The 114,102-nt window shown below is 60.9% G+C and carries 104 protein-coding genes and 1 pseudogene (1 of these 105 only partly in view); 40 read left to right on the forward strand and 65 right to left on the reverse strand.

Going from position 1 to position 114,102, the window contains the following annotated elements; all coding sequences use genetic code 11:
• The 9 genes from AC2CGQ_RS22450 to fkpA form a co-directional block, all read right to left on the reverse strand.
• On the reverse strand, positions 1-176 hold a 176-nt coding region (locus AC2CGQ_RS22450; protein ID WP_016831079.1), incomplete at its 3' end, for a GTP-binding protein.
• A gap of 70 nt (positions 177-246) precedes the next feature.
• Positions 247-2,361: an elongation factor G gene (gene fusA / locus AC2CGQ_RS22455; protein WP_484593893.1), complete on the reverse strand. Its 2,115-nt coding sequence runs from the start codon at positions 2,359-2,361 to the stop codon at positions 247-249.
• A gap of 93 nt (positions 2,362-2,454) precedes the next feature.
• Positions 2,455-2,925 (reverse strand): 30S ribosomal protein S7, encoded by a 471-nt coding sequence (rpsG, locus tag AC2CGQ_RS22460; protein ID WP_004956203.1) that lies wholly within the window; start codon positions 2,923-2,925, stop codon positions 2,455-2,457.
• Positions 2,926-3,021: 96 nt separating this feature from the next.
• Complete coding sequence (gene rpsL, locus AC2CGQ_RS22465; protein ID WP_004930426.1) at positions 3,022-3,396, reverse strand: 30S ribosomal protein S12; 375 nt, start codon at positions 3,394-3,396, stop codon at positions 3,022-3,024.
• A gap of 143 nt (positions 3,397-3,539) precedes the next feature.
• Positions 3,540-3,827 carry a sulfurtransferase complex subunit TusB gene (gene tusB / locus AC2CGQ_RS22470; RefSeq protein ID WP_004930424.1) on the reverse strand — a complete coding sequence of 96 codons (288 nt, stop codon included), beginning with the start codon at positions 3,825-3,827 and terminating at the stop codon, positions 3,540-3,542.
• Between the two features lie 9 nt (positions 3,828-3,836).
• Positions 3,837-4,196 (reverse strand): sulfurtransferase complex subunit TusC, encoded by a 360-nt coding sequence (gene tusC / locus AC2CGQ_RS22475; RefSeq protein WP_166445457.1) that lies wholly within the window; start codon positions 4,194-4,196, stop codon positions 3,837-3,839.
• Positions 4,197-4,203: 7 nt separating this feature from the next.
• Positions 4,204-4,593, reverse strand: coding sequence for a sulfurtransferase complex subunit TusD (gene tusD / locus AC2CGQ_RS22480; RefSeq protein WP_033631942.1), 390 nt, complete (start codon positions 4,591-4,593; stop codon positions 4,204-4,206).
• Positions 4,593-5,315 (reverse strand): helix-turn-helix transcriptional regulator, encoded by a 723-nt coding sequence (locus tag AC2CGQ_RS22485; RefSeq protein WP_033631941.1) that lies wholly within the window; start codon positions 5,313-5,315, stop codon positions 4,593-4,595. Before AC2CGQ_RS22485 ends, tusD begins: the two co-directional genes overlap by 1 nt.
• A 372-nt stretch (positions 5,316-5,687) precedes the next feature.
• Positions 5,688-6,527, reverse strand: a complete 840-nt coding sequence (gene fkpA, locus AC2CGQ_RS22490; RefSeq protein ID WP_015379270.1) for an FKBP-type peptidyl-prolyl cis-trans isomerase — start codon at positions 6,525-6,527, stop codon at positions 5,688-5,690.
• Between the two features lie 356 nt (positions 6,528-6,883).
• Here fkpA and AC2CGQ_RS22495 point away from each other — a divergent pair, with 356 nt between their 5' ends.
• Positions 6,884-7,111, forward strand: a complete 228-nt coding sequence (locus AC2CGQ_RS22495) for a SlyX family protein (protein WP_004930414.1) — start codon at positions 6,884-6,886, stop codon at positions 7,109-7,111.
• Between the two features lie 15 nt (positions 7,112-7,126).
• Here the strand turns inward: AC2CGQ_RS22495 and AC2CGQ_RS22500 are convergent, their stop codons facing one another.
• The 7 genes and pseudogenes from AC2CGQ_RS22500 to kefG form a co-directional block, all read right to left on the reverse strand.
• Complete coding sequence (locus AC2CGQ_RS22500) at positions 7,127-8,299, reverse strand: MalY/PatB family protein (RefSeq protein WP_484593894.1); 1,173 nt, start codon at positions 8,297-8,299, stop codon at positions 7,127-7,129.
• Between the two features lies 1 nt (position 8,300).
• Positions 8,301-9,740: a Na+/H+ antiporter NhaC gene (nhaC, locus tag AC2CGQ_RS22505; protein ID WP_484593895.1), complete on the reverse strand. Its 1,440-nt coding sequence runs from the start codon at positions 9,738-9,740 to the stop codon at positions 8,301-8,303.
• A 122-nt stretch (positions 9,741-9,862) separates the two neighbouring features.
• Positions 9,863-10,890 (reverse strand): annotated as a pseudogene (locus tag AC2CGQ_RS22510) (LacI family DNA-binding transcriptional regulator).
• Positions 10,891-10,982: 92 nt separating this feature from the next.
• Entirely contained in the window at positions 10,983-11,570 is a 588-nt protein-coding gene (slyD, locus tag AC2CGQ_RS22515; protein WP_004930407.1) for a peptidylprolyl isomerase, read from the reverse strand.
• A gap of 112 nt (positions 11,571-11,682) precedes the next feature.
• Positions 11,683-11,886, reverse strand: coding sequence for a YheV family putative zinc ribbon protein (locus AC2CGQ_RS22520; RefSeq protein WP_015379274.1), 204 nt, complete (start codon positions 11,884-11,886; stop codon positions 11,683-11,685).
• 14 nt (positions 11,887-11,900) lie between these two features.
• Positions 11,901-13,709 (reverse strand): glutathione-regulated potassium-efflux system protein KefB, encoded by a 1,809-nt coding sequence (gene kefB / locus AC2CGQ_RS22525; protein ID WP_015379275.1) that lies wholly within the window; start codon positions 13,707-13,709, stop codon positions 11,901-11,903.
• Between the two features lie 2 nt (positions 13,710-13,711).
• A complete protein-coding gene (gene kefG / locus AC2CGQ_RS22530; protein WP_004930395.1) occupies positions 13,712-14,263 on the reverse strand; it encodes a glutathione-regulated potassium-efflux system ancillary protein KefG in 552 nt (183 codons plus the stop codon).
• Between the two features lie 129 nt (positions 14,264-14,392).
• Between kefG and AC2CGQ_RS22535 the strand changes: the two genes are divergently transcribed.
• Positions 14,393-16,306, forward strand: a complete 1,914-nt coding sequence (locus AC2CGQ_RS22535; protein ID WP_015379276.1) for an ABC transporter ATP-binding protein — start codon at positions 14,393-14,395, stop codon at positions 16,304-16,306.
• 3 nt (positions 16,307-16,309) lie between these two features.
• Here the strand turns inward: AC2CGQ_RS22535 and tauD are convergent, their stop codons facing one another.
• The 6 genes from tauD to AC2CGQ_RS22565 all read right to left on the reverse strand — a co-directional run bounded on the left by tauD (position 16,310) and on the right by AC2CGQ_RS22565 (position 21,270).
• A complete protein-coding gene (tauD, locus tag AC2CGQ_RS22540) occupies positions 16,310-17,158 on the reverse strand; it encodes a taurine dioxygenase (protein ID WP_015379277.1) in 849 nt (282 codons plus the stop codon).
• Positions 17,155-17,991 (reverse strand): taurine ABC transporter permease TauC, encoded by an 837-nt coding sequence (tauC, locus tag AC2CGQ_RS22545; protein ID WP_033631937.1) that lies wholly within the window; start codon positions 17,989-17,991, stop codon positions 17,155-17,157. Before tauC ends, tauD begins: the two co-directional genes overlap by 4 nt.
• Positions 17,988-18,755 (reverse strand): taurine ABC transporter ATP-binding subunit, encoded by a 768-nt coding sequence (gene tauB, locus AC2CGQ_RS22550; RefSeq protein WP_015379279.1) that lies wholly within the window; start codon positions 18,753-18,755, stop codon positions 17,988-17,990. Before tauB ends, tauC begins: the two co-directional genes overlap by 4 nt.
• A 9-nt stretch (positions 18,756-18,764) precedes the next feature.
• Positions 18,765-19,760, reverse strand: coding sequence for a taurine ABC transporter substrate-binding protein (gene tauA, locus AC2CGQ_RS22555; protein WP_004930383.1), 996 nt, complete (start codon positions 19,758-19,760; stop codon positions 18,765-18,767).
• Positions 19,761-19,874: 114 nt separating this feature from the next.
• Positions 19,875-20,657 carry a PhzF family phenazine biosynthesis protein gene (locus AC2CGQ_RS22560; RefSeq protein ID WP_015379280.1) on the reverse strand — a complete coding sequence of 261 codons (783 nt, stop codon included), beginning with the start codon at positions 20,655-20,657 and terminating at the stop codon, positions 19,875-19,877.
• Positions 20,658-20,667: 10 nt separating this feature from the next.
• The gene (locus AC2CGQ_RS22565) at positions 20,668-21,270 is read right to left on the reverse strand and encodes a LysE family translocator (protein WP_015379281.1); all 603 of its coding nucleotides are present in this window, start codon (positions 21,268-21,270) and stop codon (positions 20,668-20,670) included.
• A 118-nt stretch (positions 21,271-21,388) separates the two neighbouring features.
• On the opposite strand from AC2CGQ_RS22565, the gene AC2CGQ_RS22570 reads away from it, so the two are divergent.
• The 3 genes from AC2CGQ_RS22570 to AC2CGQ_RS22580 all read left to right on the forward strand — a co-directional run bounded on the left by AC2CGQ_RS22570 (position 21,389) and on the right by AC2CGQ_RS22580 (position 23,619).
• Entirely contained in the window at positions 21,389-22,369 is a 981-nt protein-coding gene (locus AC2CGQ_RS22570) for a hydrolase (RefSeq protein WP_015379282.1), read from the forward strand.
• Positions 22,366-22,599: a YheU family protein gene (locus tag AC2CGQ_RS22575; protein WP_004930376.1), complete on the forward strand. Its 234-nt coding sequence runs from the start codon at positions 22,366-22,368 to the stop codon at positions 22,597-22,599. The genes AC2CGQ_RS22570 and AC2CGQ_RS22575 overlap by 4 nt, the downstream gene beginning before the upstream one ends.
• A gap of 150 nt (positions 22,600-22,749) precedes the next feature.
• Positions 22,750-23,619, forward strand: coding sequence for a phosphoribulokinase (locus AC2CGQ_RS22580; protein WP_004930374.1), 870 nt, complete (start codon positions 22,750-22,752; stop codon positions 23,617-23,619).
• Between the two features lie 37 nt (positions 23,620-23,656).
• Here AC2CGQ_RS22580 and AC2CGQ_RS22585 read toward each other — a convergent pair whose 3' ends face one another.
• Complete coding sequence (locus AC2CGQ_RS22585) at positions 23,657-24,064, reverse strand: OsmC family protein (RefSeq protein ID WP_004930372.1); 408 nt, start codon at positions 24,062-24,064, stop codon at positions 23,657-23,659.
• A 382-nt stretch (positions 24,065-24,446) separates the two neighbouring features.
• Between AC2CGQ_RS22585 and crp the strand changes: the two genes are divergently transcribed.
• Positions 24,447-25,079, forward strand: coding sequence for a cAMP-activated global transcriptional regulator CRP (gene crp, locus AC2CGQ_RS22590; protein ID WP_004090925.1), 633 nt, complete (start codon positions 24,447-24,449; stop codon positions 25,077-25,079).
• A 50-nt stretch (positions 25,080-25,129) separates the two neighbouring features.
• A complete protein-coding gene (locus tag AC2CGQ_RS22595; protein WP_088381972.1) occupies positions 25,130-27,208 on the forward strand; it encodes a YccS/YhfK family putative transporter in 2,079 nt (692 codons plus the stop codon).
• Between the two features lie 40 nt (positions 27,209-27,248).
• Here the strand turns inward: AC2CGQ_RS22595 and argD are convergent, their stop codons facing one another.
• From argD to AC2CGQ_RS22610, 3 genes are all read right to left on the reverse strand, one after another.
• Positions 27,249-28,466, reverse strand: coding sequence for a bifunctional acetylornithine/succinyldiaminopimelate transaminase (argD, locus tag AC2CGQ_RS22600; RefSeq protein ID WP_088381973.1), 1,218 nt, complete (start codon positions 28,464-28,466; stop codon positions 27,249-27,251).
• 133 nt (positions 28,467-28,599) lie between these two features.
• Positions 28,600-29,175, reverse strand: coding sequence for an aminodeoxychorismate synthase component II (locus AC2CGQ_RS22605; protein WP_076741292.1), 576 nt, complete (start codon positions 29,173-29,175; stop codon positions 28,600-28,602).
• A 72-nt stretch (positions 29,176-29,247) separates the two neighbouring features.
• Positions 29,248-30,774 carry a helicase HerA-like domain-containing protein gene (locus AC2CGQ_RS22610; RefSeq protein ID WP_004930359.1) on the reverse strand — a complete coding sequence of 509 codons (1,527 nt, stop codon included), beginning with the start codon at positions 30,772-30,774 and terminating at the stop codon, positions 29,248-29,250.
• Positions 30,775-30,984: 210 nt separating this feature from the next.
• On the opposite strand from AC2CGQ_RS22610, the gene AC2CGQ_RS22615 reads away from it, so the two are divergent.
• The gene (locus AC2CGQ_RS22615) at positions 30,985-31,254 is read left to right on the forward strand and encodes a hypothetical protein (protein WP_004930356.1); all 270 of its coding nucleotides are present in this window, start codon (positions 30,985-30,987) and stop codon (positions 31,252-31,254) included.
• Between the two features lie 17 nt (positions 31,255-31,271).
• The gene (locus tag AC2CGQ_RS22620) at positions 31,272-31,550 is read left to right on the forward strand and encodes a type II toxin-antitoxin system RelE/ParE family toxin (protein ID WP_015379287.1); all 279 of its coding nucleotides are present in this window, start codon (positions 31,272-31,274) and stop codon (positions 31,548-31,550) included.
• Here AC2CGQ_RS22620 and btsR read toward each other — a convergent pair whose 3' ends face one another.
• The 3 genes from btsR to ppiA form a co-directional block, all read right to left on the reverse strand.
• Complete coding sequence (gene btsR / locus AC2CGQ_RS22625; protein WP_004930351.1) at positions 31,551-32,276, reverse strand: two-component system response regulator BtsR; 726 nt, start codon at positions 32,274-32,276, stop codon at positions 31,551-31,553.
• Entirely contained in the window at positions 32,276-33,961 is a 1,686-nt protein-coding gene (locus AC2CGQ_RS22630) for a sensor histidine kinase (RefSeq protein ID WP_004930349.1), read from the reverse strand. The genes btsR and AC2CGQ_RS22630 overlap by 1 nt, the downstream gene beginning before the upstream one ends.
• A 155-nt stretch (positions 33,962-34,116) precedes the next feature.
• Positions 34,117-34,686, reverse strand: a complete 570-nt coding sequence (gene ppiA / locus AC2CGQ_RS22635) for a peptidylprolyl isomerase A (protein ID WP_015379288.1) — start codon at positions 34,684-34,686, stop codon at positions 34,117-34,119.
• 353 nt (positions 34,687-35,039) lie between these two features.
• Between ppiA and AC2CGQ_RS22640 the strand changes: the two genes are divergently transcribed.
• From AC2CGQ_RS22640 to tsgA, 4 genes are all read left to right on the forward strand, one after another.
• A complete protein-coding gene (locus AC2CGQ_RS22640) occupies positions 35,040-35,378 on the forward strand; it encodes a PTS lactose/cellobiose transporter subunit IIA (protein ID WP_004930342.1) in 339 nt (112 codons plus the stop codon).
• Positions 35,375-36,682, forward strand: coding sequence for a 6-phospho-beta-glucosidase (locus AC2CGQ_RS22645; RefSeq protein ID WP_075684673.1), 1,308 nt, complete (start codon positions 35,375-35,377; stop codon positions 36,680-36,682). The genes AC2CGQ_RS22640 and AC2CGQ_RS22645 overlap by 4 nt, the downstream gene beginning before the upstream one ends.
• Before the next feature lie 72 nt (positions 36,683-36,754).
• A complete protein-coding gene (locus AC2CGQ_RS22650; RefSeq protein ID WP_076741268.1) occupies positions 36,755-37,735 on the forward strand; it encodes a LacI family DNA-binding transcriptional regulator in 981 nt (326 codons plus the stop codon).
• 191 nt (positions 37,736-37,926) lie between these two features.
• The gene (gene tsgA / locus AC2CGQ_RS22655; protein ID WP_004930336.1) at positions 37,927-39,111 is read left to right on the forward strand and encodes an MFS transporter TsgA; all 1,185 of its coding nucleotides are present in this window, start codon (positions 37,927-37,929) and stop codon (positions 39,109-39,111) included.
• Positions 39,112-39,165: 54 nt separating this feature from the next.
• Here the strand turns inward: tsgA and AC2CGQ_RS22660 are convergent, their stop codons facing one another.
• Complete coding sequence (locus AC2CGQ_RS22660) at positions 39,166-40,434, reverse strand: cytosine deaminase (RefSeq protein WP_484593914.1); 1,269 nt, start codon at positions 40,432-40,434, stop codon at positions 39,166-39,168.
• 303 nt (positions 40,435-40,737) lie between these two features.
• Here AC2CGQ_RS22660 and nirB point away from each other — a divergent pair, with 303 nt between their 5' ends.
• From nirB to cysG, 4 genes are read left to right on the forward strand one after another with little or no spacing between them, the layout of a single operon-like run.
• Positions 40,738-43,287, forward strand: a complete 2,550-nt coding sequence (nirB, locus tag AC2CGQ_RS22665) for a nitrite reductase large subunit NirB (protein WP_031300063.1) — start codon at positions 40,738-40,740, stop codon at positions 43,285-43,287.
• Positions 43,284-43,610, forward strand: a complete 327-nt coding sequence (gene nirD, locus AC2CGQ_RS22670) for a nitrite reductase small subunit NirD (protein WP_015379293.1) — start codon at positions 43,284-43,286, stop codon at positions 43,608-43,610. Before nirB ends, nirD begins: the two co-directional genes overlap by 4 nt.
• 16 nt (positions 43,611-43,626) lie before the next feature.
• The gene (nirC, locus tag AC2CGQ_RS22675; protein WP_021504771.1) at positions 43,627-44,427 is read left to right on the forward strand and encodes a nitrite transporter NirC; all 801 of its coding nucleotides are present in this window, start codon (positions 43,627-43,629) and stop codon (positions 44,425-44,427) included.
• 50 nt (positions 44,428-44,477) lie between these two features.
• The gene (gene cysG / locus AC2CGQ_RS22680) at positions 44,478-45,881 is read left to right on the forward strand and encodes a siroheme synthase CysG (RefSeq protein ID WP_484593896.1); all 1,404 of its coding nucleotides are present in this window, start codon (positions 44,478-44,480) and stop codon (positions 45,879-45,881) included.
• 51 nt (positions 45,882-45,932) lie between these two features.
• Here cysG and trpS read toward each other — a convergent pair whose 3' ends face one another.
• The 12 genes from trpS to pilM all read right to left on the reverse strand — a co-directional run bounded on the left by trpS (position 45,933) and on the right by pilM (position 55,960).
• Complete coding sequence (trpS, locus tag AC2CGQ_RS22685) at positions 45,933-46,940, reverse strand: tryptophan--tRNA ligase (protein ID WP_004930324.1); 1,008 nt, start codon at positions 46,938-46,940, stop codon at positions 45,933-45,935.
• Positions 46,941-46,942: 2 nt separating this feature from the next.
• The gene (locus AC2CGQ_RS22690; RefSeq protein WP_075684669.1) at positions 46,943-47,641 is read right to left on the reverse strand and encodes a phosphoglycolate phosphatase; all 699 of its coding nucleotides are present in this window, start codon (positions 47,639-47,641) and stop codon (positions 46,943-46,945) included.
• On the reverse strand, positions 47,634-48,311 hold the full coding sequence (gene rpe / locus AC2CGQ_RS22695) for a ribulose-phosphate 3-epimerase (RefSeq protein WP_004930320.1): 678 nt from the start codon (positions 48,309-48,311) through the stop codon (positions 47,634-47,636). The genes AC2CGQ_RS22690 and rpe overlap by 8 nt, the downstream gene beginning before the upstream one ends.
• 51 nt (positions 48,312-48,362) lie before the next feature.
• On the reverse strand, positions 48,363-49,175 hold the full coding sequence (gene dam, locus AC2CGQ_RS22700) for an adenine-specific DNA-methyltransferase (RefSeq protein WP_004930319.1): 813 nt from the start codon (positions 49,173-49,175) through the stop codon (positions 48,363-48,365).
• 84 nt (positions 49,176-49,259) lie between these two features.
• Positions 49,260-50,273 (reverse strand): SPOR domain-containing protein, encoded by a 1,014-nt coding sequence (locus AC2CGQ_RS22705; RefSeq protein WP_166445463.1) that lies wholly within the window; start codon positions 50,271-50,273, stop codon positions 49,260-49,262.
• A 156-nt stretch (positions 50,274-50,429) separates the two neighbouring features.
• A complete protein-coding gene (gene aroB / locus AC2CGQ_RS22710; protein WP_166445464.1) occupies positions 50,430-51,530 on the reverse strand; it encodes a 3-dehydroquinate synthase in 1,101 nt (366 codons plus the stop codon).
• A 106-nt stretch (positions 51,531-51,636) separates the two neighbouring features.
• Positions 51,637-52,158, reverse strand: coding sequence for a shikimate kinase AroK (aroK, locus tag AC2CGQ_RS22715; RefSeq protein WP_004391482.1), 522 nt, complete (start codon positions 52,156-52,158; stop codon positions 51,637-51,639).
• 349 nt (positions 52,159-52,507) lie between these two features.
• Positions 52,508-53,752 carry a DNA uptake porin HofQ gene (gene hofQ, locus AC2CGQ_RS22720; protein WP_166445465.1) on the reverse strand — a complete coding sequence of 415 codons (1,245 nt, stop codon included), beginning with the start codon at positions 53,750-53,752 and terminating at the stop codon, positions 52,508-52,510.
• On the reverse strand, positions 53,749-54,108 hold the full coding sequence (locus AC2CGQ_RS22725) for a HofP DNA utilization family protein (protein ID WP_048326342.1): 360 nt from the start codon (positions 54,106-54,108) through the stop codon (positions 53,749-53,751). Before AC2CGQ_RS22725 ends, hofQ begins: the two co-directional genes overlap by 4 nt.
• Complete coding sequence (locus AC2CGQ_RS22730) at positions 54,101-54,595, reverse strand: hypothetical protein (protein WP_033631914.1); 495 nt, start codon at positions 54,593-54,595, stop codon at positions 54,101-54,103. Before AC2CGQ_RS22730 ends, AC2CGQ_RS22725 begins: the two co-directional genes overlap by 8 nt.
• The gene (locus AC2CGQ_RS22735; RefSeq protein WP_015379301.1) at positions 54,588-55,127 is read right to left on the reverse strand and encodes a PilN domain-containing protein; all 540 of its coding nucleotides are present in this window, start codon (positions 55,125-55,127) and stop codon (positions 54,588-54,590) included. Before AC2CGQ_RS22735 ends, AC2CGQ_RS22730 begins: the two co-directional genes overlap by 8 nt.
• A complete protein-coding gene (pilM, locus tag AC2CGQ_RS22740) occupies positions 55,127-55,960 on the reverse strand; it encodes a pilus assembly protein PilM (RefSeq protein ID WP_015379302.1) in 834 nt (277 codons plus the stop codon). Before pilM ends, AC2CGQ_RS22735 begins: the two co-directional genes overlap by 1 nt.
• A gap of 121 nt (positions 55,961-56,081) precedes the next feature.
• Between pilM and mrcA the strand changes: the two genes are divergently transcribed.
• The gene (gene mrcA, locus AC2CGQ_RS22745) at positions 56,082-58,640 is read left to right on the forward strand and encodes a peptidoglycan glycosyltransferase/peptidoglycan DD-transpeptidase MrcA (protein WP_031300057.1); all 2,559 of its coding nucleotides are present in this window, start codon (positions 56,082-56,084) and stop codon (positions 58,638-58,640) included.
• A gap of 50 nt (positions 58,641-58,690) precedes the next feature.
• Here mrcA and nudE read toward each other — a convergent pair whose 3' ends face one another.
• Positions 58,691-59,245, reverse strand: a complete 555-nt coding sequence (nudE, locus tag AC2CGQ_RS22750; protein WP_015379304.1) for an ADP compounds hydrolase NudE — start codon at positions 59,243-59,245, stop codon at positions 58,691-58,693.
• 445 nt (positions 59,246-59,690) lie between these two features.
• Between nudE and AC2CGQ_RS22755 the strand changes: the two genes are divergently transcribed.
• The 7 genes from AC2CGQ_RS22755 to AC2CGQ_RS22785 all read left to right on the forward strand — a co-directional run bounded on the left by AC2CGQ_RS22755 (position 59,691) and on the right by AC2CGQ_RS22785 (position 66,593).
• Complete coding sequence (locus AC2CGQ_RS22755) at positions 59,691-61,826, forward strand: intracellular growth attenuator family protein (RefSeq protein WP_484593897.1); 2,136 nt, start codon at positions 59,691-59,693, stop codon at positions 61,824-61,826.
• Positions 61,827-61,924: 98 nt separating this feature from the next.
• Positions 61,925-62,605 (forward strand): GMP/IMP nucleotidase, encoded by a 681-nt coding sequence (gene yrfG / locus AC2CGQ_RS22760; protein ID WP_004930298.1) that lies wholly within the window; start codon positions 61,925-61,927, stop codon positions 62,603-62,605.
• Positions 62,602-63,009, forward strand: coding sequence for a ribosome-associated heat shock protein Hsp15 (gene hslR / locus AC2CGQ_RS22765; protein WP_004930296.1), 408 nt, complete (start codon positions 62,602-62,604; stop codon positions 63,007-63,009). Before yrfG ends, hslR begins: the two co-directional genes overlap by 4 nt.
• A 25-nt stretch (positions 63,010-63,034) precedes the next feature.
• Entirely contained in the window at positions 63,035-63,913 is an 879-nt protein-coding gene (hslO, locus tag AC2CGQ_RS22770; protein WP_015379307.1) for an Hsp33 family molecular chaperone HslO, read from the forward strand.
• A gap of 194 nt (positions 63,914-64,107) precedes the next feature.
• The gene (gene pckA, locus AC2CGQ_RS22775; protein ID WP_015379308.1) at positions 64,108-65,727 is read left to right on the forward strand and encodes a phosphoenolpyruvate carboxykinase (ATP); all 1,620 of its coding nucleotides are present in this window, start codon (positions 64,108-64,110) and stop codon (positions 65,725-65,727) included.
• A gap of 126 nt (positions 65,728-65,853) precedes the next feature.
• Positions 65,854-66,117, forward strand: a complete 264-nt coding sequence (locus tag AC2CGQ_RS22780) for a FitA-like ribbon-helix-helix domain-containing protein (RefSeq protein WP_004930730.1) — start codon at positions 65,854-65,856, stop codon at positions 66,115-66,117.
• Complete coding sequence (locus AC2CGQ_RS22785; RefSeq protein ID WP_004930733.1) at positions 66,114-66,593, forward strand: type II toxin-antitoxin system VapC family toxin; 480 nt, start codon at positions 66,114-66,116, stop codon at positions 66,591-66,593. The genes AC2CGQ_RS22780 and AC2CGQ_RS22785 overlap by 4 nt, the downstream gene beginning before the upstream one ends.
• 32 nt (positions 66,594-66,625) lie before the next feature.
• Here AC2CGQ_RS22785 and envZ read toward each other — a convergent pair whose 3' ends face one another.
• The 4 genes from envZ to cbpA all read right to left on the reverse strand — a co-directional run bounded on the left by envZ (position 66,626) and on the right by cbpA (position 70,243).
• The gene (envZ, locus tag AC2CGQ_RS22790; protein ID WP_031300055.1) at positions 66,626-67,996 is read right to left on the reverse strand and encodes a two-component system sensor histidine kinase EnvZ; all 1,371 of its coding nucleotides are present in this window, start codon (positions 67,994-67,996) and stop codon (positions 66,626-66,628) included.
• Positions 67,993-68,712 carry an osmolarity response regulator transcription factor OmpR gene (ompR, locus tag AC2CGQ_RS22795; protein WP_004709363.1) on the reverse strand — a complete coding sequence of 240 codons (720 nt, stop codon included), beginning with the start codon at positions 68,710-68,712 and terminating at the stop codon, positions 67,993-67,995. The genes envZ and ompR overlap by 4 nt, the downstream gene beginning before the upstream one ends.
• 257 nt (positions 68,713-68,969) lie before the next feature.
• Positions 68,970-69,275 (reverse strand): chaperone modulator CbpM, encoded by a 306-nt coding sequence (locus tag AC2CGQ_RS22800; protein ID WP_004930739.1) that lies wholly within the window; start codon positions 69,273-69,275, stop codon positions 68,970-68,972.
• Positions 69,276-69,280: 5 nt separating this feature from the next.
• On the reverse strand, positions 69,281-70,243 hold the full coding sequence (cbpA, locus tag AC2CGQ_RS22805; protein ID WP_016930380.1) for a curved DNA-binding protein: 963 nt from the start codon (positions 70,241-70,243) through the stop codon (positions 69,281-69,283).
• Positions 70,244-70,472: 229 nt separating this feature from the next.
• Between cbpA and greB the strand changes: the two genes are divergently transcribed.
• The 5 genes from greB (at position 70,473) to AC2CGQ_RS22830 (ending at position 76,895) form a co-directional block, all read left to right on the forward strand.
• Positions 70,473-70,946 carry a transcription elongation factor GreB gene (gene greB, locus AC2CGQ_RS22810; protein WP_484593898.1) on the forward strand — a complete coding sequence of 158 codons (474 nt, stop codon included), beginning with the start codon at positions 70,473-70,475 and terminating at the stop codon, positions 70,944-70,946.
• A 157-nt stretch (positions 70,947-71,103) separates the two neighbouring features.
• Positions 71,104-73,437, forward strand: a complete 2,334-nt coding sequence (locus tag AC2CGQ_RS22815) for a Tex family protein (RefSeq protein WP_021504764.1) — start codon at positions 71,104-71,106, stop codon at positions 73,435-73,437.
• Positions 73,438-74,044: 607 nt separating this feature from the next.
• Positions 74,045-74,269: a ferrous iron transporter A gene (gene feoA / locus AC2CGQ_RS22820; protein ID WP_004930752.1), complete on the forward strand. Its 225-nt coding sequence runs from the start codon at positions 74,045-74,047 to the stop codon at positions 74,267-74,269.
• A 71-nt stretch (positions 74,270-74,340) separates the two neighbouring features.
• On the forward strand, positions 74,341-76,656 hold the full coding sequence (gene feoB / locus AC2CGQ_RS22825; RefSeq protein ID WP_004930755.1) for a Fe(2+) transporter permease subunit FeoB: 2,316 nt from the start codon (positions 74,341-74,343) through the stop codon (positions 76,654-76,656).
• Positions 76,656-76,895, forward strand: coding sequence for a FeoC-like transcriptional regulator (locus tag AC2CGQ_RS22830; protein ID WP_004930758.1), 240 nt, complete (start codon positions 76,656-76,658; stop codon positions 76,893-76,895). Before feoB ends, AC2CGQ_RS22830 begins: the two co-directional genes overlap by 1 nt.
• Positions 76,896-76,939: 44 nt before the next feature.
• Here the strand turns inward: AC2CGQ_RS22830 and AC2CGQ_RS22835 are convergent, their stop codons facing one another.
• Together AC2CGQ_RS22835 and bioH are read right to left on the reverse strand one after the other, a co-directional pair.
• Complete coding sequence (locus AC2CGQ_RS22835; RefSeq protein ID WP_004930765.1) at positions 76,940-77,224, reverse strand: YdgH/BhsA/McbA-like domain containing protein; 285 nt, start codon at positions 77,222-77,224, stop codon at positions 76,940-76,942.
• Positions 77,225-77,494: 270 nt separating this feature from the next.
• The gene (gene bioH / locus AC2CGQ_RS22840; RefSeq protein ID WP_021504761.1) at positions 77,495-78,265 is read right to left on the reverse strand and encodes a pimeloyl-ACP methyl ester esterase BioH; all 771 of its coding nucleotides are present in this window, start codon (positions 78,263-78,265) and stop codon (positions 77,495-77,497) included.
• A gap of 40 nt (positions 78,266-78,305) precedes the next feature.
• On the opposite strand from bioH, the gene gntX reads away from it, so the two are divergent.
• Positions 78,306-78,989 carry a DNA utilization protein GntX gene (gene gntX, locus AC2CGQ_RS22845; RefSeq protein ID WP_031300054.1) on the forward strand — a complete coding sequence of 228 codons (684 nt, stop codon included), beginning with the start codon at positions 78,306-78,308 and terminating at the stop codon, positions 78,987-78,989.
• A gap of 58 nt (positions 78,990-79,047) precedes the next feature.
• Positions 79,048-79,623: a Fe-S biogenesis protein NfuA gene (nfuA, locus tag AC2CGQ_RS22850; RefSeq protein WP_004930777.1), complete on the forward strand. Its 576-nt coding sequence runs from the start codon at positions 79,048-79,050 to the stop codon at positions 79,621-79,623.
• A 69-nt stretch (positions 79,624-79,692) separates the two neighbouring features.
• Here the strand turns inward: nfuA and malQ are convergent, their stop codons facing one another.
• Positions 79,693-81,792: a 4-alpha-glucanotransferase gene (gene malQ / locus AC2CGQ_RS22855; protein ID WP_484593899.1), complete on the reverse strand. Its 2,100-nt coding sequence runs from the start codon at positions 81,790-81,792 to the stop codon at positions 79,693-79,695.
• A gap of 9 nt (positions 81,793-81,801) precedes the next feature.
• On the reverse strand, positions 81,802-84,207 hold the full coding sequence (gene malP, locus AC2CGQ_RS22860) for a maltodextrin phosphorylase (protein WP_099981807.1): 2,406 nt from the start codon (positions 84,205-84,207) through the stop codon (positions 81,802-81,804).
• 460 nt (positions 84,208-84,667) lie between these two features.
• Here malP and malT point away from each other — a divergent pair, with 460 nt between their 5' ends.
• From malT to glpD, 5 genes are all read left to right on the forward strand, one after another.
• Positions 84,668-87,382, forward strand: coding sequence for an HTH-type transcriptional regulator MalT (gene malT, locus AC2CGQ_RS22865; RefSeq protein ID WP_172575006.1), 2,715 nt, complete (start codon positions 84,668-84,670; stop codon positions 87,380-87,382).
• A gap of 82 nt (positions 87,383-87,464) precedes the next feature.
• On the forward strand, positions 87,465-87,791 hold the full coding sequence (glpE, locus tag AC2CGQ_RS22870; RefSeq protein ID WP_004930790.1) for a thiosulfate sulfurtransferase GlpE: 327 nt from the start codon (positions 87,465-87,467) through the stop codon (positions 87,789-87,791).
• A gap of 171 nt (positions 87,792-87,962) precedes the next feature.
• Positions 87,963-88,799 carry a rhomboid family intramembrane serine protease GlpG gene (gene glpG, locus AC2CGQ_RS22875; RefSeq protein WP_166445471.1) on the forward strand — a complete coding sequence of 279 codons (837 nt, stop codon included), beginning with the start codon at positions 87,963-87,965 and terminating at the stop codon, positions 88,797-88,799.
• A gap of 51 nt (positions 88,800-88,850) precedes the next feature.
• Positions 88,851-89,609: a DeoR/GlpR family transcriptional regulator gene (locus AC2CGQ_RS22880; protein WP_004930797.1), complete on the forward strand. Its 759-nt coding sequence runs from the start codon at positions 88,851-88,853 to the stop codon at positions 89,607-89,609.
• A gap of 247 nt (positions 89,610-89,856) precedes the next feature.
• Positions 89,857-91,365, forward strand: a complete 1,509-nt coding sequence (gene glpD, locus AC2CGQ_RS22885; RefSeq protein ID WP_004930801.1) for a glycerol-3-phosphate dehydrogenase — start codon at positions 89,857-89,859, stop codon at positions 91,363-91,365.
• A 59-nt stretch (positions 91,366-91,424) separates the two neighbouring features.
• Here glpD and glgP read toward each other — a convergent pair whose 3' ends face one another.
• The 6 genes from glgP to asd form a co-directional block, all read right to left on the reverse strand.
• Complete coding sequence (glgP, locus tag AC2CGQ_RS22890; protein ID WP_031300290.1) at positions 91,425-93,872, reverse strand: glycogen phosphorylase; 2,448 nt, start codon at positions 93,870-93,872, stop codon at positions 91,425-91,427.
• A gap of 141 nt (positions 93,873-94,013) precedes the next feature.
• A complete protein-coding gene (gene glgA, locus AC2CGQ_RS22895) occupies positions 94,014-95,444 on the reverse strand; it encodes a glycogen synthase GlgA (protein ID WP_004930807.1) in 1,431 nt (476 codons plus the stop codon).
• 135 nt (positions 95,445-95,579) lie between these two features.
• Positions 95,580-96,857 carry a glucose-1-phosphate adenylyltransferase gene (gene glgC / locus AC2CGQ_RS22900; RefSeq protein ID WP_004930810.1) on the reverse strand — a complete coding sequence of 426 codons (1,278 nt, stop codon included), beginning with the start codon at positions 96,855-96,857 and terminating at the stop codon, positions 95,580-95,582.
• Between the two features lie 15 nt (positions 96,858-96,872).
• Positions 96,873-98,855 (reverse strand): glycogen debranching protein GlgX, encoded by a 1,983-nt coding sequence (gene glgX, locus AC2CGQ_RS22905; RefSeq protein WP_103086220.1) that lies wholly within the window; start codon positions 98,853-98,855, stop codon positions 96,873-96,875.
• Positions 98,852-101,038, reverse strand: a complete 2,187-nt coding sequence (glgB, locus tag AC2CGQ_RS22910; RefSeq protein WP_075684686.1) for a 1,4-alpha-glucan branching enzyme — start codon at positions 101,036-101,038, stop codon at positions 98,852-98,854. The genes glgX and glgB overlap by 4 nt, the downstream gene beginning before the upstream one ends.
• A gap of 443 nt (positions 101,039-101,481) precedes the next feature.
• Positions 101,482-102,585: an aspartate-semialdehyde dehydrogenase gene (gene asd, locus AC2CGQ_RS22915; RefSeq protein WP_004930820.1), complete on the reverse strand. Its 1,104-nt coding sequence runs from the start codon at positions 102,583-102,585 to the stop codon at positions 101,482-101,484.
• Between the two features lie 192 nt (positions 102,586-102,777).
• On the opposite strand from asd, the gene AC2CGQ_RS22920 reads away from it, so the two are divergent.
• The gene (locus tag AC2CGQ_RS22920; protein WP_025159894.1) at positions 102,778-103,371 is read left to right on the forward strand and encodes a YhgN family NAAT transporter; all 594 of its coding nucleotides are present in this window, start codon (positions 102,778-102,780) and stop codon (positions 103,369-103,371) included.
• Between the two features lie 30 nt (positions 103,372-103,401).
• Here the strand turns inward: AC2CGQ_RS22920 and gntK are convergent, their stop codons facing one another.
• The 4 genes from gntK to AC2CGQ_RS22940 form a co-directional block, all read right to left on the reverse strand.
• On the reverse strand, positions 103,402-103,929 hold the full coding sequence (gene gntK / locus AC2CGQ_RS22925) for a gluconokinase (protein ID WP_033645624.1): 528 nt from the start codon (positions 103,927-103,929) through the stop codon (positions 103,402-103,404).
• 101 nt (positions 103,930-104,030) lie between these two features.
• Positions 104,031-105,347, reverse strand: a complete 1,317-nt coding sequence (gene gntT / locus AC2CGQ_RS22930) for a gluconate transporter (RefSeq protein WP_004930830.1) — start codon at positions 105,345-105,347, stop codon at positions 104,031-104,033.
• Between the two features lie 340 nt (positions 105,348-105,687).
• Positions 105,688-106,683, reverse strand: coding sequence for a gluconate operon transcriptional repressor GntR (gene gntR / locus AC2CGQ_RS22935; RefSeq protein ID WP_004930833.1), 996 nt, complete (start codon positions 106,681-106,683; stop codon positions 105,688-105,690).
• A gap of 292 nt (positions 106,684-106,975) precedes the next feature.
• Entirely contained in the window at positions 106,976-107,671 is a 696-nt protein-coding gene (locus AC2CGQ_RS22940; protein ID WP_004930835.1) for a pirin family protein, read from the reverse strand.
• A gap of 390 nt (positions 107,672-108,061) precedes the next feature.
• Here AC2CGQ_RS22940 and AC2CGQ_RS22945 point away from each other — a divergent pair, with 390 nt between their 5' ends.
• Both AC2CGQ_RS22945 and AC2CGQ_RS22950 read left to right on the forward strand, forming a co-directional pair.
• Positions 108,062-108,577, forward strand: coding sequence for a GNAT family N-acetyltransferase (locus tag AC2CGQ_RS22945; RefSeq protein WP_103086218.1), 516 nt, complete (start codon positions 108,062-108,064; stop codon positions 108,575-108,577).
• The gene (locus tag AC2CGQ_RS22950) at positions 108,570-109,748 is read left to right on the forward strand and encodes a P1 family peptidase (protein WP_088381989.1); all 1,179 of its coding nucleotides are present in this window, start codon (positions 108,570-108,572) and stop codon (positions 109,746-109,748) included. Before AC2CGQ_RS22945 ends, AC2CGQ_RS22950 begins: the two co-directional genes overlap by 8 nt.
• Positions 109,749-109,808: 60 nt before the next feature.
• Here AC2CGQ_RS22950 and iolE read toward each other — a convergent pair whose 3' ends face one another.
• The 4 genes in view from iolE to iolD are tightly spaced (at most 59 nt apart) and all read right to left on the reverse strand, a layout consistent with a single transcriptional unit that may run on beyond the window.
• Positions 109,809-110,705, reverse strand: coding sequence for a myo-inosose-2 dehydratase (iolE, locus tag AC2CGQ_RS22955; RefSeq protein ID WP_015379329.1), 897 nt, complete (start codon positions 110,703-110,705; stop codon positions 109,809-109,811).
• A gap of 59 nt (positions 110,706-110,764) precedes the next feature.
• Positions 110,765-111,649: a sugar phosphate isomerase/epimerase family protein gene (locus AC2CGQ_RS22960; RefSeq protein WP_004930845.1), complete on the reverse strand. Its 885-nt coding sequence runs from the start codon at positions 111,647-111,649 to the stop codon at positions 110,765-110,767.
• Positions 111,650-111,688: 39 nt separating this feature from the next.
• Positions 111,689-112,702 (reverse strand): bifunctional inositol 2-dehydrogenase/D-chiro-inositol 1-dehydrogenase, encoded by a 1,014-nt coding sequence (gene iolG / locus AC2CGQ_RS22965; RefSeq protein ID WP_004930848.1) that lies wholly within the window; start codon positions 112,700-112,702, stop codon positions 111,689-111,691.
• A 35-nt stretch (positions 112,703-112,737) separates the two neighbouring features.
• On the reverse strand, positions 112,738-114,102 hold the 3' portion of the coding sequence (gene iolD / locus AC2CGQ_RS22970) for a 3D-(3,5/4)-trihydroxycyclohexane-1,2-dione acylhydrolase (decyclizing) (RefSeq protein ID WP_484593900.1). The gene runs 576 nt beyond the window's last position; the window shows 1,365 of its 1,941 coding nt (coding positions 577-1,941); its start codon lies beyond the right edge, outside the window; its stop codon occupies positions 112,738-112,740.

A 114,102-nucleotide genomic window follows, 5' to 3' on the forward strand; every position in this document is an offset into this window, starting at 1 on the left:
CGAGCTTTTTCTTCTGGCGCGTTATCGATCTGGTCGAAAGCACGTGCAGAACCGCCGTAGGTTTTAGCCAGTACGGTGGTGATCGCTGCAGTCAGGGTAGTTTTACCGTGGTCAACGTGGCCGATAGTACCAACGTTAACGTGCGGTTTTGTACGTTCAAATTTTTCTTTAGACACGGCTATATTCCTTACTATAGCGCTCTCCCCTTCTGGAGAGAGCACGGGACTTTGGTTTTAACCCTGCGGCTTATTTGCCACGGGCTTCGATTACGGCCTGAGCGACGTTGCTCGGTGCATCATCATACTTCAGGAATTCCATGGTGTATGATGCGCGACCTTTAGTCAGAGAACGCAGCTGAGTTGCGTAGCCGAACATTTCGGACAACGGTACTTCAGCGTGGATCTTAACGCCAGTCACTTCAGATTCCTGACCACGCAGCATGCCGCGACGACGGCTCAAGTCACCGATAACGTCACCGGTGTTCTCTTCTGGAGTCTCAACTTCAACCTTCATGATAGGCTCAAGCAGAACTGGTTTCGCTTTCTTAAAGCCTTCTTTAAAGGCGATAGACGCGGCCAGTTTAAACGCCAGTTCAGAGGAGTCAACGTCGTGGTAAGAACCGAAGTGCAGACGAATACCCATGTCTACTACCGGGTAACCAGCCAACGGACCAGACTTCAGCTGCTCCTGGATGCCTTTATCAACGGCAGGGATGTATTCGCCAGGAATTACACCACCTTTGATGTCGTTGATGAACTCGTAACCTTTCGGGTTAGAGCCCGGCTCCAGTGGGTACATGTCGATCACAACGTGACCGTACTGACCGCGACCACCAGACTGCTTGGCGTGCTTACCTTCAACATCGGTAATCTTCGCGCGAATCGCTTCGCGGTAAGCTACCTGAGGTTTGCCCACGTTAGCTTCAACGTTGAATTCACGCTTCATGCGGTCAACGATGATGTCGAGGTGCAGTTCACCCATACCGGCGATGATGGTCTGGTTAGACTCTTCGTCAGTCCATACGCGGAATGACGGGTCTTCTTTAGCCAGACGGCCCAGAGCCAGACCCATTTTTTCTTGGTCAGCTTTGGTTTTTGGTTCAACGGCGATAGAGATTACCGGCTCAGGGAATTCCATACGCTCCAGGATGATTGGAGAGTCTGGATCACACAGGGTGTCCCCGGTGGTCACGTCTTTCAGACCGATCGCAGCGGCGATGTCGCCTGCGCGAACTTCTTTGATCTCTTCACGCTTGTTAGCGTGCATCTGAACGATACGGCCGAAACGCTCGCGCGCAGCCTTAACGGAGTTCAGCACGGTGTCGCCGGAGTTAACAACGCCGGAGTACACGCGGAAGAAGGTCAGGTTACCCACGAACGGGTCGGTAGCGATTTTGAACGCCAGCGCAGAGAACGGCTCGTCATCACTTGCGTGACGCTCAGCCGGAGTATCTTTGCCATCGTCCAGGATACCGTTGATCGCAGGAACGTCAGTTGGTGCCGGCAGGTATTCGATTACCGCATCCAGCATCGCCTGTACGCCTTTGTTCTTGAACGCAGAACCACAGGTAACCAGGATGATTTCGTTGTTCAGCACGCGCTGACGCAGAGCGGATTTGATTTCTTCCTCGGTCAGCTCTTCGCCGCCCAGGTATTTTTCCATCAGCTCTTCGGAAGCTTCCGCAGCGGACTCGATCAGGTTCTGGCGCCATTCTTCAGCCAGATCCATCATGTCAGCCGGCACGTCTTCGTATTCGAAGGTTACGCCTGCGTCTTCTTCGTTCCAGTTGATCGCCTTCATCTTCACCAGGTCGATAACGCCGGTGAATTTGTCTTCTGCGCCGATAGCCAGCTGCAGAGGAACAGGGTTGGCGCCCAGACGAGTTTTGATCTGGCCTACAACTTTCAGGAAGTTAGCGCCCATACGGTCCATTTTGTTAACGAACGCGATACGTGGCACTTTGTATTTGTTAGCCTGACGCCATACGGTTTCAGACTGTGGCTGAACACCACCAACAGCACAGTAAACCATTACCGCGCCATCCAGCACACGCATGGAACGTTCTACTTCGATGGTGAAGTCAACGTGCCCTGGGGTGTCGATGATGTTTACGCGATGCGGTTCGAACTGCTTGGCCATACCAGACCAGAAGGCAGTAGTCGCTGCAGAAGTGATGGTAATACCACGCTCCTGCTCCTGTTCCATCCAGTCCATGGTGGCAGCGCCGTCATGAACTTCACCGATTTTGTGGTTTACACCGGTGTAGAACAGAATACGTTCGGTAGTGGTGGTTTTACCGGCGTCGATGTGAGCACTGATACCGATGTTACGGTAGCGTGCAATGGGTGTTGTACGAGCCATTTGATTCCTCTATTCCTAGGGCGTTCAAGTTCAGTTAACCCAAGCGGGCCGATTTGACGCGCCCGCTTGGTTAGCATGACTACAGCCGGATGATTACCAGCGGTAGTGGGCGAACGCCTTGTTGGCTTCGGCCATACGGTGAACGTCTTCACGCTTCTTAACAGCAGAACCTTTGTTCTCTGCTGCGTCAGACAGCTCGTTCGCCAGGCGCAGAGCCATGGATTTATCACCGCGTTTACGTGCAGCATCAACGATCCAACGCATTGCCAGAGCATTACGACGAACCGGGCGGACTTCAACTGGTACCTGATAAGTAGAACCGCCAACGCGACGCGACTTAACTTCTACAGTCGGGCGAACGTTGTCGAGAGCGACTTCGAAAGCTTCCAGGTGATCTTTACCAGAACGCTGAGCCAGGGTCTCCAGCGCGGTATAGACGATTGCTTCTGCAGTAGATTTTTTACCGTCTACCATCAGGATATTTACAAATTTGGCCAGCAGCTCAGATCCGAACTTAGGATCTGGCAGGATTTTACGTTGGCCGATTACGCGACGACGTGGCATGGAAATACTCCGTTGTTAATTCAGGATTGTCCAAAACTCTACGAGTTTATTTTGACATTAAAGTTAAAACGTTTGGCCTTACTTAACGGAGAACCATTAAGCCTTTGGCTTCTTCACGCCGTACTTGGAACGAGCTTGCTTACGGTCTTTAACACCGGAGCAGTCAAGTGCACCACGGACGGTGTGGTAACGCACACCTGGCAAGTCTTTTACACGACCGCCACGGATCAGGATTACGGAGTGTTCCTGCAGGTTGTGGCCTTCGCCACCGATGTAGGAAGTCACTTCGAAACCGTTGGTCAAACGCACACGGCAAACTTTACGCAGTGCGGAGTTTGGTTTTTTCGGGGTAGTGGTATATACGCGGGTGCATACGCCACGTTTCTGCGGGCAGGCTTCCAGCGCTGGAACGTTGCTTTTAGCAGCCTTCACAGAGCGTGGTTTGCGAACCAGCTGGTTAATTGTTGCCATTAAAAAAGCTCCTGGTTTTTGCTTCGTACTAGCTTCGTAAACATGTGATAAATCCCCTCGTATGCACTACTGGCAAAGTACGAGGACGCAGAATTTTATGGCTGACCAGTATGGGTGTCAAGAAATATACAACATCACTCTCATCACCAGGCCATTTGGCTGCGGTGTTGTTCGGTTAATTCAACGAAGTGATTATAGCCGACGACAGTGATTTTGTGCGAAAAATGACCAACCAATCCCCGGGCTTCCAGGTCGTCCTGCAGCGCATAAAGGGATATGGGGGCGGCGAGCAGCAATTCAAGATGAGCGCTGCCGGCAAGGCCTGCCAGCACGCCGTCCTGCAGCAGCAACAGCGCGTCGCCCTGCGCCGTCAGGCGCAGCAGCGCAGGCAGGTCACATTGGTTTGGCGAATGGCTCAGGGTATACAGCATCAGAGGATCCTAAAACGTCATCACGGCGTCGTAGCCGGCCAGTTCGCGGCGCAGTTCGGCCGGCGCCAGCACCTCGGCGTCCAGCACCCAATCGGTCACCTGGCTCAGTCCGCGTTCCTGCAGTGAAGCCTGGCACAGATAGCACCGCTCCACGTCATACAGCGGCAGCACGCCAAAGGTGGCAATGTAATTGCGCGCCAAAATCTTTTCCGGCTGTTGGCCCGGCAACAGCTGCAATACGCCATCGCCGACAAAAAACACCCCCACATCTTCACTGAGCGCCGACGTGGCGAGCAGCGCATCCAGCCCTTCTCTGCCGCTGGCGCCGCCGTGCGGCCCATGGGTGAAAACAAAAGCGACTCGTTTCATCCTATCCTCAGAACTGCACCAGACGGTCGCAACTTAGCGACGCTTCGGCCAGGGAACCCAGCCCGCTCAGGGTAAAACCGGGCTGCAGGTTGGCGCTTGCCAGCCCCTGCTGCGCCGCCTCCTGCTCGTCGGCGACGCCGCGGCGCAACGCGGCGGCCACGCAGACGTTGAGCGCCACGCCGTGTTGCTGAGCCAGCTGCGTCCAACCGCGCACCAGGTCGAACTCATCGCTGGCGGGCGCGGTCAGCTGGTTGGCGTTCAACACCCCTTCACGGTAGAAAAAGACGCTGGAAAGCCGGTGCCCTTTCGCCAGCAGGGCCTGAGCGAACTGATAGGCGCTGCTGGCCTGCTGCGTGCCGTAAGCCGGGCCGGTGACCAACAGACAATAATCGAGCATCAACGGTCGTTTCCCAACAGATCGCCGCTCTTGAACTGGCGAATGTACAAATACACGGTGTGTTTGGAGATATTCAGGCGATCCGCCACCTGATTGATCGCATCCTTGATGTCGAAGATGCCTTTCTCATAGAGGTTTAGCACTACCTGGCGGTTCTTGGCGTTATTGGATACCGAGCGATCGGCATTCACCTCTTCGATGGTGAACTCCAGCGTCTGCGCCACCAGATCGTCGACTGAAGAGGCGAAATTCACCGACGACGGCACGTCCTGCGTGGCCGGCGGCATAAAGGTCTGCATGATCTGCGAGAACGGCACATCGAGGTTCATGTTGATGCACAACAAGCCGATTACCCGCTGTTCACGATTGCGAATGGCGATGGTCACCGACTTCATCAGCACGCCGCTCTTGGCGCGGGTGAAGTAGGCTTTCGACACGCTGCTGTCGTCGCCGGCCATGTCGTGCAGCATGCGCAGCGCCAGGTCGGTGATCGGCGAACCGATTTTACGCCCGGTATGTTCCCCATTGGCGATGCGCACCGCTGAGCTGTTCAGATCTTCCAGCGCGTGCAATACGATCTCACAGTGGCCGCCGATCAACATCGCCAGCCCATCGACCACCGCTTCATAGGATTTCAGGATTTCATGATCCGTTTGAGTAAACGGACGTTCATTCAGCAAATCAAGTTCGCTGGCTTCGCTGGATAAAAGCGAATTCGACATCGAAGATACCACCCTCATAGATCGCCTGTGCCAGGGGGCGCAGCTAAAACCGCTCGGACCGGATCGCTGCCGTCGTCGGCACGCCGCAGCGCGGCTGGCTGAGAGCAGCATAAACGGCACGATGACATCCGCGGGCGAGGCGGCCGGGAACAATTTTAGGTACACGCCCTAAGGGGCAGACGCATGACTGATAAGTCAGAATTATTAGTCTAGCAAAGCGGCCGGAGCAAAGTCCTTGCGTTTGCGCGTGGTATTGACGTTAAGCCCGATGCCCGGCAGGCGTCAAGCGTTCAATGGAGAGAGAAGCGGCGGCGGTCGAAATGAAAACCGCCGCGGATGCCCTCCGCGGCGGTGGCAAACAGAGCGACGAGATTATTTCGCTTTAGCGTCTGCTTTCGCGTCAGCCGATTTTTCGGCTTTAGCGTCGGCTTTCGGCGCCGCTTTCACGTCCAGCAGCTCAACGTCGAACACCAGCGTGGAGTTAGCCGGGATGCCCGGAACGCCGGTTTTGCCGTAGGCCAATGCCGGCGGGATCACCAGCTTGATTTTGCCGCCTTTCTTGATGTGCTTCAGGCCTTCGGTCCAGCCCGGGATCACGCCATCCAGACGGAACGACAGCGGCTCGCCGCGGGTGTAGGAGTTATCGAACTCAGTACCGTCGGTCAGGGTGCCTTTGTAGTTTACGACCACGGTGTCGCTGTCTTTCGGCGCTTCACCCGCGCCCGGTTTCTCTACCTGGTACAGCAGGCCGGATTCGGTTTTCTTCACGCCTTTTTCTTTCGCGAAGCTGTCACGGTACTTGGCGCCTTTGGTTTCGTTGTCCTTGGCGTCCTGTTCCATCTTCGCCTGCGCGGAAGCCTTCACGCGCGCTTCGAAGCCCTGAAGGGTCTTCTCGATGTCGGCGTCGTTCAGCTTGCTCTTGTTGGCGAACGCGTCCTGAACGCCGGCGATCAGCTGATCTTTGTCCAACTTGATGCCCAGCTTCTCTTGCTCTTTCAGAGAGTTGTCCATGTAACGGCCGAGAGAGGCCCCCAGTGCGTAAGCGGCTTGCTCGTCGTCGTTTTTGAACTTGCCGGTGCTCGGTGCTGCCGCCGCATCCGCTGGTTTAGCGGCTTCTGCCGGTTTGGCGGCATCGGCTGCCATGACCTGGGTCGCATTCAGAGCAAAAGCCATGGTGGTTGCCAGAAGCGTGACTTTAAACAAAGATTTCATCCATTTCTCCAGTGTCTGAAGCAATGCCCCAAACAATCATTAGGTAAGATAACCGGGCTACTATAGCTGCCTGAAACAAAACAAAACAGTCGCACAGGTAACCAATCGAGTCAAAGTGTGACTCCCGCTTTGCCAAGAAGTTTCCCCCTGTGTGCTACTCGCATGATAAATCAGATTTTTCTTGCAGAATATTCGGCGAGGTTAGCAAAAAACGGCGTATCGGGCGTGCAACTTTTCAGCACTTTACACTGCCGATCGCAACGTTGCGCGCCGCCTGGAGAAATAGCGCGAGCAAACCCGGCGTCAGCTGTTACCATAGCGCCGAATCAGGATTTTATCGCGTCAGAGGTAGCCTCATGCACAACGCCGACATTCAACGCCTGCTACAGCGGCTTGAAGAACTGGAGAGCCGTCAGGCCTTCCAAGAGCTCACCATCGAAGAGCTCAACCAGACCGTCATCCAGCATCAAATGGAAATGCTGAAGATGCGCGAACACCTGCGCATGTTGACCGACAAGCTGCGCTCGACCCAAACCTCAATGATCGCCTCGCAATCGGAAGAAACCCCTCCGCCGCACTATTGAGGGCCCGCTGTACGGTTATTTCAGGCGTGCCAGCCCTTCGACGGCACGCTCGAGATACCGGCGCGGGCACCCCAGGTTGATGCGGATAAAACCGCTCCCCTCCGGGCCGAAACCGCTGCCCATCGACGGCGCCAGCTTCGCCACCGCCACCAGCGCCTGCTGTAAGTCAGCATCGTTCAAACCCAGTGCACGGCAATCCAGCCAGGCGAGATAAGTCCCTTCAGCCTGGGTCATCGTGCACCAGGGCGCGGCGGCCGCCAGCGCCTGCTCAAACCAGCGCCGATTCTCCGCCAGGTAGTCGAGCAGCTCATCAAGCCAGGCCGCGCCCCGTTGATAGGCCGCGGTCGCCGCCGTCATCGACAGCGCGTTGAACACATCCAGCCCGTGGGCGTTCAGCCGATCGACAAACGCCTGCCGAAGCCGGGCATTGGGGATCAGGAAATTCGAAATGCGCAGCGAGGAAAGGCCGAACGTTTTGCTGGCGGACGTCGCCGCAATGACCCGCTCGCGATATTCCTCGCCCAGATGCAACACCGACGTAAACGTCTCGCCGGGCAGCAGCAGATCGGCCCAAATTTCATCGGAGATCACCGTGACGTCGTGGGCGTGGCAGAGCGCCATGAGCCGCTCCAGTTCATCACGGCGCCAGCAACGACCGGTCGGGTTGTGCGGATTGCACAGCAACAACAGCGGCGGTTTACGCTGCGCCAGACAGGCGGCCAGCTGGTCGAAATCGATCCGGTATCCCTGCGGGGTTTCCAGCAGCGGGTTTTCAATCACCTCTCTGCCGTTCATGGTGACTATCTTGGCGAACGAGCCATAATACGGCCCCTGCACCACCACGCTATCCCCCGGCTTGCTGAGCAGTTGGATCAGCATCGCCAACCCCGGCACTACCCCTTCAATCGACGTGAACCATTCGCGCCGCAGCGGCAAGCCGTGCCGCTTGGCAAACCAGTCGATCGCCGCCTGGTAGTAGGCGTCGTCGCGTTCGCTGTAGCCAAAGACGCCGTGGTCCACCCGCTGATGCAGCGCCTGTTGCACCTCCGGCGGACATGGAAAGTCGAAATCGGACACCCACATCGGCAACAATTCGCTGCCGTCCAGTTGCAGATAGCGGTCGATGAAGTCCCACTTCACGGAGCCGGTATTGTGGCGATCGATGATGGCGTTGAAATGACTCGTCATGTCAGGCTTCCTTACGCTGCAAGTCGTTCTGAGGTTGGAGTTTGGCGATACCGAAGCCGGTGAAGCCATAAATCAGGGCGAACACCACTGCGACATAACATTGGATCGCCCACGGCAGCAGATCGAGCGTGCTCACTCCCAGCGTGGTCGCCATGTAAATACCGGCGGCCGTCCACGGGATCAGCGGCTCGATGACGGTGCCCGCATCTTCGACGGTGCGCGACAGGTTTTTGTTGTCCAGCCCCATGCGTCGATAGGCCCCTTTGAACAGCTCCGCCGGGATCAGCAGCGCCAGCTTGCCGTCGCTGGTCGCGCCGGTCACCAGGATGGTGGTGGCAACGGTAGCGGCGATCAGTTGACCGGTGGTGTGCACCACTTTCAGCAGCCGGCTGATGATCACCGTCAGCGCGCCGGTCAGCGTCAAGGCGCCGGCGAAGGAAAAGGCGCAGAACACCAGCAGGATCGTACTCATCATCGAGAACATGCCGCCGCGGTTCAGCAGGCGCGGCACATCGGCGACGATCCCTTCAACGTTATGGCCCTGGCTGGCGAACATCGACAGATTGAAACCGTCCATCAACGCATTCAGCCCCTGTTGCAGGCTAAAACCCTGCAGCGCGACGCCGATGGCGATCGCCAGCGCGCAGGCGGCCAGCATGACGGGGATCACCGGCCGTTTGGTCACCGCGCCCCACAGCACCAGCACCGGCGGCAGGATCAACAGCAGATTGAAATGGTACAACCCCTCAAGCGCGCTGACGATTTCGGTCACTTTTTCCGGCGTTGCCACACTGCCCACCGCGCCGGTGTGGCCGGCGATCAGGTACACCACGGCGGCCAAGATGAAGCTCGGCAGCGTCGTGTACATCAGATGCTGGATATGGCTGTAGAGATCGGTATCCGCGACGATAGCCGCGAAGTTCGTCGAATCGGACAACGGGGAAATTTTGTCGCCGAAGTAGGCGCCGGACACCACCGCCCCGGCCGCGGCGGCCAGCGGCACGTCCAGACCGGCGGCCACGCCCATCAGCGCCACGCCCACGGTGCCGGCCGCCCCCCACGAGGTACCGGTGCACACCGAGATCACGCTGGTGATGAAGAACGCGGCGATCAGAATGTATTGCGGGCTAATCAGCTTCAGCCCCCAATACACCATGTAAGGGATTGTGCCGCTGATCATCCAGGTGCCGATCAGCCCGCCCACGCAGATCAGGATCATGATCACCGGCATCGCCTTAGCCAGCTTGGCCACGATGACCCCGATGATGTCATCCCAGCGGTAGCCTTGCCACCAGGCCAACGCGGCGGCGATGGCGGCGGACACCAGCAGCAGCGGTTCAATGCGCAGGCCAAACTGGCCATAGCCGATGATGAGCAGCAACAGCATGGCCACAATCGGCAGCGTCGCCAGCCCAAGGTTGAGCGTTTTCTTATTATCCATATACGGCTCCTGTTGAAGAGGGGGTACTGCAACAGCGTAATGGCTTCGGTAATCGGAGGATGTGAGCGCAGGCCACTGGCCATGTAATCGGTTTCATGAGATAGCGTTATGTGAGCCGCCTCTCATTCGCCGCGTTTGCTTTGCTCAGTCCTCTCACCATCGGCGACGGAGTCTCGCAGGATAAGTTCGGCCGAAAAGCGGTTGTTCTGCGGCGCGACGTCGCTGCCGCTGTGGATTTGTAGCGCCAGACGCGCGGCGCGGCGGGCCATTTTCTCGATGGGGTAATGCACGGTGTCAACGCGGGGTGGAGATATTTCGCCAGGGCAATGTCGTCAAAACCGACGATTGACAGCGCTTCAGGCAACTGAACTTGCCGTTGGTGGCAGGTGCGCATCATGCCGGCGGCCATCACGTCGTTGAACGTCACTGCGGCGGTGAAGCGTTGGTCGCTGGCCAGAACGCGCTCGGCCGCCAGTTCGCCCCCTCTTTCATTGAAGGGCACGCTGATGATCCAGCTGCCGGGCACCTCAATGCCGCCGGCGGCCATGGCCTGGCGGTAACCCGCTAACCGCTGCGCGCGGTCGTCGATCGGCAGATCCGTCGTCACGCAGGCGATTCTCCGATGCCCCTGACGAATGAGCAGCTTGGTCGCCGTCTGCGCCGCATTGGCGTTGTCGAGCCAGATGCAACGGTTGGCGATGGCGGGCAGGTAACGGTTGATCAGCACCAGCGCGGGCGTGTGGGCGGCGTAGCGCAGCAGCTCCTCCTCCCTCATGCGCGTGACGTGCGCCACGATGGCTTCGCATCCCTGATTGATGAGAAAGTCGAGGCCGCTTTTTTCCAGTTCGGCCTGATGCCCGCCGCTGCACAACATCAAACGCACGCCGGCCTGTCGCGTGATGTCTTCCACGCCCCGCGCCAGGCGTGAAAAAAACGGATCGTCGAGGTTGCCGGTCAGCAACCCCAGCATATTGCCGCTTCTTTTCGCCAGCGCCAGCGCGGCGGCGTTGCGGTGGTAGTTAAACTCGCGCATCGCCTTCTCGACGCGTTCGCGGGTCACCGGCTCAACGTAGGCGGTATTATTGATCACCCGGCTGACGGTGGCCGTGGAAACGCCGGCTCGGCGCGCAACGTCTTTCATGGTGGCCATGGCATGTCCTGTTGTGCCGTTCGGCGCCCGGTGCGCCGCGCATAAAAAAGGGCAGCCGATGGCCGCCCTCTTGTCTCGTGATCGCGTTCTGCTTAGTGGCAGCCGCAACCGCCGTTACCGCAACCGCCTTTACCGTGGTCGTGACCATGGTCGTGATCGTGGCTGTGGCCGTGACCGCCGCAGCAGCCTTCACCGTGTTCGTGGTGATGGTCGTGCTCGCCGTGTACGTGACCGTGCGCCAGTTCTTCTGCGGTCGCTTCGCGGATCGCGACAACTTCCACGTTGAAGTTCAGGTTTTGGCCGGCCAGCATGTGGTTGCCGTCAACCACCACGTGGTCGCCGTCAACTTCGGTGATTTCAACCGGTACCGGGCCCTGATCGGTGTCAGCCAGGAAACGCATGCCGACCTGCAGTTCGTCAACGCCCATGAAGACGTCTTTCGGTACGCGCTGCACCAGGTTTTCGTCGTAGTTGCCGTACGCGTCGTTCGCGCCGACGTGAACGTCAAAACGATCGCCAACGTCGTGGCCTTCGAGCGCTTTTTCCAGACCTGCGATCAGAGAACCATGCCCGTGCAGATAGTCCAGCGGTGCGCTCACCGGAGACTCATCAACCAAAACACCGTCTTCTGTACGTACTTGGTAAGCCAGGCTGACCACCAAGTCTTTTGCTACTTTCATGATATCTCCTACCGTTGGCTACTAGGACGCGCACCGTTATCGGGATGCGCGCCTTTTCCGGACAGATTGTAACGGAAATCTGCCTCGCTGTACCCTCCGGGATAAAAAAACGCTACTTCGGCTGAAAAATGCCGATCACCTGCTCTTGCGGGCGAACGTGTTTTTCCACCTGTTGCTCGGTCTGGCGCTGGTGATGGCCGCACTTGACGCACTCCACCACTTCCACCTGATCCTCCCGCCACACCGCCAGCGTATCCATGGCGCTACAGCTTGGGCACACCGCCCCGGCGATAAATCTCTTACGTGTTGCAGACATCGTTATGCTCCCGCTTATTCGTATTCATCCCAGCCGTCAAACTGGCGACTTTCTTTTTGCATTTCGCGATGGAACAGCTCTTCCAGCTCGCGCCGCGCCTCTTTCACGCGGGAAATTTGCGCCACGTCGCCCTGATGCGGCGGCATCAGTTCACGCAGCATGCGCATATCCAGGCGGCGGAAATGCTGCTGGGCGCGGAAGGCCTGATGGGGGTGCATGCCCAACTCCATCAACGCCTTGCGCCCCAGTTCCAGCGCGCTGGAGAAGGTTTCGCGGCTGAACTGTTTCACGCCCGCCTGCAGCAACTCATGCGCCTCCACGCGGCCGCGTGCCCGCGCCAGAATACTCAGATTCGGGAAGTGCTGCTGGCACAGCCGCACGATCTCCATGGTGTCTTCCGGCTCATTGCAGGTGATCACGATCGACTTGGCCTTTTCGGCGCCCGCCGCGCGCAACAGCTCCAACTCGGTGGCGTCGCCGTAATAAACCTGATATCCGTAACGCCGCAGCACCCCGACGGCGCTGACGTCGCGTTCCAGTACGGTAATGCGCATTTTGTTGGCCATCAACAGGCGGCCGATCACCTGGCCGAAACGCCCGAAGCCAACGATGATCACCTGAGGATCGTCGTCCTCTACGTACGGCGTCTCCTCGTCTTCGCCTTTGGCGTTATAGCGGCGCGCCAAAATGCGGTCGATGGCCTGCATGAGTAACGGTGTGGTCATCATCGACAGCGTCACTACCACCAACAGCAAAGAGAGTTGATCCGGCTGCAGCACCTTTTGCGCGCCCGCCGCAGAAAACAGCACGAAGGCAAACTCACCGCCCTGGCTGAGCACGCCGGCAAACTGCAGGCGCACCGAACTACGCAGGCCGAACAGGCGCGACACGCCGTAGAGCACGCCAGATTTCACCGCCACCAGCGCCAGTACGCCGATCAACACCTCGGCCAGATGGGTGTAGAGCACGCCGATATTCAACACCATGCCTACCGAGATAAAGAACAGCCCCAGCAGCAGCCCTTTAAACGGCTCGATGGAGATCTCCAGTTCGTGGCGGTATTCGCTCTCCGCCAGCAGCACGCCGGCAATGAAGGTGCCGAGCGCCATCGACAGGCCAAGCGTCTCCATAAACAGCGCCGAGCCGAGCACCAGCAACAGCGCAGCGGCAGTGAAGATCTCGCGCACGCCGGAAGCGGCGATATAGCGGAACAGCGGCCGCAGCAGGAAGCGGCCACCGATCAGCATGCCGCCGAACGCCGCCACCTTGAGCGCGATCTTCGCCCAGTCGTCGCTGGTGCCGCCGGCGCCGGCCAGAATGGGGATCAACGCCAGCGCCGGGATCACCGCCATATCCTGGAACAGCAGCACCGAGAAACCCAACTGCCCGCCTTCGTTGCGATTCATGCCCTTTTCGCGCATCAGCTGCAGCGCCATGGCGGTGGAAGACATCGCCAGGCCGATACCGCCTATCACCGCCGCCTGCCAGGCGAAGTGCGTCAGGTACAGCAACGCGCCCAGCACCGCCGCGGTGATCAACACCTGGCCGGCGCCGGCGCCGAAGATCGAGCGCCGCAGCTCCCACAGCTTGCTGGGGTTCAGCTCCAGGCCGATGATGAACATCAGGAACACCACGCCCAACTCGGAGAAGTGCAGGATCTCGTCAACGTCGCGAATGAAGCCCAATCCCCACGGGCCGATGGCGATACCGGCGATCAGATAGCCCAGCACCGCGCCAATCCCCAGACGACGGGCGATCGGCACCGTCACCACCGCGGCGAACAGGAACAGCAAAATGGCGGTCAGTAAGGTCGATCCTTCCATGATCATCGTCCTCCGTGCGGCAGCGGGTGGCTCAGCCAGTCCCCGTAGGCGTCCGCATGGCTGCGCAGCACCTCCGGCTTTTGCCGCCGCGCCCAATACACCACGAACGGCGTCAACCAATGCATATGGCACATCCCGGCGGTCAGCTCGAACGGCCGCAGGATATCTTCCATCGGATAGTGGTTATAACCGCCGGTACGGTAGGCGCCTTCCGGCTCGCCGGTGGTGATCACCGAGCGCCAGTACTTGCCCGCCAGCGCATTGCCGCCCACGCCGCTGGCGAAGCCGCGCGCCAGCACGCGATCCAGCCACTCCTTCAGCAGCGCCGGGCAGCTGTAGGTATAAAGAGGATGCTGAAACACGATGACCTGGTGCTCACGCAGCAGCTGTTGTTCGTGATGGATATCGATAAAAAAATCAGGATAGTGCGCGTAGAGATCGTGCACGGTGACATGTTCCAACTGCTGCGCCGGTCGAAGCAAAACCCGGTTCGCCACCGAGTCATGAGATTCCGGATGGGCATACAGCAGCAAGACCTTGGGCGGCTGCGACATCATTCCCCTCCAAAGCGTCGTCAGGGTAGCGGTTTTCCGTTACCATGCATCGCAAAGACAAAAACAGCGCGCGGTGCGCGTTCTGTTACCTTAATGATAATTTAACATACTCTGAACATACGGCGCTTTATGATTGTATTCTCCTCGCTACAAATCCGACGCGGCATCCGCGTCCTGCTGGACAACGCCACGGCGACGGTTAATCCAGGTCAGAAGGTCGGCCTGGTGGGCAAAAACGGCTGCGGCAAATCCACGCTGTTGTCGCTGCTGAAGGGCGAGATCGCGGCGGACGGCGGCAGCTTCACCTTCCCCGGCAACTGGGCGCTGGCCTGGGTCAACCAGGAGACGCCGGCGCTGGACGTGCCGGCGATCGAGTATGTTATCGACGGCGACCGCGAGTTTCGCCAGCTTGAAGCCGAGTTGCAGGCGGCCAACGATCGCAACGACGGCCACGCCATCGCCACCCTGCACGGCAAGCTGGACGCCATCGACGCCTGGACCATCCGTTCCCGCGCCGCCAGCCTGCTGCACGGCCTCGGCTTCTCCAACGAACAGCTGCAAAGCCCGGTGCGCGACTTTTCCGGCGGCTGGCGCATGCGCCTCAACCTGGCGCAGGCGCTGGTGTGCCGTTCCGATCTGCTGCTGCTCGACGAACCGACCAACCACCTGGATCTCGATGCGGTGATCTGGCTGGAGCGCTGGCTGAAAAGCTATCCCGGCACGCTGGTGCTGATCTCGCACGACCGCGACTTCCTCGATCCGATCGTCGACAAGATCCTGCATATCGAACAGCAGACGATGAACGAGTACACCGGCAACTACTCGTCGTTCGAACGCCAGCGCGCTACCAAGCTGGCGCAGCAGCAGTCGCTGTATCAGCACCAGCAAGAGAAAGTGGCGCACCTGCAAAGCTATATCGACCGTTTCCGCGCGCAGGCCACCAAGGCCAAACAGGCGCAGAGCCGCATCAAGATGCTGGAGCGCATGGAGCTGATAGCCCCGGCGCACGTCGACAACCCGTTCACCTTCAGCTTCCGCCCGCCGGAAAGCCTGCCGAACCCGCTGCTGCGCATGGAAAAAGTCAGCGCCGGGTATGGCGATAAAGTGATCCTGAAGTCAATCAAGCTGAACCTGGTGCCCGGCTCGCGCATTGGCCTGCTCGGCCGCAACGGCGCCGGGAAATCGACGCTGATCAAACTGCTGGCCGGCACCCTGGAGCCGCTGAGCGGCGAGATCGGCCTGGCGAAAGGCATCAAGCTGGGTTACTTCGCCCAGCATCAGCTGGAATTTTTGCGCGCCGACGAATCGCCGCTGCAGCACCTGAGCCGCATCGCCCCAAGGGTGCTGGAGCAGCAGCTGCGCGACTATCTGGGCGGTTTCGGCTTCCAGGGCGACAAGGTCAGCGAAATGACCGAGCGTTTCTCCGGCGGCGAGAAGGCGCGGCTGGTGCTGGCGCTGATCGTCTGGCAGCGCCCGAACCTGCTGCTGCTCGATGAACCGACCAACCACCTGGATCTCGACATGCGTCAGGCGCTGACCGAGGCGCTGATCGATTTCGAAGGCGCGTTGGTGGTGGTATCGCACGACCGTCACCTGCTGCGCTCCACCACCGACGATCTGTACCTGGTGCACGATGGCCAGGTCGAGCCTTTCGAGGGCGATCTCGACGATTATCAGCAGTGGCTTGTCGACCTGCAGCGCCAGGAAAGCCAGCAGGACGCGCCGGAAAAAGAGAGCGGCGGCAACAGCGCGCAGGCGCGCAAGGATCAAAAACGCCGCGAGGCGGAGTTCCGTACGCAAACCCAACCGCTGCGCAAGCAGATCGCCAAGCTGGAACAGCAGATGGAAAAACTGGGCGCCGAACTGGCGGCGGTGGAGGAACAGCTGGCGGATCCCGCGCTGTACGACATCAGCCGCAAGGCCGAGTTGACCGACTGCCTGCAAAAGCAAAGCCAAGCCAAATCCGCGCTGGAAGAGACGGAAATGACCTGGCTGGATGCGCAGGAACAGCTGGAGCAGTTAACGCAGGCGTTCGAAGCCTAAGCCTCAGGCCTTGTAAAAAGGTTTATCCCCCAGAATGGTCGCGCGGTGCATGATGCGCCGCTGCGGCAGATAATCCGCGTTGGCGTAGTGCTGCGTCACGCGGTTATCCCAGATCGCCACGTCATTTTCCTGCCAGCGCCAGCGCACCTGAAACTCCGGCTTAGTGATGTGAGCGAACAGGAAATTCAGTAAAGCATCGCTCTCCTTCGGCTCCACATCCACGATCCGCGTGGTGAACCCTTCATTGACGAACAGCGCCTGTCGGCCGCTGACCGGGTGAGTGCGCACCACCGGATGCAGCAGCGGCGGATTTTTCTGCACCGCCAGTTGCCAACGCTGGTGTTCTTCTTCGCTACCGCGATGTTTGTGCTCCGGGAACGACTTGGTGAAGTCATGCTCTGCGCGCAACCCCGCGAGCAGCGTTCTGAACGGCGCCGACAGCGCTTCGTAGGCCGCGATGCCGCTGGCCCACAGCGTATCGCCGCCGGTGGCAGGCAAGGTCTTGGCCGCCAGGATCGCGCCCAGCGGCGGGTTCTCGATAAAGGTCACGTCGGTGTGCCAGTTGTCGTTGTCCGGCGGATTGTCGTCGTGAGTATCGAGCACGATGATCTCTTCCACGTCGGTGGCATGCGGATAGACCGGATGGATATGCAGATCGCCGAAGCGCCCGGCCAGATCGCGCTGCTGCAACGGCGTGATCGGCTGGTTGCGGAAGAACAGCACCTGATGCTTGAGCAACGCATGATAAAGCTGTTCAAACTGGCCGTCGCCCAACGGCCGGGCCAATTCGACGTTTTCCACCAGCGCCCCGATGTAAGGCCCCAGCGGGGTGATATTCAGACGTTCGTTCATTGCTGTACTCCATGCCACGGGGTCAATCGGCGCTGCAGGGCGCGCAGCCCCAGCTCCAACCCAAATGCAATCACCGCAATCACGCCGATGCCGGCCAACACCACGTCGGTCGCCAAAAACTCACCGGCGGATTGCACCATAAATCCCAGGCCGCGCGTGGCGGCGATCAGTTCGGCGGCCACCAGCGTCGACCAGCCGACGCCCAGCCCGATGCGAATGCCGGTCAGGATCTCCGGCAGCGCGCTCGGCAGCACCACGAAACGCAGCACCTGCCAACGCGTGGCGCCCAACGCGCGGGCGGCGCGCACCCGCACCTGCGCCACGCTGCGCACGCCGGCCACGGCGGAGAGCGTCACCGGCGCGAAAATCGCCAGATAAATCAGCAAGATCTTCGAGGTTTCGCCGATGCCGAACCAAATCACCATCAGCGGCAAATACGCCAACGGCGGCACCGGACGATAGATCTCAATCAGCGGATCGAGGATGCCGCGCACCGTGTCGTTCAACCCCATGGCGATGCCCACCGGAATGCCGACGATCACCGCCGCCAGCAGAGCCACCAAAATGCGCCCCAGGCTGGCCGCCAGATGCTGCCATAGCGTGGCGTCCATAAAGCCTTGCGGGCTGGCGATGGTGATCAGCTGATGTAATACCTGCTGCGGCGCCGGTAGGAACAGCGGGCTGATCAGCTGCAGCGCCGTCACGCCCCACCAGACGATCAACACCGTCAACAGCGTGGCGCCGCTCAACCAAACGTTGCGCGGCACGCTGAAACGGCGCGCCGCTTTGCCCTGCGGCTGGGCTGCAGCCTTCAGAGTGGAATGCAGGCTCATAGCAAGGCCTCGCGCTGTTGGAAAACTTTGCCCAGCACGTATTCGCGCTGCGCGATAAATTCAGGATCGGACTTGATGGCGCGGCAGGCTTCGCCGTCGGCATAGCGCTGGCCGAAGTTCAGCGACAGCCGCTCCACCACCTGCCCCGGCCCCGGCGACAGCAGTAACAGTTCACTGGCGAGGAACACCGCCTCTTCGATATCGTGGGTGATCAGCAGCACCTGTTTGCCGGTATCTCGCCAGATGGTCAACAACAACTCCTGCATCTGCTCGCGCGTGAACGCGTCCAGCGCGCCGAACGGCTCATCCAGCAACAGCAGACGCGGATCGGCGGCCAGGGCGCGGGCAATGCCGACGCGTTGGCGCATGCCGCCGGAAAGCTGCCAGATGAAATGCCGCTCGTAACCGGCCAGCCCCACGCGCTGCAGCATCTGCTCCGCCACCTGGCGGCGCTGCGCCTTGCCGACGCCGGCCAGCTGCAGGCCGAACTCAACGTTGTCCACCACGTTACGCCACGGCAGTAAGCCCTCATGCTGGAACACCACGCCCCGTTCGGCGCCCGGGCCGTGAACGGGCGTTCCATCCAGCGTGATGCTGCCAGCTGAAGGCTCGATAAACCCGGCGATCAAATTCAGCAGCGTGGTCTTGCCGCAGCCCGATGGGCCGAGCACCACCACCAGTTGCCCGGCGGCGATCTGGAACGACACGTCACGCAGCGCGGGCCGCCCCTGATACTCTGCTGAAAGATGATTGACGTTTAGCATCCTGCTTCCTTACGACTGCGGCGCAGCCTGCACCTGTTTCACAAAACGGTCGGTGACGTAAGCGCTGTAGTCGCTGTCGACCTGCGGGATCTTGCCCTGCTGCTTGAGGAATTCGGCGGTATCGCGGATTGCCTTGTCCACCGGCTGGCCGAGTTGGGCTACCTGATCGGCCACCGGCAGATATCGGTTCCCCTTCACCAGTTCCGGCACCTGCGCTTCCGGCACGCCGCTCAGGCGCGCCAGCGTGCTGAGATGGCTCGGATCTTTCAGCCACTGTTCCGGTGCCGCCAGGTAGGCCTTTTGCGCCTGCAGGGCGCTGGCGGCAAAGGCGGTTACTACGTCGGGATGTTTCTCTGCGAAGTCTTTGCGCACCACCCACACGTCCAGCGTCGGCGAGCCCCATTCGCCCACCTGCGCGGAGTCGGTCAGCACCTTGCCCTGTTTGGCCAGTTCGTTGACCACCGGCGCCCAGACGTAAGCGCCGTCGATGTCGCCGCGCTGCCAGGCGGCGGCGATGGCCGGCGGCTGCAGATTGAGGATCTTCACCTGTTCAGGCTTGATGCCCCAATGTTTGAGCGAAGCCAGCAGGCTGTAATGGGTGGTGGAAATAAACGGCACCGCAATGCGCTTGCCGATCAGATCCTGCGGGCTTTTGATGTCATTCTTCACCACCAGCGCTTCGGAACTGCCGAGCTGCGAGGCGATGAGGAACACTTCGATGGGGAGTTTCTGGCTGGCGGCCACCGCCAGTGGGCTGGAGCCGATATTGCCGATCTGCACATCGCCGGAGGCCAGCGCGCGCAGCACGCTGGAGCCGCTGTCGAACTTACGCCAGTCGACGGTCGCGCCGGACTGTTTGGCGAAGCTGTTTTCCGCCTGCGCCACCTTGGCCGGCTCCGCCGACGTCTGGTACGCCACGGTCACGTCCACCGCGTAGGCGCTGGCCGCGCTGAGCGACAACGCCAGCAGCGCCGCGTTGCGTAAAGAAAAGAGTTTGCCCGCCATGTTCCGCTCCGTTGATAAAAATCTGTTCAGTTGCTGACAGTTTTATCTGAGCGATGACGGGCGATAAAAGAATAAAAAAGTCTTCTTTATTACCCTAGGTAATATTAAAACGGATCACAGCGCGATCGTCCCGTGCAAGAACACGTGAGCGTAGCCGCCCAGCAGCGTGCGGTCCCCTTGCAGTTCGCAGAACAGCTCGCCGCCGCGCGCCGAAATCTGCCGGGCGTGCAGCCGATGGCGGCCGAGACGCGCCGTCCAGTAGGGCATCAACGTGCAATGCGCGGAGCCGGTCACCGGATCCTCGCCGCCGTCGAGCGTGAAATAGCGCGAAACGAAGTCCACGGTGTCACCCGGCGCGGTGACGATCACTGCGCGGCCGGCCAATGCGATCAGCGCCGGGATGTCCGGCCGCAGCGCGCGCACCTGCGCCTCGTTTTCAAGCACCACCAGCAGCGCTTTCGCCTGCCACACTTCCTGTGGCTGCACGCCCAGCAGCGCCGCGAGGCCTGCCGGTTCGGCGACTTTCTGCGGCGGCCTGGCGGGGAAATCAAGCACCAGCCGCTCCCCGTCCCGCTCATCGCGCTTGACGAACAGCTCGCCGCCGGCCGATCTGAAGCGAATATCCTTCAGCGCCGGGTTAACCGCGCTGAACATCACATGCGCCGCCGCCAGCGTGCCGTGGCCGCAAAGATCGACCTCGCGTTCCGGGGTAAACCAGCGGATGGCGGTCATGTCGCCGTCATCCCAGACAAAGCTGGTTTCCGACAGGCCGATCTCGTTAGCGATCGCCTGCAGCCGCTCCGCCGGCAGCGGCTGCGTCAGCAGGCAGACCCCGGCCGGGTTGCCGCGCAACCCTTCGCCGGTAAAGGCGACCACGTGATAATAGTTTTCCGCCATCGTTCACTCCTTAATGCCAGATCAGTAACACACAGGCTGCAGTCAACAACCCCATGGAAACGTTGAAGATAACCCAGGCCTTTTTACTGCGCAGCAGGCGACCGATCAGGGTGCCGAACGCCAGCCAGATAATGCCGGCGACGATGTTCACCACCACAATGCCCAGCGCGATCGCCGCAATGGAACCGTTGTACTTATCGCCCGCCAGGCTGAAGCTCGCCACCGCCCCCAGCGCCATCAGCCAGGCTTTCGGGTTGAGGAACTGCAGCAGCCAGCCCTGATACAGCCGCACCGGCTGCGGCGGCGCCACGTCGGTTTCCAGCTTTTCATAGGCGGCGGTGGCGACTTTCCACGCCAGCCACAGCAGGTACAGGCTGCCGAGGATTTTCAGGATCAGGTGCAGCGACGGGTAGACCAGGATCAGGCTGCCGACGCCGAACGCCACCAGCAGCAAGATGCTTTGCATGCCGAGCATGATGCCGACCATCAGCCACAGCGATCGCATAAAGCCGAAGTTAGCGCCGGAGGTGGTCAGCAGCAGATTATTGGGGCCAGGCGTGATGGCGGCGACCCACAGGAAGCCCAGCATCGAAAGGAATAAACTCGGTTCCATGGCACGGGTGCTCCTCACCCAAGGCGCTTTTTTGCAGTATCATTGATAATTCTTGGTATTGAAGCTAACAGTGCGCTAGAGATCTCACAATAGCCGCCCACAACATTTTACTCAGCCTATGCCTAACACCTTTCGCCCTCTGACCGGGGCCAGTAACCCGCACCTGCAAACGCTGTTGCCGCGGCTGGTGCGCCGCCGCGTGTTATTGAAACCGCATTGGCAACGGCTGGAATTGCCCGACGGCGATTTCGTCGATCTCGCCTGGAGCGAGGATCCGGCGCAGGCGCGCGACAAACCGCGTGCAGTGCTGTTTCATGGCCTGGAAGGCAGCTTCTACAGCCCCTACGCGCACGGCCTGCTCAACGCCTGGCGCGAGCGCGGCTGGCTCGGGGTGGTGATGCACTTTCGCGGCTGCAGCGGCGTACCCAACCGCAAGCAGCGCATCTACCACTCCGGTGAAACCGAAGACGCGCGCTTCTTTCTGCGCTGGCTGCGCGACAGCTACGGTGAGGTGCCAACCGCGGCGGTAGGCGTTTCGCTCGGCGGCAACATGCTGGCCTGTTATCTGGCGCAGCAAGGCGCCGACAGCCTGCTGCAGGCGGCGGTGGTGGTCTCGGCGCCGCTGATGCTGGAACCCTGCGCCTACCGCATGGAGCAAGGCTTCTCCCGCGTTTATCAGCGCTACCTGCTGGGGCAGCTGAAACAAAACGCCACCCGCAAGCTGTTGCACTACCCGGACACTCTGCCGCTCAAACTGTCACAGCTGAACGGGTTGCGACGCATTCGCGAATTCGACGACGCCATCACCTCGCGCATTCACGGCTTCAGCGACGCCACCGACTATTATCGCCGCTGCAGCGCCCTGCCGCTGTTGCCGTCTATCCAGACGCCGCTGCTGATCATCCATGCGAAGGACGACCCTTTCATGACCCCTGAGGTGATCCCCGACGTCGCCGGCCTGCCGCGCAATATCGAATATCAGCTGACTGAGTTCGGCGGCCACGTCGGCTTCGTCGGCGGCACGCTGAAAAAACCGCACATGTGGCTGGAGCATCGCATTCCGGCCTGGCTTTCCCCTTATCTGGACATTCCGACGTGATTATTCCCTGGCAAGAACTGGCAACCGACACCCTGAACAGCCTGATCGAATCCTTTGTGCTGCGCGAAGGCACCGATTACGGCGAACACGAACGCTCGCTGGAGCAGAAGGTGGAGGACGTGCGCCGCCAGCTGAAAAACGGCGAAGTGGTGCTGGTGTGGTCGGAACTGCATGAGAGCGTCAACATCATGCCGCGCGGCCAATTCCGCGCCGGGCAGGAAGAAATTTAGTGGCGCCCGGTTCTATGACTGACGGAAAAAATCAGGTAACAATGGGGCATTGCAAACCAGCGCGCGCCATTTTTCCTGACATAGAGAGCGTCAACAAGAGCCACAATAATCCCCTGACGCCGGCGCATTCAACACGGAGTGACAACCATCATGTCTGCCAAACATCCCGTTATCGCGGTGACCGGTTCCAGCGGCGCCGGCACCACCACCACCAGCGTGGCGTTCCGTAAAATCTTCCAGCAGCTCAATATCCGCGCCGCCGAACTGGAGGGCGACAGCTTCCACCGCTATACCCGGCCGGAAATGGACGCGGCGATCCGCAAGGCGCGCGATCTGGGCAGACACATCAGCTATTTCGGCCCCGAGGCCAACGACTTCGGCCTGCTGCAGCAGAGCTTTATCGACTACGGCAAAAACGGCACCGGCCGTTCGCGCAAGTACCTGCACACCTACGACGAAGCGGTGCCCTACAATCAGGTACCGGGCACCTTCACCCCGTGGGAGCCGCTGCCGGCGCCGACCGACGTGCTGTTCTACGAGGGGCTGCACGGCGGCGTGGTTACTGAGCACCATGACGTGGCCAAACACGTCGATCTGCTGGTCGGCGTGGTGCCGATCGTCAACCTGGAGTGGATCCAGAAGCTGATCCGCGATACCGGCGAACGCGGCCACTCCCGCGAAGCGGTGATGGATTCGGTGGTGCGCTCGATGGAAGACTACATCAACTACATTACGCCGCAGTTCTCGCGCACCCACATCAACTTCCAGCGCGTGCCGACGGTGGACACCTCCAACCCGTTCGCCGCCAAGGCCATTCCCTCACTGGATGAAAGCTTCGTGGTGATCCACTTCCGCGGCCTGGACCAGATCGACTTCCCCTACTTGCTGGCGATGCTGCAGGGATCGTTTATCTCGCACATCAATACGTTAGTGGTGCCGGGCGGCAAAATGGGGCTGGCGATGGAGCTGATTATGGCGCCGCTGGTGCAACGGTTGCTGGAAGGCAAGAAGATCGAATAAATGCGTTGAGCGCGGCGCCGGCCGCGCTCCGCCTCGATTACGCCGGTTGGCGGATCTCGAAGCTGTGGGTTACCGTGGCGGCCTTGTTGAGCATCAGCGCCACCGAGCAGTATTTCTCCGCCGACAGGTTCACCGCACGTTCGACGATCTTGTCGGTCAGATCCTGGCCGGTCACGATGAAGTGCAGGTTGATATGGGTGAACAACCGCGGGGCTTCTTCGCGGCGCTCGGAGGTCAGCTTCACCTCGCAGTCGCGCACGTCGTTGCGCCCCTTTTGCAAGATGGATACCACGTCGATCGCGCTGCAGCCGCCCACCGACATCAGCACCATCTCCATCGGGCTGGGCGCTTTATCACCGGCGTTGCCGTCCATCAGCACCTGGTGGCCGGAGGCCGATTCACCCAAAAACGTTAACCCTTCCACCCATTTAACTCTTGCCTGCATTCTGGTCACTCCGGTTGATTTCTTAAAATCAGAGTACGCTTTCGCATAGAAACAGGCAACGTAACCTGATGCTAATCATGCTGAAGCGAGACAACACGAGACACCCGCCTTACTCTGTGCTACAAACAGAGCCGCAATAAATCTTTCCGGGACACTGCATTTCAGGGAAACGCCCAGAGAAAGGCTCCTTTACCGGTATGTTAACAGAATGTAGCTTGCAGCGCTTACGGCAAGTTAATATGCTAGAGCGACAGCGTATTTTTATGACACGCCTCAAAACTTGCCGGTAGCCCTCGCTCATAACTGCGGCTACAGGCGGGTTTTACAGGGAACTCTGACCCCTGTGACACAAGGCAGCGATAACAACAGAGGATAACAGCGAATGGTTCTCGGCAAACCGCAAACAGACCCTACTCTCGAATGGTTCCTGTCTCATTGCCATATCCACAAATATCCATCGAAGAGTACGCTGATTCACCAAGGTGAAAAGGCCGAAACGCTTTACTACATCGTGAAAGGCTCCGTCGCGGTGCTGATCAAGGATGAAGAAGGTAAAGAGATGATCCTGTCCTACCTCAACCAGGGGGATTTCATCGGCGAGCTCGGATTGTTCGAAGAAGGCCAGGAGCGCAGCGCCTGGGTTCGCGCGAAAACCGCCTGTGAAGTGGCCGAAATTTCCTACAAGAAATTCCGCCAGCTGATCCAGGTGAACCCGGACATCCTGATGCGTCTGTCCGCCCAAATGGCGAGCCGCCTGCAGGTCACCTCCGAAAAAGTGGGCAACCTCGCCTTCCTGGACGTGACCGGCCGCATCGCGCAAACCCTGCTGAATCTGGCGAAGCAACCTGACGCCATGACTCACCCGGACGGCATGCAGATCAAGATCACCCGTCAGGAGATCGGCCAGATCGTCGGCTGCTCGCGTGAAACCGTTGGCCGTATTCTGAAAATGCTGGAAGATCAAAACCTGATTTCCGCCCACGGCAAAACCATTGTCGTCTACGGCACCCGTTAATCCCCGAAGAAACGGCGCAGTCTGCGCCGTTTTTTTATCTGCTCCCTGCCATGTGGCGCCGCCTGATCTACCACCCGGAAATCAACTACGCACTGCGACAAACGCTGGTGTTGTGCCTGCCGGTGCTGTTCGGCTTGTTGATTGGCCAGCTACAGCTCGGCCTGATGTTCTCTCTGGTGCCCGCCTGCTGCAATATCGCCGGTCTGGACACGCCGCATAAGCGCTTCTTTAAACGGCTGATCGTCGGCGGCACGCTGTTCGCCTTCAGCAGCGTGCTGCTGCAACAGGCACTGCTGTGGCACGTGCCGCTGCCGGCGCTGATGCTGGGCCTGGCGCTGCTGCTCGGCGTCACCGGCGAAATCAGCCCGCTGCACGCCCGGCTGTTGCCGGCGGCGCTGGTGGCCGCCATTTTCGCCCTCAGCACGGCCGGCACGGTACCTCTCTGGCAGGCGCCGCTGCTGTACGCGATCGGCACCGTCTGGTACGGCTTATTCACCTGGTTCTGGTTCAAGCTGTGGAAAGAACAGCCAATGCGCGAGACGCTCAGCCAGCTCTATCTGGAGCTGGCGGACTATTTCGAAGCCAAATACTCGTTGCTGACTCAGCACACCGATCCGCAAACCGCGCTGCCCCCGCTGCTGGTACGCCAACAAAAGGTGATGGATCTGATCAGCCTTTTATACCAACAGCTCAATTTCCTGCCGCACGCCAACAACCTCGAACAAAAGCGCCTGCAGCGCGCCTTTCAGGTGGCGATGGATCTGCAGGAGCACATCACCGTTAGCCTGCATCTGCCGGAGGAGGTGCAAAAACTGGTGGAGCAGAGCCAGGCCGAAGCGATCATTCGCCGCAACGCTCAGGTGATCGCCGGCCGGCTGCGCGTGGTGGCGCACGATATTCTCTACCATCAACATTCGAAGCGCTTCTCCATGAGCCACGAACTGGCGGCGCTGGAAAAAATGGCGGCGCAGCATCCCGATAACCCGGTCGGCCAGTTTTGTTATTACCACTTCAGCCGCATCGCTCGCCTGCTGCGCACCCAGCATCCGCTGTACCGCCGCGACCTGATGCCCGGCCAGCACCGCCTGCCGTTTTGGCCGGCGCTGGCCAGCTACCTGTCGTTCAAATCCACCGCCCTGCGCAACGCCGCACGGCTGGGGGTGACGCTGGCGGTCGGCAGCAGCCTGGGTGCGGTTTTCAACCTGCCGAAGCCTTACTGGATCCTGCTCACCATCATGCTGGTGAGCCAAAACGGGTATAACGCCACCCGGGTGCGTATTCAGCACCGTGCGCTGGGCACGATTGCCGGGCTATTGCTGGCGGCCGGGCTGTTGCAGCTGCAGCTGCCGGAAGGAGAAACGCTGAGCATCATGCTGGTGATCACGCTGCTGGCCTACCTGGTTTCGCGCAAGAACTACGGGCTGTCGGTGATTGGCTTTACGGTCACGGCGGTTTACACCCTGCAGCTGCTGGCGCTGAACGGCTCGCATTTTCTGGTGCCGCGTCTGATCGATACGCTGATAGGCTGCGTGCTGGCGTTCGGCGGCACCATTTGGCTGTGGCCGCAGTGGCAAAGCGGGCTGCTGCGCAAGAATGCCCATCAGGCGCTGGAGAACGATCAAGCCGCGCTGCGGCTGATGCTGAAGCAGCCGGAACCGGATGCCACCGCGTTGGCCTATACCCGCATGCAGGTCAACCAAGCGCACAATGCGCTGTTCACCTCGCTCAATCAGGCGATGCAGGAGCCGGGGTTCGCGTCGAATTATCTGGCGGACATGCGGCTGTGGGTCACTCACAGCCAGTTCATCGTCGAACACCTGAACGCCATGACCATTCTGGCGCGCGAGCACTACATGCTGACGCCGAAACTGGCGGAAGCCTATCTGCAAACCTGTGAAATTGCGCTGCAAAGCTGCCAGCAGCGGTTGGAATACGACGGCCCGAGCAGTGACAACAGCGGCATCATGCAGCCGCCGGATCTGCATCCGGACATGCCCGTCACCGAGATGGAACGTCATTTGCGGCGCATTTTGTCGCACCTGAACGTGATGCATACCATTTCGTCGCTGGCCTGGCGTCAGCGCCCGCACCACGGCATCTGGCTCAAGCGCAAACTGCGCGATCAATAAGGGCGCGGCATGCCGCGCCCCGTTATTCGCCGCACGAGCTTCAGACGTTGATCACATCCTGCACCGCCAGCTCGAACAGCGCCATGCCGGCTTCGATGTCCTGCAGCTCCACCACCAGCGACGGCGCAAAGCGGATCACGTTCGGCCCGGCGTTGAGGATCATCAGCCCACGCGCGGCGGCAGCGGTGAGGAAATCGCGCGCTCTGCCGTGATAATGCGGCGTCAGTTCGGCGCCGATCAGTAACCCCATGCCGCGAATGGCGGTGAAAATACCGTATTTATCGCCGATATCCTGCAAAGCCTGCACATACAGCGCGTGGCGCTGTTCGATGCCGCTCAGCACTTCCGGCGTATTGATCACATCCAACGCCGCCTCCGCCACCGCGCAGGCCAACGGGTTGCCACCGTAGGTGGTGCCGTGAGTGCCCACCTGCATCACCGACGCAATCTCTTCGGTGGTCAGCATGGCGCTGACCGGGAAACCGCCGCCCAACGCCTTGGCGGTGGTGAGAATGTCCGGCGTCACGCCATAATGCATATAGGCGAACAGCTTGCCGCTGCGCCCCATGCCGCTTTGCACTTCGTCGAACACCAGCAGCGCCTGATGTTGGTCGCACAGTTTGCGCACGCCTTTAAGGAAGCCGGCGTCGACCGGCGTAATGCCGCCCTCGCCCTGAATCGGCTCCATCACCACCGCGCAGGTGTGGTCGTCCATCACCGCTTTCACCGCCGCCAGATCGTTGAACGGCACGTGCACGATGTCGGCCGGCTTTGGCCCGAACCCGTCGGAGTATTTGGCCTGCCCGCCCACCGACACGGTGAACAGCGTGCGGCCGTGAAACGCGTTATAGAAGGCGATGATTTTGGTTTTATAGGGGCTGTGGCGGGTGATGGCGTAATGACGCGCCAGTTTGAACGCCGCTTCGTTGGCCTCTGCGCCGGAGTTGGCGAAGAACACCCGATCGGCGAAGGTGGCGTCGATCAGTTTGCTCGCCAGGCGCAGCGCCGGTTCATTGGTAAAGACGTTGCTGGTATGCCACAGAGTCTCACCCTGACGTTTGAGCGCCTCGACCAGCGCCGGATGGCAGTGCCCCAGCGCCGTTACCGCGATGCCGCCGGAAAAATCGATGTACTCTTTTCCCTGCTGATCCCAGACCCGACTGCCTTTGCCGCGCACCGGCACAAACTGGGCGGGTGCATAAACAGGCAGGATAACCTGGTCAAAGGTGCTGCGGCTCACTGCGGATTTTCCAGTCATTTTTTCGGCTCCACCCTGAAGGTTTTTCAGCGCTATCGTAATGTTAGATTGAAAACATAATCACGAAATATGCATAAAAAACCAATCAAGCGCAAACGCAAAACGCCCGACGAGCGAAAAAAACGCATCGGGATTAACGGTTGAGGAAGTTATCCAGCAGCTGATGGCCCTGCTCGCTGAGCACGCTTTCCGGATGGAACTGCACGCCTTCCAGCGCCAAAGTGCGATGGCGGATGCCCATGATCTCGTCGCGCACGCCGTCGCGTTCGCTCCAGGCGGTCACTTCAAAACAGTCCGGCAGCGTATCGGCTTTCAGCACCAGCGAGTGATAGCGGGTCACGGTCAGCGGATCGTTCAGGCCGCGAAACACGCCGACGCCGAGGTGGCGGATGGCCGACGTTTTGCCGTGCATCACCGCGCGGGCGCGCACCACCTCGGCGCCGAACGCCTGCCCCAGCGCCTGGTGCCCCAGGCACACGCCGAGGATCGGCAGCTTGCCGGCGAAATGACGAATGGCGGCCAGCGAGATACCCGCTTCGTTCGGGGTGCAGGGGCCGGGGGAAATCACCAGATGCTGCGGCGCCAGCCGCTCGATATCGGCCAGCTGCAGCTCATCGTTGCGCTTCACCACCACCTCGGCGCCCAACTCGCAGAAGTACTGGTAAAGGTTATAGGTAAAGGAGTCGTAGTTATCGATCAGCAGCAGCATGTCAGGTCCGGCAGAGAAAAACGCCGCCATAGTTTACTGATTTAACCCGCCGCTGCCGACGATAATTTCCGCTTACTTTTTACGGCCGCCGGTGATCGAGCCCAGCACGCCGCGCAGGATCTGGCGGCCGAGATCGCGCGCCATGCTCTTGGCGGCGGTCTGGACGATGCCGTCGCGTTTGCCGCCGCGCGGGCCGGTGGAACCGAACAACAGCTCGTTCAAACCATCCATCAGGCCGCCGCCCGCCTGCTGTTGTTGCTGTTGCGTCTGCGGTTGTTGCCCCTGCTGCGGGGTGCCGATGGTGGCGAAGCCACCCGACGACAGCTTCTCGTAGGCGGACTCGCGGTCAATCATGTCCTCATAGCGGCCATACAGCGGCGACTTGTTGATCGCGCTGTTCAGCCCTTCCGCGCCGAGCATGCCCATTTTGGATTCCGGCGCGATGACCATCGCCCGCTCCACCACGTTCGGCCGGCCCTTCTCGTCGAGGAACGACACCAGCGCTTCGCCCACGCCCAGCTCGGTGATCGCCGTTTCGGCATCGAAGGCCGGGTTGGCGCGCAGGGTTTGCGCCGCCGTCTTCACTGCCTTCTGATCGCGCGGGGTAAAGGCGCGCAGCGCATGCTGCACGCGGTTGCCCAACTGGCCCAGTACGCTGTCCGGGATGTCCAGCGGGTTCTGCGTGACGAAGTAAATGCCGACGCCTTTGGAGCGGATCAGACGCACCACCTGTTCAATCTTGGTCAGCAGCGCCGCCGGCGCATCGTTGAACAGCAGGTGCGCCTCATCGAAGAAGAACACCAGCTTCGGCTGTTCAGGGTCGCCCACTTCCGGCAGGTGCTCAAACAGCTCGGCCAGCAGCCACAGCAGGAACACCGAATACAGCTTCGGCTGATTGATCAGCTTGTCCGCCGCCAGCAGATTGATCACGCCGTGGCCGTTGGCGTCGGTTTTCATCAGATCGTTGATGTCCAGCATCGGCTCGCCGAAGAACTGATTGGCCCCCTGCTCTTCCAGCGTCAACAACCCGCGCTGAATGGCGCCGATAGAGGCGGCAGAGATATTGCCGTACTGGGTTTGGAATTGTTTGGCGTTGTCGCCGACGAACTGCACCATGGCGCGCAGGTCTTTCATGTCCAGCAGCAGCAGCGCATTGTCATCGGCGATTTTGAACACCAGCTGCAGCACGCCGCTTTGCACCTCGTTCAAATCCAACAGGCGCCCCAGCAGCAACGGCCCGAGATCGGAAATGGTGGCGCGGATCGGGTGGCCTTTTTCACCGTAAATATCCCACGGGATAATGGTGCAGGCCTGCGGTTGCCAGTCGGTGACGCCAATCGCCGCCAGGCGCGCCTGCAGTTTTTCGGAAGGCACGCCCTCGGCGCCGATGCCGGACAGATCGCCCTTCACGTCCGAGAGGAACACCGGCACGCCGATGCGTGAGAACTGTTCGGCCATTTTCTGCAGCGTCACCGTCTTGCCGGTGCCGGTTGCCCCGGTGATCAAGCCGTGGCGGTTGGCCAACGCCGGCAAAATCACCAGATCCTGTTCCGGTTTTCCGTCTTTCATCGCTTTGGCGATAATCCGTGGTTCACTCATTTTCTGTTCCTTTGACGCTGACGCGGCGCGAAACGCGCCTGTTGATGCAATAAAGCTATAAGCGCCGCGTAACCCCGTCAAGGACAAACAAAAAGGGCACCGTCGGGGCCTGATGAATTCAGATTGCGCTTAGCGTCAGAGCGTCTTTGCTTGAACAATAAAGCACCAGTGTTATAGTGAGCATTACGCTGTATATACGAGGTAAATACCATGTCTGAATCTACCGTGGTAATCCGCGTGGATGACGAGTTAAAAACCGCTTTCGCCAGCGCGGCAAAGGCCGCCGATCGCACGGCTTCGCAACTGCTGCGCGATTTCATGCGCGAGTTTGTCAGCCGCCAGGCGCAGCAGGAAGAGTACGACCAGTGGTTAAAGGAAAAGGTCGAGGTGAGCCGCAAGGCGTTGCGTGAAGGCAAGTTCGCCGACGATGAAGAGGTGGCTGCTTATTTCGCCGAACGCAGAGCTAAATCAACGCAATAAAACACAAAAGGACTTTTGTGAAACTGACATGGACGGTACCCGCCATCGCCGATCGTCTGGCGATTTATGAATGGTTGGAACTTAAAAATCCGGCCGCCGCCGCAGAAAATGATGCAAAAATCGCTGACGCGGCGGCACGCCTCGTGCATCATCCCACCAGCGGGAAAACGGGTCGGATAGCCGGCACGCGCGAGCTGGTCATCTCCCCGTCCTATCTGTTGGTCTATGAATTGGCGGCTCAACGCGTCATCATATTGGCCATCGTGCATACTCGCCGCCGGTGGCCGCCGGCATAGTCACCCCCGCAGCCCCAGTTGCTCCTTCAGCGCCTTCAAATAGCGCCGGCTGACCGGCACCGGATCGCCTGCCGACATGATCATCTCTGCCGCACCGCCCTCTTCGAAGCGGATCTCGCGCACCTGCTCCAGGTTGACCAGATACTGCCGATGGCAGCGCACCAGCGGCGTACGGCTTTCCAGCGTGCGCAGCGTCAATTCGGTGAAACACTCCATGCCGTCGCTGCGCACCACGAATACCCCGCTCAGCTTGGAACGGATCGCCAGCACTTCATCGAACCGCAGCAGATAGATGCGGCTGTGGCCGGTGCAGGGAATGTATTTCAGGTAGCCGGCGCTCTCATCCAGCGCCGTCACGTCTTGCGGCGCACTGCGCTGCCGCAGGCGTTGCAGCGTCTTGCTCAACCGCGTCGGCTCCGCCGGCTTCAGCAGATAGTCGAAGGCGTGCTCCTCAAATGCCTGCACCGCGTATTCGTCGTAGGCGGTCAGAAACACGATGTGCGGCATACGGTTGGGATCCAGCATGCCGACCATTTCCAGCCCGCTGATGCGTGGCATCTGGATATCGAGAAACACCACGTCCGGCTGCAGCCGATGGATCTGGCTGATGGCTTCGATGGCGTTGGCGCACTCGCCGATAATCGAGATCCCCGCTTCAGCTTCCAGCAGGTGGCGCAGGTTGTCGCGCGCGGAAGGTTCATCGTCAACAATCAGTGCGTTTAACATCAGGCTGCCCTCTCCATAGGGACATTAAGCGTAATGCGGGTGTAGGCGTCCGGCCGGCAATCCACCTGCACGCCATAGCCTTCGCCGTAGCGCACGCGAATGCGTTTATCCACCAGGTTCATCCCCAGACCGCTGCAGTTCGGTTTCGGCTGGAACAGCCCGGCGTTGTCCGTCACCTGCAGCAGCAGATGCTCGCCTTCGCAGCAGGCGCCGATTTCGATGCGGCCTACGCCCAACAGATGCGAGGTGCCGTGCTTGATGGCATTCTCGACGATCGGCTGCAGCGAAAACGCCGGCAGCCGCGCCGCCAGCAGCGCCTCGGGCAGCGATACCGCAATCTCCAGCCGATCGGCGAAGCGCGCTTTCTCTATCTGCAGGTAGGCGTTCACATGTTCAATTTCGTCCGCCAGGCTGACTTCGTCATCCGAGCGCTTGAGGTTTTTACGAAAGAAGGTCGAGAGGGACTGCACCAGATCGCAGGCGCGCTCGCCATCGCGACGGATCACCGCCACCAGGGTATTCAAGGCATTGAACAGGAAATGCGGATTGACCTGCGCATGCAGCAGCTTGATCTCCGACTGCGCCAGCAGCTGCTTGTGGCGCTCGTACTGTCCGGCCATGATCTGCGCCGACAGCAGGCTGGCGATGCCTTCGCCCAGCGTACGGTTGATGGTGCTGAACAGCTGGCTTTTCGGTTCATACAGCTTGATGGTGCCGATGACCCGCTGGTTTTCGCCGCGCAGCGGGATCACCAGCGTCGATCCCAGCTTGCAGGCCGGATTGATCGAGCAGCAGTAAGAGAGCTGATTGCCGTCGGCATAGACCACCTCGTTGTTGTCGATGGCGCGGTGCGAATGCACCGAGGCGATCGGCGTGCCCGGCAGGTGGTGATCGTCACCAATGCCGATAAACGCCAACAGCTTGTCGCGATCGGTGATCGCCACCGCGCCGATGCCTAGCTCCTGATAAATCACCCGGGCGACCTTCATGCTGTTTTCCTGATCGAAGCCCTGCCGCAGGATGCCCTCGGTGCGCTCGGCGATTTTCAGCGCCTTGGAAGAGAAAGCGCTGGTGTATTTCTCGAACATGGCGCGCCTGTCCAGCAGGATTTGCATAAACATCGCCGCGCCGACGGTATTGGCGATCATCATCGGCAGCGCGATGTGTTCCACCAGCTGCAACGCCTCGTTATAAGGGCGCGCCACCGCCAGAATGATCGCCATCTGCAGCACTTCCGCCACCAGCGCCACGCCGCCGACGAACAGCGGATTGAACAGCAGCTCGATGCGCCCCCGGCGCATGGCGATGCTGTGTACGATGCCGCCGACCAGCCCTTCGGACACCGTGGAGATCGCGCAGGCCACGTCGGTCATGCCGCCGAGCGTATACCGGTGCAGGCCGCCGGTCAGCCCGACCAGAAAGCCCACCGACGGCCCGCCCAGCAGCCCGCCCAGAACCGCGCCTATCGCTCGGGTGTTGGCGATCGAATCCTGAATATGCAGCCCGAAATAGGTGCCCATGATGCAGAACACCGAGAAGATCACGTAGCACAGCAGCTTGTGCGGCAAGCGAATGGTCACCTGCATCAGCGGAATGAACAGCGGGGTTTTGCTCAGCAGATAGGCGATAACGAGATAGACGCACATCTGCTGCAACAGCAACAGCACCTGGTTAAATTCATACATGGCAGCAACTCATCCAGAGACAACAAAGGGCGAACGCCGGATTTCCGGTCTGGTTATTGTCTGCCGATTAGAGCATGGGGCGCGGGAGAAAACAGTGATGAAGGCAAGGCTTCGGGAGGAAGGACGGCCGACCCCGGCGGGATCGGCCAAAAAATTTACGGCAGCACCTTGGCCGACAGAATCACCACCGGCTTGGTCGGCACATTCTGGTAAGGGCCGACGTTGCCGGTCGGCACCTGAGCGATCTTGTCCACCACATCCATGCCTTTCACCACTTTGCCGAACACCGCGTAGCCGAAGTCGCGCTGGCCGTGATCCAGGAAGGCGTTATCCGCCACGTTCAGGAAGAACTGGCTGGTGGCGCTGTCCTTGTCGGCGGTGCGCGCCATCGAGATGGTGCCGCGCAGGTTGCGCAGGCCGTTGTCGGCTTCGTTCTTGATCGGCGCCTTGGTGGATTTTTGCTGCATGTCAGCGGTGAAACCGCCGCCCTGGATCATGAAGCCCGGGATCACACGGTGGAAAATGGTGTTGTTGTAGTACCCGCTGTTCACGTAATCGACGAAGTTCTGGGTGGAAACCGGTGCCTTCTGGCTGTCGAGCGCCAATTCGATATTCCCCGCCGAGGTCGTCAGCATGACATGGGTCTCACCGGCGGCGAGTGCGGCTGGTGCCACTGCGGACAGGGAACACAGCGCGACGAAGGTCACTAAAGTACGTTTGAACATTAACGGGTCCTTTCTCTGAGAGACAAACAACGGAAAAGCGCTTTGATTCTAAAGAGCTGTATCGGCAAGTGCCAGCCATTTACCTATATTTACCCAATTACGGGACATATCCTAGGCGGCCCTGAATTTTGCTGCGGAAAGTATGGGCGCAGAAGGCTTTTTTGCCAACCGCATCACGCATTTTTTGCCCCGTGCCGCCCTGGGGCGGTTTTTGCGATCTGCCTCCCAGTTTGCACACGCATTGTCGTTACTCTATATAAATGAGAGCGCTCTCATTATAAAAAGAACGGATATTGAAGCATCCCACGGCGGCATCGCCGCGCAACCCCTGGAGAAATGACGTGAGTGAATTGATGACTGAAGTCAGCCCCGAGTTTGAAAGCACCATCATGGAACTGCTGGTGTTCTCCGGCAGCGCGCGCAGCAATGCGTTGATGGCGTTGCGACAAGCGCGCGCCGGCGACTTCGCCGCCGCGGCCAAACACATGGCCGAATCCAAAGAGTGGGTGAAGAAAGCGCACCTGATCCAGACCGAGCTGATCGGCCTGGACGAAGGCTGCGGCAAGCTGGCGATCAATCTGATCACCGTGCATGCGCAGGATCATCTGATGAACGCCATGGTGATCCAGGATCTGGCCGACGACATGATCGAGCTCTATCGCCGTCAGTCGCTGACGGAGGGCCGCCCATGAGCACGCTCAAAATCGCCGTGATCGGCGGCGGCAGCAGCTACACTCCCGAGCTGGTCGATGGGCTGATCCAGCGCATCGAGGAGCTGCCGGTCACCGAACTGGCGCTGGTGGACGTTGAGCCAGGCCGGCAAAAAGTGGAAACCATCGCCGCCCTGACGCGCCGCATGCTGGCGCGCCACGGGCTGGAACAGGTGAAGGTCAGCGTGCACTTCACGCTGGACGAGGCGATTCGCGGCGCCGCTTTCGTGCTGACCCAGTTCCGCGTCGGGCAACTGCCGGCGCGCGCCGCCGACGAACGGCTGGGCCTCAAATACCAGCTGCTCGGCCAGGAGACCACCGGCGTCGGCGGCTTCGCCAAAGCGCTGCGCACCATTCCGGTGATGCTGGATATTGCCCGCCGGGTGGAAAAGCTGGCGCCGGACGCCTGGATAATCAACTTCACCAACCCGGCCGGTATCGTCACCGAGGCGGTGTCTCGCTTTACCAAAGCGAAGATCATCGGCCTGTGCAACGTGCCGATCAGCATGCATCACATGATCGCCAACATGCTGCAGGCGCCTTACGCCGACGTGCAGCTGCAGTTCGCCGGCCTGAACCACATGGTCTGGGTGCATCAGGTCACGCAGCAGGGGCGCGACGTCACCGCCAAGGTGATCGACATGCTGTGCGACGGCGCGGCGCTGACCATGAACAACATCAAGGAAGAGCCCTGGCAGCCGGACTTCCTGCGCGCGCTCGGCGCGATCCCATGCCCGTACCACCGCTATTTTTACCAGACCCGTGAGATGCTGGCGGAAGAGATGGCCGCCGCCGGCGAGCGCGGCACCCGCGCCGAACAGGTGATGCAGGTGGAGAAAGAGCTGTTCGAGCTGTATGCCGATCCGCAGTTGAACAGTAAGCCGGAACAGCTCAGCTTCCGCGGCGGTTCTTTCTATTCCGAGGTTGCGCTGGAGCTGATTCGTGCTATCCATAATAATCTCGGCACGCAATTAGTGGTCAACACCGCAAACCGCGGCGCAATCCATGGCCTGCCGGACGATGCTGTGATAGAAATCAACTGTATCGTCGATGCCCAAGGCGCGCATCCGCTGACGTTCGGCCCGCTGTCGGAGCCGATGCAGGCGCTGACGCAGCAGGTGAAAGCCTACGAACGCCTGACCATCGAGGCCGCGGTGCACGGCGATCGCCGCAGCGGCTTGCTGGCGCTGATCGCCAACCCGCTGGTGGGCAATGCCAATCTGGCGCAGCCGTTGCTGGACGAGGTGTTGACGATAAACGCGCCGTATTTGCCGCAGTTCAGGTAAGCGCCTGCGCGCGGTATGACAGGGGTTCGGCGCGCCGAACCCATTTTTTTAGCCGTAATCAGGAGTTGGACGATGGTGACACTGGAAGATGTCGCGGCGCTGGCGGGCGTATCGCGCGCCACCGTATCGCGGGTAGTGAACGGCGACAGCAACGTCAAGGCGCCGACCCGCGAGAAGGTTGAACGCGCCGTCGCCCAGCTCGGTTACACCCCCAATCCGGCGGCCCGCGCGCTCGCCTCCAGCCACAGTAATACCCTCGGGCTGGTGACCACGTCGTATCGCGGCGGCTTCTTCGGCGCGCTGATGGACTTCGTGCAAACCGAGGCCGAATCCCACGGCAAGCAGCTGCTAGTGACCCAGGGCCGCAACAGCGCCGAAAACGAATGGCAGGCGGTGCAGCGGCTGTTCAGCCTGCGCTGCGACGGCGTGATCCTGCACGTGCGTTTTCTCAGCGACGATCGGCTGCGCCAGCTGGCGGCGGAGCAACGTCATTTCGTGTTGCTCGATCGTCTGGTGCCGGGGCTGGAAGACCGCTGCGTCACCTTCGATCATCCGCTCGCCAGCCGCATGGCGACCCAGCAACTGCTCGATGCCGGGCACCGGCGCATCGCCTGCATCAGCGGGCCGCGCGAGCGCCCGTCGAGCCGCCTGCGGTTGCAAGGGTTTGAAGAGGCGATGCAGGCGGCGAATATCGAGCCGGTGGCCTGTCTGGAGGGCGTTTACGATCTGGAAAGCGGTTACCGCTGCGCCGATCGCCTGCTGCAGCAAGCCGCACGGCCCAGCGCCATCTACTGCTGCAACGAAGAGATGGCGATCGGCGCGCTGCTGGCGATCAACGAGCACCGCCTGCGGGTGCCGCAGGATATCTCCTTGATCTGTTACGACAGCGGCGAACGCGCGCCTTTTGTACGCCCGGCGTTGAGCAGCGTACATTTTCCCATCAGCGAGATGGCCCAATACGCGGCGCGCAGGCTGATCGACCCCACCACCCCGGCGCACCCATTTGAGCCGACGATCGTCAACCGTGATTCCATTGTGACGGTACGCAAATAGATCACAATAATGCGTACCCTCCCTTCATAGGTTGCATCAAAAAATCGACAACCATCACAAAAAATCCCGTTGTCTGTGCTAGGATCCGCCCCCTGGTGGCCTGATCGGGACTTTTTTCTGCGTTTGCCAGGAAAAGCCAGCGGCCTTATGCCAGCGTTAAAACCTCTAACAGACATATTCAGGCCTATACAATGAATGACAGTAACCGCATACGGCTTACCTGGATCAGCTTCTTTTCGTACGCGCTGACCGGTGCTTTAGTGATCGTCACAGGGATGGTGATGGGAAACATTGCAGAGTACTTTAATCTGCCGGTTTCCAGCATGAGTAACACCTTTACTTTCCTCAACGCCGGTATTTTGATTTCGATCTTCCTCAATGCCTGGCTGATGGAAATCATCCCGCTGAAGCGTCAGCTGATCTTCGGCTTTGTCCTGATGGTGCTGGCGGTGGCGGGGCTGATGCTCGGCAAGAGCCTGACCATGTTCTCGCTGTGCATGTTTATCCTTGGCGTGGTTAGCGGTATCACCATGTCGATCGGCACCTTCCTGATCACCCACATGTATGCCGGCCGCCAGCGCGGTTCGCGCCTGTTGTTCACCGATTCCTTCTTCAGCATGGCCGGGATGATCTTCCCGATCGTCGCCGCGATGCTGCTGGCTCGCCATATCGGCTGGTACTGGGTTTACGCCTGCATCGGCCTGCTGTACGTGGCGATCTTCGTGCTGACCCTGTGCTCCGAATTCCCGGTGCTGGGCAAGAAAGGCGCCGATGCCGGTCAACCGGTCGAGAAAGAAAAATGGGGCATCGGCGTGCTGTTCCTGTCGATCGCCGCGCTGTGCTACATCCTCGGCCAGCTGGGCTTCATTCAGTGGGTGCCTGAGTACGCCACCAAGTCGTTCAACATGGACATCGGCCAGGCCGGTAAACTGGTGAGCGACTTCTGGACCTCTTACATGGTCGGCATGTGGGTGTTCAGCTTCATCCTGCGCTTCTTCGATCTGCAGCGCATCGTTACCGTACTGGCCGCGCTGGCTACCGGCGCGATGTACCTGTTCGTCAGCACCGACAATCCGGAACACCTGGGCTACTACATCATGGCTCTGGGCTTCGTTTCCAGCGCCATCTACACCACGCTGATCACCCTCGGCTCGCTGCAGACCAAGGTCTCCTCGCCGAAGCTGGTCAACTTTATCCTGACCTGCGGCACCATCGGCACCATGCTGACCTTCGTGGTCACCGGCCCGATCGTGGCGAAAGGCGGCGCGCACGCGGCGCTGACCACCGCCAACGGCCTGTACCTGGCGGTATTCGTGATGTGTCTGCTGCTGGGCTTCGTGACCAAGCACCGCAGCCACGGTCACGTGACGCACTGATTTCTTCGCATCAAATACATCAAGGGCGCCCGCAAGGCGCCCTTTTTTTGCGCCTTAGCGCCGAAAATCTACCGTCTCATCCTGCTGCAAATGCAGCGTGGTTTCCGCCGGCCGCGTTTCGGCGATCACCGCCCCCTGGCGAATCGAATAACGCACCGGCGTCTGGCGGCGCACCGCGTCGAAACCGCTTTCCGCCGGCAGGATCACCAGGTTGGCGCTGTTGCCGGCCGCCAGGCCATAGTCGCTGAGGTTAAGGGTGCGCGCACTGTGGCTGGTGATCAGCTTCAGCCCGTCGTCGATTTGGCCATAGCCCATCAGCTGGCACACGTGCAGCCCCATATGCAGCACCTGCAGCATGTTGGCGGTGCCGAGCGGATACCAGGGATCGAACACGTCGTCGTGGCCGAAGCAGACGTTGATCTCCGCCTCCAGCTTCTCCTTCACCCGGGTCACGCCGCGCCGTTTCGGATAGCTGTCGAAACGCCCCTGTAGGTGAATGTTCACCAGCGGATTGGCGACAAAGTTGATGCCGGACATTTTCAGCAGGCGGAACAGCCGCGAGGCGTAAGCTCCGTTGTAAGAGTGCATCGCCGTGGTGTGGCTGGCGGTGACTTTCGCCCCCATCTCCAGCTTCAGCGCCAGCGCCGCCACGGTTTCGACGAAGCGCGATTGCTCGTCGTCTATCTCGTCGCAGTGCACGTCCACCAGCCGATCGTATTTTTGCGCCAGTGCGAACGCCTTATGCAGCGACTCCACGCCGTATTCGCGGGTGAATTCGAAATGCGGAATGGCGCCCACCACGTCGGCCCCCAGCCGCAGCGCCTCTTCAAGCAGCGCTTCGCCGTTGGGATAAGAGAGGATCCCCTCCTGCGGGAAGGCGACGATCTGCAGCGTTACCCAGGGCGCCACCTCCCGTTTCACCTCCAGCATAGCGCGCAGCGCGGTCAGCGTGGGATCGGAAACGTCGACGTGGGTGCGCACATACTGCACGCCGTTGGCGATCTGCCACTTGAGCGTTTGCCAGGCGCGCTGTTTGACGTCTTCATGGGTCAACAGCGCCTTGCGTTCGGCCCAGCGCTCAATGCCCTCGAACAGCGTGCCGGACTGGTTCCAGGCCGGCTGACCGGCGGTTTGCGTGGTATCCAGGTGAATATGCGGTTCGACGAACGCCGGCAGCGCCAGCCCGCCCTGCGCATCCAACACGTCGCTGCGCCACTCCAGCCCTTCCGGTTGCGGAACCAGATGCGCGATGCGCCCCTGCTCGATCGCCAGTTGCCACAACCCTTCATGCCCGCTTAAACGCAGGTTATCGATAAACTTCAATGGACGTTTCGCCACCCTTCACCTCTGCCGTTGCGCTGGTTTTCTTCATCATACTGGCAGCGGATCGCGCTGACAAAGTCACCGTTTCATGCCTACCCCCTGCGTTTACTCCCTGCGGGGTAATTTGCATGCAAACTGACTCGCTTCAGCTAAAGGTGAATAAAATCCGCAACTTATCAAAAAACGTGAAAAATCATCCATATACCACGTTAGAGGTATATAAGAGTGTGATTGATTTGCATCAATAAATTGCCCCTCGGGAGAGATAAGGTAAGCCTAGGAAACCCGAATTTTGAGGCAATAATGAGCAGAGTCAAACTTGCCGTCGTCGGCAATGGCATGGTCGGCCACCGGTTCATCGAAGATCTGTTGGATAAAGCAGACAAAGACCAATTCGACATCACCGTATTTTGCGAAGAGCCGCGCATCGCTTACGATCGCGTGCACCTTTCCTCCTACTTCTCGCACCACACCGCCGAAGAGCTGTCGCTGGTGCGCGAAGGCTTTTACGAAAAACACGGCGTGAAGGTGCTGATCGGCGAGCGCGCTATCACCATCAATCGCGACGAGAAGGTCATCCACTCCAACACCGGCCGCACCGTCTATTACGACAAGCTGATCATGGCCACCGGCTCTTACCCGTGGATCCCGCCGATTAAAGGCTCGGATAGCCAGGACTGCTTCGTTTACCGCACCATCGAAGACCTGAACGCCATCGAAGCCTGCGCGCGCCGCAGCAAGCGCGGCGCGGTAGTCGGCGGCGGGCTGCTGGGGCTGGAAGCCGCCGGCGCGCTGAAAAGCCTGGGGGTGGAAACGCACGTGATCGAGTTCGCTCCGGTGCTGATGGCCGAACAGCTCGACCCGATGGGCGGTGACCAGCTGCGCCGCAAGATCGAGCGCATGGGCGTCAAGGTGCACACCGGCAAAAACACCCAGGAGATCGTCAACGGCGGCGGCACGGCGCGCAAAACCCTGCATTTCGCCGACGGCAGCCTGCTGGAGGTGGATTTCATCGTGTTCTCCACCGGCATCCGCGCCCAGGACAAGCTGGCGCGCCAATGCGGGCTGGAGATTGGCCGCCGCGGCGGCATCGCCATCAACGACAGCTGCCAGACGTCTGATCCGGACGTGTACGCCATCGGGGAGTGCGCCGCCTGGCGCGATCGCACCTTCGGCCTGGTGGCGCCGGGTTACAAAATGGCGCAGGTGGCCGCCGATCACCTGCTGGGCCGCGAAAACGGCTTCCAGGGCGCCGACATGAGCGCCAAGTTGAAGCTGCTGGGCGTAGACGTCGGCGGCATCGGCGATGCCCACGGCCGCACCGAGGGCGCCCGCAGCTACGTCTATCTGGATGAGAGCAAAGAAGTCTACAAACGCCTCATCGTCAGCGCCGACAACAAAACCCTGCTCGGCGCGGTGCTGGTGGGCGACACCAGCGATTATGGCAACCTGCTGCAGCTGGCGCTGAACGGCATCGAACTGCCGGAAAACCCGGACGGCCTGATCCTGCCGGCCCATGCGGGCAGCAAACCGGCCATCGGCGTGGATTCGCTGCCGGAAAGCGCGCAGATCTGCTCCTGCTTCGACGTCAGCAAAGGCGACATCATCCAGGCGGTCAACAAAGGCTGCCACACCGTGGCGGCGCTGAAGGCCGAAACCAAGGCCGGCACCGGTTGCGGCGGCTGCATCCCGCTGCTCACCCAGGTACTGAACGCCGAGCTGAGCAAGCAAGGCATCGAGGTCAACCATCACCTGTGCGAACACTTCGCCTATTCGCGCCAGGAGCTGTTCCACCTGATCCGCGTCGAAGGCATCAAGTCGTTCGAGGCGCTGCTGACCAAATACGGCAAAGGCTACGGCTGCGAAGTCTGTAAGCCAACCGTCGGCTCGTTGCTGGCTTCTTGCTGGAACGAGTACATCCTCAAGCCGCAGCATACGCCGCTGCAGGATACCAACGACAACTTCCTCGGCAATATCCAGAAAGACGGCACCTACTCGGTGATCCCGCGCTCCGCCGGCGGCGAAATCACCCCGGACGGCCTGCTGGCCATCGGCCAAATCGCCAAGGAGTACAACCTCTACACCAAAATGACCGGTTCGCAGCGCATCGGCATGTTCGGCGCGCAGAAAGACGACCTGCCGGCCATCTGGCGCAAGCTGCTCGCCGCCGGCTTTGAAACCGGCCACGCATACGCCAAGGCGCTGCGCATGGCGAAAACCTGCGTCGGCAGCACCTGGTGCCGCTATGGCGTCGGCGACAGCGTCGGCTTCGGCGTCACGCTGGAGCACCGTTACAAAGGCATCCGCACCCCGCACAAAATGAAGTTCGGCGTCTCGGGCTGCACCCGTGAATGCGCTGAAGCACAGGGTAAGGACGTCGGCATCATCGCCACCGAGAACGGCTGGAACCTGTATGTCTGCGGCAACGGCGGCATGAAACCGCGCCACGCCGATCTGCTGGCCGCCGATCTCGATCGCGAGACCCTGGTGCGTTACCTAGACCGCTTCATGATGTTCTATATCCGCACCGCCGATAAGCTGCAGCGCACCTCGGTGTGGCTGGAGAGCCTGGAAGGCGGCATCGATTACCTGCGCAAAGTGATCGTCGACGACAAGCTCGGCATCAACGCGCAGTTGGAAGCCGAGATCGCCCGCCTGCGCGACGCGGTGGTCTGCGAATGGAAAGAGACCGTCGAGCACCCGGAAACGCAGCTGCGCTTCGCCCACTTCATCAACAGCCCGCTGCGCGATCCGAACGTGCAGGTGGTGGCCGAACGCGACCAGCACCGCCCGGCGCGCCCGGACGAGCGCATTCCCGTCACCCTGATCGATACCGAGGAGAGTCACGCATGAGCCAGTGGATTACCGTTTGTCCCGTCGCCGACATTCTGCCCGGCACCGGCGTGTGCGCCCTGATCGGCGATCGGCAGGTGGCGGTGTTCCGCCCCTATGCCGACGAACAGGTGTTCGCCATCAGCAATATCGATCCGTTCGCCCAGGCCAGCGTGCTGTCGCGCGGCCTCATCGCCGAGCATCAGGGCGAATTGTGGGTCGCCAGCCCGCTGAAGAAACAGCGTTTCCGCCTGTACGACGGTCACTGTCTGGAAGATGACAGTCGTTCCGTCGCCAGCTTCACCAGCCGGGTGGTCGACGGCATCGTGCAAGTCGCGGCATAACCTTTCGGGAGGCAACATGTTTACCGATACGATCAACAAATGCGCCGCCAACGCGGCGCGCATCGTCCGCCTGGCGAAGGAGAGCCCGCTCGGCTTTTGGATCAGTTCGGCGATGGCGGGCGCCTACGTCGGCCTCGGCATCATCCTGATCTTCACCCTCGGCAACCTGGTCGACCCAAGCATACGGCCGCTGGTGATGGGCGCCACCTTCGGCATCGCGCTGACGCTGGTGATCATCGCCGGTTCCGAGCTGTTCACCGGCCATACGATGTTCCTGACGCTCGGCGTCAAAGCCGGCACCATCCGCCAGAGCCAGATGTGGGCGGTGCTGCCGCAAACCTGGCTCGGCAACCTGCTCGGCTCGGTGCTGGTGGCGCTGATGTATTACTACGGCGGCGGCAGCCTGCTGCCGGTGGATACCAGCCTGGTGCACAGCGCCGCGCTGGCGAAAACCACCGCGCCGGCCGAAGTGCTGTTCTTCAAGGGCGTGCTGTGCAACTGGCTGGTTTGTCTGGCTATTTGGATGGCGATCCGCGTTGAAGGCGCCGCCAGGTTCATCGCCATTTGGTGGTGCCTGCTGGCCTTTATCGCTTCGGGTTACGAACACTCCGTCGCCAACATGACGCTGTTCGCCCTCTCCTGGTTCGGCAACCACAGCGAGGCCTACACCCTCGCCGGCATCGGCCACAACCTGCTGTGGGTGACGCTGGGCAACATCCTGTCCGGCTCGGTGCTGATGGGCCTGGGGTATTGGTACGCCACGCCGCGCGCCGAACGCCCGCAGGCGGCGAAAGCCGCCGCACGTCAGACCGCCTGAGTTTTCGGGGGCGCCTTTCGCCCCCACCCTGATGACCCCGAGGAGTGCCGATGGATTACCTGCCGATTTTCTGCCAACTGCAACACAAAGCCTGCCTGCTGGTCGGCGGCGGCGAAATCGCCGAACGCAAAGCGCGCCTGCTGCTGGACGCCGGCGCGGCGCTGACCGTCAACGCCCTGGACTTCACCCCGCAGTTCCGCCAATGGGCGGAAGAAGGCCTGGTGACGCTGGCCGAGGGCGAATTCAGCCCGAGCCTGTTGGCGGAAAAATGGCTGGTGATCGCCGCCACTGACCGGCTGGAGGTCAACGCGCGGGTGTACCAATGCGCCAACCAGCAGCGGGTGTTCTGCAACGTGGTCGACGACCCGAAACGCGCCAGCTTTATCATGCCGTCGATTATCGACCGTTCGCCGATCATGGTGGCGGTGTCCTCCGGCGGCAAAGCGCCGGTGTTGGCGCGGCTGCTGCGCGAGAAGCTGGAAGCGATGCTGCCGCAACACCTCGGCAAGCTGGCCCAGCTGGGCGGCTCGCTGCGGCAGCGGGTAAAACAACGCTTCAGCGGCCTCGGCGCACGCCGTCGCTTCTGGGAACGGTTGTTCGCTCACGATCGGCTGGCGCAATCGCTGGCCAACGGCGACGCCGCGCTGGCCGAACGCCAGCTCGAACAGCTGTTCAGCGAACAGCCGGCAGATCGCGGTGAAGTGGTGCTGGTGGGCGCCGGGCCGGGCGATGCCGGTTTGCTGACGCTGAAAGGGCTGCAACAGATCCAACAGGCCGACGTGGTGGTTTACGACCGGCTGGTCTCCGAAGAGATCATGGCGCTGGCGCGCCGCGACGCCGAGCGCATCTTCGTCGGCAAACGCGCCGGGCACCACTGCGTGCCACAGGAACAGATCAACCAAATTCTGCTGCAGCAGGCGCTGCAAGGCAAACGCGTGGTACGGCTGAAGGGCGGCGATCCCTTTATCTTCGGCCGCGGCGGCGAAGAGCTGGAGACGCTGGCGGACGCCAACATGCCGTTCTCGGTGGTGCCGGGCATTACCGCCGCCTCCGGCTGTTCCGCCTACAGCGGCATCCCGCTCACCCACCGCGACCATGCGCAGAGCGTCCGCCTGGTGACCGGCCACGCCAAGGCCGACGGTGGATTGGACTGGGCGACGCTGGCCGCCGGGCAACAGACGCTGGTGTTCTATATGGGGCTGTCGCAAGCGGCGGAAATCCAGCGCCGGCTGATCGCGAACGGACTGCCGGCCGCCACGCCGGTGGCGCTGGTGGAAAACGGCACCTCTTGCCGCCAGCGGGTGATCGAAGGCGAGCTCCACCAACTGGGCGCCTTGTCCCTGCAGGCCGCCAGCCCCAGCCTGATCATCGTCGGCAGCGTGGTCAGCCTGCGCAGCAAGCTCAATTGGTTCGCCAGCGAGGAATCGCCCGCCAGCCTGGCGCAAATGGCGTAATACCGACGTAAAAAAAGCGGCCTTAGGCCGCTTTTTTTATTTGCGCCGGCGTTACGCCTGCGGCGGTACGAAACCGACGGCCTGGTAGACCTTCGCCAGGGTTTCCTGCGCGCGTGCACGGGCCTTGGCGGCGCCGTCGCGCATCACCTGCTGCAGATAGGCTTCGTCGTTGCGGAAGCGGTGGTAGCGCTCCTGCAGCTCAGCCAGCATGCCGGAGACGGCTTCCGCCACCGCGCCTTTCAGGTGGCCGTACATCTGGCCTTCAAACTCGGCTTCCAACTGCGCAATGCTCTTGCCGGTCACGCCGGCGAGGATATCCAGCAGGTTGGAGACGCCCGCCTTGTTGACCACGTCGTAACGCACGACAGGCGGCTCTTCCGAGTCGGTCATTGCGCGTTTGATCTTCTTGGTCACCGCTTTCGGATCTTCCAGCAGGCCGATCACGTTGTTGCGGTTGTCGTCCGACTTGGACATCTTCTTGGTCGGCTCCTGCAGCGACATCACGCGCGCGCCGGATTTAGGAATAAACGGCTCCGGCACTTTGAACACGTCGCCGTACAGCGCGTTGAAACGCTGGCCCACGTCGCGGCTCAGCTCCAGGTGCTGTTTCTGATCTTCGCCCACCGGCACCTGATTGGTTTGATACAGCAGGATGTCCGCCGCCATCAGCACCGGATAGCTGAACAGCCCGGCGTTGATGTTCTCCGCGTAGCGCGCGGATTTGTCCTTGAACTGCGTCATGCGGCTCAGTTCGCCGAAATAGGTGTAACAGTTCAGCACCCAGCTCAGCTGCGTGTGCTCAGGCACATGCGACTGCACGAAGATGGTGCTTTTTTCCGGATCGATGCCGCAGGCCAGATACAGCGCCAGCGTATCCAGCGTGGCCTTGCGCAGCTTCTCGGCGTCCTGGCGCACGGTGATGGCATGCAGATCGACGATGCAGTAGATGCAGTCGTAGTCGTCCTGCATCTGCACCCACTGACGCAGCGCACCCATGTAGTTGCCGATGGTCAGTTCGCCGGACGGCTGCGCGCCGCTAAATACGATGGGCTTACTCATGTTTAAATTTCCTGATTCTCTAAAGATGACAGCCCAAGAGCGGGCAACAAATCGGCGAAGCGCTCCAACACCCGATCGGGGTGGCTCAGGGCGATCGATTCACCGTAGTTATAACCGTAGGTAAAGCCGACGCTCGGGCAACCGGCGCCCTGCGCGGCTTGAATATCGTTGCGTGAGTCGCCGACGAACAGCAGTTCATGCGCGCGCAGGCCAAGCTTGCCGAGCACCAGGTACAACGGCGCCGGGTGCGGTTTCTTTTCCGTCACGTCGTCGCCGCCGATCACCAGCGAGAAATAGTCGCCAATGCCCAACGCTGCCAGCAGCGGCGCCACGAACGGCGTCGGCTTGTTGGTCACCAGCGCCATCGGGTAACCGTGCGCGGCCAGGCGGGCCAGCGTCTCTTGCACCTGTGGGAACAGACGGCTGCCGCTGTCGACGGTCTGCGCGTAGAAATGGTCGAAGCGTTCACGCAGCCGGCTGCACTGCTCCGGCGTGCCTTCCGCCTCCGCCCAACGCAGCGCGCGCTGCACCAGCACGTCGGCGCCGTTGCCGATCCAGGTGCCAACCCGCTCCTCACCCGCTTGCGGCAGGCCCATCTCTTCCAGCGCCATATCGATGGCGGCCGCCAGACCCGGCGCGCTGTCGACCAGCGTGCCGTCCAGATCGAAGGCCAATGCGCGGATCGCGCCGAAATCAGCCATGGGTAACCTTCGCCAGCTCGCTGCGCATTTCGTCAATCACCTTGCGGTAGTCCGGCTGGCCAAAGATGGCGGAACCGGCGACGAACATATCAGCGCCTGCGGCGGCGATTTCGGCGATGTTATCCACTTTCACCCCGCCGTCGACTTCCAGGCGGATATCGCGACCGCTGTCGTCGATCAGTTTGCGTACCTGGCGCAGCTTGTCCAGAGTGCCGTGGATAAACGACTGGCCGCCGAAGCCCGGGTTGACCGACATCAGCAGGATCACGTCAATTTTATCCATCACGTAATCGAGGTAGCTTAGCGGCGTCGCCGGGTTGAACACCAGGCCGGCCTTACAACCGTGCTCTTTGATCAGCTGAATGGTGCGATCGACATGTTCGGAAGCTTCGGGGTGGAAAGAGATATAAGACGCGCCGGCCTTGGCGAAATCTGGCACGATGCGATCTACCGGCTTGACCATCAGATGCACGTCAATCGGCGCGGTAATGCCGTAGTTGCGCAGCGCTTCGCACACCATCGGACCGATGGTCAGATTGGGCACGTAGTGGTTGTCCATGACGTCGAAGTGCACCACGTCGCCGCCTGCGGCCAGCACGTTAGCGGTATCTTCACCTAACCGGGCAAAATCTGCCGACAGAATGGACGGGGCAATCAAAAACTTTTTCATCCGCTTCTCCAAACGTAGGGTCGAGTTGTTATGCGCCGGGGTGCCCCCGGCTTAGCGATACAGCGCCAAAAGCTCGTTCACTTTGCTGCGGCCGAGAATATTGCGGCTGATCGTGCGGCGCGCTTTCACCACATACAGCGCAGCATGCTGGTACCAGTCGCGCGTCAGCTCGGTATCGTGATTGGAGATCAATACCGGTACCTGGCTCTCTACCGAGAGCTGGTGCGCCAGATGCGCCAAACTCTGCTGATCGGCGATGCTGAAGCTGTTGGTGTGGTAAGCGGTGAAATTCGCCGTCGCCGACAGCGGCGCGTAAGGCGGATCGCAATACACCACGGCACCGGCCACGGCCTTCGCCATGGTATCGCGGTAATGCTCGCAGACAAAAGTGGCATTGCGCGATTTTTCGGCAAACCAGTAGAGCTCTTCTTCCGGGAAGTACGGTTTCTTGTACCGGCCGAACGGCACGTTAAACTCGCCGCGCAGGTTATAGCGGCACAGGCCGTTATAGCAGTGACGGTTCAGGTACAGGAACAGCAGCGCCCGGCGGTAAGGCTCGGTGCTAGTATTGAACTCTTCTCGCAGCAGGTAAAACTGATCCGAGTTATTGAATTCATCGGCGAAAAGCGTGCGGGCATCGCGCACGAAGTCATCCGTGCGCAGCTTAACGATGTTATACAGGTTGATAAGATCGCTATTGATGTCGGCGAGAATGTAGGCGTCGTAATCCGTATTCAGAAAGACGGATCCCGCACCCACGAAGGGCTCGATTAAGCAGTCTCCCGCCGGCAGATGGCGACGAATCTCATCTACCAGCGGGTATTTTCCACCAGCCCATTTTAAAAAAGCGCGGTTTTTCTTCATGCCGTCAATTAGCTACTTATACAATTCAGAGCGGCGGATTGTACTCTGTTTCAGACAGCACATCAGCGCACAAATTTAAATGATTTATTTTTTAAGATCTTGCTGCACTTGGTGTACAGGTCGGACCCACGGTTTTTTCGCCTGCACATCCGCCGGCAACGAAGCAATGGCGCGCTTCGCTTCTGCGGAAGAAGCATAGTTGCCGCTCACCAGTACGTACCACGGCTTGCCGTCACGCTTGGTGGCGTACACCAGGTAATTCTGCAGCTTCTGCTGTTTGGCGTAGGCGTTCAGCGTATCGGAACGCGAAGCGCTGCTCAGCTGCAAGGTATAGTGGCTGCCCGGCGCAGACTGCACAGAGCTGCCGCTGCTGGCGACCGCTCCCGCTTTCGCGGTGGAAGACGGCTTGGCCGGCGGCGTATACACCGTGGTCGGTGATTTATGCTGCGTTGCGGTCGGTTTGGCGGCGGCAGTTTTCGCCGGCGTTTTATGCTGTTGCGGCGCGCTTCCCTGCACAGGACGCGTCGCTTCGCGCGCTGCGGCACCGCTCATCACCGTCGCCGGTGCGGTCGGCAACGTCGACGCTGCGCCGGTCATGCCTTGGGTCGCCGCATCCACCTGCCCCTGCTGCTGCGACAACGCATCCGCCATGTTGCCCGGCAAATCGACGCGCTGCTGCGCACCGCCCTGCTGAGGCTGCGTTTGCGCTTCGGTCGGCGTGCCGGAGATCGGCGGAACGCTGACGTTCTGCGGTTGCTGCGGCTGAGTCGCGCTCACGCCGTTGTTATCGTGGGTATCCGTGGTACCGCCCGGCACGCCGTTGTTGGCGGTAGTCAGCGACGAAGAACCGGACAGGTTGATATCGCGGGCTCCGCCGTTTTGCGCGCCGTTCTCCTGAGCCGCTTCATGTTTGGTCGGCGCCTTCAGGGCGGAACCGATGCCGATAATCAGCAGCAGCAGCACCAAAATGCCGATGCCAATCATCAAATGTTGGCGTGAAACGGCGAAGCGCGGCGCGGCGGCCGGCTTGCGCGAGCGCGTAGGGCGACGATCGCTGCTATCAGGTCTGAGATCGTCTTCCGGTTTAAACTCGTCCATCTGAAACCCTCCAACTAGAGGCAAAAGCCCACCACCGTAGACCTACCGTGGCACGGGCAGATTAACCCGATGATGGCAAAGCGACACCCGTCGTGCTCTGCTCACTGTATTAATATAGATGCAAATGGCGGCTAAGCCACTGTTACTTAGTCCGATTTAATTACGCGTCTGCTCAGGCAGGCAGGCGGCGATCGACGCCAACACCAGCTCATGCCCTACGCCTCCGCGCACTTCCGCCGCACCGATCGCGGTCGGCAGCACCAGGCGCAGTTCACCCGCCAGCACTTTCTTGTCGCGCAGCATGTGCGGCAGATAGGATGCCGGCGTCATTTCCTGCGGCCCGCAGACCGGCAAGCCGGCGCGCAGCAGCAGCGTTTTGATGCGTTCGATATCTTCAACGGAGAACTGGCCGAGACGGTGCGCGGTTTCCGCCGCCATCACCATGCCCGCAGCCACCGCTTCGCCGTGCAGCCATACGCCGTAGCCCATTTCGGCTTCGATGGCGTGGCCGTAAGTATGGCCCAGATTCAGCAAGGCGCGCAGGCCGCTTTCGCGTTCGTCGGCGGCCACCACCTCGGCCTTGAGCTCACAGCAGCGGCGGATACAGTAGGCTAACGCCTGCATATCCAGCGCCATCAGCGCATCGATGTTGTTTTCCAACCAGACGAAGAACTCGCGATCGAGGATGATCCCGTATTTGATGACTTCTGCCAGGCCGGAAGAGAGTTCACGCGCCGGCAAGGTTTTCAGGCAATCCAGATCAACCACCACCGCAGCGGGTTGATAGAAAGCGCCGATCATGTTTTTGCCGAGCGGGTGGTTGACGGCGGTCTTGCCGCCCACGGAAGAGTCCACCTGCGACAACAGCGTGGTGGGAACCTGAATAAAGCGCACGCCGCGTTGGTAGCACGCGGCGGCAAAGCCGGTCAGATCGCCGACAACGCCGCCGCCGAGGGCGATCAGCGTGGTATCGCGCCCGTGCGGTTTTTCCAGCAGCGCCGAAAACACCTGCTCCAACACCGCCAGAGATTTGTACTGCTCACCATCGGGAAGGATCACCTGATCCACCACGACGCCGCCCTGCTCCAACACCTGCCGGACACGCTCCAGATAAAGCGGCGCCAGGGTCTGGTTGGTGACCAACATCGCTTGCTCACCCGCCTTCAACGGCATAAAAGAAGCCGGATCGTTAAACAATCCGGCGGCGATGGTAATCGGGTAGCTGCGCTCCCCAAGCGTTACAGTAATTCTCTCCATGTCGCGCTCAGTTCTCTGTATGGTGCGGCGGTGGTTGATCCCCGCTGCGGCGGGGAACACAAATCAGTTTTCCGCATTGGCCGACGGCGAACGCGGAAAGCGGCAATCAGTTGCTTTCCAGCATGTTGATGATCTGGTTGGCAACCACTTTAGCGCTCTGATCGTCGGTGCGGATGGTGACATCGGCAATCTCTTCATACAACGGATTGCGCTCTTTCGCCAAGGCTTCCAGCACTTCACGCGGCGGAGAATCGACCTGCAGCAGCGGGCGTTTTTTATCACGCTGGGTACGAGCAAGCTGCTTCTCGATCGTGGTTTCCAGATAGACCACCACACCGCGCGCGGACAGACGGTTGCGCGTTTCGCGCGACTTCACCGAACCGCCGCCGGTCGCCAACACAATCCCTTGTTTTTCCGTCAGTTCATTAATGACTTTTTCTTCACGATCGCGGAAACCTTCTTCCCCTTCCACGTCGAATACCCAGCCCACGTCAGCTCCGGTACGTCGCTCAATTTCTTGATCGGAGTCGAAGAACTCCATATTGAGTTGCTGAGCTAACTGACGGCCAATAGTGCTTTTGCCGGCACCCATAGGCCCAACCAGAAAGATATTGCGTTTCTCTGCCATGTTTTTCGGTATTACTAAGACAATTCGTTAATGTTAACCCGCCCCGCCAATCAAATCAGCGGCGGGACCTAAACTGAAACCTCATGAGCGATAGTGCGAGATCAGACGAAAAATTATCTCAACACTCTTGGTAGTTTGGCAACCGAATAAATCGCAATCCACGCCGCGGGAGGGAAACCATATGTTTTTAACGGCGTCTTGACGCTAACAAAAAACCTCGGTGCTCAATTCGGTAACCCTTGTAAGCTAAATCGGCCGCAGCGTCAAACGCAGATCCCCCCAAGGAGATAAAAAAGTGTATCTGCTCATCAACTTTAGGAGATTTGCCGCCCGGCCGACAGGCCGCCGCTTATCCCTTAATCAGGGTCGGCGTAATGAAGATCACCAGCTCGCGTTTTTTCTGTTGTGCGCCGCTTTGTCGGAACAAGCCTCCCAATAACGGCACATCCCCCAACCCCGGCACCTTGTCCGCCGTCTTGCCGCTATGCCGTTGAAAAATACCGCCGAGCACCAGGGTTTCACCGTTTTTCACCGTGATCTGCGTCTTAATCTCCTGTTTATCGATGGTCAGTGCCTCACCCGCCCCGCGGCTGATGGCGCGCCCCGGCATATTTTGGCTGATGTGCAGCGTCAGCGTGATGCGCCCGTCCGGCAACACTTTCGGTGTCACCTCCATGCCCAGCACCGCCTCTTTGAACTCGATGGCAGTCGCACCGCTGGCGCCGCTTGACACTTCGTAAGGGATCTCGGTTCCCTGCTTGATACTGGCGGTTTGCAGGTGCGCCGTCAGCAGGCGTGGACTGGCGATGATCTCCACCTGATTCTCCTGCTCCAGCGCCGTCAGCTCCAGGCTCAGCAAACGCCCGCTGATGCGCGCCAGATGGAAACCGGCGTTCACCGCGCTGCGCTCCAGCGGCAGGTTGACACCGACATTGCCCGGCCGCAACGGCCGCGCCGGCCTGTCGTCGGGCGCCAACCCCCAACGCACGCCAAGCTCACGCAGGCTTTCGCGGTTGATGGTCACGATATGCGCCGCCAGTTGCACCTGCGCCAGCGGCGCGTCCATTTCCGTTACCCGCTTTTTCAACTGCGTCAGGATTGGCGCGGTGTCGCGCAGCAGCAGCGTATTGGTGCGTTTATCCGCCAACACGCTGCCACGCTCGCTCAGCAACGCGCCACGTTGGGCGTTGAGGCTTTCGGCAATTTCCGCCGCATCGCCGTTCTGTAACGTCAAGGTCAGGCTGTGCAGCGGTTGCCGCTGCGCCAACGCCTCTCGCTGCTGCCTTTTTTCCTGTGCGTCCGGCTCCGGCGAGATCAGTATCACGTTGCCTTCCCGCGTCATCGCCAGTTTGCCCATGCGCAGGGTCAACGCCAGCGCCTGCGGCCAGGGCACATTCTCCAGCCGCAGCGTCAGGTTGCCGCTCACGCCGGGCGCGGCGATCAGGTTCATCTGCCGATAATCCGCCAACGCCTGCAGGATGACCGTGACCGGCGCATCCTGAAATTCCAGGGAAACCCGCTGCTTATCCTGCGCCTGCGCGCTGCCGAGCGCCAGACACCACAGCGCCAAGCCCAATCCAACACATCCTTTCATGGTTTGCCATCCTTGTTGTCCATCATGAGCGAGACGTCGCCCTGGCTCGCCGGGCAATCTGGTTCGGCCATCAGCGCCTTTAACGTCAGGCTACGCGCCTGCACCTGCGTCACCTGCCAGCGCTCGGCCAGCACCCGTTGCTGCGGCCGCAGGCGCAACCATTGCCCCGCCGGCGTCACCACCCAGCCATAGCGCAGCGTCGGTTGCCCGATGACGCCTTTCAGTCGCCAGCCCGCCGGCGACGCCTCCGTTTGGGCACAAGCAGGCATCGGCAGCGGCGCAAACGGGTCGCGCGGCTCAGCGCACAATGCCCATGGCCATAGCAACCACCACCAACGGCAGGGTCTTTTACTCATTGGGCTGATCCTCGGTGGCATCCTGCAAAACCAACCGCGCCGTCATGCCAAGGGACGGCGTCTCCACGCTCAGCTGCTCAAGGCGTACATCGGTGGGCAGCGTCTCCAGCAGCGCCAGCAAACCGGCGTAGTCAATGCGCAAGCTCAGCGTTTGCCGCGGCGGTTTTTCCTGCCGCTGCCAGCGCAACAACGCGCCTCCCGCCCGTTGCAGCACGCTCGCCAGATCGCCGGTGGTGGACGGAGGTAGCGGCGCCGCCGGGATAGCGGTTTCCGGCACCTCGTCCAGTTGGCGTTGCACCATGGCGATCTGTTGCAACAGACGCTGTTGCCGCTCCGCCGCGCTTTCCCGCTGACGCCATTCGTCTTGCAGCATCCAGCCGCCGCCCAACAGCGCCAACGTGCCGATACCCAACCCTTGCGACAGCAGTAATAGCCAGCCCGGCAAGCTCAGCCAGAGGCGCAGCCCGGAGGACAAACGGTTATCCATCACGCCCCCACTGCGCCGCCAGATGAAAGGTGTACAGGCCGTCGTCGCGTTGCGCCACCTCAGCCAAACGCAACCGCGGCAACGCAGGCATCCCCGCCAGCCGCCGTTCGAACTGCGTGATGGCCGCAGGAGAGCGGCTCAATCCACGCAGCCGCAGGCCGTTCACCGCATCACTCTCCATCGCCGTGAGCCACAGCGGTGGAGGAATGCTGGAGGACAATTGCTGCAGCAGCTGAAAATAACGCCGGTTATGTTGGGCATTGCTCGCCTGCCGTTCGGCGCGGGCGCGCTGCAGCGCCCGCTGCGCCCGCTCTTGCTGTTGCTGACGGGCGAGCAACGTCAGTGCCGCCAGCTCTTCACCCAGCATCGCCAGCCGCGCCTGCCGCTGCGCCTGTTGGTGACGCAACTGGCCGGCGACCAGGAACAGCGTCAGCAGCAGTGCCGTTAGCTGCAACAGCAGCACGCCCAACCAGAAATAGCCGCGTCGCCGCTCGCGGCGTTGTCGCCAGGGCAGAAAGTTGACCTGATACATCAGCGATCCTCCTCGCGCAGCGCCAGGCCACCGGCCAACGCGAACGCCGAAGGATGCGCAGGCAACGGCGGACGCAGCTGCGTGAAGGCGCTGAGCGGCGACCAGGCAAGGCAACCGGCGGGCAAGGCACCTGCCAGCACGCTGCCGGCATAGATCGGCCGATCGTCGCCCGCCGGCATCTGGGCTTGAAGCACCCGCAGCGCCTGCGCGTCATCGTCGCCCGGCGCCAGACCAAAGGCGAACGCGCCGTCGGCCGGCGCCACCCACAGCCATTCTCGTTCGAGACGGTGCATCAGCCCCGCAGCGGGCGGCACGCCTGCCGCCGTCGCCATCATCCGCAGCGCGCAGGGGGTGATATCGACCGCTTGCGGATGCAGGCCAGCCTGACGCAGACAATGCAGCCACTGCTGCAGCTCCTGCCGCCGCGCGGCGGTCAGCAACAGCGCCGCCTCATCCGCCGGCGCGGTGCGATAGTCGAGCGCCAGCGTCTGGCCATCGAGCGGAAACTGCTTCACACCGTGGCCGCCGATATAGTCGCTGCGTTCCGGCTCGCGCAGCCGCGCGTCCGGCTGCGCCATGCGTTGCTGCAACACGCGCTGCGCCGGCAGGGCAATGCGTAAGGAAATATGTCGCGGCAGTTGGACGCGCCATTGCCGCAGCGCCCGGATAAGAAATTCGGAAGGTTCCAGACAGCCATCGCGTAAAACCGCCTGCGGCAGCGCCTGCTGCCACCAGTGGCGCAACTGCCAGCCGTTGCGGCGCCGTTGGGCCGCCACCGCCCGCACGCAGTCGATTTGTATATCCAGCCCCACCTGCCATGCTTGAGGGAACATGTTTCGCAAGCCTCCATAACATCAGATGATAAAAGAACATATCCATGTCGCAGGCTTGCCTTTATACTACCGCGCGGTTGTTTATAAACTGCCCAAATGACTTAGAAATGGGAAATCTCAGGTGAAGTTCGTAAAGTATTTACTAATCCTTGCAGTATGTTGCATCGTGCTGGGAGCAGCCTCGATTTTCGGCTTGTACAAATATGTCGAGCCGCAGCTGCCCGACGTCGCAACGCTGAAAGATGTGCGGCTGCAGATACCGATGCAGGTCTACAGCGCCGATGGCGAACTGATCGCCCAATACGGCGAGAAACGCCGCATTCCGCTGAAACTGGATCAAATTCCGCCGGTGATGGTGCACGCATTCATCGCCACCGAAGACAGCCGCTTCTATGATCACCATGGCGTCGATCCGGTCGGCATCTTCCGCGCCGCCTCCATCGCGTTGGTCTCCGGCCACGCTTCGCAGGGGGCCAGTACCATTACCCAACAGCTGGCGCGTAACTTCTTCTTAAGCCCGGAACGCACCCTGATGCGTAAAATCAAGGAAGCCTTCCTGGCGGTGCGCATCGAGCAGATGCTCACCAAGGATGAAATCCTTGAGCTGTATCTGAACAAGATCTATCTGGGTTACCGCGCCTACGGCGTGGGCGCCGCCGCGCAGGTCTATTTCGGCAAAGACGTCAGCCAGCTGACCCTGAGCGAAATGGCGACCATCGCCGGCCTGCCGAAAGCGCCATCCACCTTCAACCCGCTCTATTCGCACGATCGCGCCGTTGCCCGTCGCAACGTGGTGCTGTCGCGCATGCTGGACGAACACTACATCACGCAGGCGCAGTACGATCAGGCGCGCTCCGAAGACCTGGTCGCCAACTACCATGCGCCGGAAATCAGCTTCTCCGCCCCGTATCTCTCCGAGATGGTGCGTCAGGAGATGATCAAGCGTTACGGTGAAAACGCCTATACCGATGGTTACAAGGTTTACACCACCGTCACCAAACGGCTGCAGCTGGCGGCGCAGGAGTCGGTACGCAACAACGTGCTGGCCTATGACATGCGCCACGGTTACCGCGGCCCATCCAACGTGCTGTGGAAAGTTGGCGAAGCGGCCTGGGATCGCAAACAGATTGTCGATTCGCTGAAAAACCTGCCGAACTACGGCCCGCTGGCGCCGGCGGTGATCACCGCCGCCAACCCGCAGGAAGCGACGGCGATGCTGGCCGACGGCAGCAGTATTGCCCTGCCGATGGCGACCATGCGCTGGGCACGCCCATACCGTTCGGACACTCAGCAAGGCCCAACGCCGAAACGCGTCACCGACGTAGTGCAGGCCGGCCAGCAAGTGTGGGTGCGTAAAGTGAACGAAGCCTGGTGGCTGTCGCAGGTGCCGGACGTCAACTCGGCGCTGGTCTCTATCAACCCGAACGACGGCGCGGTGAAAGCGCTGGTTGGCGGCTTCGACTTTAATCAGAGCAAGTTCAACCGCGTCACGCAGGCCCTGCGTCAGGTGGGCTCGAACATCAAACCGTTCCTGTACACCGCCGCGATGGATAAAGGCCTGACGCTGGCCACCATTCTGAATGACTTGCCGATTACCCGTTGGGATGCCGGCGCCGGCACCGACTGGCGGCCGAAGAACTCGCCGCCGACCTACGACGGCCCGATTCGCCTGCGACAGGGGTTGGGGCAATCGAAGAACGTGGTGATGGTGCGCGCGATGCGCGCGATGGGCGTCGACTACGCGGCGGAATATCTGCAGCGCTTCGGCTTCCCGGCGCAGAACATCGTGCATACCGAATCGCTGGCGCTGGGGTCCGCCTCCTTCACCCCGATGCAGCTGGTGCGCGGCTACGCGGTGCTGGCGAACGGCGGTTACCTGGTCGATCCGTACTTCATCACCAAAATTGAAGACGATAACGGCAATACGGTGTTCGAAGCCAAACCGAAAGTGGTGTGCGGCAGCTGTAACCTGCCGGTGATCTACGGCGATACCCACCGTTCGGCGGTGCTGTCCGACGACAACATCGAAAACGTCGCCACCTCGCAGGAAGGCAACAACAGCACGGTGCCGATGCCTCAGCTGGAGCAAGTCACCCCGGCTCAGGTACAGCAGGACGGCGACCAACAGTATGCGCCGCACGTCATCAGCACACAGCTGGCCTTCCTGATCCACGACGCGCTGAACAGCAACATCTTCGGCGAACCGGGTTGGATGGGTACCGCCTGGCGAGCCGGCCGCGATCTGAAACGTCATGATATCGGCGGCAAAACCGGTACCACCAACAGTTCCAAGGACGCCTGGTTCTCCGGCTATGGCCCGGATACCGTGACCTCGGTGTGGATCGGTTTCGACGATCACCGCCGCGACCTGGGCCGTTCGACGGTATCCGGCGCTATCCCGGATCAGATTTCCGGCGGTGAAGGCGGTGCCAAGAGCGCCCAGCCGGCGTGGGACGACTTTATGAAAACCGCGCTGGAAGGCATCCCTGAGCAGAAAGTCACGCCGCCGCCGGGCATCATCAGCGTCACCATCGACAAGAGCAGCGGCAAGCTCTCAGGCGGTGGCGGCGGCAGCCGTTCCGAGTACTTCATCGAAGGAACGCAGCCGACGGACTACCCATCGCGCGATACCGGCACCACGTTGACCGATCCGGGCGGCGAAAGCCACGAGCTGTTCTGATCGAAAAGGGCCAGAGAAATCTGGCCCTTTTTTATTCGGTGTGAAACGTATCAGCGCGACGCGCGCAAAAATGCCTCGGAAAGGAACAGCGCGCTGACGTTGCGCGCCTCGCGGAAATCCGGTTCCGCCAGCAGCGCCATCATGTTGGCGATCGGCCAGCGCACCTGCGGCAAGGGCTCCGGCTCATCCCCTTCCAGGCTCTGCGGATAGAGATCGTGCGCCAGCACGATATTCATTTTGCTGGAAAAGTAGGACGGCGCCATCGTCAGCTTACTGAGAAAATCAAAGCGTTTCGCGCCGTACCCCACCTCTTCCATCAGCTCGCGGTTGGCCGCCTCCAGCACCCCTTCACCGGGATCGATCAGCCCTTTCGGGAACCCCAGCTCATAGGATTCGGTGCCGACCGCATATTCGCGGATCAGCAGCAGGTCATCGCCAATCACCGGCACGATCATCACCGCTTCGCGATCCGAAGGCCGCATGCGCTCATACACCCGCCGAACACCGTTGCTGAATTCCAAATCGACCGACTCGACGTTAAACAAACGCGAACGCGCGACCGTTTCCACTTTCAGAATTTTAGGTTTTTGCAGGTGTTTATCCATGATTGCCTCAAAGAGGTTACCCAGGCGCGGACGGGGCAACCGAAAAAATGATTGGCGTAACGCACGGCTCGTTGGCGCTCAAACGCTGACCAAATTCGATCCTGATCACATTGTGCGTTAAGGGCAAGCTCCGCCGCAACGCGCATGAACAGTAATTTACTTTCTTTTAACAAGCGTAGCCAGCGGCCGGCGATTTTCCGTACTGATTCAGCAAACAGCGCGCAAGAAAATAGGATAATACCGATATCGACGACAGAGGCCGGTTGCTAGTATCACGCAGGCAAGAATCAGTGATAAAATGGCCTTGCGTCATGAAGGAATGAGATCCAGAGCGAGAATCTGTTTGTTCCCTCATTAGTTCTGGGTGCCTCCTGGCGGTTTACTCCGTATAATATTCAGCTTTTCATCAGGTTGGCGAAATTCACGGGTGTGAGATGGGGATTGCATGAGCACAATAGTGTTGATATTGGCCTTAGTGCTTGTCTGCCTGATTGCCGCCGGCCTGTACCTGTGGTTCAAGGCCCGCAACCCGTCGACGCTGGCGCACGCATTGCCGTTTATCAAGCCTGCCCACCGCAAGCTGACCGACGAAGAGCGCGCCGCGGTCGAGTTCTATCTCAGTCAGCAAAACAAACTGAGCAACAAACTGTTGCCCGGCGGCGGCGCTACGCTGCCCGCGGCCAAGCTGGCGCTCACCCCGCAAAGCGATAACGTATATCCGGTCACGCACGCCATCACCCGCTACGGGCTGGCCAGCGACGATCCCAATAAATGGCGCTATTACCTCGACGCGGAAGAGGTGCATCTGCCGCCGTTTTGGGAACCCTATATCACCGCCGACAACCATGTGGAAGTGATCAGAACCCAGACGCTGCCGCTGGTGATTTCGCTCAACGGGCACTCGCTGAAAGATCACATTCACGACCGGCCGCAGCCGCCGGTGGTGGCCGCCACGCCGACCAAAAACGCGTCCATCCGCAAGGAAGAGAGCGAGCATGTCGAGCTGGTCAATATTCGCAAGGAAACGCCGGAAGAGCATGCGCTGAACCGGCCGAACGGCATCCGCGAAGCCGTCATCATCTCCGCCGCACTGCTGCTGCTGTTCTTCAGCCTGATAAGCCCGGTGCTGGTTATCCCCTGGATGATTTTTGTGGCGGTGCTGATGATCGCCTGGGGATGCTGGAACCTGTTCCGCCGTCCGGCATCGCGTGAGCTGAAAGAGATCCACTGCCTGCGCGGCACGCCGAAGCGCTGGGGCCTGTTCGGCGAGTCCGATCAGGGGCAGATCAGCAACATTTCGCTCGGCATCATCGATCTTATCTACCCGCCGCATTGGCAGCCGTACCTGACTCAGGATCTGGGCAAGACCACCGATGTGGACGTCTACCTCAATCGGCAGGTAGTGCGCCAGGGGCGCTTCCTCTCGCTGCATGACGAAGTGAAGAATTTCCCGCTGCAGCAGTGGGGCCGCAACGCGGTGCTGGTCGCCAGCTCGGCGCTGGTACTGCTGTTGCTGTTGATCTATATCCCGCTCAACCTGCCGCTGACCCTCAGCATGGCCTGGCTGCAGGGTGCGCAAAAAGTGGAAGTGACCAGCGTGCAGGCCCTGGAAGCCACGCCGCTGCGCATCGGCGACACGCTGAAAGTGCGCGGCAGCGGCATGTGCTATGTGCCGCCGCCGGCCAACGGTGGCGGCACCGTCAATTTTGCGCCGTTCGACTGCTCCGGCATCTATTGGAACAACGCCGCCCCGCTGCCGCAGCCGGAATCGGAAGTCATAGACAAAGCGACGGCCCTGCTGGCCACGGTCAACAGCCAGCTGCATCCGAGCGGCGCCGATCAGAAGGTCAACCCGCAGCTGGCCAGCGCCATCGAGAAATCCGGCATGATCCTGTTGGATGACTTCTCTGATATCGTTTTGAAAACGCAGGATTTATGTCAGGCAGAAAACGACTGCGTGCGGTTAAAAAACGCCTTGGTCAACCTGGGCAACGCCAAAAACTGGAGCGGCCTGATGAAACGCGCCAGGTCCGGCGCGCTGCAAGGCGTCAACGTCCTGCTGCGCCCGGTGAGCGCCGAGTCGCTGGAAAGCCTGACCAAAGTGGCCACGTCATCGTTCATCTTCAATGAAACGCGCCTGGCCGCCGCGGCGCTCAACAGCCCGCCACCGGGCGGTTTCCTGATCCGCAGCGACGAAGGCCGCCAACTGGTCAGCCACCCGCAATCCTCGGTGCCGCAAAGCGAATACAACGCCCTCGACCAGTGGAATGAGCTGCAGCGCCTTTCCACTCTGCTGTTGCATACCCCGTTCCAGGCCCAGGGGGTGATCACCAGCCTCAGCGTCGATGCCAACGGCACCCGCCACGTGGCGCTGCACAGCGAACCGGACATGATCACCCTGTGGCGCTACCTCGGCACCAGCCTGCTGTTGCTGGCGGTGGTCGTCAGCCTGGGCTATAACGCCTGGCGGCTGGTGCAGCGTCGGCGCATCAATCAACACCGCGTCGCCGATATCCAGCGTTACTACGACAGCTGCTTCAACCCGCAGCTCAATCCGATGTCGATGCGGCCGATGCCCTGAACCTGACGCCGGGGCCTCCGCCCTGTCATCTGCTTATGCTACGCTAACGCTATTATTCTCATCTGCGGACCGCCCGTCGGTTCGCCCGTGGAGTTTTTATGGTTCCCGAGTTTGATTGGCCGCAGATCGATACCGTGCTGCTGGATATGGACGGCACCTTGCTGGATCTGGAATTCGACAGTCACTTTTGGCTCAGCCTGGTGCCGCAAGCGCTGAGCGAAAGGCGCGCCATTCCGTTTGACGAAGCCCGCAATATTATTGAGCGGGAATATCAGGCGGTGCAGCACACCATGAATTGGTATTGCTTCGATTACTGGAGCGAGCGGTTGGATCTGGATATCTACCGCATGACCAGCGAAGTGGGCAGCCGCGCCCGGCTGCGCGAGGACACCGAGCCATTTTTACGGGCGCTGCGCGGTGCCGGCCTGCAAACCATTTTGCTGACCAACGCCCATCCGCACAGCCTGGCGGTGAAAATCGAGCATACCGGTCTGGATCGGCACCTTGATTTATTGTTTTCCACCCACACATTTGGTTATCCGAAAGAAGATCAGCGTCTGTGGCAGGCGGTGCAACAGCACACCGGGTTCAACCCGCAGCGCACGCTGTTCGTCGACGACGGCGAGCCGATCCTCGACGCGGCGCGCACTTTCGGCATTCGTTACTGCCTGGGCGTGCAAAACCCGGACTCCAGCACGGCGGAGAAAAGCTTCCAGCGCCATCCGTCGATGCGCGACTATCGCCTGCTGATACCGGCGCTGGCCAAGGGGGAAGCATGAAGGAAAAAGCGACGCGCGACGACGCGGTCCGGCTGGATAAGTGGCTGTGGGCCGCACGCTTCTACAAGACCCGCGCGCTGGCGCGCGAAATGATCGACGGCGGCAAGGTGCATTACAACGGCCAGCGTGGCAAGCCGAGCAAGATTGTCGAACTTAACGCCGAGCTCAAGCTGCGGCAGGGCAACGAAGAACGTACGGTGATCGTGCTGGCGCTGACCAGCCAACGCCGCGGCGCCAGCGAGGCGCAGCAAATGTATCAGGAAACCGAAGCCAGCATCGCCAACCGCGAAAAAATGGCGCTGGCGCGCAAGATGAACGCGTTGACCATGCCGCATCCGGACCGTCGTCCGGACAAAAAGGAGCGGCGCGACCTGATGAAATTTAAATTTGGTGAGCCGGAATAACCCCTCACCGCAATGAGAGAAGATTATGTCCAACCATGACCAATTGCACCGTTACCTGTTTGAAAACTACGCGGTGCGCGGCGAGCTGGTTACCGTCAGCGAAACCTATCAGCAGATCCTGAATAACCACGACTACCCGGCGCCGGTGCAAAAGCTGCTGGGTGAACTGCTGGTCGCCACCAGTCTGCTGACCGCCACCCTGAAGTTCGACGGCGACATCACCGTTCAGCTGCAAGGCGACGGCCCGCTGAAGCTGGCGGTGATCAACGGCAACAATCGCCAGGAGATGCGCGGCGTTGCGCGCACCCAGGCGCCTATCGCCGACGACAGCACCTTGCATCAGATGATCGGCAACGGCGTCATGGTCATCACCATTTCCCCGACGGAAGGCGAGCGCTATCAGGGCGTTGTCGGCCTGGAAGGTGAAACCCTGGCCGAATGCCTGGAAGCCTACTTCCGCCAGTCCGAACAGCTGCCAACCCGCCTGTTCATCCGCACCGGCGAAGCGGAAGGCAACGCCGCGGCGGCCGGCATGCTGCTGCAGGTGCTGCCGGCGCAGGACGGCAACCTCGATGATTTCGATCATCTGGTGCAACTGACCAACACGGTCAAAAGCGAAGAGCTGTTCGGCCTGCCGGCCAACGAAGTGTTGTACCGCCTGTACCATCAGGAAGAGGTCACCTTGTACGAACCGCAGGACGTGCAGTTCCGCTGCACCTGTTCTCGCCAGCGTTGCGCCGACGCGCTGCTGACCCTGCCGACCGACGAAGTGGCGGACATGCTGGAGCAGGACGGCAATATCGACATGCACTGCGACTACTGTGGCAGCCACTATGTCTTTGACCCGGTTGATGTTGCCGCGCTGTATGCGGGTAACACCGGCGAAAGCGACCAGTTGCACTAAGTTACACCCTTTCGGCGGGCGCGCCCGGCGCCCGCCAACGCCCGCCGTTTGCACGTTTGCTTTTTTCCGTGTGCTATCTCTCAGATCGTAACGAAATACCGCCTAAAACGTTAAATATTTGATACCCATCGCGGTTACGCACCGTTAGATCCCTACAATTGCCGCCAGAAATTCTGTGACCAAGGAGTAGTAACATGCGCGTTAAAGGTATAACCCCTCAGGATCTGGCCGCTTACGGCATTCACGACGTCAGCGAAATCGTTCACAACCCGAGCTATGAACTGCTGTTTAAGGAAGAAACAGACCCATCTCTGGAAGGTTTTGAGCGTGGGGTAGTCACCAAGCTGGGTGCCGTCTCCGTCGATACCGGCATCTTCACCGGCCGCTCGCCGAAAGACAAATACATCGTCCGCGACGACATCACCCGCGATACCGTGTGGTGGGCCGATCAGGGCAAAGGCAAGAACGACAACAAACCCCTCAGCCCGGAAGTGTGGGCCGATCTGAAACACCTGGTCACCGAACAACTGTCCGGCAAGCGCCTGTTCGTGGTGGATACCTTCTGCGGCGCCAACGCCGACTCGCGCCTGAAAGTGCGCTTCATCACCGAGGTGGCCTGGCAGGCGCACTTCGTGAAAAACATGTTTATCCGCCCGAGCGACGAAGAGCTGGCTGACTTCGAACCGGACTTCGTGGTGATGAACGGCGCCAAATGCACCAACCCGAACTGGCAGCAGCAAGGCCTGAACTCGGAGAACTTCGTCGCCTTCAACCTGACCGAGCGCATGCAGCTGATCGGCGGCACCTGGTACGGCGGCGAAATGAAGAAAGGCATGTTCTCGATGATGAACTACCTGCTGCCGCTGAAAGGCATCGCCTCGATGCACTGCTCGGCCAACGTGGGCGAGAAAGGCGACGTGGCGGTGTTCTTCGGCCTGTCCGGCACCGGCAAGACCACCCTCTCCACCGATCCTAAGCGTCAGTTGATCGGCGATGACGAGCACGGCTGGGACGACGACGGCGTGTTCAACTTCGAAGGCGGCTGCTACGCCAAGACCATCAAGCTGTCTGAAGAAGCCGAGCCGGACATCTACCACGCCATCAAACGCGATGCGCTGCTGGAAAACGTCACCGTGCTGGCCGACGGCAGCATCGACTTCAATGACGGTTCGAAAACCGAAAACACCCGCGTTTCTTACCCGATCTATCATATCCAGAACATCGTCAAGCCGGTGTCCAAGGCGGGTCACGCCACCAAGGTGATCTTCCTGACCGCCGACGCTTTCGGCGTGCTGCCGCCGGTATCGCGTCTGACCGCCAACCAGACTCAGTACCACTTCCTGTCCGGCTTCACCGCCAAACTGGCCGGCACCGAGCGCGGCGTAACCGAACCGACGCCAACCTTCTCCGCCTGCTTCGGCGCCGCGTTCCTGTCGCTGCACCCGACGCAGTACGCCGAAGTGCTGGTGAAACGCATGCAGGCCGCCGGCGCCCAGGCTTACCTGGTCAACACCGGCTGGAACGGCACCGGCAAACGCATCTCGATCAAAGATACGCGCGGCATCATCGACGCCATCCTGAGCGGTGAGATCGACAAGGCGGAAACCGTCACTCTGCCGATCTTCGATCTGGCGATGCCGACCGCGCTGCCGGGCGTGAATCCGGAGATCCTCGATCCGCGCAATACCTACGCCAGCCTCGAGCAGTGGCAGGAAAAAGCGCAGGATCTGGCCGAGCGCTTCATCACCAACTTCGACAAATACACCGATACGCCTGCAGGCGCCGCGCTGGTCAGCGCTGGCCCGAAGCTGTAATTCGGTAGCATTACCTCTTCAGCTAAGGCGCGGATCCCGCGCCTTTTTTTATTTTTATCGATTGCTTTTTAATCGGCAAGACGAGAAAATAAGTCAATGCAATCATTGATAGCAAAGGAGATTTAAATGGCGACTATCACCGTCAGAAATCTGGACGACGAAATCAAAGAGCTGCTGCGTATCTCAGCGGCGAAAAACGGCCACTCCATGGAAGAGGAAGCGCGCATGATCCTGAAACAGGCGCTGGTGAAAAAGCCGCCGCGCTATGGATTGGGTACCTGGATGCATCAGCACTTCGCCGAATTCGGCGGCGTTGAGCTGGAGATCCCACCGCGTGACGCCGTGCCGCCACGCATCGTCACCTTTGATGATGAAGATGACAACGCATGATCATTATCGACACCAACGTCATTTCAGAAACGCTGCGTCCCAGCCCGTACTACAACGTCATTAACTGGTTAAATGAAAAGGACAATGACGAGCTCTATCTCAGCGCCATTGTCCTCGCCGAACTGTTCAGCGGCGTGGCCTGCATGCCTGACGGCAAGCGCCAGCGGGATCTCAAGCTGAAATTGGCGGACGCCATTGAATTGAAGTTCGAGGGGCAGATATTACCGTTTGATGGGCTGTGCGCGATGCAATACGCGGAATTGACGGCAAGGAATCGGCTGCTGGGTAAAGCGATGAGCATGCCGGATACCCAAATCGCCGCCACCTGCCTGCATTACGGCGCCGCCCTGGCCACCCGCAATACTAAAGACTTCCTCCACTGCGGCATCGAGTTAATCGATCCGTGGCAGGCGCCGACCGGCCGTCGGTTGCATGAAGATGCGGCGGAATACTACGTGATGAGCAGAAAGTCCTGACGGGGCCGCAGCGGCGCGGCCCACACCAGAGGTCAGGCGTTTTCCCTGGCCGTTTGATGGCCGTTGGTCGACTCTTTTTTCTCCATCGGCAACGGAATATACGCGCGGATCAACAGCCCGCCGCGCTCGCTGGTGCCGATATCCAGTTCGCCGTCATGCGCGTCGATAATGCGCTGCACGATCGCCAGCCCCAGACCGGTGCCGCTGGTGCTGCGCGCGCTGTCACCGCGTACGAACGGCTGCAACAGGTGCTTCAACTCATCCGGCTTGATGCCCGGTCCGTCATCTTCCACCTGGAACCAACCGCGCTGCAGCTCACGGCCGCTGCTGACCTTGATCCAGCCGTTGCCGTAACGCGCCGCGTTCACCACCATATTCACCGCCGCCCGCTTAATCGACAGCGGATGCACATTCATCATCAGCTCGCCCGGCGACAGCGCGGTTTCAATCACCCGCTCATAGCCGCTCTCGGCCGCGACCACTTCGCCTAAAATGGCGTTCAGATCGCTGCTTTCGGTCGGCATTTCCTGCCCGGTGCGCAGATAATCGATGAACTGCTCGATGATGGCGTTGCACTCTTCGATGTCTTTATTGATCGACTCGGCCAGATAGCCGTCTTCGGCGCTCATCATCTCCGTCGCCAGCCGGATGCGCGTCAACGGCGTGCGCAGGTCGTGGCTGACCCCGGCCATCAGCAACGTGCGGTCATCCGCCAGCTGTTTGACGCCCGACGCCATCTGATTGAATGCGCGAGTCACCGACCGCACTTCGGAAGCGCCATACTCGCGCAGCGGCGGCGGAATAATGCCCTTGCCCACCTGCAGCGCCGCATGTTCCAGCTCCACCAGCGGGCGGTTTTGAATACGAATAAACAGCCAGGCGCCGCCGATCGCCAGCAGCATGATCGCCAGCGTATAGCGGAACAGCGGCGAGAAGTCGCCCTGGTGGATTTCCGTCAGCGGCACGCGCACCCAGATATCGGGCTGCAGCCAGGTTTTCAGCCACACCACCGGGGAGTTCTTGTTCACCTCCACCCGCACATCGGTCGGCCCGCCGAGCTGCTGCGCCATCTGCTGGCTGAGGAACTGGTAGTGCTGCGCCCAGCGCAGGCCGCTCTCCTCCGCCGCCGAGTTGGTGTAGAGAGAGATGCCCAGTTCGCGGTAGATCTCACGGCGGAACGCCGGCGGCACTTCCAGCAACGTGCCGTCTTCCAGCTGCAGCCGATCGGTCATCAGCATACGCACTTCGTAGGCCAATACCTTGTTGAACTGCTGCAGGCTGGGCAAGATGGCGAAGTTCAGCACCACCAGATAGGTCGTCACCAGGCTGACAAACAGCAAGGTGACGATCAACAACAGGGTTCGGGCAAACGAGCTACGCGGTGAAAAGCGCAATCGCCTCATGCCTTACTGCCGTCCGGGACGAAGACGTAGCCGAGACCCCACACGGTCTGGATATAACGCGGATGCGCCGGATCTTCTTCAACCATACGGCGCAGACGAGAGATCTGCACGTCGATGGAGCGTTCCATGGCGCTGTATTCGCGGCCACGCGCCAGGTTCATCAGCTTATCGCGCGACAGCGGTTCACGCGGGTGGCTGACCAGCGCCTTCAGTACCGCGAACTCGCCGCTGGTCAACGGCATCGGTTCGTCTTCGCGGAACATCTCGCGGGTGCCGAGGTTCAGTTTGAATTTGCCGAACGCGATCACCGCCTCTTCCTGCGAAGGCGCGCCCGGCAGTTCGTTCGCCTGACGGCGCAGCACCGCGCGGATACGAGCCAACAGCTCACGCGGGTTGAACGGTTTAGGAATGTAGTCGTCGGCGCCGATTTCCAGCCCCACGATGCGATCGACCTCTTCGCCTTTGGCGGTGACCATAATGATTGGCATCGGGTTGCTCTGGCTGCGCAGGCGGCGGCAGATGGACAGGCCGTCTTCACCCGGCAACATCAGATCGAGCACCATCAAATGGAAGGATTCACGAGTCAGCAAGCGATCCATTTGCTCAGCGTTGGCAACGCTGCGAACCTGGAAGCCCTGCTCGGTTAAATAACGTTCTAAAAGCGCGCGCAGGCGCATGTCATCATCGACAACCAGGATCTTATGATTCTCTTGCATGGTATTACTCCCAAAGGCTTTATTGCCTGACTCGAATATTGTTAGAAAACCTTGCCATTTGAGACAGCGTTTAATGGTATGTATTCTAGACGAAATTGTTACAAAGCTTATTCTTTTCCCCATTTATCAACAATTTTCAGTGAATGTCGACGGGGGTTCGTTAAAATTTCGCCCTTTATCGGCGCAATGTGGGGTGACGGCCCAATTTTGCACAATTTCGCCACCGGCGAACCGACCGGTGGCGTTCAGCTGTCGGGTCAGGAAGTCTGCAGGAAACGCGCCAGCTGCCGGCGCAACTGCCGGTTCTCTTGCTGTAGGGCGTCAACCCGGTCGAGCAGCGTTAGCGCCATGGCGATCCCCGGCCAATCCAGATCCAGCTCGGCCCGCAGCCTGCGCGCGCGCTGCAGGTGGCTCAGCGCCGGATAATCGAACTCCCAGCGCGGCTGCGCCGGCTCCAGCGGCACGATAACGCCCAGGCCGACGATCTCGACCAATTCATCCTCTGAAATCTCCACCCTCTGACACAATTCCACCACGGTGAAAGTGATCTCTTTTTTCATCATCTGCTTTACTCCCATTCCGCGCGCGGGTTGAACGCCGCCTGTTCAGCCAGTTCCCGCCACAGGGCGCTGGCCTTCTCGTTCGGCTTCGGCGGCATCACCACCTTGAGAATAACGTACAGGTCACCGGGCTCTTTCTTGCCCGCCAGCCCTTTGCCCTTGACCCGCAGCCGTTTGCCGCTCTGGCTGCCGGCCGGCACGGTCAGCGCGATTTTGCCGGTCAGCGTCGGCACCTCAATGCTGGCGCCGAGCGCCGCTTCCCACGGAGCGAGCGGCGCCACGATGCTCAGGTTGTGGCCGTCGATCTCGAACAGCGGATGCGGCGCAAGGCGGATGACCAGATACAGGTCGCCGTTCTGGCCGCCGCCCACGCCGGCAACGCCCTGCCCCTTGAGGCGAATGCGCTCGCCGTCGCCCACGCCGGCCGGAATTTTCACGTTCAGCGTCTTGCTGGCTTCGCTTACCTGCCGCCCCAGTTCGTCGTACACCGGCAGCGTGTAGGAAATCTCGCGGCTTTGGCCATGCAGCGTTTCCTCGAGGAACAGCGGCACCTCCATCTCCAGATCCTGGCCGCGGAAGCCATGCCCGCCGTGCGAGTGCGAAGCAGAGCGATGCCCGCCCGCCGCCCGCCCGCCGAACATGCTTTCGAAGAAATCGGAGAAGTCTTGCGCGTCGGCGCCGCCGCCGTGCCATGAAGCGCTCTGCTGATAGCCGCCGTGATCGCCGCGCGCCTGGCGGCCAAAGTTCGGATCGTTGCGGTGCAGCCGGATCTGATCGTACTCGGCGCGGCGCTCCTCGTCCTTCAGCACCTCATAGGCTTCGGCCACTTCCTTGAACTTGCTTTCGGCATCGTCTTCAGTGCTCACGTCAGGGTGATATTTACGCGCCAGCCGACGGTAGGCCGTTTTGATGGTTTTCAGATCGGCGTTGGGCTCAACGCCCATCGTGGCGTAGTAATCTTTAAATTCCATGCGGTAATACCTTCAATGTGTTGGGTTGTGCGCCAAAATTCCTTGTCTCTCTCGCCAGATATCCTCCTTTCGTCACATTCCTTTTCCGCTACGCTAAGCATACTCCCGATCGTTAAAAGCTGCGCAAACTGAATAAAAACCGTGCGACAAGGCACAGGCCCGCGCGCCATTTCTAAAGCCCCCCGCATTCACGTACACTGTGGCGGTGGCCCCATAAAGATAAATCACGATGAGAACTCAACTGATAACCCGTGAAGGGTATGACAAGCTCAAACAAGAGCTGGATTACCTCTGGCGCGAAGAACGCCCCGAGGTGACCAAGAAAGTGACCTGGGCCGCCAGCCTGGGCGACAGAAGCGAAAACGCCGACTACCAATACAACAAGAAGCGGCTGCGCGAGATCGATCGCCGCATCCGCTATCTGACCAAATGCCTGGAGCAGTTGAAGATCGTCGATTATTCACCGCAGCAGGAAGGCAAAGTGTTCTTCGGCGCCTGGGTAGAGGTGGAGAACGAAGACGGCGAAACCAAACGCTTTCGCATCGTCGGTTACGACGAGATTTTCGGCCGCAAGGATTACATCTCCATTGATGCGCCGATGGCGCGCGCCCTGCTGAAAAAAGAGGTCGGGGACGTCGCCACCGTCAATACCCCGCTGGGCGAGGCGCAGTGGTACGTTAACGAGATAAACTACCCGAAGTAAGCTTTCAGCTTTTTCCTAACCGCCGCCAACGCCGCCGTCTGCGCTGTTCTCCATGCCGCGGCCGCGCGGCGGCGGCCCGCTTCGCTGGCATTTTCCGCGATCAATCCGTATAACTGTCCCCTGTTTATTCACCGTTCTCAATACAGATACCAGACCTATGAATGACCCACTGAGCCGCATTATTGCAACAGAACTGCAGGCCCGGCCGGAGCAAGTCGACTCCGCCATCCGTCTGCTGGATGAAGGTAATACCGTGCCCTTTATTGCACGCTATCGTAAGGAAGTCACCGGGGGCCTGGACGACACCCAACTGCGCCAGCTGGAAACCCGCCTGGGTTATCTGCGTGAACTGGAAGATCGTCGTCAGACCATCCTGAAGTCGATCGATGAACAGGGCAAACTGACTGAACAATTGGCGGGGGCGATCAACGCCACGCTGAGCAAGACCGAACTCGAAGACCTCTACCTGCCGTACAAACCGAAGCGCCGCACCCGTGGCCAGATCGCCATCGAAGCCGGCCTGGAACCGCTGGCGGATACGCTGTGGCAGGATCCGCAACAGCAGCCGGAACAACTGGCTGAACGCTACGTCGACGCCGACAAGGGCGTGGCGGACGTGAAAGCCGCCCTCGACGGCGCGCGCTATATCCTGATGGAGCGCTTCGCCGAAGACGCCGCGCTGCTGGCCAAGGTGCGCGACTACCTGTGGAAAAACGCCCATCTGGTGTCCAAAGTGGTCGAAGGCAAGGAAGAAGAAGGCGCCAAGTTCCGCGACTATTTTGATCACCACGAACCGATTTCTCAGGTGCCTTCACACCGCGCGCTGGCGATGTTCCGCGGCCGCAACGAAGGCGTGCTGCAGCTGGCGCTGAACGCCGATCCGCAGTTTGAGGAAGCCCCGCGCGAAAGCCAGGCGGAGCTGATCATCATCAATCACCTCAACCTGCGCCTGAACAACGCCCCGGCCGACGCCTGGCGCAAGGCGGTGGTCAACTGGACCTGGCGCATCAAGGTGTTGCTGCACCTGGAAACCGAGCTGATGGGCACGGTGCGCGAGCGCGCGGAAGATGAAGCAATCAACGTTTTCGCCCGCAATATGCATGATCTGCTGATGGCCGCGCCGGCCGGCATGCGCGCCACCATGGGCCTCGATCCGGGCCTGCGCACCGGGGTGAAAGTCGCCGTGGTCGACGCGACCGGCAAGCTGGTCGCCACCGACACCGTCTACCCGCACACCGGGCAAGCGGCGAAAGCCGCCGCCATCGTCGCGGCGCTGTGCATCAAACACAACGTGGAGCTGGTGGCCATCGGCAACGGCACCGCTTCACGTGAAACCGAGCGCTTTTATCTCGACCTGCAAAAGCAGTTCGGCGAAGTCCGGGCGCAGAAAGTGATCGTCAGCGAAGCGGGCGCGTCGGTGTATTCCGCGTCTGAATTGGCGGCGCAGGAATTCCCGGATCTCGACGTATCGCTGCGCGGTGCGGTGTCCATCGCTCGCCGCCTGCAGGATCCGCTGGCGGAGCTGGTGAAGATCGACCCGAAATCCATCGGCGTCGGCCAGTATCAGCACGACGTCAGCCAGAGCCAGCTGGCGAAGAAACTGGACTCGGTGGTGGAAGACTGCGTAAACGCCGTCGGCGTCGATCTGAACACCGCGTCGGTGCCGTTGCTGACCCGCGTGGCCGGCCTGACGCGCATGATGGCGCAGAACATCGTCAATTGGCGCGACGAGAACGGCCGCTTCAGCAACCGTGAACAGCTGCTGAAGGTCAGCCGTCTGGGGCCGAAGGCCTTCGAACAGTGCGCCGGCTTCCTGCGTATCAACCACGGCGACAACCCGCTGGATGCTTCCACCGTTCACCCGGAAGCCTATCCGGTGGTGCAACGCATCCTGGCCGCCACCGAGCAGGCGCTGCAGGACCTGATGGGCAACGCCTCCGCGGTGCGCAGCCTGAAAGCGGTTGATTTCACCGACGACAAGTTCGGCGTGCCGACGGTCACCGACATTCTGAAAGAGCTGGAGAAGCCGGGCCGTGACCCGCGTCCGGAATTCAAAACCGCCACCTTCGCCGAAGGCGTGGAAACCCTCAACGATCTGCAGCCGGGCATGATCCTGGAAGGCTCGGTGACCAACGTCACCAACTTCGGCGCCTTCGTGGATATCGGCGTGCATCAGGACGGCCTGGTGCACATCTCCTCGCTGGCGGACAAATTCGTCGAAGATCCGCACACCGTGGTGAAAGCCGGCGACATCGTCAAAGTGAAGGTGATGGAAGTCGATCTGCAGCGTAAACGCATTGCGCTGAGCATGCGCCTGGATGAGCAACCGGGCGAGGGTTCACCGCGTCGCGGCGGCAACGCGCCTGCCCAGACGCGCGACAACGCCAACCGTTCGGCAGGCGGCAACAAGGCCAAACCGCGCAACGCGGCGCCGGCCGGCAACAGCGCCATGGGCGACGCGCTGGCGGCGGCATTCGGCAAGAAACGCTAAGTCGGAACCGACAGGGCGGAGCCTGCTCCGCCCTTTCCGAGAAAGAAAACTTGCGGCATTTTTTTGACCCGCCTCAATAAACCGTTATCTTTTTATTTCCCGTTGCTGCGTGACCGCCCTCCCATTGTTAAAGCGGCAAACATCCCTTCTGCAGCCGTTTATTAACAACGTCGTTAACACACATTTTTCATTCTGCGAATTGTGAGCGAAACACAAATGGTTACCGCTCGTATTACGGCGGAATAATGTTATTGAATTGCCTTTCATCAGAAATAAATAAGGGAAAAACGCCATCAATATTTGCAAACGAGAAAACTCGGCTACAAATACGCAACTGATTTAACTCACCATTCTCATTTGTCGCCGAGTAAAAGCAGTGGTAAAACGGGGCTTATCAAGACGACACAACCAAAAACTGTCGACGCCATAATAATTGGTTACAATACCCCTACTTTTTGTATTGAACGCGATAATGATAATTACTATTATTTGCGCTCACTTTATTGCATGACCTTATGGATGAATACCGCCGACGGCGTGGCATTTTCGCCGGCAACGTCCAATTATCATCAGCCCGATGTTCATCGGCACCCGGAAGGTTAATCACATGCAGCTTCAACCTAAACACACATATAAGATTGTCGGCTTTTCCGGTGAAATTGCGCCGGCCTACCGCCAGAAACTGTTATCGCTCGGCATGCTGCCCGGCTCTTCGTTCGACGTGGTGCGCGTCGCGCCGCTGGGCGATCCGATAGAAATAAAAACCCGCCGCGTCAGCCTGGTGCTGCGCAGGAAGGATCTGGCGCTGCTGCAGCTCGACGGCCAGTCCTGAACCGGCGCACCTCCATTTGCCGACGCGTCCTTGCGCCGGCGCGGCTCTCCTTGAAGACGACACGCAGAACTATGAAAAAACTCACCATCGGCTTAATCGGTAACCCGAACTCCGGCAAAACCACGCTGTTCAACCAGCTGACCGGCGCACGCCAACGGGTCGGTAACTGGGCGGGCGTGACGGTCGAACGCAAAGAAGGCCATTTCACTACCCCGCAGTCCGACGTGCGGCTGGTCGATTTGCCCGGCACCTACTCCCTGACCACCATTTCAGAGCAAACCTCGCTCGATGAGCAGATCGCCTGCCACTACATTTTGAGCGGCGACGCCGATCTGCTGATCAACGTGGTCGACGCCTCCAACCTGGAGCGCAATCTCTACCTGACGCTGCAGCTGCTGGAGCTGGGCATTCCCTGCATCGTGGCGCTGAACATGCTCGACATCGCCAAAAGCCAGCATATCGATATCGACGTCGCCGCGCTGTCGGCACGCCTCGGCTGCCCGGTAGTGCCGATGATCTCCACCCGCGCCGACGGTATCGGCGTGCTGAAACAGATGATCGACAATCATCGCCTCAACGAACAGCAGGCGCTGGTGAACTACCCGCCGTTGCTGCTGAAAGCGGTCGCCACGCTGAGCGATGCCATGCCGCAAACGCTGCCGGCGGTGCAACGCCGCTGGCTGGCATTGCAGATGCTGGAAGGCGACATCTACAGCCACCGGCTGGCCGGTCCCGCCGTCGCGCTGCTGCCTGCGGCCATTCAGGCGTTGCAACAGCAACAGCAAGAAGACCCGGCGCTGGTGATCGCTGACGCGCGCTACCAGTCTATCGCCACCCTGAGCGACGCGGTCAGCAACTCGCAGCAGGCGATGCCCAACCGCCTGACCGACATGCTGGATAAAGTGATCCTCAACCGCTGGCTGGGCGTACCGATCTTCCTGTTGGTGATGTACCTGATGTTCCTGCTGGCGATCAACATCGGCGGCGCGCTGCAGCCGATCTTCGATATCGGCTCGGCGGCGATCTTCATTCAGGGCATTCAGTGGCTCGGCTACACCCTGCACTTCCCCGACTGGCTGACCGTTTTCCTGGCGCAGGGCGTCGGCGGCGGCATCAACACCGTGCTGCCGCTGGTGCCGCAGATCGGCATGATGTACCTGTTCCTGTCGTTCCTGGAAGACTCCGGCTACATGGCGCGTGCGGCGTTCGTGATGGATCGCCTGATGCAGGCGCTCGGGCTGCCGGGCAAATCCTTTGTGCCGCTGATCGTCGGTTTCGGCTGCAACGTGCCGTCCATCATGGGCGCCCGTACGCTGGACGCCCAACGCGAGCGCCTGATCACCATCATGATGGCGCCGTTCATGTCCTGCGGCGCCCGGCTGGCGATCTTCGCGGTGTTTGCCGCCGCCTTCTTTGGCCAGGACGGCGCAGGGGTGGTGTTCTCGCTGTACATGCTCGGCATCGCGGTGGCGATCCTCACCGGCCTGGTACTCAAATACACCCTCATGCGCGGCGAAGCCTCGCCGTTCGTGATGGAGCTGCCGGTTTACCACGTGCCGCACCTGAAAAGCCTGCTGCTGCAAACCTGGCAGCGGTTGAAAGGGTTCGTGTTGCGCGCCGGTAAGGTGATCGTGGTGGCCAGCATATTCATCGGCGGCCTTAACAGCTTCTCGTTCAGCGGCAAAACGGTCGACAACATCAACGACTCCGCGCTGGCCACGGTTTCCAAGGTGCTGACGCCGTTGCTGCAGCCGATGGGCGTCCACCGCGATAACTGGCAGGCCACCGTCGGCCTGGTGACCGGCGCGATGGCGAAAGAAGTGGTGGTCGGCACGCTGAATACGCTGTATACCGCCGAGCACATCAACAAAGAGGCGTTCGACGCCGCCAACTTCAACCTGCTCGATGAGCTGGGCGGCGCGCTGCAGGAAACCTGGGACGGCCTGAAAAACACCTTCAGCCTGAGCGTGCTGTCCAACCCGATCGAAGCCAGCAAGGGCGACGGCGAGATGGGCGTCGGCTCGATGGGCGTGATGAGCAGCAAATTCGGCTCCGGCATCTCCGCCTACAGCTATCTGATCTTCGTGCTGCTGTATGTGCCCTGCGTCTCGGTGATGGGCGCCATCGCCCGCGAATCGAGCCGCGGCTGGATGACATTCTCCATCCTGTGGGGGCTGAACGTGGCCTACTCGCTGGCGACGCTGTTCTACCAAGCGGCGACCTTCAACCAACACCCGCAGTACAGCCTGACGGCGATCCTGGCGGTGCTGCTGGTGAATCTGCTGGTGCTGTTCGGCCTGCGCCGGGCGCGCAGCCGCGTCACGGTGCGCCTGGGCAACGCCACGCCGGCGGCCTGTTGTCAGGGCGCCAAAGGGAGCTGTCACTGATGGCCGGGCTGCTGCAGGTGCGCGATGCGCTGGCGCTGCGCGGCAGCGCCCAGGCGCAGCAGCTCAGCCAATCGCTGGCGACGCCGCTGCCGCTGGTGCAGGCGATGCTGGATCGTTTGACGGCGATGGGGAAAGTGGAGCGCATCGAACAGGATGACGGCGCCTGTTTGAGCGGCGGCTGCAAAAGCTGCCCGCAGGGCCAGGGGTGCAGCACGGTGTTCTATCGACTGAAAGCCTGAAGATAAGGGGCGCCAATGACGGGCGCCCCATTACCGTTCAAGGCTTATTGTTTGTCTTTGTAAACTTCGGCGATGGCGCTGAATTTACCGTGTTCGCGGCCTGCCAGGATCACGTAGTATTGACCGCCCTTTTCGTCAGCCAGTTTGGACAGCTCTTCCTTGGCGTCCATCGGTGACGTGGTTTCCGCCGTCGTGGTGACGGTGCCGATCTTCTCGTATTTACCCGGGTTCTTATCCAGATCTTCCTTGGTCAGCAGGGTTGCCGCCATGGAGCCGAAAGACACCGAACCCAGCACTGCCGCTGCAATAATCATCTTCAATGATTTCATGACACTAACCTCTCAATGGATAATTTATCTGTTATGAAAGCCGTCAAAAATCCATGCGTAGTACCGCAGGCTGCCGCGACATCCTCAGGCCTCGTTGCTTTCCCTGACGGGGCCCGTTTCCCAGAGACGAAACGCCAAAATGAAAAGCGCCGCACGCGGTCTTTTCATTTTCCAGCCAACGCATTGACTCACTAAGTATTGAACAGCTTTGTCTTTTATCCACCCGGCAGCGTTTTTTTTCGCGCTCTATCGTGCGTTTTCCCGCTGCATTCAATGTGCTGCAATAAACGCTTCGATCATCGTCACAAATTCATCGGGATGAGAGATAAACGGCGCATGGGCGGCTTTGGCCACGATCTGCGACGCAGAATTCGGCCAGGCGGCATCGAGCAGCTCGGCGACCTTGCGCGGCACTAACCCGTCCAGATAACCGTAGATCCGCAGCAGCGGCAAATTCAACTCCGCCAGCGGCGCGCGCAGATCGGCGGTGCGCAGGATCTCCAGCCCGCCGTTCAACACCTCGACGCTCGGCGTCGGCTGGTTAAGCACCACCGCTTTCAGCTGGCGCGCATCCTGACGCGCGCTCTCGGTACCCAGCGTTTGCAGCGCCAGAAAGCGCTCGACGGTGCGCTGGAAATCCAGGCTCAGCTGATGCTGGAAACCGCTCAGCACGTCCGGGCGGATCCCCGGCCACGCATCACGAGCGGCAAAACACGGCGAGGAGGCCACGGTGATAAGCCCCTTGACCCGCCCGGGCTGCATCAGCGCCGCCTGGCTGGCCACCAGCCCGCCGAGCGACCAGCCAAGCCACCAGGCCTGCGGCGGGGCGGCCGCCAGCACGATATCCGTCATCTGCTCCAGCGACAGGGCGCCGAACCCCTGGCTGCGGCCGTATCCCGGCAGATCGACCAGATGCAGGCGAAAATGCGGCGTCAGTCGCGCCTGGATGCAACTCCACACTTCGGCGTTCAATCCCCAGCCGTGCAGCAGCACAAGATCGCGTTCGCCTTCGCCTATTGTTTGCCAGTACAGCGCTGTCATTGGTTACTGTCCTTTCATGCTTATCCGTGTCGGAGGCCCTATGCTATCAATCCGCAGCCGCTGTTGGCTATGCCGACAGCCGTTGAGCCTGGTGCGTCATGGCATCTGCAGTTGCTGCCTGCGCCATCTGCCGGTCAACCCTCCGTGTTGCCCGCGCTGCGGATTGCCCGCCGGCGAGACGCAAATGCCCTGCGGCCGCTGCCTGCAACGGCCGCCGCCCTGGCAGCGGCTGGTGTTCGTCGGCGACTACGTTGCGCCGCTCAGCCAACTGGTAAAAAGATTCAAGTTCCACCGCGCGCCCGAGCTGGCGCCGACGCTGGCGCGCCTGATGCTGCTGCGGTGGCAGCAGGCGCGAAGAGAGCAGTATCTGAACAGACCCGACCTGATTTTAGCGGTACCCTTGCATGCATCACGCTGCTGGCGCCGTGGCTATAATCAGAGCGATCTGCTGGCCCGGCCGCTGGCGCGCTGGCTGGGCTGCGCCTATCGGCCCGCCGCCTTGCGCCGGGTGCGCAAAACCGCCCTGCAACAGCGGCTGAGCGCCTCTGCCCGCAGACACAATCTGCAGCGCGCGTTCGCCTGTACCGTGCCGGTCGCCGGCCGGCATATCGCCCTGGTGGATGACGTGGTGACCACCGGCAGCACCGTCGCGGCGATCGCGGCGCTGCTGCGGCGGCAAGGCGCCGCTTCGGTGCAGATATGGTGCGTTTGCCGCACGTTGTAGTGCCACGGCAATGGGCGTATTATAACCGACTATAGAAGTCAACTATTGAGCTAATGCTATGATCCGTATAACAGATGCTGCACAGGAACACTTTGCCAAACTGCTGGCAAATCAAGAAGAAGGCACCCAAATCCGCGTATTCGTGATCAACCCGGGCACGCCGACGGCCGAATGCGGTGTCTCTTATTGCCCGCCGGACGCGGTAGAAGCGACGGATACCGAACTGAAGTTCGACAAACTGTCCGCCTATGTTGATGAGCTGAGCGCGCCGTATCTGGAAGACGCCGAAATCGACTTCGTGACCGACCAGTTGGGTTCTCAGCTGACGCTGAAGGCGCCGAACGCCAAGATGCGCAAGGTCGATGACGACGCACCGCTGATGGAACGCGTGGAATACGTGCTGCAGTCGCAGATCAACCCGCAGCTGGCGGGCCACGGCGGCCGCGTAACGCTGATGGAGATCACCGACGACAACATGGCTATTCTGCAGTTCGGCGGCGGTTGCAACGGCTGTTCGATGGTGGACGTCACGCTGAAAGAAGGCATCGAGAAAGAGCTGCTGCAGAAATTCCCGGAGCTGAAAGGCGTGCGTGATTTGACCGAGCACCAGCGCGGCGAGCACTCTTACTATTGATACCCGGCGTTCGCGCCACGGTAGATAACACAATGCCGGAAGGGGGAACCCGTTCCGGCATTGTCGTTTTCAGCCCACCGACACCTTGCGGCGCCGCTTGTCCAAATCCTTCAGTAAGCGGTTTATGTGCGGGCCGGCAAACATCTCCTCCAGCGTCTGGGTCAGCTTGCGCCGCCAGTTAGGGTACTGATCGCTGGTGCCGGGAATGTTGACCGGATCCGCCATATCCAGCCAGTCTTCCGGCTGCAGGCCGAGCAGAGCGCTGGCGCTGTCGGCGACATAGCGCTGCAGGCCGCGGTTGAGCAGCGGGCTCATGCCGAGCAGCGCCGCCTTCTTGCCCACCTTCTGCGGCACGCAGCCATAGCGATGCAATCCGTCCAGCAACCCCTGTTTGGCGCGTTCCCGATCGGCGAACAGCGCCCGCAGGATCTCCGCATCCGGGTAAAGGCCCAGCCGATTGCCGAGCGTCAGATCGTCGCTTTGCCAATAGCCGCGCAGCGTCGGCAGATCGTGGGTGGTGATGGTCGCCATCGCCTGCACCGGATAGGCCTGCGGCGCGCGGAAATGGTGCTCGCCGTCGCTTTCGAAATAGAGCACTTTGTAGGAGTAGACGCCGCTGTCGCGCAGCTTGCCGACGATCTCCACCGGCACCGTGCCGAGATCCTCGCCGATCACCATGCAACGGTGGCTCTGGCTTTCCAGCGCCAGCAGCGCCAGCACCGCCAGCAGATCGTCCACCGGGTATTTGACATAGGCGCCGCGATCGGCGGTTTCGCCATACGGGATCCACCACAGCCGCAGCAGCGCCATGACGTGATCGATGCGCAGCGCGCCGCAGCTGGTCATGTTGGCGCGCAAAAGATCGATGAACGGCTGATACCCGCGCGCTGCCATCACGTGCGGATCCATCGGCGGCAGGCCCCAGTTTTGCCCCAGCGGCCCCAGAATATCCGGCGGTGCCCCGACCGACGCTCTCAGGCAGTACAGCTCACGGTCACACCAGGTTTCCGCCCCGCCTTCCGCCACCCCGACCGCCAGATCGCGATACAGGCCAATCGGCATCTGCTGCTGCCTGCTCTGGTCAAAACACTGTGCGAACTGCGTGGCCGCCAGCCATTGCAGCCACAGGTAAAAGCGGACCGCGTCCTGATGTTCGGCGCAGAACTGCCGCACCGCATCGCTCTGCCCCTGCCGATAGCGCTCGGGCCAGGCCGGCCAGCCCCACTGGCTGGCGTCTTTGGCCGCCAGATGGGCATGCAGCGCATCAAACGCCGCCTGCTGATACAGGCTGTCGCCCCCCTCAGCCACGAACTGCTCGAACGCCTGACGCTGCGCGTCGTTCGGCTGGCGCGCCTGAAACAGCGGGAACGCCAGCTTCAGCGCCGCCAGCTTCAGCTGCATCACGGCGGTGTAGTCCACCCACTCCGCGGCGCGCGCCTTGGCCAGCTGCTTCTGCGTCGCCGGCTTCTGCCACCAGCGCTGCGCCGCGTCGCTGCGCTGGAAATCCTCCACCGCATTGACGTCGATATACGCCAGATTCAGCCAGCGGCGCGACGAGGGGCTGTAGGGGCTGGCGCTCTCCGGGTTGGCCGGATACAGCGCATGGATCGGATTGAGGCCGACGAAGGCACCGCCGCGTTCCCCCACCTGCTCCACCATCAGGCGCAGATCGCCGAAATCGCCGATGCCCCAGTTGCGATCGGAACGCAGCGTATACAGCTGAACGCAGGCCCCCCACAGCTTCTTGCCGGTCAGCAAGGCGTCCGGCTCGAAGCAGCGTCTCGGCGCGACGATCACTCGGCATGACCACTGCTGCTCGCCCTGGCTCAGCGTCAATTGGTGGTACCCCATCGGCAGATCGCCGGGCAGCGTCAGGGTCTTGCGCGCGCCGACGCGCCCCTGCAGGCATTCGCCGTCTTCACGCTGCAGCGCCCACAGGTACTCGCCTTCACCCGCCGGGGTCAACGCCAGCGGCGCGCCCTGATAGAACACCTTGACCGCCGGTAACGGTGATGCCGCGCCTTCCTGCGCGCCATCGGCCCGATTCATGGCCGCCAACAGCTTGCGCTTGGTCTCCGGTTCAATCGCCTGCCGCTTGCCGTGGGCATTGATAAAATCGGCAGCGATCCCCGCCTGCGCTGCCGCCTGATCGATACGCTTGCGATCCATTCGCTCTCCTTAACGTTTGGCTTGCCAGATACGCTGCTGATAATCGCGGATCGAGCGATCCGAGCTGAACATGCCGACGCGCGCGGTGTTAAGGATAGTCCGCCGCGTCCATTCGTCCCGATCGCGATACAGCTCGTCGACCCGGCGCTGCGCCTGGCAGTACGAGGCAAAGTCCGCCAGCACCAGGTAGGGATCGCCGCCTTCCAGCAGGCTGTGCAGCATCATGTCGAACGCGTGCTTGTCGCCGTGGCTGAAGGCACCGCTCGCCAGCTCGTCCAGAATCGCCTTCAGGTGCTTGTCTTTCTTGCGGTAGCTGAGCGGATCGTAACCCTTCGCCACTATCGCCTTCACCTGCTCCACGGTATTGCCGAAGATAAAGATATTGTCTTCGCCCACCTGCTCGGCGATTTCGACGTTGGCGCCGTCCAGCGTGCCGACCGTCAGCGCGCCGTTCAACGCCAGCTTCATGTTGCCGGTGCCGGAAGCCTCTTTGCCGGCGGTGGAGATCTGTTCGGAGATATCCGCCGCCGGGATCATCAATTCGGCTACCGACACACGGTAGTCAGGGATGAACGCCACTTTCAGGCGATCCTTCACCAGCGGATCGTTGTTGATCTTCTCGGCCGCCTGGTTAATGGCGTAGATGATGTTCTTCGCCAGGTAGTAACCCGGCGCCGCCTTGGCGCCGAACAGGAACACGCGCGGCACGATGTCCAGGTTCGGGTTGTCGCGCAGCTGGCGATACAGCGACAGGATATGCAGCAGGTTCAGGTGCTGGCGTTTGTACTCGTGCAGGCGTTTGATCTGCACGTCGAAGATCGCGTCCGGGTCGAGCTTCAACCCCATCACGCCGTGCACGTACTGGGCCAGCGCCACCTTGTTGTCGCGTTTGATCTGCTGATAACGCTGGCGGAACGCCGCGTCGTCAGCGAATTTCTCCAGCCCGCGCAGCGCGTCGAGATCGTTCGCCCACTCCACCTTCAGCGTCTCATCGATCAGGCCCGACAGCGCCGGGTTGCACTGTTTCAGCCAGCGGCGCGGCGTGATGCCGTTGGTGACGTTATGGAATTTATTCGGCCACAGCTGGTGGTATTCCGGGAACAGATCTTTCACCACCAGATCCGAATGCAGCTGCGCCACGCCGTTGACCGCAAAGCCGCTGACCACGCACAGGTTGGCCATGCGCACCTGCTTGTCATGGTGTACAGCCAGTTTGGCCCACACCGCCTCGTCGCCCGGCCAGTGCTTATCCACCAATTTTTTAAACCTGGCGTTGATCTGTTTGATGATGGAGAAATGGCGCGGCAGCAGGCTGCGCACCAATTTTTCATCCCAGCATTCCAGCGCTTCCGGCATCAGGGTGTGGTTGGTATAGGCGAAGGTGTTGCTGGTGATCGCCCAGGCCGCCTCCCACTCCAACTGGTGCTCGTCCAGCAGAATGCGCAGCATTTCCGGAATCGCGATGGTCGGGTGGGTGTCGTTCAGCTGGATCACTTCATACTTCGGCAGTTCTTCAATCTTGCGGCCGGCCTGATGATGCTTGCGTAAAATATCCGCCACCGAGCAGGCGCACTGGAAATACTGCTGCATCAGGCGCAGGCGTTTGCCGGCTTGATGGTTGTCGTTCGGGTAGAGCACCTTGGTCAGCTTGTCGGCTTCTACGCCCTGCTTCTCAGCCTGCAGGAACTTGCCGTCGTTGAAATCGCTCAGGTTGAACGGATGCTGATGAGTCGCCTGCCACAGACGCAGCGGCTGCGCCACGCCGTTGCGATACCCCAGAACCGGCAGATCCCAGGCTTCGCCGCGCAGGGTGAAGGCCGGGCGCCACAGTTCGCGGCCGTCGGCCTGCTTTTCCAGCTTGCCGCCGATGCCCACGTCCACCGCCAGCGCGGCGTTGTGGCGGAACCACGGGTAGCTCTCGCGCTGCCAGTTATCCGGCGCTTCTTGCTGCTGCCCATCGCGGAACGACTGGCGGAACAGCCCATACTGATAATTCAGCCCATAGCCGGTGGCCGGTTGTTCCACCGTCGCCATCGAGTCGAGGAAACAGGCCGCCAGCCGCCCCAACCCGCCGTTGCCCAGCGCCGGATCGGTTTCCTGTTCCAGCAGGTCCGCCAGCTTGATGTTCTGCTCCGCCAGCGCCTGCTCGACGGTGTCGTACCAGCCCAGGTTGATCAGGTTGTTCGCCGTCAGCCGGCCGATCAGAAACTCCATCGAGATGTAGTTCACGTGACGCAGCGGTTTGGCGCTTTTGCGCGGCGCCGGCTGTGCGGCCAGTTGCTCGGCCAGCGCCGCACTGACGGCTTCCCACCATTGATGTTGCGTCATTTGCTGCGCGGAACTGAGGCCGAACCGTTGCCACTGACGGGCGAGCGCCGCCAGAAAAGCATCCTTCTTGAGCGTAGGCTGTGACATAAGGAAAACTCTCTATCCAGTAAGTGGGTCAAATTGCCGCTATCGTGCCGGTGAGAAAGCCTGACGGCATCATCCCGCCTGGGGATTAGCTGGGGAGGAGGATTGGGGCGTAGCTGGAATTGTGATCTCAGGCACTTTTTGACTCCCTTGCAACGATGCAAAAAAGCCCGCCAACGCGTGCGGCGAGCACTGAGAACGTTAACCCTGACGTTAGCACAAGTATTCGCGCTGCTGAAGTTTTGTCCATGGCCGGAAATGCGATCCGCCACCGTATCGCCGTACTCCGACGCCAAACGTAAAAAAGTGTGATCGATAGCAACTTAACTCCAAGCCGATGCGGAAGCTTGTTGCAATACGTTTAGGGTTGGCAGAAGTTAGGGGGAGCTATTAATTACGAACCATAAAATAATTAGCGCCACTCCAATCCCGGCGGGAACCGCGATTTATACCCTGGAATACTATGCTGATCCCATCAAAACTGAGCCGCCCGGTACGGCTGCAAAATACCGTGATCCGCGATCGCCTGCTGGCCAAACTGGCCAGCGCGGGCAACTATCGCCTGACACTGGTCAATTGCCCGGCGGGATACGGGAAAACCACGCTGATCGCCCAATGGGCGGCCGGCAAAGCCGATCTGGGCTGGTATTCCCTGGATGAGAGCGACAACCAGCCGGAGCGCTTCGCCAGCTACCTGATCGCCGCGCTGCAGCAGGCCAGCGGCGGCCGCTGCGTCAAGAGCGAGGCGCTGAGCCAGAAACACCAGTACGCCAGCCTGTCGGCGCTGTTCGCCCAGCTGTTTATCGAGCTGGCCGACTGGCACCAGCCGCTGTATCTGGTCATTGACGACTACCACCTGATCACCAACGACGCCATCCACGAAGCCATGCGCTTTTTCCTGCGCCATCAGCCGGAGAACCTGACGCTGATCCTGCTCTCGCGCACCCTGCCGCCGCTCGGTATCGCCAATCTGCGGGTGCGCGATCAGCTGCTGGAAATGGGGACGCAACAGTTGGCGTTCACCCATCAGGAAGCCAAACAGTTCTTCGATTGCCGCCTGGCGGCGCCGATGGAACAGCAGGACAGCAGCCGTCTGTGCGATGAAGTCGAAGGCTGGGCCACCGCGCTGCAGCTGATCGCGCTGTCGGCCCGCCAATCCGCCTCATCGGCTCAGCTGTCGGCCAAGCGGCTGGCGGGGCTGAACGCCAGTCACCTGTCCGACTATCTGGTGGACGAAGTGCTGGACCACGTCGATGGCGATGCGCGCGCCTTCCTGCTGCGCTGTTCGGTGCTGCGCTCAATGAACGATGCGCTGATCGTGCGGCTGACCGGCGAAGACAACGGCCAGCAGCGGCTGGAGGAGCTGGAGCGCCAGGGGCTGTTTATCCACCGCATGGACGACACCGGCGAGTGGTTCAACTTCCACCCGCTGTTCGCCTCTTTCCTGCGCCAGCGCTGCCAGTGGGAACTGGCGCTGGAGCTGCCGGGCTTGCACCGCGCCGCCGCCGAAGGCTGGCTGGCGCTGGGGTATCCGGCGGAGGCCATTCACCACGCGCTGGCGGCCAGCGACGTCAGCATGCTGCGCGATATTCTGCTGCAACACGCCTGGTCGCTGTTCCACCACAGCGAACTGGCCTTGCTGGAGGAGTGCCTCAACGCGCTGCCGTATGAGCGCCTGATCCAAAACCCCAAGCTGGCGCTGCTGCAGGCCTGGCTGGCGCAGAGCCAGCACCGCTACAGCGAAGTCAACACTCTGCTGGAGCGCGCCGAGCGCACCATGCGCGAACAGAAAATCGAGATAGACCAAACGCTGCACGCCGAGTTCGACGCCTTGCGCGCCCAGGTGGCGATCAACGCCGGCAAACCGGAAGAAGCCGAGCGGCTGGCGACCGAAGCGTTGAAATTCCTGCCGCTGTCCAGCTACTACAGCCGCATCGTCGCCACCTCGGTGACCGGCGAAGTGCACCACTGCAAGGGCGAACTGGCGCGCGCGCTGCCGATGATGCAGCAGACCGAGCAGATGGCGCGTCGTCATCAGGCCAACCATTACGCACTCTGGGCGCTGCTGCAGCAGAGCGAAATCCTTATCGCCCAAGGCTTCCTGCAGGCCGCTTACGAAACCCAGGATAAGGCGTTCGAACTGATACGCGAGCAGCACCTGGAACAGCTGCCGATGCACGAATTTCTGCTGCGCATCCGCGCCCAGATCCTGTGGTCATGGTCACGGTTGGACGAAGCGGAAGACGCGGCGCGCGCCGGGCTGAAAATTCTGGCCAACTACCAACCGCAGCAGCAGCTGCAGTGCATCGCCATGCTGGCCAAATGCTCGCTGGCGCGCGGCGATCTGGACAACGCCAATACCCATTTGCAGCGCTGCGAAACCCTGCTGCACGGCGCCCACTATCATCGCGACTGGCTGACCAACACCGACAAGTCGCGGGTGATCCACTGGCAGATGACCGGCGACACCGCCGCCGCCGCCCAGTGGCTGCGCCACACCGAAAAGCCCGGCATGGCGGACAACCACTTCACGCAGGGCCAATGGCGCAACATCGCGCGAGTGCAGATCCTGCTCGGCCAGTATGAAGAGGCCGGCGTGGTGCTGGATGAACTGAACGAAAATGCCCGTCGCCTGCGGCTGGTGAGCGATCTCAACCGCAATCTGCTGCTCAGCAACCAGCTCTACTGGCTGCAAGAGCGCAAGGGCGAAGCGCAGCAGGCGCTGATCGAAGCGCTGTCGCTGGCCAACCGCACCGGCTTTATCAGCCACTTCGTCATCGAGGGCGAAGCGATGGCGCAGCAGCTGCGCCAGCTGATCCAGCTCAACACGCTGCCGGAGCTGGAACAGCATCGCGCCCAGCGCATCTTGCGCGACATCAACCAGCATCATCGGCACAAGTTCGCGCATTTTGACGAGAACTTCGTCGATAAGCTGCTGACCCACCCGCAGGTGCCGGAACTGATCCGCACCAGCCCGCTGACCCAACGCGAATGGCAGGTGCTGGGGCTGATCTATTCCGGTTACAGCAACGACCAGATCGCCGGTGAGCTGGATGTGGCGGCCACCACCATCAAGACGCACATCCGCAACCTGTATCAGAAACTGGGCGTGGCTCATCGCCATGAGGCGGTGCAGCAGGCGCAGCAACTGCTGAAAATGATGGGGTACGGCGCGTAAAAACCCTGATATCCCTCTGGTCTTAAACGCCGCAGAGTTGGTTACAATAGCGGCGTCCCCCTATTACGAGGCAGTCAGCAGTATGGAACAGTTCGAAGCGATCAACGTTGAGCAGGCGTACACCCGCTGGAAAGAGGGCAGCGCCGCCCTGGTCGACATCCGCGATCCGCAAAGTTTTGAAGCCGGGCATACGCCGGGCGCTTTTCACCTCACCAACGCCACCCTGTCGGCCTTTATGCAGCAAAACGACTTCGAGCGGCCGGTGATGGTGATGTGCTACCACGGCAACAGCAGCCGCAGCGCGGCGCAGTACCTGCTGCACCAGGGGTTCGACGCGGTCTACAGCATCGACGGCGGCTTCGAAGCCTGGGCCCGCCAGTATCCGCAAGACGTGGAAACCTCTGCCTGATCCCCGCCGCCCGCCGTGCGTCGGCGGGCTTCCCCTTGGTTTTTGTGCGCGTTTTCGCGGGTTTTTCGCAGATCCGTTTGCCAGCGCTCAGGATTTCGACGTTATAATCGGCCGTCAGGGTCGCCGGCGAGCAAGCCGCGGCCAAAATCATTCACTTACGACGGAAGAGCAATGGTTAGAGTAATCGCCATATCCAACCCGCGCCTGGCGCTGGCCTTTGTCGACTATATGGCGACCCAGGGCATCCGACTTGAGCTGCGCAACAGCGGCGAGGCGGCGGAAATCTGGCTGGCCGACGACGGTCACCTCGAGCAGGTGCAACACGAGCTGCAGCAGTTTCTGGCCGATCCGTTCAACCGCCGTTATCAGGCCGCCAGCTGGCAGACCGGCCATACCGACGCCGGCCTGCATTATCAGAGCGAATCCTACCTGCACACCCTGCGCAGCAAGGCCGGGCCGCTGACGCTCGGCGTGATGGTGCTGTGCATCGCGGTCTATATTCTGATGCAGGCGCTGGGCGACGATACCGTGATGTACTGGCTCTCCTGGCCGCAGGACAGCAGCCAATACACCCAGCTGTGGCGCTGGGTCAGCCATGCGTTCCTGCATTTCTCCCTGCTGCATATCCTGTTTAACCTGATGTGGTGGTGGTATCTCGGCGGCCAGATGGAAAAACGCCTCGGCGCCGGCAAGCTGTTCGTGCTGGCGGTGGTGTCGGCGTTCTTCAGCGGCTGGGCGCAATCGCTGTTCAGCGGCGCGCTGTTCGGCGGGCTGTCGGGCGTGGTCTATGCGCTGATGGGCTATGTCTGGCTGTCGGGCGAACGGGCGCCGGAGCGCGGCCTGATGCTGCCGCGCGGCCTGATGGTGTTCTCGGTGCTGTGGCTGGTGGCCGGATATTTCGATATTTTAGGAATGTCGATCGCCAACGCGGCACACATAGCCGGTTTAGTGTTAGGGTTATTGATGGCATTTTGGGATACGCGTCATCGCGCACACAACGAACAATAACAGCCGGGAGCTATGCCCCAATGGGCATAGTGGGCGTTTTAGGGGATTATCGTGAAGCAAACACAGCGTCATGACGCAATTATCGAGCTGGTGCGCCTGCAGGGTTACGTCAGCACGGAAGAGCTGGTCGAACATTTTGACGTCAGCCCGCAAACGATTCGCCGCGATTTGAATGACCTGGCCGACCAGAACAAGATCCAGCGTCACCACGGCGGCGCGGCGCTGCCTTCCAGCTCGGTCAACGCTGCCTATAACGATCGCAAGGTGATGTGGTCGGAAGAGAAGGCCCGCATCGCGCAGCGCGTCGCCAGCCAGATCCCGGACGGCGCCACGCTGTTCATCGATATCGGCACCACGCCGGAGGCGGTGGCCCATGCGCTGATGAACCACAAGAACCTGCGCGTGGTCACCAACAACCTTAACGTCGCCACCCTGCTGACCGCCAAGGAAGACTTCCGCCTGATCCTGGCCGGCGGCGAAGTGCGCACCCGCGACGGCGGCATCATGGGCGAAGCCACGCTGGACTTCATCTCCCAATTCCGTCTCGATTACGGCATTCTCGGCATCAGCGGCATCGATATGGACGGCTCGCTGCTCGAATTCGACTATCACGAAGTGCGCACCAAACGCGCGATTATCGAAAATTCCCGCTGCGTGATGCTGGTGACCGACCATTCCAAATTCGGCCGCAACGCCATGGTCAACCTGGGCAACATGAACCTGATCGACTACCTGTTTACCGACCAACTGCCGCCGCCGAGCGTGATGAAAATCATCGAACAGTACGACGTGCAGCTGGAGTTGTGCTGATCCGGCCTTAACCTGCGGGGCGCGCCGCCGCCCCGTTTCATCCCTTCAGACTCCCCTCACCGACAGCCGTTTGCGCGCCCGCGTCATATCCATGCTGCTTGTGTGACTATCATCACCAAACTGTTACCTCTATCACGCCTAAATGTTTTTGTTTGGTTAAGTCTTGGCTTGCTTGTTGGTTTTTGATTACAATCATGAGCGAAAACGAACATGAAAGAGCTATTTCGAACATCTGGAGGAAGATGACGTGGAAACCAAAGACTTGATCGTTATCGGTGGCGGCATCAACGGTGCCGGCATCGCGGCGGATGCTGCCGGGCGCGGGCTGTCGGTACTGCTACTGGAAGCGCAAGACTTGGCCTGTGCTACGTCTTCCGCCAGTTCCAAACTGATCCACGGTGGCCTGCGCTACCTGGAACACTACGAATTCCGTCTGGTAAGCGAAGCGCTGGCCGAACGTGAAGTGCTGCTGAAACTGGCGCCGCACATCGCGTTCCCGATGCGTTTCCGCCTGCCGCACCAGCCGCACCTGCGTCCGGCCTGGATGATCCGCATCGGCCTGTTCCTGTACGATCACCTGGGCAAACGCACCAGCCTGCCGGGCAGCAAGGGTTTGCGCTTTGGACCAGAGTCGGTGCTGAAGCCTGAACTGAAGCGCGGTTTCGAATATTCCGACTGCTGGGTCGACGATGCTCGCCTGGTGGTGCTGAACGCGCAGGAAGTGGAAAAACGCGGCGGCGAAGTGCGCACCCGCACCAAAGTGACCCGCGCATGGCGTGAAAACGGCCTGTGGATGGTGGAAGCGGTCGATATCGACAGCGGCAAAACCTTCACCTGGCGCGCCAAAGGCCTGGTGAACGCCACCGGCCCGTGGGTGAAAAACTTCTTCGACGACGGCCTGAAGCTGAAATCGCCTTACGGCATCCGCCTGATCAAAGGCAGCCACATCGTGGTGCCGCGCGTGCACGATCAGCCGCAGTCTTACATTCTGCAGAACGAAGACCACCGCATCGTGTTCGTGATCCCGTGGAATGACGAGTTCTCCATCATCGGCACCACCGACGTGGAGTACAAAGGCGATCCGAAAGACGTGAAGATCGACGAGAACGAAATCGCTTATCTGCTGAAAGTGTACAACGATCACTTCAAGAAGCAGCTGGGCCGCGACGACATCGTCTGGACTTACTCCGGCGTGCGTCCGCTGTGCGACGACGAATCCGATTCACCGCAGGCGATCACCCGCGATTACACGCTGGACGTGCACGACGAGCAGGGCAAGGCGCCGCTGCTGTCGGTCTTCGGCGGCAAGCTGACCACCTACCGCAAGCTGGCCGAACATGCGATGGAAAAACTGGCCCACTACTACCCAGGCTGCGGCCCGGCGTGGACCAAAAACGCCACGCTGCCGGGCGGTGACATCGACGGCGATCGCGACGGCTACGCGGCCAAACTGCGCCGAGCGCACGGCTGGCTGCCGGAAGCCCTGGCGCGCCGCTATGCCCGCACCTACGGCAGCCAGAGCGAGCTGATCCTGGCCGGCGCCAACGGCCTCGCCGATCTGGGCGAAGATTTCGGCCACGGTCTGTATGAAGCCGAGCTGCGCTACCTGACCGAGAAAGAGTGGGTCGTAGAGCTGGACGACGCCATCTGGCGCCGCACCAAGCTGGGCATGTGGCTGGACGAAGCGCAGCAGGCGCGAGTGAAAGCCTGGCTGGCGGAACACGCGAAAACGAAAGCGCTGTCTCTGGCTTCCTGAGCTGCAGCGTAACGAAAAAGGGCCGGTTATCCGGCCCTTTGCTTTTTTCCTCTCTCGCTTTACAGTTTCACCGGCTTAATGTGCCAAATTTCATCCGCGTATTCCTGAATGGTGCGATCGGATGAGAAGTAGCCCATATTGGCGATATTCAGCACCGCGCGCCGCGTCCACTCGTCCTGATTGAGATAGACCTCGTCCACCTTGTCCTGCGTGTCCACATAGCTGCGGTAATCCGCCAACAGCTGATAGTGATCGCCGAGGTTGACCAGCGAGTCGAACAAATTGCCATAGCGTTTCGGCTCTTCCGGGCTGAACACCCCGGTGGCGATCTGCGTCAGCGCCTGATGCAGCTCCGGGTCCTGCTCATAGTACTGGCGCGGGTTGTAACCGTTGCGGCGCAGTTCCTCAACCTGCTCGGCGGTATTGCCGAAAATAAAGATATTCTCCTCCCCCACGTGCTCACGCATCTCGACGTTGGCGCCGTCCAGCGTGCCGATGGTCAGCGCGCCGTTCAGCGCGAACTTCATGTTGCTGGTGCCCGAGGCCTCGGTGCCCGCCAGCGAGATCTGTTCCGACAGATCCGCCGCCGGGATAATGATCTGCGCCAGGCTGACGCCGTAGTTCGGGATGAACACCACCTTCAGTTGGGTATGCACGCGCGGATCGTTGTTGATCACTTTGGCCACATCGTTGATCAGGCGGATGATCTGCTTGGCGGCATAGTAGGCTGAGGCCGCCTTGCCGGCGAAGATCACCACCCGCGGCACGCGCTCGATGTCAGGGTCAGCCAGCAAACGGTTATACAGCGTGATGACGTGCAGCACGTTGAGCAGCTGCCGTTTGTACTCGTGGATGCGCTTGATTTGCACATCGAACAACGCATCCGGGTTGACCACCACGTTGAGCGTTTTGGCAATGTACAGCGCCAGCCGCTCCTTGTTCTGCCGTTTGGCGCGCTGCACCGCCTGCAGGAAGCTCGGGTAATCGACGTTGGCCTTGATCTCGCTCAGTTGGCTGAGATCGGTGCGCCAGGTTTGACCGATGCAGTCGTCCAGCACCGCCGCCAGCGGCGGGTTGGCCAGCGCCAGCCAACGGCGCGGCGTCACCCCGTTGGTTTTGTTGCAGAAACGGGTCGGGAATAGCCGGGCGAAGTCGGCGAACAGCGACTGCACCATCAGTTCGGAATGCAGGGCGGAAACGCCGTTGACCTTGTGGCTGGCCACCACCGCCAGCCACGCCATGCGCACCCGACGGCCGTTGGTTTCGTCGATGATCGAGACCCGCGCCAGCAGATCGTTGTCGCCCGGCGCCACTTCCTGCACCATCTTGAGGAAGTGATCGTTGATTTCGAAAATCAGCTGCAGATGGCGCGGCAAGATGCGGCCGAGCATGTCCACCGGCCAGGTCTCCAGCGCCTCGCTCATCAGCGTGTGGTTAGTGTAGGAGAATACCTGCTCCACCACTTCCCAGGCGTCGAGCCACTTGAACTTGTGCTCGTCGATCAGCCGGTGCATCAGCTCCGGAATCGACAACACCGGGTGAGTGTCGTTGAGGTGAATGGCGATCTTGTCCGCCAGGTTGTCGAAGGTTTTGTGCATCAGCCAATGGCGATTGAGAATATCCTGCACCGTGGCCGACACCAGGAAATACTCCTGCCGCAGCCGCAGCTCGCGCCCGGACGAGGTCGAATCGTCCGGATAAAGCACGCGCGACACGTTCTCCGAATGGTTTTTATCTTCCACCGCCGCGAAGTAATCGCCCTGGTTGAACTTGCCGAGGTTGATCTCGTTACTGGCCTGCGCGCCCCACAACCGCAGCGTGTTGGTGGCGTCGGTGTCGAAACCGGGGATCACCTGATCGTAGGCGATGGCCACGATTTCTTCGGTCTCCAGCCAGCGGGCCTTGGCCCCCTCCTGCTGCACGCGGCCGCCGAAGCGCACCTTGTAGCGGGTGTTATGGCGCGGAAACTCCCACGGATTGCCGTACTCCAGCCAGTAGTCCGGCGATTCCATCTGTTGGCCGTTGACGATGTTCTGCTTGAACATGCCGTACTCATAGCGAATGCCGTAGCCGCGCCCCGGCAGCGCCAGCGTCGCCAGCGAGTCAAGGAAGCAGGCCGCCAGCCGGCCCAGGCCGCCGTTACCGAGCCCGGGGTCGTTTTCTTCCTCCAGCAGCTCCGCCAGGTTCAGCCCCATCTCGTTCAACGCGTTGTCGATATCCTGATAGATGCCCATCGACAGCAGCGCGTTTGACAGGGTGCGGCCGATCAGGAACTCCATCGACAGGTAATACACCTGCCGCACGTCTTGAGACAGCTGGGCGCGGTTGGAACGCAGCCAGCGCTCCACCATGCGATCGCGTACCGCGAACAGCACGGCGTTCAGCCAATCGTGCCGGTTGGCGATGGCCGGATCCTTGCCGACGATAAACATCAGCTTATAGGCGATGGAGTGTTTCAGCGCTTCCACACTGACCGTAGGTGAGGTGTAACTAAACGGTGAAGTCATGGCTTTTTAATCCCTTGTAGGGAGCCCCGCCATTCGCCGCGGAATAGCGGGCTCCGCTGAACATGGACGCGGCACGCCGCGCCCCGACAATCTACCCTTACGGCTGCCCGCCGCGCGCCAACCCGAAACGCGAAACGCGGGCTACAAACGTTGATAAAGCGATAAATACTCTTTCGCCGCCACCGGCCAGCCGAAGTCCACGCTCATGGCGTGGCGCTGAACGTGGCGCCAGTGTTTCGGCCGGCTCCACAGCACCATGGCGCGGCGGATGGCGTTGCCCAGCGCGACAGCGTCGCAATCGTCGAACACGAATCCGCTGGCGGTGCCGTCGGCCAGGTTCTCCAGCGCGCAGTCCACCACCGTGTCCGCCAGCCCGCCGGTACGGCGCACCAGCGGCAGCGTGCCGTATTTCAGGCCGTAGAGCTGGGTCAGGCCGCAGGGCTCGAAGCGGCTCGGCACCAAAATGACGTCGGCGCCGCCGATGATGCGGTGGGAGAAGGATTCGTGATAACCGATCTGCACGCCGACCTGTTCAGGGTAGTCGGCGGCGGCGGCCAGAAACGCCTGTTGCAGCACCGCATCGCCGGCGCCCAGCAGCGCCAGCTGCCCGCCCTGCGCCAGCAGTTCAGGCAACGCCTGCAGCACCAGATCGAGGCCTTTCTGGCTGGTCAATCGGCTCACTACCGCGAACACCGGCAGTGATTCGTCCACCTTCAGCCCCATGGCCTTTTGCAGATGCAGCTTGTTTTTGACCTTGCTTTTCAGATCGTCGGCGTCATAGCGGGCGCTCAGCCGCGGGTCGTGGGCCGGATCCCAAATCTTGTCGTCCACCCCGTTGAGGATGCCGCTCAGCCTGCCCTGCCGCTGCCGCTCCTGCAGCAGCCCCTCCATGCCGTAGCCGAACTCCGGCCGGGTGATCTCACGCGCATAGGTCGGGCTGACGGCGGTCACGTGGTCGGCATAAAACAGCCCGGCCTTGAGGAACGACATCTGGCCGTAGAATTCCAGGCCATAGACGTTGTAGAACGACGCCGGCAGCCACAGCTCGGTCACGTGATGGGCGGAGAACAGCCCTTGATAGGCCAGGTTATGCACCGTGAACACCGAACGCGCCGGGTGGCCGTTGGCGGCCAGATAGGCGCAGCTAAGACCGGCGTGCCAGTCGTGAGCATGCACCAGCTGCGGGCGCCAGTAGCGATCCAGCCCCTTGGCCAGCTCGCAGGCCATCCAGCCCAGCAGCGCAAAGCGGCGGTGGTTGTCGGGGTAGGCATACATGGACTGATCGTGGTACGGGCTGCCCGGCCGGTCATACAGCCAGGGCGCATCGATGAGATAGATGCCCACACCATGGTAGGTGCCGTAACGCAGGCCAACCCGGCCGGCGAACGAGTCGATTTCCGCCACCAGCACGGTGTCGGGTATGCCGTTGCGTACGTCAGGAAAAGCGGGCAATAGCACCCGAACATCGGCGCCTTCGGCGATTTGCGCCGCCGGCAGCGCGCCAACCACGTCTGCGAGTCCGCCCGTTTTCAGCAGGGGGAACATTTCAGAACATACGTGTAAGACCTGCATTATCACTCCTGAAAGTCGGCCGAAGGCCTCTGGATAAGAAATAAAGCAGGCTTGCCGCTGTTATGTGTGCCGCGTTGCGCAAGCCATCGAACCGTTCATCGGGCGGCAGGCTATCGTTCTGCCCCCCACGTTAACTCACAATTTTGACAACATTTCGCGCGTCACCAGCACGATGCCGCCTTCCGAGCGATAGAAACGCTTGCTGTCCTCATCGGCGTTTTCCCCGATCACCATGCCCTCCGGAATGTGGCAGGCGCGGTCGATGATGCAGCGCCGCAGGCGGCAGGAACGGCCGACGTTCACGTCCGGCAACAATACGGTAGAGTCGATGGTGCAGAACGAGTTCACTCGCACGCGCGGGAACAGCACCGAATGCACCACCACCGATCCGGACACGATGCAACCGCCGGACACCAGCGAGTTCATGGTCATGCCGTGGCTGCCGGAGCGATCCTGCACAAACTTGGCCGGCGGCAGCGGCTCCATGTGGGTGCGGATCGGCCAGGCGCGGTCGTACATGTCCAGCTCCGGCGTCACCGACGCCAGATCGAGATTGGCGCGCCAATAGGCGTCCAGCGTGCCCACGTCGCGCCAGTACGGCGGCAGATCGGGGTTGGACGTCACGCAGGACAAGGTAAACGGATGCGCCCACGCCGCCTGCTGCGCGGTGATTTTCGGGATCAGATCCTTGCCGAAATCGTGGCTGGAGCCGGGGGTCGACATATCCTCTTCCAGCAGTTGGAACAGATAGGCGGCATTAAAAATATAGATGCCCATGCTGGCCAGCGACATATCCGGATTGCCCGGCATCGCCGGCGGATCGGCGGGCTTTTCCAGAAACTCGATGATACGGTCGCTTTCATCCACCTTCATCACGCCGAATTCGCCGGCTTCGCTGCGCGGCACCGGCAGGCAGGCCACGGTGCACTGAGCGCCTTTCTCGACGTGATCGATCAGCATGCGTGAGTAATCCATCTTGTAGATGTGATCGCCCGCCAGGATCACCACGTATTCGGCCTCGTAGCGGCGGATGATATCCAGGTTCTGGTACACCGCGTCGGCGGTGCCCTTGTACCAATGCTCGGTGCTGAGGCGCTGCTGGGCCGGCAGCAGATCGACGAACTCGTTCATCTCCTCGTTGAGGAACGACCAGCCGCGCTGAATGTGCTGCACCAGCGTGTGCGACTGGTATTGGGTGATCACGCCGATGCGGCGGATGCCGGAGTTCAGGCAGTTCGACAAGGCGAAATCGATGATGCGGAATTTGCCGCCAAAGTGGACGGCGGGCTTGGCGCGGGTGGAGGTCAAATCTTTCAAACGTGAGCCGCGGCCGCCGGCCAGGATCAGCGCTACGGATTTAATCGGCAACTGGCGCGCCAACATCAGGGGGTCTTTATTTTCAAACCTAACCATAGCGGACTCCTTTTATTATTTCCGTACCAGAACGCAAAGCGAGCGCGCGGCCTGGTGCCAGGCGGGCAATACCGCCCGTGAGTCTTCCTGAGTGAACGGGGCGACAACCTGCCAATCGCCTTCCGGCAATCTCATCTCCGTCGTTTGCGGCGTGGCGTTGACCAGCAACAGCCAGCGCTGCGACAGCAGGATCTGCATGAGCAGCTCGCCCCGCTCCCACTGCTGCGCGTCGAGCGGCTGGCCTTGCGCGTTCAGCCACTGCACGCTGCCGTCGTCCTGCTGCCACCAGCGGTCCTGCTGCAGCGCGGGGATCTGGCGGCGCAGCGCGATCAGCGCCGCGACGTAATCGGTCAGCGCGTCATCCGCCGTGGCCCAATCGAGCCAAGTGGTGGCGTTGTCCTGACAATAGGCATTGTTGTTCCCCTGCTGGCTGTGTCCCTGTTCATCGCCGGCCAGCAGCATCGGCGTGCCCTGGGACAGCAATAGCGTGGCGAGCATCGCCCGCTGGCTGGCCCTGCGGCGTTGCACAATGGCGTCGTCGGCGACCAGGCCTTCCACGCCGTGGTTGTTGCTGAAATTGCGATCGCTGCCGTCGCGGTTGCCCTCGCCGTTGGGCTGATTGTGTTTCTCGTTGAAACTGACCACGTCTTGCAGGGTAAAACCGTCATGGGCGGTCAGCATGTTGACGGTGGCGTAAGGCGCCCGCCCGCGCTGGTTGTACAGATCGCTGGAAGCGGCAAAACGCCGGGCGAACTGGCCGAGCGACACGCCGCTCTGCAGCCAGAAACGGCGCATGTCGTCGCGGTAATGATCGTTCCATTCGGCGAAGCGGCCGGGAAATGCCCCCACCTGATAGCCGCCGGGGCCAATGTCCCAGGGTTCGGCGATCAGCTTGCAGCGCGACAGCAGATCGTCCGCCAGCATCGCCTGGAACAGCGGCGCATCGCGATCGAACCCCGGCGTGCGGCCCAGCACGCTGCCCAGATCGAAGCGGAAACCGTCGACGTGGCACTCCCGCACCCAAAAATGCAGGCAATCCATCACCCAGGCTACGCCCTGCGGCTGATCGAGCCGCAGCGTGTTGCCGCAGCCGGTGTCGTTGACGTAGTCCCCTTCGGGCGTCAGCCAGTAGTAACTCAGATTATCGATGCCGCTCAGCGACAACATCGGCCCATCCCTGTCCAGCTCGGCGCTGTGGTTGAACACCACGTCAAGGATCACCTCAATGCCGGCTTGGTGCAGCGCCTTGACCGCATCGCGAAATTCGTTGAGCGGCGTGGCATCGGTGCTCAGGCTGGCGTAGCGGTTGTCCGGCGCATAGGGCGCCAGCACGTTATAGCCCCAGTAGTTGATCAGCCCCAGCCGCTGCAGGCGCGGTTCGGAGGTATGTTGCTGCACCGGCAGCAGTTCCAGCGCGGTGATGCCGAGGCGTTTGAAGTGGGCGATCATCGCCGGGTGCCCCAGCGCGGCGAAACTGCCGCGCAGCGCCGGAGGGATCTGCGGGTGCAGCAGCGTCAGGCCGCGCACGTGCGCTTCGTAAATCACCGTCTGTCCCCAGGGCGTGGCGGGCGGGCGATCGTCCTGCCAGTCATACTGTTCGTCCACCACCACGCACTTCGGCATCAGCTCGGCGCTGTCGTGCGGGTCCGGCTGCTCGTAACCGCCGTGCAGGTGCGGGTGGTCCGCCACCGGCCCTTCCACCGCGCGCGCGGCCGGATCGAGCGCCAGCTTGTTGGGGTTGAAGCGCTGCCCGTTCGCCGGATCAAACGGGCCGTAGACCCGGTAGCCGTAACGTTGCCCCGGCCTGCCGCCCGGCAAGTAGCCATGCCAGATATCGCCGCTGCGCGCCGGCAGCGGCAGGCGCACTTCGCGCTGTTGGCCGTCGAACAGGCACAGCTCCACCCGCTCGGCATGCGCCGAATACAGGGTAAAATTGATGCCTTCGCCGTCGTAATGCGCGCCCAGCGGCGCGGCGAGGCCAGCCGTCAGCTCGGTCATGGCGCCTCCCGCAGCAGATAAATGGTCGACAATGGCGGCAACGTCACGCTGATAGAGAAATCGCGGCCATGGCTGCCGACCATTTCGGAAGAGACCCGCCCCTGATTGCCGGCGTTGCTGCCGTGATAGTGGTGCGAATCGGTATTGAGGATCTCGCGATAGTCACCGGCGCGGGAAATGCCGATGCGGTAGCGATAGCGCGGCACCGGGGTAAAGTTGCTGATGGCGATCAGCTCATTGCCCTGCGAGTCGTAGCGCGCAAAGGCGAACACCGAGTTGTCGTGATCGTCGACCACCAGCCACTCGAAGCCATCCGGGAAGTAGTCGCGCTCGTACAGCGGCGCCTGCTGCCGGTAGCAGTGGTTCAGATCGCGCACCAGCCGCTGCACGCCGTTATGCCAGTTATCCAGCCCTTCCAATAAATGCCAGTCGAGGCTGGTATCGAAATTCCACTCGCGCCCCTGCGCAAATTCGCAGCCCATAAACAGCAGCTTTTTGCCCGGATGCGCCCACATAAAGCCGTAATAGGCGCGCAGGTTGGCGAACTTTTGCCAGGCATCGCCCGGCATACGGTCTAGGATCGATTTTTTGCCGTGCACCACTTCATCGTGCGAGATAGGCAATACAAAGTTCTCGGTATAGGCGTACAGCATACCGAAGGTCATCTGGTTGTGGTGATACTTGCGGTGCACCGGATCGCACTTCATATAATTGAGCGTGTCGTGCATCCAGCCGAGGTTCCATTTGTAATGGAACCCCAGGCCGTTGGCGTCCGGCGGCAGGGTGACGCCGGGATAGTCGGTGGACTCCTCCGCCAGCGTCACCGCGCCCGGCTGCGCCTGGCCGATAGTCTGGTTGGTATAACGCAGGAAGGCGATGGCCTCCAGATTCTCGTTGCCGCCGTAGTAATTCGGCACCCACTCGCCGTCGGCGCGGCTGTAATCGCGATAGATCATCGACGCCACCGCATCGACCCGCAGCGCGTCGATGCCGAAACGCTCCAGCCAATACAGCGCGTTGCCCGCCAGGTAGTTGCGCACCTCGTGACGACCGTAGTTGTAGATCAGCGTATTCCAGTCCTGATGGTAGCCCTCGCGCGGATCGGCGTACTCGTACAGCGCAGTGCCGTCGAAATTCGCCAGGCCGTAGGCGTCGCTCGGGAAGTGCCCCGGCACCCAGTCGAGGATCACGTTGATGCCCGCCTCATGCGCCGCCGCCACAAACGCCCTGAAGTCAGCCGGCGTGCCGAAGCGCCGGGTCGGCGCATACAGCCCCAGCGGCTGATAGCCCCAGCTGCCGTCGAACGGGTGCTCGTTGATCGGCAGCAGCTCGATATGGGTGAATCCCATGTCCTTCACATAATCGATCAGCTGCACCGCCAGCTCGCCGTAGCTGAGCCAGAAGTGGTTGTCAGTGTGGCGGCGCCATGAGCCGAGATGCACCTCGTAGATGGCGATCGGCTGGTCAAAATCGTTGGCGCGGCGGCGCGCCGGCGTCGACGGCACCACCTCCGGCAGCGGCGCCACCAGCGAGGCGGTATCCGGGCGCATCTGCGCCTCGAAGGCGTAAGGATCGGCTTTCAACTGAGTATTGCCGTAGCAATCGACGATTTCATATTTGTACAGCTGGCCGGCCTGCACGCCGGGCAAGAACAGCTCCCAGATGCCGTTTTCACGCCGCAGACGCATCGGGTGGCGGCGGCCGTCCCAGAAGTTGAATTCCCCCACCACCGAAACACGCTGGGCGTTGGGCGCCCAGACCGCAAAGCTGACGCCGTCGATGCCATCCAGCGTGACGAGGTGGGCGCCCAGCCGTTCATAGGGGCGCAAATGCGTACCCTCAGCCAATAGCCAACTATCGATATCCTGCAGCAGCGGGCCGAATCGATAAGGATCGTCGACGATCTGTTGATGATCGCGCCAGCTGACCTGCAGCTGATAGCGGAAAGGATTTTTGCGCCGCGGCACCACGGCGCTGAAGAAACCGCGCGGATCGTCGCAGTTCAGCTGCACCAGCCGCCGGCCGGTTTGCTGTTCCACCAGCCAGACTGCGCCGGCGTCCGGCAGCAGCGCGCGCACCTGCAGACCGTTATCGGTCGCATGCATGCCAAGCAGAGCGAAGGGATCGGCGTAATGGCCGGCGATGATCTGATCAATCACGTCACGATCGGGAAGTACAGGCATAGTCTTCTTCCTTAGATTAACAGCATGATCTAAGCACGGCTTGTTGATTATTCCTTGGCCGTTTTGGTCATCATGCAATGCATTCGGACTCTAAAGCGTGATTGCGGTCGGTTATTGACCAATCTTTACTCTGCCGACCTGAATTTCGCTCTTTATGCTTATTTTTTGAAATATTTCAGTCATGGTGAAAAATTGTCCACCCATGCATTAAGCATAGCCAATGTCTGTTAAAAACTGCTCAGCATTGCTCAGGAAAATTCTTCATTAAGAAAACTGCCAGCCTGGCGGCGTTTGCATGCGGCGGCTGACGAGGAGATAGGCGGGATCCCGCCCATTGAAACGAGGCTGGCGATGACGCTGCCCGACGCGGTGCGCGGCGAACAAAAAAGCGGAAAATAAGGCATTAGGGGGCTGAAAGCAGCCAGCCCCCTGGAAGTGCGGGTTTACAGCAGGATGCGCAGCATGCGGCGCAGCGGCTCGGCCGCGCCCCACAGCAGTTGGTCGCCTACGGTGAACGCCGACAGGTACTCCGGCCCCATATTCAGCTTGCGCAGACGGCCGACCGGCGTATTCAGCGTACCGGTCACCGCCGCCGGCGTCAGTTCGCGCATGGTCAGTTCGCGGTCGTTCGGGATCACGCGCACCCAGTCGTTGTGCGTCGCCAGCATCTGCTCGATTTCCGGCAGCGACACGTCTTTTTTCAGCTTCAGCGTGAACGCCTGGCTGTGGCAGCGCAGCGCGCCGACGCGCACGCACAGACCGTCGACCGGGATCACGCTGGCGGTGTTCAGGATCTTGTTGGTTTCCGCCTGGCCTTTCCACTCTTCGCGGCTCTGGCCGTTGTCGAGCTGCTTGTCGATCCACGGGATCAGGCTGCCGGCCAGCGGCACGCCGAAGTTATCGGTCGGCAGTTTGCCGCTGCGGGTGGCCTCGGTCACCTTGCGTTCGATATCCAGAATGGCGGAGGCCGGGTTCTGCAGCTCTTTCGCCACGTCGGCGTGCAGCATGCCCATTTGGGTCAGCAGTTCGCGCATGTGGCGCGCGCCGCCGCCGGAGGCCGCCTGGTAGGTGGCGACCGACGCCCACTCCACCAGATCGTTGGCGAACAGGCCGCCGAGCGACATCAGCATCAGGCTGACGGTGCAGTTGCCGCCGACGAAGGTTTTGATGCCTTTGTCCAGGCCCTGCTGAATCACCGCGTGGTTGACCGGATCCAGGATGATGATGGCGTCGTCCTGCATGCGCAGCGACGAGGCCGCGTCGATCCAGTAACCCTGCCAACCGCTGGCGCGCAGCTTAGGATAGACTTCGTTGGTATAATCGCCGCCCTGACAGGTAATAATGATATCGAGCGCGCTCAGCGCGTCGATGTCATACGCATCCTGCAGCGTGCCCTGCTGGCCGCCAAAGGCCGGCGCGGCGGAACCGTGCTGCGAGGTGGAGAAAAAGACCGGGCGAATGGCGTCGAAATCGCGCTCTTCCGTCATGCGTTGCATGAGAACCGAGCCGACCATTCCGCGCCAACCGATGAAACCAACGTTTTTCATAATATCTGTGTCCCGCCCGGATAAGGGCTTATTAGGTGATAACGAGTTGTGTGCAATATCTCCTCACCTTACAAAATGTCGGCGCGGGCGCAAAGTGAATTTATTCGATGGCTGGGGATTTCTCAGCAATCCTTCTTATAGGCAAGGACGCGGCCGAAAAGGCCGAGGCGTTTTCCCGATCACGAGGTCACCATGACAGAGATGATTTCCGCTACGGTATTGCTGTTTTTAATTATGGATCCGCTGGGCAACCTGCCGATTTTCATGTCGGTGCTCAAGCACCTGGAGCCGCGCCGCCGCCGCGTAGTGTTGATTCGCGAGCTGCTGATCGCCCTGCTGCTGATGCTGATCTTTCTGTTCGCCGGCGAGAAAATTCTGGCGTTCCTCAACCTGCGCACCGAAACCGTCTCCATTTCCGGCGGCATCATCCTGTTTCTGATCGCCATCAAGATGATTTTTCCCTCGCAGGAGGGAAACAGCTCCGGGCTGTCCGCCGGCGAGGAGCCATTCCTGGTGCCGCTGGCGATCCCGCTGGTGGCCGGGCCGTCGATTCTGGCAGCGCTGATGCTGCTGTCGCACCAGTATCCGCATCAGCTGCCGCATTTGGTGGCGGCGCTGCTGATCGCCTGGGGCCTCTCTGCGGCCATTTTGCTGATGTCGAACCTGTTCCTGCGCCTGCTGGGCAGCAAAGGCGTCAGCGCGCTGGAGCGGTTGATGGGGCTGATTCTGGTGATGCTGTCGACCCAGATGTTCCTGGACGGCGTGCGGGCTTACATGAAGCTGTAGGCGCCTGGCGGCGCCGACAACGGTCCGCGCTTAGCGGGCGGTAACGCGGCGAATATAGGCGAGCGTATCGGCAACCACGCCGTCCAGCGGCTGGTTGATGTCGATCGCTTGCACATCCGGCTCCTGCTCGCCCGGCTCTTCCAGCGTGGCGAACTGGGAAATCAACATCTGCGGCTTGAAGAAGTGGCCCTTGCGCTGCTTCAGGCGCTCCTCGATCACCGACTGGTCGCCTTTCAGATACAGGAAATGCAGGTTGCTATTCCCTTCGCGCAGGCGGTCGCGATAGCTTTTCTTCAGCGCCGAGCACACCAGCAGCGACACGTCGTTGGTGCGCTGCATGGCGAAGATGGCGTCGTTCAGGGCCGCCAGCCACGGCGCGCGATCGTTGTCGTCCAACGCATGCCCGGAGGACATTTTGATGATGTTGGCACGCGGGTGCAGGTAATCGCCGTCCAGCATGGCGGCGTTGGCCTGGTGAGCGACAGCGCTGGCCACGGCGGATTTGCCGCTGCCGGAAACGCCCATCAAAACAAATACGTGATTCTGCGGATTGCTCATTGTGTCATGCCCTTATGGGAACTGGCGCGAGCGCGCCAAATGCGTCCCAACTGATAAAGATACTCTGGAACGCCGGCGCCCCGCAGGGCGCCGGATAAAGATTATACGACCGTCGCCAGCAGCAGACAGCCCACCAGGCCGCACACCGAGATAATGGTTTCCAGCACCGACCAGGATTTGATGGTTTCCATGATGCTCAGGTTGAAGTACTCCTTGAACAGCCAGAAGCCCGGATCGTTGACGTGCGAGAAGATGACGCTGCCGGAACCGACCGCAATCACCATCAGCTCAGGGCTGACGCCGGTGGTGGCGATCAGCGGCGCCACGATGCCGCCGGCGGTGATCGCCGCCACGGTGGCGGAACCCAGCGCCAGACGCAGCGCGGCGGCGATCGACCAGGCCATCAGGATCGGCGAAACGTTGCTGCCTTCCATCAGGCCGGCGATGTACTTCTCAACGCCGCTGTCCACCAGCACCTGCTTGAAGGCGCCGCCGCCGCCGATGATCAACAGCATCATGGCGATGATTTTAATCGAGTCGGTGATGGTGCCCATCACTTCATCCATGGTACGGCCACGGTTCAGGCCGAAGGTGAAGATGGCGATCAGCACGGCGATCAGGGTGGCCATCACCGGGTCGCCGAAGAACTCGGCGAAGCGCAGCAGGCTGTGGCCCTTCGGCAGCACCATTTCAGCGACCGCGCGCAGCGCCATCAGGATCACCGGCACCAGCGACGTGGCGACGCTGACGCCAAAGCTTGGCATCTCCGCGTCGGTAAAGGTTTTCGGGTTGTACAGGCCTTCCGGCACCGGCTTGTCAATGCCTTTCAGGAAGCGGGCATAGACCGGGCCGGCCAGGATCACCGTCGGGATCGCCAGCAGCGTGCCGTACAGCAGGGTTTTACCCATGTCGGCATGGAAGATGGTGGCGATGGCGGTCGGGCCTGGGTGCGGCGGCAGGAAGCCGTGGGTCACCGACAGCGCGGCGGCCATCGGCACGCCGACGTACAGCAGCGGGATACGCGCGGAGGCGGCGATGGTGAACACCAGCGGCAGCAACAGCACGAAGCCCACTTCGTAGAACAGCGCGAAGCCGACGGTGAAGCCGGTCAGCACCACCGCCCATTGAATGTGTTTTCTGCCGAACTTGTCGATCAGCGTGGTGGCGATGCGCTGTGCGCCGCCGCAGTCCGCCAGCAGTTTGCCGAGCATGGCGCCGAAGCCCATGATCAGCGCCAGGCTGCCCAACGTGCCGCCCACGCCGGCCTTGATGGAGCCGATGACCTTATCGACCGGCATACCCTGCGCGATTCCGACCGCCAAAGCAACCAGAACCAGAGAGATAAAGCCGTTCAGCTTGAAGCGGATCATCAGCAGCAGCAGCAGCGCTACGCCGCCTGCAACAATCACTAATGGCATAGTTTTTCTCCAACCTTTTATCGCGACTCTCTTTACAATAGGCGTAAAGCGTGCGGTTGTTTTATTTTTAGGCTCTTTCCCGGTGTTTAAGAAGAGCTGTAGGTGTTGTTGAGTCAGAGGTTCAGTCTTGCAGCAAGATGACCGCGCACTCGTTGTTACCGGTATCATGATACCGGTAACAACGAGTGCGCCGGAACCGGGTAACCGGCTAAAATTCGCGTTCTGGGACAGAGATCAAACTTATGCCGGCAACGAGCGGCGGGCTTACAGGCGGGGTAACCAGCGCGCCTCAGGGCGCGCTGTAAAAAGAAAGAGTGTTAAAACAGAACGTTAAAATGGCTCAGATGCTGCCGCCGGGGATCACGGTGAAACCGACGTCCACCATGCGCGGGCACACCGTTTCGCCGCGCAGCCGGGCCAGCAAGCGCTCGGCGCCGATCTGGCCCATGCGTTCGCGCGGCGTCAGCACGCTGGCCAGCTTCGGCACCATCACCTGGCCGATGTCATGGCCGTGGAAACCGGCGATCGCCATGTCCTGCGGGATCGACAGCCCTTGCCGCTGGCATTCGAAGGCCGCGCCGATCGCCAGGTCATCGTTGGTGCAGAAGATACTGTCGATCTGCGGGTAGTCACGCTGCGCCTGGCGCAACAGCTCGCCGCCGGCGGAATAAGAGGAAGAACGCGCGGTCATGATGCTGTACGGCTCCAGGCCGGATTCACGCATCGCCTGCTCATACCCCTGCTGCTTGATGATGGTACGCTCATCCTGACGAGCGCCGAAATAGACCACGTGACGATGGCCGTGCGCGATGATCTGCTGGGTCATCTGGCGCGCCGCCTCGAAGTTGTTGAAGCCCACCGCCAGATCGATGCACGGCGAGACGCAGTCCATCAGCTCCACCACCGGAATGCCCGCCACCTCGATCATCTTCAGGGTACGCGGCGTATGGTGGCGCTCGGACAGGATCAGGCCGTCGATATTGTAAGACAGCAGCGAGGTCAGACGCTCTTCTTCACGTTCCGGCAGGTAGCCATAGTGCGCCAGCATGGTCTGGTAGTTGTGCGCGTCGGTCACGCTTTCGATGCCGCGCAGCACTTCGGCGAACACCTGGTTGGTCAGCGACGGCAACAGCACGCCAATCGCCCGGCTGGTGGCGTTGGAGAGGATATCCGGCGCGCGGTTGGGGATGTAGCCCAGCTCATCCAGCGCGACGGCGATTTTTTGCTGCAGGGCGGCGGAAACCTGGTCGGGATTGCGCAGATAACGGCTCACCGTCATCTTGGTCACGCCCACCTTGTCTGCCACATCCTGGAGTACCGGCCGTTTTTTCTTCATTTTCAATGAACTGACTAACCGTGAATGGGCAGTCATTTTAGCAAAAAAAACGGCGGGCCGATATTGTCGGTTATGCGACGGCCAACGCAAAAAGGGCTCACACCGTGAGCCCTTCATACGCTGACAAAGGGGGAAAAAGCGTGGTTTTTCCCCCTTTGTGATGATTAGCCGAAAATCAATAAATTGATTTTCCTTGTTTTTATATGCTGGCGGCGTCAAGTCAGGCAACATCGTCAGACGTGTCATTAACCTCAAGGGCTCACATCGTGAGCCCTTGAAATTTACCGCTTAATCACACCGGCGGCAGATCGAACAGCAGGATTTCGCTCTCTTCGTCGGCCTGGATCGTCAGCGCCGATTCATCCCACACCGCGAACGCGTCGCTGATGCCGGCGGTCTGGCCGTTGACCGAGACCTTGCCGCGCACCACCTGGATCCAAACGCGACGGCCGGCGGCAATCGGGCATTCCCCCTGCTCGCCCTTATTCAGCGCCCAACGCGACAGCGTCATATCCTGGAACACCTTCAGCGAGCCGTCACGCGCATCCGGCGACAGCACCAGCTGACGGCCCTGCGGCGCGTCGAACATGCGCTGCTCGTAGCGCGGCTCCAGCCCGACCTGATCCGGGATGATCCAAATCTGGTACAGGTGCAACGGACGATCCTGATTAGCGTTGTACTCAGAGTGACGCACCCCGGTGCCCGCACTCATGATCTGGAATTCACCGGCCTGGATCTGCTCCTTGTTGCCCATGCTGTCCTGATGTTCCACCGTACCGCTCAGCACGTAGGTCAGGATTTCCATGTCTTTATGCGGGTGAGTACCGAAACCCTGCCCTGCGTCGATCACATCTTCGTTGATCACTCGCAGCGCCGAGAACCCCATAAAATTCGGATCGTAGTAATCGGCAAATGAGAAGGTGTGCCAGCTATCCAGCCAGCCATGATTGGCGTGGCCGCGGTCTTCCGCTTTACGTACATAAATCATTTTCAACTCTCCTCAATGTTTTTTTACAGTCTAGTCCTGCCAGCAGAATAAGAAAGCGTAAAAAACTCATGCCTCTGTTCAAAAATTTCGATGGAATGAAACAGCGGATGGGCAGCGGATTTGTTGAAAGCGGAACCGGCTGAAAAAGGGCAAAAAAAAAAGCCAGCACCCGAGCTGGCTAAGTAAACACTGGAAGCAATGTGAGCAATGTCGTGCCTTCGCAGCGAGAGTATCAAGGATTGATGCCCTCCCCGGAACGCATCGCAATAATAATCATTATCATTCGCACCTGTAAAGCGTTTTTTTTGACCCGTTGAAATAATATTGACTCAAGGCAGTAAACGGATAAATTCAGAGGTTATTCAACCGGTAAGCAAAAGGAGCAGCGAGATGAGCGAGATCGTGATACGCCACGTGGGAACATCGGATGCTCAGGCTCTGCATCATCTTTATTCTCAGACGCCCGTCTACCGCGATACGCTGCAGCTCCCGCTACCGTCCGTCGAGTCCTGGCAGAAACGCCTCGCCAACCCCGAACCGGGCACGCATAACCTGGCGGCCTTCGTTGACGGGCAGCTTGTCGGTCAGTTAGCCGTGATGCTGAATCAGCGCGTTCGCCGCCGCCACGTGGCCACCTTCGGCATCGGCGTCGATCCGCGCTACCACGGTAAAGGCGTCGGCAGCCGCCTGATGCAGGCGATGATCGACCTGTGCGACAACTGGGCGGCCATCGAGCGCATCGAACTGACGGTGTTCACCGACAACCCGGCGGCCATCGCGCTGTATCGCAAGTTCGGTTTTGAGATTGAAGGCACCAGCCGCGCTTTCGCCATTCGCGACGGCGTGCTGGTCGATGCCTACCATATGGCGCGTTTTCGCTCCGGGCAGCCGCGCGGCGATGCGTGATCTCATCCCCCCGCAGGGGCCGCTGCGCCGGCCCCTGAATATCAACCGCCGAACCTTTTTACACGCGCTGGCCGGCCTGACCGCCGCCGGCATGTTCTCCCCCTTCACCCCATTAGGTGCCGCTATGCCAACTTCCGCCGCCGGTCGCCCTGGCGCCCGCAACCTGATTACCGATGTGCCCGGCCTGAAGGTCGGCGTGGCGCAGGACAGCCGGGTGCGCACCGGCGCGACGGTGATCCTGCCGGACAGCCCGGCGATTGCCGCCGTGGACGTGCGCGGCGGCGGCCCCGCCACCCGGGAAACCGACGCGCTGGGTGAAGACAATTTGGTACAGACCGTCGATGCGTTGACGTTCAGCGGCGGTTCGGTATACGGCCTGGCGGCGGCGGACGGCGTCGCGGCCTGGCTCGGGCTACAAGGCAGAGGCTATGCGCTGCGGCCGGCTCCCGGCGTGCCGGTCTCACCTATCGTGCCCACCGCCTGCCTGTACGATCTGGCCAACGGCGGCGATAAAAACTGGCAGCTCACGCCGCCGTATCGCCAGCTGGGCATCGACGCGGTCGGCAAGGCTGGATTGGACTTTCCACTGGGCACCGTCGGCGCCGGCTACGGCGCCATGACCGGCATGGGCAAGCTGAAAGGCGGGCTCGGTTCGGCATCGATCGTTGCCGCCAGCGGCGCTACCGTCGGCGCACTGGTGGCGGTCAACAGCCTGGGAGCGGTGGTGGCGCCCGGCACCCGCGCCTTCTGGGCGACGCCCTATGAAATTGACGGTGAATTCGGCAACGGCGGCGCGGCGGCGCTGGCGCAACTGCGCGCGCAGGGCGAAGACTGGATGGTGCAAGAGCCGCAGGGCGGCAGAAAGAACACCACCCTGGCCTGCATCGCCACCGATCTGGCGCTGACGCGTGTGGAGTTGAAACGGGTGGCCATCATGGCGCAAGACGGCATGGCGCGCGCTATTCGCCCGCTGCACAGCCCGTTTGACGGCGACGTGGTGTTCGCCCTGTCCACCGGGCAGCGCGAGGTACAGGGCAGCCGCGAACTGGCGGTGCTGCAGATCGGCGCGCTGGCGGCGGACACCCTCGCTCGGGCGATCGCCCGGGGCGTATACGCCGCCACGCCGTGGCCGGGCAGCCAGGTCACAACCTGGCAAACGCTCGGCGGCTAACGCGCCGCCATCAAAAAAGGGGGCCGGTGGCGCCCCTCGATCTTTATTGCCCCCCACCGCCTAAATACCGGCAGTTTCCCGAATATAACGGCGCGCCTTCACCGCATACTCGAACGGGTTGGCCAGCGCCGGATCCTGCTCGGCCTCCACCACCATCCACCCTTTGTAACCGCGCTCGTCCAGCAGCTTGAACACCGGCCTGAAGTCGATCACGCCATCACCCGGCACGGTGAAGGTGCCCTTCTTCACGCCGTCGAGGAAGCTCAGCTTGTTGGCCTTCACTTCCGCCACCACCTCATCGCGCACGTCCTTCAGGTGGACATGGTTGATCCGCGGCAGATACTTCTCCAGGATCGCCATCATCGCCTGTTGGCTGCCTTCCGAATAGTAGGCGTGGCCGGTATCGAACAGCAGGTAAACGTCGTCGTTGACCATGCTCATGTAGCGATCGATTTCGGCCGTGGTCTGAATGCCGGTGCCCATGTGGTGGTGCAGGCACACCTGCATGCCTTTATCGGCGGCGATCTTCGCCAACTCGTTGTAACCGTCGGCCACGCGCTGCCACTCTTCATCGCTGAAGTACGGCTTCTCTTCGAACACGCCTTTGGTGGTGCCCTGAATGCTCTTGCTCTGCTCTGAGCAGCCAATCACCCTGGCGCCCATGGCATGCAGGAAATTCATGTGGTTGATAAATTCATCAATGGTTTTGTCTTTCTGGCCGTCAGCGAAAAAGGTGCTGAACCAGGCGTTGCAGATCTGGATGCCGCGAATATCCAGCATCGGTTTCAGCACCGCCGGATCGCGCGGGTATTTGCTGCCCACTTCGCTGCCGGTGAAACCGGCCAGCGCCATTTCACTGACGCATTGCTGGAAGGTGTTCTCCTTGCCCAGATCGGGCATGTCGTCGTTGGTCCAGCCGATCGGCGCAATGGCCAATTTCACGTTGTCTTTATTCATGGTTTGCCTCGGTCCTTGCAGGGCCGCCGGTACAAACGCCGCCGGCGAGCCGAATCAGATTATTTGCCCAACAGCTCTCTTTCGATGCGTTCTCTGGTCGCCACCGCCTGGCTCGGCATCTTTTCCGGGTAACCGAACAGCGAGGTGCAGATGATCGATTCGCCGCCGACCTTGAAGCTGCGGTTGGCAAATTCCATGTCGCGCAGCGTCTGGAACAGGGCGTCGAAATTCACCTCGCCTTCGCCGATGCCGACGTGCTGGTGCACCGCGGCGTCAACGCCCGGCGGGTTGACGATATAGCGGCAGTGCTTGGTGTGGTTCATGGTGTCGGCGATCAGCACGTGGGACAGATCGTCCCCGGCGTACTGCAGCATCCCGGCTACGTCACCCTGCCCCTTGTCGTAGTAGAAGGTGTGCGGCACGCTGTAGAGATATTTGACGTGGTCGCTGCGCAGCGACTTCACCAGATCGGCGGTTTCGTTGCTCAGCTCGCAGAAGTCCCACGGGTGCGACTGGATCTCCATACGAATACCCTCGCGCTCAACGATCGGCAGCAGCTCCTCCATCGAGCGATACCACAGCTCCTCGCAGATCTCCGGTTCGTTGGGATTGCCGGCCAGTTCGGTGTTGATCACCTGCACGCCCATTTCCACCGCAATTTCGATCATCCGCCGCCAGTTTTTGACCGCCGCCTGGCGGCGATCTTCCCCCGGACCGGACCAGCGATACACCACGATAAATGAGGAGATCTCCACGCCGGTCGCTTTTAGGGCGTTTTTATACTCCGCCATGATTTCGCGGCTGGCCTTCGGATGTTTGTAAAACGGGTTGATCTGCGGGTGCGGCGACTGCTCGATGTATTTGTAGCCCCAGTCCGCCACCTGCTGAACCATTTTGGTGACGCCCAAATCCCGGATAACGTCGACATCAAAAGCGATCTTCATGGTCACTCCTCTGCAATCGTGGTTACGCGCTGCGAGCGGTTATTTACCGTAAAACGCCGGGCGCGCCGGCAGGGTCACCGGCACGATCTCGCCGCTGAGCTGGGCCGCCACGCAGGCGTCGGCGGTTACCGCGGCGGCGTAGCCGTCCCAGGCGGAAGGCCCGGTCAACTTGCCCGCGGCTACGTCGTTGATGAAGCCCTGCAGCTCGACGTCATAGGCATCGATAAAGCGATCCTTCCAGTCGGTCAGGATTTCGGTCGACAGGCGGGCGCCGCTGCGCATCTGCACCGAGGACGGTTCCGGCAGTTTGGCGATGCCGGTTTCCCCCACCACTTCGCACTGAATGTCGTAGCCGTACTGGCAGTTGACGAAGATTTCGACGTCGATGCGCGTCCCTTTGGCGGTTTCAAACAGCACAATTTGCGGATCTTTCAGGTGCGGAAACGCCTTCGGGCTCTTGCGTGGGAACACCACCTGCACCGACACATAGTCGTCGTCGAGCAGCCAGCGCAGCACGTCGATTTCGTGGATCAGGGTGTCGGTGATCGCCATATCGGTGGTGTAGGCCTCGCCGACCGTCGGGTTGCGGTGCGCGCAGTGCAGCATCAGCGGCTCGCCGATCTGGCCGCTGGTCAGTACCTGTTTCAGCGCGCGATAGCCCTGATCATAGGGGCGCATGAAGCCGACCTGCACCAGCCGTTTGCCGTGCTTCGCTTCGGCGTCGACAATGTTTTTGCAACCCTGCGCGGTCACCGCCAGCGGCTTCTCGCAGAATACCGGTTTGCCGGCGGCGATGGCCGCCAGCACGAACTCTTCATGACTCGGCCCCCAGGAGGTGACCAGCACCGCCTGCACGTCGGCGGCTTTGATCAGATCGTGGCCGTTGTCATACACCCGCGCATCCAGCTGCAGATCGCTCACCACCTTGGCGGCGTTGTCGCGGTTGATGTCGTTGACCGCCACCACGCGGGCGCCCTGCAACACTTTGCTGCAGCGACGGATATGATCGCGGCCGATGGCGCCGGTGCCGATAACCCCAATGTTCAATGTCATTTTCGCTACCCTCGAGATTAATGTATGAAAACGAATCAGTAATCGCGCGCCTTATCGATGTTTTCCTGCAGCTTGCGCGCCACTGCGACGATTTTTTCGCTGTCGGCCACCTGAGCGCCGCCCACGCGCCACCAGCTGAGATACTTGTGCACCATGGTCTTCGGCAGCACCTTGATGTCCAGCAGCGTGGACACGGTTTGCCTGCGGGCGTCGGCCAGCGCGTCGAGCAGCTGCTGCTCGGTGGTGACGCGATAGGTTTTACAGCCGTAAGCCGCCGCCAGCATGGCGAAATCGACCGGCACCAGTTTGCCGTCGAGCTTGCCGCCCTGTGGATTGCGGAAGCGGAATTCGGTGGTGTAGCTGTCCATGCCGTGTTCCATCTGCAGGTTGTTGATGCAGCCGTTGGTCATGTTGTCGAACAGCACCACGTTGATCTTGCAGCCTTCCTGAATCGAGGTGACCAGTTCGGAATGCAGCATCATGAAGGCGCCGTCGCCCACCATCGCGTACACCTCGCGCTGGGGCTCGGCCAGCTTGACCCCCAGCGCGGCGTTCACCTCGTACCCCATGCAGGAGTAGCCGTATTCCACGTGGTAACCGTGCTCGCCGCGGTTGTGCCACACCCGCTGCAGATCGCCCGGCAGGCTGCCGGCGGCGGCGACGATCACGCTGTCCGGCGGCAGCTCGCGGTTCAGCGCCCCCAGCACCCGGCTTTGCGTCATCGCCGAGCCGGTCTGGGCGATAAATTCGTCGAACACCTGCTCGCGGTCGAGGTGATCGTCTATCTCCGGCACAAAGTCTGCGCCGCTGTATTCCACCGAGTAAACACGCTCGGTCTCTTCACGCTGGGCACCGCGCGCCGCGGCGATGGCGTCGCCCCAGCCGGCGCGATAATCGGCCTGCGCCAGCAGCGCGCCCAGTGCGTTCAGGGCCTCGCGGGCGTCCGCCAGCACCTGCACGCCGTCGAGCTTGCCGGCGTCGAAGGCGCTGACGTTGATATTGAGGAAGCTGACGTCCGGGTGTTGGAACAGCCATTTGGACGAGGTGGTGAAATCGGTGTAACGGGTGCCGACGCCAATCACCAGATCGGCCTGCCGGGCCAGCGTGTTGGCCGCCAGGCAGCCGGTTTCGCCGATGCCGCCGAGGTTGAATTCATGGTCACTCGATACCGTGCCTTTACCGGCCTGGGTCTCGGCGAACGGAATGCCGAAGCGCTCGGCGAATTCGCGCAGCGCTCGCCCGGCCTGCGAGTACTTCACGCCGCCACCGCACACCAGCAGCGGTTTGCGTTTGGCCGTCAGCAGCGCTAAGGCGTCCGCCAACATGCCGTCGGTCGCCGGGCGGCGATCGAGCCGATGCACGCGCTTTTGGAAGAAATAGTCGGGGTAGTCGTAGGCTTC

The sequence above is a fragment of the Serratia sp. DFXYC6 genome, assembly GCF_057196085.1.

Coding starts and splice junctions, on each gene's coding strand:
- fusA (WP_484593893.1), bottom strand. CDS start 2,361: ATGGCTCGTACAACACCCATTGCACGCTACCGTAACATCGGTATCAGT.
- rpsG (WP_004956203.1), bottom strand. CDS start 2,925: ATGCCACGTCGTCGCGTAATCGGCCAACGTAAAATCCTGCCAGATCCT.
- rpsL (WP_004930426.1), bottom strand. CDS start 3,396: ATGGCAACAATTAACCAGCTGGTTCGCAAACCACGCTCTGTGAAGGCT.
- tusB (WP_004930424.1), bottom strand. CDS start 3,827: ATGCTGTATACCCTGAGCCATTCGCCAAACCAATGTGACCTGCCTGCG.
- tusC (WP_166445457.1), bottom strand. CDS start 4,196: ATGAAACGAGTCGCTTTTGTTTTCACCCATGGGCCGCACGGCGGCGCC.
- tusD (WP_033631942.1), bottom strand. CDS start 4,593: ATGCTCGATTATTGTCTGTTGGTCACCGGCCCGGCTTACGGCACGCAG.
- AC2CGQ_RS22485 (WP_033631941.1), bottom strand. CDS start 5,315: ATGTCGAATTCGCTTTTATCCAGCGAAGCCAGCGAACTTGATTTGCTG.
- fkpA (WP_015379270.1), bottom strand. CDS start 6,527: ATGAAATCTTTGTTTAAAGTCACGCTTCTGGCAACCACCATGGCTTTT.
- AC2CGQ_RS22495 (WP_004930414.1), top strand. CDS start 6,884: ATGCACAACGCCGACATTCAACGCCTGCTACAGCGGCTTGAAGAACTG.
- AC2CGQ_RS22500 (WP_484593894.1), bottom strand. CDS start 8,299: ATGACGAGTCATTTCAACGCCATCATCGATCGCCACAATACCGGCTCC.
- nhaC (WP_484593895.1), bottom strand. CDS start 9,740: ATGGATAATAAGAAAACGCTCAACCTTGGGCTGGCGACGCTGCCGATT.
- slyD (WP_004930407.1), bottom strand. CDS start 11,570: ATGAAAGTAGCAAAAGACTTGGTGGTCAGCCTGGCTTACCAAGTACGT.
- AC2CGQ_RS22520 (WP_015379274.1), bottom strand. CDS start 11,886: ATGTCTGCAACACGTAAGAGATTTATCGCCGGGGCGGTGTGCCCAAGC.
- kefB (WP_015379275.1), bottom strand. CDS start 13,709: ATGGAAGGATCGACCTTACTGACCGCCATTTTGCTGTTCCTGTTCGCC.
- kefG (WP_004930395.1), bottom strand. CDS start 14,263: ATGTCGCAGCCGCCCAAGGTCTTGCTGCTGTATGCCCATCCGGAATCT.
- AC2CGQ_RS22535 (WP_015379276.1), top strand. CDS start 14,393: ATGATTGTATTCTCCTCGCTACAAATCCGACGCGGCATCCGCGTCCTG.
- tauD (WP_015379277.1), bottom strand. CDS start 17,158: ATGAACGAACGTCTGAATATCACCCCGCTGGGGCCTTACATCGGGGCG.
- tauC (WP_033631937.1), bottom strand. CDS start 17,991: ATGAGCCTGCATTCCACTCTGAAGGCTGCAGCCCAGCCGCAGGGCAAA.
- tauB (WP_015379279.1), bottom strand. CDS start 18,755: ATGCTAAACGTCAATCATCTTTCAGCAGAGTATCAGGGGCGGCCCGCG.
- tauA (WP_004930383.1), bottom strand. CDS start 19,760: ATGGCGGGCAAACTCTTTTCTTTACGCAACGCGGCGCTGCTGGCGTTG.
- AC2CGQ_RS22560 (WP_015379280.1), bottom strand. CDS start 20,657: ATGGCGGAAAACTATTATCACGTGGTCGCCTTTACCGGCGAAGGGTTG.
- AC2CGQ_RS22565 (WP_015379281.1), bottom strand. CDS start 21,270: ATGGAACCGAGTTTATTCCTTTCGATGCTGGGCTTCCTGTGGGTCGCC.
- AC2CGQ_RS22570 (WP_015379282.1), top strand. CDS start 21,389: ATGCCTAACACCTTTCGCCCTCTGACCGGGGCCAGTAACCCGCACCTG.
- AC2CGQ_RS22580 (WP_004930374.1), top strand. CDS start 22,750: ATGTCTGCCAAACATCCCGTTATCGCGGTGACCGGTTCCAGCGGCGCC.
- AC2CGQ_RS22585 (WP_004930372.1), bottom strand. CDS start 24,064: ATGCAGGCAAGAGTTAAATGGGTGGAAGGGTTAACGTTTTTGGGTGAA.
- crp (WP_004090925.1), top strand. CDS start 24,447: ATGGTTCTCGGCAAACCGCAAACAGACCCTACTCTCGAATGGTTCCTG.
- AC2CGQ_RS22595 (WP_088381972.1), top strand. CDS start 25,130: ATGTGGCGCCGCCTGATCTACCACCCGGAAATCAACTACGCACTGCGA.
- argD (WP_088381973.1), bottom strand. CDS start 28,466: ATGACTGGAAAATCCGCAGTGAGCCGCAGCACCTTTGACCAGGTTATC.
- AC2CGQ_RS22605 (WP_076741292.1), bottom strand. CDS start 29,175: ATGCTGCTGCTGATCGATAACTACGACTCCTTTACCTATAACCTTTAC.
- AC2CGQ_RS22610 (WP_004930359.1), bottom strand. CDS start 30,774: ATGAGTGAACCACGGATTATCGCCAAAGCGATGAAAGACGGAAAACCG.
- AC2CGQ_RS22615 (WP_004930356.1), top strand. CDS start 30,985: ATGTCTGAATCTACCGTGGTAATCCGCGTGGATGACGAGTTAAAAACC.
- btsR (WP_004930351.1), bottom strand. CDS start 32,276: ATGTTAAACGCACTGATTGTTGACGATGAACCTTCCGCGCGCGACAAC.
- AC2CGQ_RS22630 (WP_004930349.1), bottom strand. CDS start 33,961: ATGTATGAATTTAACCAGGTGCTGTTGCTGTTGCAGCAGATGTGCGTC.
- ppiA (WP_015379288.1), bottom strand. CDS start 34,686: ATGTTCAAACGTACTTTAGTGACCTTCGTCGCGCTGTGTTCCCTGTCC.
- AC2CGQ_RS22640 (WP_004930342.1), top strand. CDS start 35,040: ATGACTGAAGTCAGCCCCGAGTTTGAAAGCACCATCATGGAACTGCTG.
- AC2CGQ_RS22645 (WP_075684673.1), top strand. CDS start 35,375: ATGAGCACGCTCAAAATCGCCGTGATCGGCGGCGGCAGCAGCTACACT.
- AC2CGQ_RS22650 (WP_076741268.1), top strand. CDS start 36,755: ATGGTGACACTGGAAGATGTCGCGGCGCTGGCGGGCGTATCGCGCGCC.
- tsgA (WP_004930336.1), top strand. CDS start 37,927: ATGAATGACAGTAACCGCATACGGCTTACCTGGATCAGCTTCTTTTCG.
- nirB (WP_031300063.1), top strand. CDS start 40,738: ATGAGCAGAGTCAAACTTGCCGTCGTCGGCAATGGCATGGTCGGCCAC.
- nirD (WP_015379293.1), top strand. CDS start 43,284: ATGAGCCAGTGGATTACCGTTTGTCCCGTCGCCGACATTCTGCCCGGC.
- nirC (WP_021504771.1), top strand. CDS start 43,627: ATGTTTACCGATACGATCAACAAATGCGCCGCCAACGCGGCGCGCATC.
- cysG (WP_484593896.1), top strand. CDS start 44,478: ATGGATTACCTGCCGATTTTCTGCCAACTGCAACACAAAGCCTGCCTG.
- trpS (WP_004930324.1), bottom strand. CDS start 46,940: ATGAGTAAGCCCATCGTATTTAGCGGCGCGCAGCCGTCCGGCGAACTG.
- AC2CGQ_RS22690 (WP_075684669.1), bottom strand. CDS start 47,641: ATGGCTGATTTCGGCGCGATCCGCGCATTGGCCTTCGATCTGGACGGC.
- rpe (WP_004930320.1), bottom strand. CDS start 48,311: ATGAAAAAGTTTTTGATTGCCCCGTCCATTCTGTCGGCAGATTTTGCC.
- dam (WP_004930319.1), bottom strand. CDS start 49,175: ATGAAGAAAAACCGCGCTTTTTTAAAATGGGCTGGTGGAAAATACCCG.
- AC2CGQ_RS22705 (WP_166445463.1), bottom strand. CDS start 50,273: ATGGACGAGTTTAAACCGGAAGACGATCTCAGACCTGATAGCAGCGAT.
- aroB (WP_166445464.1), bottom strand. CDS start 51,530: ATGGAGAGAATTACTGTAACGCTTGGGGAGCGCAGCTACCCGATTACC.
- aroK (WP_004391482.1), bottom strand. CDS start 52,158: ATGGCAGAGAAACGCAATATCTTTCTGGTTGGGCCTATGGGTGCCGGC.
- hofQ (WP_166445465.1), bottom strand. CDS start 53,752: ATGAAAGGATGTGTTGGATTGGGCTTGGCGCTGTGGTGTCTGGCGCTC.
- AC2CGQ_RS22725 (WP_048326342.1), bottom strand. CDS start 54,108: ATGAGTAAAAGACCCTGCCGTTGGTGGTGGTTGCTATGGCCATGGGCA.
- AC2CGQ_RS22730 (WP_033631914.1), bottom strand. CDS start 54,595: ATGGATAACCGTTTGTCCTCCGGGCTGCGCCTCTGGCTGAGCTTGCCG.
- AC2CGQ_RS22735 (WP_015379301.1), bottom strand. CDS start 55,127: ATGTATCAGGTCAACTTTCTGCCCTGGCGACAACGCCGCGAGCGGCGA.
- pilM (WP_015379302.1), bottom strand. CDS start 55,960: ATGTTCCCTCAAGCATGGCAGGTGGGGCTGGATATACAAATCGACTGC.
- nudE (WP_015379304.1), bottom strand. CDS start 59,245: ATGGATAAACACCTGCAAAAACCTAAAATTCTGAAAGTGGAAACGGTC.
- AC2CGQ_RS22755 (WP_484593897.1), top strand. CDS start 59,691: ATGAGCACAATAGTGTTGATATTGGCCTTAGTGCTTGTCTGCCTGATT.
- yrfG (WP_004930298.1), top strand. CDS start 61,925: ATGGTTCCCGAGTTTGATTGGCCGCAGATCGATACCGTGCTGCTGGAT.
- hslR (WP_004930296.1), top strand. CDS start 62,602: ATGAAGGAAAAAGCGACGCGCGACGACGCGGTCCGGCTGGATAAGTGG.
- hslO (WP_015379307.1), top strand. CDS start 63,035: ATGTCCAACCATGACCAATTGCACCGTTACCTGTTTGAAAACTACGCG.
- pckA (WP_015379308.1), top strand. CDS start 64,108: ATGCGCGTTAAAGGTATAACCCCTCAGGATCTGGCCGCTTACGGCATT.
- AC2CGQ_RS22780 (WP_004930730.1), top strand. CDS start 65,854: ATGGCGACTATCACCGTCAGAAATCTGGACGACGAAATCAAAGAGCTG.
- AC2CGQ_RS22785 (WP_004930733.1), top strand. CDS start 66,114: ATGATCATTATCGACACCAACGTCATTTCAGAAACGCTGCGTCCCAGC.
- envZ (WP_031300055.1), bottom strand. CDS start 67,996: ATGAGGCGATTGCGCTTTTCACCGCGTAGCTCGTTTGCCCGAACCCTG.
- ompR (WP_004709363.1), bottom strand. CDS start 68,712: ATGCAAGAGAATCATAAGATCCTGGTTGTCGATGATGACATGCGCCTG.
- AC2CGQ_RS22800 (WP_004930739.1), bottom strand. CDS start 69,275: ATGATGAAAAAAGAGATCACTTTCACCGTGGTGGAATTGTGTCAGAGG.
- cbpA (WP_016930380.1), bottom strand. CDS start 70,243: ATGGAATTTAAAGATTACTACGCCACGATGGGCGTTGAGCCCAACGCC.
- greB (WP_484593898.1), top strand. CDS start 70,473: ATGAGAACTCAACTGATAACCCGTGAAGGGTATGACAAGCTCAAACAA.
- AC2CGQ_RS22815 (WP_021504764.1), top strand. CDS start 71,104: ATGAATGACCCACTGAGCCGCATTATTGCAACAGAACTGCAGGCCCGG.
- feoA (WP_004930752.1), top strand. CDS start 74,045: ATGCAGCTTCAACCTAAACACACATATAAGATTGTCGGCTTTTCCGGT.
- feoB (WP_004930755.1), top strand. CDS start 74,341: ATGAAAAAACTCACCATCGGCTTAATCGGTAACCCGAACTCCGGCAAA.
- AC2CGQ_RS22830 (WP_004930758.1), top strand. CDS start 76,656: ATGGCCGGGCTGCTGCAGGTGCGCGATGCGCTGGCGCTGCGCGGCAGC.
- AC2CGQ_RS22835 (WP_004930765.1), bottom strand. CDS start 77,224: ATGAAATCATTGAAGATGATTATTGCAGCGGCAGTGCTGGGTTCGGTG.
- bioH (WP_021504761.1), bottom strand. CDS start 78,265: ATGACAGCGCTGTACTGGCAAACAATAGGCGAAGGCGAACGCGATCTT.
- gntX (WP_031300054.1), top strand. CDS start 78,306: ATGCTATCAATCCGCAGCCGCTGTTGGCTATGCCGACAGCCGTTGAGC.
- nfuA (WP_004930777.1), top strand. CDS start 79,048: ATGATCCGTATAACAGATGCTGCACAGGAACACTTTGCCAAACTGCTG.
- malQ (WP_484593899.1), bottom strand. CDS start 81,792: ATGGATCGCAAGCGTATCGATCAGGCGGCAGCGCAGGCGGGGATCGCT.
- malP (WP_099981807.1), bottom strand. CDS start 84,207: ATGTCACAGCCTACGCTCAAGAAGGATGCTTTTCTGGCGGCGCTCGCC.
- malT (WP_172575006.1), top strand. CDS start 84,668: ATGCTGATCCCATCAAAACTGAGCCGCCCGGTACGGCTGCAAAATACC.
- glpE (WP_004930790.1), top strand. CDS start 87,465: ATGGAACAGTTCGAAGCGATCAACGTTGAGCAGGCGTACACCCGCTGG.
- glpG (WP_166445471.1), top strand. CDS start 87,963: ATGGTTAGAGTAATCGCCATATCCAACCCGCGCCTGGCGCTGGCCTTT.
- glgP (WP_031300290.1), bottom strand. CDS start 93,872: ATGACTTCACCGTTTAGTTACACCTCACCTACGGTCAGTGTGGAAGCG.
- glgA (WP_004930807.1), bottom strand. CDS start 95,444: ATGCAGGTCTTACACGTATGTTCTGAAATGTTCCCCCTGCTGAAAACG.
- glgC (WP_004930810.1), bottom strand. CDS start 96,857: ATGGTTAGGTTTGAAAATAAAGACCCCCTGATGTTGGCGCGCCAGTTG.
- glgX (WP_103086220.1), bottom strand. CDS start 98,855: ATGACCGAGCTGACGGCTGGCCTCGCCGCGCCGCTGGGCGCGCATTAC.
- glgB (WP_075684686.1), bottom strand. CDS start 101,038: ATGCCTGTACTTCCCGATCGTGACGTGATTGATCAGATCATCGCCGGC.
- asd (WP_004930820.1), bottom strand. CDS start 102,585: ATGAAAAACGTTGGTTTCATCGGTTGGCGCGGAATGGTCGGCTCGGTT.
- AC2CGQ_RS22920 (WP_025159894.1), top strand. CDS start 102,778: ATGACAGAGATGATTTCCGCTACGGTATTGCTGTTTTTAATTATGGAT.
- gntK (WP_033645624.1), bottom strand. CDS start 103,929: ATGAGCAATCCGCAGAATCACGTATTTGTTTTGATGGGCGTTTCCGGC.
- gntT (WP_004930830.1), bottom strand. CDS start 105,347: ATGCCATTAGTGATTGTTGCAGGCGGCGTAGCGCTGCTGCTGCTGCTG.
- gntR (WP_004930833.1), bottom strand. CDS start 106,683: ATGAAGAAAAAACGGCCGGTACTCCAGGATGTGGCAGACAAGGTGGGC.
- AC2CGQ_RS22940 (WP_004930835.1), bottom strand. CDS start 107,671: ATGATTTATGTACGTAAAGCGGAAGACCGCGGCCACGCCAATCATGGC.
- AC2CGQ_RS22945 (WP_103086218.1), top strand. CDS start 108,062: ATGAGCGAGATCGTGATACGCCACGTGGGAACATCGGATGCTCAGGCT.
- AC2CGQ_RS22950 (WP_088381989.1), top strand. CDS start 108,570: ATGCGTGATCTCATCCCCCCGCAGGGGCCGCTGCGCCGGCCCCTGAAT.
- iolE (WP_015379329.1), bottom strand. CDS start 110,705: ATGAATAAAGACAACGTGAAATTGGCCATTGCGCCGATCGGCTGGACC.
- AC2CGQ_RS22960 (WP_004930845.1), bottom strand. CDS start 111,649: ATGAAGATCGCTTTTGATGTCGACGTTATCCGGGATTTGGGCGTCACC.
- iolG (WP_004930848.1), bottom strand. CDS start 112,702: ATGACATTGAACATTGGGGTTATCGGCACCGGCGCCATCGGCCGCGAT.